Below are 96,498 nucleotides of genomic sequence, written 5' to 3' on the forward strand. Positions count from 1 at the left end.
ACGAGGAGGCTCACCAGCCGCCCGCGGAAAGCGACTGCCCGCAGCGGAAATCAACATTGCTGTTACCATAAGTATGAATTTTCATTAGTTCGCAATTCACTTCGATTACGCATACTAAATGTTTCTGACATAAAAAAAAAGCCCTTCAACAAAAGGGCTACATTATACTACTTTAGTGTAAATGAAAATGCTAGATGGTCTTGAATCGGAATCCAAGCTCCAATACCTTGTTTGGTCACGTTCTTTATTTTGATGGACTTTTTATTACCTTTTAACTGAATATAGACATCGCCAAATGTAACCTGTCCCTTATCGATAACAGCAGGTACGTACGCGGTTAATGTCCCATATTTGTTTACAGGCACGGTATATTCATGATCCTTTTTCGTATCTCGTCCAATAACCGTCTCATAAGATAAAGGTAAGTTTGTTTTTTCCGAAGCATCTAACAGAATCATTTTCTTTACATCATCAGGACTAGCAATTTTATTGATTAAAGCACCTGTAATTTTTTTCTGTTCCTTTTGTACATAATGCATTTTCTGTGGGCTCGTTCCGCCTAGATTATTTTGTTCATTTTTATTGATTTCTTGGTATTCCCAATTAACGGTCGTGTCGGTTGACTTATAATTGATTGCCCACCTACCTAAGTAAATCATACCTCGATAACCTATGGAAAATGGTGTAGGTTTAACACTTGTTTCATTTAACATTTTAATGAGATCGGGATTTTCCACTGGTATATCCAAGTCTTCAATAAAGGCTTTTGTATCTTCACTTGGCTCAACGATTTCTTGATCCTCAGACGAATTACTATACGTATTCTCTTTTGAAATTGTAAGTACATGGTTGGGTATTTTAAAATTTTCTTTGGAATCTTTTTTCTCCTCACCAAAGCTTGTAACTGGAAAAATAGTAAGCATCATTACTGCAATCACAATCCACGTTAATGGTTTCTTATTCATGTGTGTCATTCCTTTCATTTACCCATAGTTTTTTCTGACACACAAATATTATACCTGCATTCTCATTAATGGCTTAGTTCAATTGTTTCCAGTTTTTCTTCAATCTTAATGCTGGATTCAACCGACCGTATCATCGAGCAGTTTTTTCGGGATAACTCTAAGTTCTTGTTCAGCCTATCAACATTTAAGTTATATCCTTTAACATGATATAACAGTGATATGCGCTCAATTCGATTTGCTTCCAGTGCGTTACGTTCGACATCTGCTGTAATCGTTAAATCCTCTATTTCCGTTCGTTGTTTCTCTAAAATTTTTCGAAAAACTGATCCACTGCACCCCACAATAGAAGCAACCATTAATTGAAAAGGTCGATAGCCATATTCCTCATTACCTGAAATCGAGAGTTCACCATAATCCAGCTCTGTTCGCATGCCATTATCTTTTAAATAAAACTTCATCTATATCACTCCTTATTAAATTTCTTCTTAGTTCTATATAACCGTTATTCTTTTCATTATAACCTTTCTGTTGACCTTTTACTTAAATACGATTAGATTGTACTAGGAAGTGTTTTTGGAGGTGTTTTATCATGGCGGCATCCGCACGATCTAGATTTTGGATTCTTGTATCATTAGTTGCTATTTCAGGGTTTTCTCAAGGGATGATCCTGCCACTACTTGCAATCATCTTAGAACAAAATGGTATTTCATCATCTGTTAATGGACTACATGCTACTGGATTATACATAGGTGTACTTATTGCTTCTCCATTTATGGAAAAACCAATGAGAAAATTTGGTTTTAAGCCCATTATCGTATTAGGTGGTTTACTTGTATTCGTATCACTCGCTCTTTTTCCTTTATGGGAAGCGCTTTGGTTTTGGTTTATACTGCGCGTATTGATTGGAATCGGGGACAATATGCTTCATTTTGGAACACAGACGTGGATCACTACAACCAGTAAAAAGGAAACTAGAGGGCGAGATATTTCATTATATGGCCTATTCTTTGGTATAGGCTTCACGCTTGGACCATTAATGACAAGGCTACTTTCAGTTAACGAAGCGTTACCGTTTTTGCTTTCTGCATTTATGAGTATGCTTGTATGGTCACTTTTACTATTTGTTCGAAATAAGTGGCCAGAAGAAGATATTGGTACTGGAAATTCAACAAGCTCGTTTAAGCGATTTGTGAAAACTGGCAAAATCGGTTGGGTAGCTCTCCTCCCTTCATTCGGCTATGGATTTTTAGAAGCAACCCTCCACGGTATATTCCCAATTTACGGGTTACGAATTGGTCATGACGTGGATACATTGTCTCTCATCATCCCATGTTTTGCAGCAGGAAGTGTTATTTCACAACTACCATTAGGAATAATGAGTGATCGATTTGGACGAAGAAATATTCTTATAACGGTAATTTCTGCGGGGACTGTTTGCTTCTTCTTAGCAACATTTTATGAAGCATCTGCAGTTGCATTATATACGCTGTTTACACTTGCAGGAATATTTGTCGGTTCACTTTTTTCACTAAGCATTTCCTACCTAGCAGATATTCTTCCTCGTACACTACTACCAACGGGAAACATCATGACGGGTGTGGCGTTTAGTATTGGAAGTCTAACTGGTCCGTATTTAGGCGGACTATTTATTCAATTTGTACCTGGAGTATCTTTCTTTTATGTCATTGTAGTTATGCTATTATGTGTACTAGCAGCTACTATTTTTAAGAAAATTCCCATCGCAAGTTAATTACAGTTGAATTAGCACGAATGAAAAAAAGACACTCTTTACGGAGTGTCTTTTTAATGGGGAATATACCTAATTTAAATAAATTTACTATATTTATCTTCCAAACGATCCTGCATGAAAGAAATAACGATACAAATTGGCCAATAAATTAGCGCGATAGTGATATACATTGTCATAGAGTCAAATGATCTTCCTGCGACTATTTGAGCCTTTTGAAATAGTTCAGGCACCGTGATTACAGCTGCAAGAGAGGTTGCTTTTACAATATCCATAAATACATTTGTTAATGGTGGAATTGCAATCCGGGTAGCCTGTGGCAGTATGATCTTCCGAAGTGTCTTCCAATAACCAATATTCAATGCTTTAGCTGACTCCCATTGACCCCGGTCAATACTATTTAATGCTGATCGATTAATTTCGCCAATGTATGCTGCACTATTTAGCCCAAAGCCAAGTGTAGCTGCAAGCACTGCAGACAATTCTACACCTATATACGGTAGTCCAAAGTATAGTATAAATAAGAATACTAATATTGGTGTTCCGCGCATAAAAGAAATGTACACTCTTGCTGGATAGCGCCACATTTTTAGATTTGATCCTCTAGCCAACGCCAAAAATAAACCAAGAAAAAGCCCGATAGCCATTCCTAATACGGCAATTAATATTGTTAATGGTATTCCCTCTAACAAGAACGGCAAGTTTTCTATTGCCAAATTGTAATCAAATATTTTGTCTAAGCGAACGTCATTAAATTCAACATGGAACATCTATTACACCTACAGATCTAAGCCTTCAATTTTTCGAATTTCACCTTCAGGCTTTTTGGAGACATCTTCTCCGCCATAGAATTTTTTGGCAAGCTTTGTTAACGTTCCATCATCACGCATTTCCTGTAAAGCTTCATTCATTTTTTCTGCAAGCTTTGTAGCATCTTTGTGCACAACAATACCTTGTTCTGTAGGATGAAATTTCAAATCTGGGTGAATTTTAATATCATACTTCGTAATAGCTTTAAGTGCTAACTTTTGTAAATAATAATCATTGATAACTGTATCTGTACGTCCATTATGAACATCTTGTAGATAAACATCATTTGAAACATTGCTATATGTTACAACCTCCGCACCAAAGTGGCGCGCAATGTCACTAAATACTGTGGTGGCACCTCCACCAGCTTCCTTCCCTTTTAAATCCTCTAATGTTTTAATTCCGGATAAATCGTCTGAACGCACAATTAAAGAAGTAAATGAGTATTTATATGGATCAGTAAATGAAAATTTCTCTTTACGGTCGTCGGTAATTTCAATATCATTTATTGCAACATCAATTCGATTGCTATTGACTGCTGGTAACATCGCATCAATACCCATCGTTTCAAATGTTACATCTAAATCTAATCTTTTCGCTATTTCGCGAATTACTTCTACATCATAACCTGTTAATTTATCTGATCCCTCTGGATAGAAAGATGCTGCAAACAGCGTTCCAGAGGTTCCGACAACCAGTTCTCCCGCTTGTTGAATTTCTGCCCATTTTCCATTTTCATCTTTTTTATCATTAGCTTCCGATCCGCTTTCAGAAGACCCGCCACAAGCAGCTAATACGAATAAAAGCGATAGCGTCAGAAATAATGTAATTTTCTTCATGACAAAGACACCCCTTAAGTTGTTATAGTAATAAATCCATAATGATTGTAACAGTTTTACTATGGTAAAACAATAATAATGAATACTGTTATCTATAAAAATATTATCTGTATTACCAGACACTTTAAGTAAACTGCGACGTACTTTGGAACATGGTAGCTTTCCGCGGGAGTCTTCAAACATTCTGAACGAATAGTACGCCAAGGACACTGCTTGGTATCGGACTGAGGATGCCCTATTTACCTTTTTTACCTTTATTTTGAGGGTTAACGGACACACGATACCTTATTCAGCTAAAAAACTTTATTTTCAACTGTTTTTACCCAAATAAGGAATCCTGAGTCCGATAACAATCGCATTTACCCTTCTTTTTCACAAATAAGGGATCGTGTGTCCGCTAGCTGACATCCTGCATGCAATCTTTCCAGTACGCTCAAAAATGTAAATCCACTAGCCTTGCCCGCAGCGGAAATCAATGTTGCTGTTACATAAACATGAATTATCACTAGCTCGCTTACTATATGTTTCCTTTGTGAAACACTAAAACAGGTCTTTGGGCAAAAAAATATACAAGGCGTGCATGCACACCTTGTATATTTCTACAATTCGAGTCTACCTAAACGCCTATGTTCGATGATCGCATTGATTACACCGCCAGTAATAATGATAATTCCAGAAATATAAAACCAAATCATTAACGTAATTACTGTACCTAAACTTCCATATGTTGCCGAATAATTCCCTATTGTACTTACATAATAGGAAAAAGCTAGTGAGACTAATTGCCAGCCAATTGTAGCAAAAAGCGCACCCCAAAATGCATCTTGGAAGACAACTTTCTGGTTCGGTGCTAATTTATAGAGGAATAGTAAAACGATAAAAAATACGATCGATGAAATAACCCATCGTAATGTATTCCATACTTGTACGAAACCTTCCGATAATCCAAACACAGAAAACAATGCTTCTCCAATTTCCTTACCAAATATAGGTAATAAGAATGCCATACAAATAACAACTACCATTGCGATTGTTAGCACGATTGCAATTAATCGAGCTATGATAAAGGAACGGTCCTCATCCACTTCGTATGCCCCATTGAATGCTTTCATGATCGCATTAATTCCAGCAGATGCTGACCAGATTGTACCGATGATTCCGATGGACAATAAACCACCATTTTGCTGACTTGTGAGCTGACTTATATTGGTATCGATTAACGTCATAATTTCTTCCGGTGCGTATGCACCAATGAATGTAATAATATTTTGTTGATCTAACGGTAAGTATCCAACTAATGTAACTAGAAATAGTAAAAAAGGAAATAAAGATAGTAAAAAGAAATATGCCAGCTGTGCGGCCATTCCAAATACGTCTACCTCCATTATCCTTTCAACTAACTGTTTAGAAAACCGTACAGCTTTATTCACATTATCTAGCCCCCACTCCACTCTTTTTAATGAATTGCTTCAATCTTTTTTGGTTCGTTCTCATTTTTATTTGTCAGTTTATCAATTGTTTGCTCCACTTGTTCTAAGGCATTAATTGCATTATCTGCACCTGTGTTAAATGACTCATTAAATTGATTGCATGCAATACGAGCTCTTCTTACCGCATCAGATGGGTGTTTTAAGTAGTAATTTGCCTTGCGCTTTGCTTGAAAATACTGCATCTTTGTTGTAGTTCTTGTTTCTCGATCAAAAAGTGTAGCTAGTCCTCCTAAAATTGCTCCCGCTAATACACCTAATACTAATTTTTTGTTCTTCATGGTTTGTCTCTCCTTTAATGTTATGCTTTCATAATGGTCATAAATGATATAAATTAATTAAGATAATATCCCTTATTACCTTAACATAACCATTTAATTTCTATCTTACTTTTTCCCTCAATACTAGGAAATAAACAAACATTTTCTATGTTACCATCCTATAGTCGTCTTTTTGCAACATAATTCACCTTTACTGCCCTTCCTAAACGATACTTTCATAATACTGAAAAAAAATAAAAATTTCTCTTGACTTTTCCTTATAATTTTCGGAATATTTATTATAGGCACATAATACAAACTTTCGTAAAGGGGGAATAAGAAAATGGACGATATCATTAGTAGTATTAGTAGTTTTGTTTGGGGTCCTCCAACGCTTATTTTAATTGTTGGGACTGGATTGTACTTAACAATCCGATTAGGATTTTTGCAATTTCGTACACTTCCTTATGCATTAAGACTGGCATTTAGTCCAAAAAGACAGGATAAGGCTTCTAAAGGCGATATTAGTCACTATGAAGCGTTGACTACGGCCATGGCCGCCACCATTGGTACAGGTAACATAGTCGGTGTCGCCACCGCAGTTGTACTTGGTGGACCTGGTGCAGTATTTTGGATGTGGATCAGTGCTTTATTTGGAATGGCGACTAAATACGCAGAAGCACTTTTGGCAGTAAAATACCGTGTAGTTAATAGCCGCGGGGAAATGTCTGGTGGACCGATGTACTATTTAGAACGTGGTTTAAAGGCAAAATGGCTAGGTGTCCTATTTGCTATCTTCGGTTCAGTAGCAGCATTTGGGATTGGAAACATGGTTCAATCAAATTCCGTTTCAGATGCCTTAGAACGATCTTTTAGTATTCCTACTTGGGTTACTGGATTAATTCTTACTATATTAACTGGCCTAGTAATACTAGGCGGAATAAAAAGTATTGGTCGTGTCACAGCATTTTTTGTACCAGTAATGGCGTTATTTTATGTACTTGGTGGCTTAGTAATTATTGTGATGAACCTTGAAGTAGTACCTGGAGTCATCGCTCTAATCTTTGAAGATGCATTTACTGGTAGCGCTATTGGCGGGGGTATACTAGGTACGGTTATTCGATACGGTGTGGCACGAGGCGTGTTCTCAAACGAGGCTGGACTTGGTTCCGCGCCAATTGCAGCTGCAGCTGCGAAGACTGACTATCCAGGACGTCAAGCACTCGTATCCATGACACAAGTATTTATTGACACCATCATTGTTTGTTCGATTACTGGTATTACGATTGTTATGGCTGATATGTATGCAGGTACAACGTTAAATGGTGGAGATTTAACCGCTGCCTCATTTGCACATTTCTTAGGTACAACAGGTGGTTACATCGTTACCATTGGTATCGTCTTGTTTGCTTTTTCCACTCTCGTTGGATGGTCTTACTATGGTGAAAAATGCTTCAGTTATTTATTTAATGATAAAGCAGTCCCATATTATCGTGTAGTATTCGTTTTAGTTGTATTTTACGGTGCAGTTGAACAATTAGGCATCGTATGGGGTATCGCAGATATTATGAACGCACTGATGGCAGTTCCAAACTTAATCGGATTACTTGGATTATCAGGCGTAGTTGTATACGAAACGAAGAAATTTATCAAAGTGGCGAAAGAAGAAGAAGCAGAACGAAAACGATCTAAAGCCGCTTAATCTCAAAAAGCTGAGAGACTGTTGACGGAAAGGTTTTCTAAGATTATTGTTTCGTACTTGAAATCAGTAAACTGCGAAATAATGTTGGTTGGTTACATGCAATGACTACCTGCTTATTCGATAATTGATTGGAGCGAAGGGCAGTCGACTCCTGCGGGATTAATAGGCATAGGTGAGACCCCACAGTGCGAAGCACGAGGAGGCTCACCAGCCGCCCGCGGAAAGCGACTGCCCGCAGCGGAAATCAACGTTGCTGTTACCATAAACATGGATTTTTACTTCGCACTATACTCAACGCGAAAATAAAACAATAAAGTGTACGAAATAAGCAAATAGAAAAGAGCGAGATACCATCAAAAGCTGGTAGCTCGCTCTTTTAATTTGCAAGTGGCTCAATACAAGCGTCATCATTATTTTTTGCCGAATTAACATAGCTTGAAACATTATGTGCAGTTAAATTTTCTACCTGTATAGATTGTAAAAATCCAACAGCCGTCTTCGCATTCATTTCATTCGGAGAAATCCATAAATCCTCTTTGTTTTTTGGAAGTATAATAGGCATGCGATGATGGATATCTTGCATAAACCCATTCGCTTCCTTTGTTAAAATAGTACAAGTAAAAAGGTTACGGTCACCGTCCTGCCATTTATCCCAAAGTCCTGCAAAAGTAAACAGTTTGCGGTTAGCCATCTGTATACGCTTCGGTTGTTTTGCTTTATCTTCTTTTTTCCACTCATAAAAGCTATCAGCAATAATTAAGCATCTTTTACGCTTCAGAAGATTTTTAAAGCTTGGCTTTTGGTGCACGGTTTCGCTTCTAGCATTGATCATTTTGTAACCAATTTTTTCATCATTTGCCCATGAAGGAACTAATCCCCACCTCATGTAACCAGCACGTTTTTCCTTACCATTGTGAATAATAGCAAGGATATTTTGACCTGGTGCAATGTTATAACTGGTCTGGTATGACTCAATCGGGTGTTCAATTTCAAATTCCTCTAAAACTTCTATTTCATCTCTAAGTAATGTATATCGTCCGCACATACCATCACCTCATTAAAAAATACTCAAATCCCATTGTTTTGCAATATGTCGTAATAAACGAATTCCAGCAATACTATTTCCTTTATCGTCAAGTGCAGGGCCATACACACCAATTCCACATCCATCTAAAAATGGCAAGTCCTCATCACGCACACGAGCGGGAGCAGCAGCTATAATTCCGCCTGAAACACCACTTTTTGCGGGTATACCAACGTATGTGGCAAATTTCCCAGAGGCGTCATACATACCACAGGTCAGCATAAGCGCTTTGGCTATTCTAGCTTCCTGCCTTGGAATTATTTCTTCAAAAGAATCTGGATCGAATCCATCATTTGCGATAATTAGGCCAATTCTAGCAAGATCATCAACAGTTACTTCAATTGAACACTGTTTAAAATATGTTTCCAACGTTACATCGAGCTCCGACTCCAAAAAGCCTGTTTCAAGGAGGTAATACCCGATCGCTTTATTTCTTGTAGAAGATGTTTTTTCTGATTGATAAACCTCCTGATTAATCTTGGGTCGATACCCGAGCATTTTTTCTAACAGTTCCATCATCGGTTTCAGTTTTTCGTTTGAAGTTTTACCTTCTAAAATCGATGTCACTGTAATCGCCCCAGCATTAATCAGAGGATTAAAAGGTTTCTTGAGCTGTTTCATTTCTAAGTGCATGATGGAGTTGAATGCTTCACCTGCTGGTTCAACGTCTACACGGTCAAGCATATATGCAATCCCCCGTTCCATACAACCTACAATGAAACTAATTATTTTCGATATACTCTGTAACGTAAACGGTATATCTACATCACCTGAGCGAACAGTCATACCATTTTTACCTAAGATCGTTATGCCTAAATGGTCTTGATTCGCTTCAGCTAAAATCGGAATATACGATGCGACTTTCCCGTCACTTGTATGTTTTCGATAAAAGGATACCCAATCATCTACGTAATTTTGTAACCACTCTTGACTAAGTTCCGTATTCCAATTCGCAGCACCCTGTACCATATGATCACCTCTTTTTTCTTATTGTAGTGTAACCAGGTTACTTATATTCGCAGTACCAGTAAGTACCTTAATATTAGGAGTCTCGTAGTAAAAAGGCAACTTAAAACGTTTAGAATCCTAATTAGTTTGATCTTCATTCGCCTTATCCTTTATAGCGAATGCCGAAGTTTTTCTTATAAGGTCTACCACATATTATACTTTCTGACGTTATAAAAAACCCCATTCACTTTCGAATGAGGTTTGCCATTTTTTATTCTGTTTTATTTTACAACCAATGTTGACATCATACTACTATGCCCTTCGCCACAAGGTACACTACAATGGATCATATACTCACCTGGTTCATCAATTGTAAAGGTGGCTTTTCCTTCACTTTGAATATCCACATCTGTATTTTCGATTTGTATACCGTGTGTTCCTTCCTTGCTGGTAAGTGATACTGTTACTTCTTCTCCAGCTGGCACAGTGTATTGATCTTTATTAAATTCAAAATCTGTAGCCACAATATCTAGATTTGTTGAAGGGGTTGCTTGTTCGGTACTTCCTGAATCTTCTGCAGATTGTTCAGTAGATTCACCAGAATCACCGCTAGTATTACTTGAATTATCAGCTGATTCTTCATTTCCTCCACCACATGCTGCTAACAGTAGAATTAATCCTAGAAACAACGTTGCTAAAATTCCCTTTTTCATAAGAGACCCTCCTTGTAAATTAGCTTACAGTAAAATATTTCCTTTCTACCGTTTACTAAAACGTCTTATGAGGGGTTTTAACAAATATGTCACATCTATTTTTTCAACGTTTCTTCAATAGTATGTTGTATTCTCTCAGCTAATTCACCGTGGGATTGATCTTGATACTCGCTTGGATAAATTGGATCATGAATGGTCATATAAATAGTAGAACCTTTCACCCTCCCATTTCCTTCTTCTAGCATTTGATACGTTCCATCAATAGCTATTGGAACAATAGGAACCTTCGCCTTCGTGGCTAATCGAAGACTTCCCGATTTAAATGGATTTAGGTTACTCCCTCGGCTTCTAGTACCTTCAGGAAAAATAACTAATGAGTGGCCTTGCTTTAAATTTTCAATTCCTTGACTAATTGCTTTTACCGATTGGCGCCGATCTTTTCGGTCAATAAACACACCATGCATCAATTCCATCCAACCATTTACGATTGGAATCTTTTTGATTTCTTTCTTAGCTATGAATCCTAATGGTGTTCCAAGGTATCCGATCAAGGCAAGTATATCGAATAACCCTTGATGATTGGCTACAAACACAACCGCCTCATCGGGTAGTTTTTCTTGTCCCTTTACGTGCACTTCTGTCCCTGTCTTTTTTATTACCTTTTGCGAAACCCATTTAGGAGCTTCAAACAACTTTTTCTGTGCTTCCTTATTGTTTTCTTTATAAAGCCTTTTTCCTTCTTGTAATTTCAATCCACTACGTAAAACATATATAATTGCACAAAAATAAATCCATATACTTCGAACCATATAATCACCTCTATACTATTATACGATGAAATAAGGTAATTTTGCATTATTAGCCTTAAAAATCTGCTTACTTTCCGCCAAACTATAGTGGCGAAACCTTAGTTTCCTTATTGTGATATCCTTAATCCTATCAGTACAAAAAAAGAGACTAGCATATGCTAATCTCTTTTTTGTTATTTATTTTCCAATAAATTGTTGTGTCCAGTAGTTACCATCAGCAATATAGCCTACGCCAATGTGTGTGAAGCTAGCGTTTAGGATATTCGCACGGTGACCTTCACTGTTCATCCAAGCATTTACTACTTCTTCTGGAGTACGTTGACCTCTAGCGATATTTTCTCCAGCAGTACGGTAGTCGATTCCATAAGACTTCATCATGTCAAACGGAGAACCATATGTTGGACTATTATGAGAGAAATAACCATTTACTGCCATATCGCGTGATTTTTCACGTGCTACTCTGCTTAACTCTAAATCTACTTTAAGTGGATTCAACCCGCGTTCAACACGCTCTTGGTTTGTTAACTCTACTACTTGTTGCTCATATTCATTTAGCTGATCCAAGTTTGAAGAAGCTTCTTGTTTTGGTTGTTCAGCTGGTTGTTGTGTTGGCTGTTGTGGTGCTGGAGCAGGTGCCTCAACTTTTTCAGGCGCTTCCTGCTTAGGTTGTTCTACTTTTGGAGCTTCCTGTTTAGGTGCCTCTTGTTTTGGTTGTTCTTGCTTTGGTTGTTCTTGCTTAGGAGCTTCCTGCTTTTTAGCTGGTTGTTCCTTTTCTACGTTATTCTTTTCAGGCTGGTCGATGTTCCAATTCACTTGGTAGTTTGCAAAAAAGTTTTGCCAGATGTCATTAAAATTACCATCTGAATTAGAAGTCCATTCTCCATTATTATATGAAAAGACTTTGAAATACGTCTGAACCTGATAATTCTGATTATGATCTGTATTAGCTGACGCATCTACAGTATTTGAGAAAGCACCACCGAATAGTAATGCTGTGGACATTGCAGTTACGATACCAAATTTCTTTAACATGTGTTTCAACATCTCCTTCGTGTTGTGTGTTGTTTTGTCTTGCAAAATTATCATAGCATGGCTTTTTTGTAATAATTCTGGTAAGCACTTCCATACTAGGTTGATAGGTAAATAGAATTTGAGAAATCCTTTAATTATAAGGTTTTGTGTGTAACAAAATATAGGCTATTTTGGAAGATGTTCAATCGATTGGCATAATCTACTAAAATATCACGCTTGACAGGTTTTTATTTTCTGAAAAATATTACAAAGTCGTGTTATTTGTAACAAAAATGATAAATATGCGATTTAAGGGTAAAATACAAAAATACGGTTTCACTATCTAACCACTTAACCCTTGTTACATAAGGTTTTTATAGCTTTTCAATGGATTAAAAAAGCATGAAATATTGACCTGTTCCAATATCTGTAAAGGGCTTACCCACCCCCAAAAATCGTGATATAGTTAAGAAATGCTATAAATAGAAAACTGTCATCATTGGAGGAGCTAATATGTTATCTAATGCAGAAATTGGTATAGACCTAGGAACTGCTAATATACTTATTTATTCAAAGTCTAAAGGAATTGTTTTAAACGAGCCGTCAGTTGTGGCCATTGATATTAATACGAAAAATGTTGTTGCAGTTGGATCTGAAGCAAAGGAAATGGTAGGTAAAACACCTCAAAACATTGTTCCTATTCGTCCATTAAAAGATGGAGTAATTGCTGATTATGATGTTACTGCGCAAATGCTTAAGGAATTTTTGAAAAAAGTAAGCAAAAAAATGGGACTTTCTATGCGGAAACCTACAGTAGTGGTATGCACTCCGTCAGGAAGCACTTCTGTGGAAAGAAGAGCGATTCATAATGCGGTAACAAGTTATGGCGCTAAGCATGTTCATTTAATTGAAGAGCCAGTTGCAGCTGCAATTGGTGCGGACTTACCAGTTGATGAACCAATCGCAAACGTTATCGTTGATATTGGTGGCGGTACTTCTGAAGTTGGTATCATCTCATTTGGTGGTGTTGTTTCTTGTAACTCCATTCGTATAGGCGGAGACAAGATGGATGAGGAAATTATTCAATACATCCGTAAAAACTACAATATCTTAATCGGTGAACGGACAGCAGAAAATATTAAAATTGAAATTGGCAATGCCAATCCTGATCATGCAGAAGAAAAAATGGACGTACGTGGTCGTGATATGGTTACAGGTCTTCCTAAAACGATCACAGTAACTTCTACTGAGATCCATTCTGCGTTAAAGGAATCCCTAGAGCAAATTCTAGAGGCAATCCGAGCAACATTGGAAAACTGCCCACCTGAGTTAAGTGGAGATATTGTTGATCGCGGAATTGTCTTAACCGGTGGCGGATCATTATTAAGCGGTATGAAAGATTGGTTAGCAAAAGAAATCATCGTACCTGTACACATTGCACCGAACCCACTTGAATCAGTCGCTATCGGTACCGGCCGTGCACTAAAAATGATTTCCAAACTACAAAAAGCCGCGAAGTAATATTGAAAAGCGTAGTGGGCTTGCTTAGCGGCGACAAGCGTAGTCAAGAGACCGTAGAGCCACGAACTTTTGGCTCGGAGTGTCTATTGACTACGTCTCGAGCCGCTAGCCCACGGAGCTAGACAGATTGAAAGCGGAGGCGACTGGTTAGAAGCGGACGCATAAGCAAGGAACCGTAGAGTGCGTGGGTTTTGCACTCGGAGTGTTCATTGCTTATGAAGGCAGCTTCTAGGAGCCGCAGCTGGACAGCAGAAAAGCGTAGTGGGCTTGCTCAGCGGCGTACAAATAGATAGGCAGGTGAAAAGTACGGTGACCTATCCGTACGTTCATCCTGACTAACTATTTGATAGCCGCTAGCCCACGGAGCTAGACAGACCGAAAAGCGGAGGCGCAACTGGACAGGTCGAAACTGCCTAGAAGCGGACACAGGATTCGCTATATCTACTAAATTGACTGTTTTATATGCTTTACCGGACTCAGGATACGCTATTTGAGTATTTTCACAAAAAATCAAGGGTTTTTGGCCAAATAAGGAATCCTAGGTCCGTTAGCCTACTAAATATCGCTGATTTTCCATAAATAGCGTATCTGGTGTCCGATAACCACAGCAAATTATAAGTCTGAAGGACACAGAGCAGAATCCACTTAACTGGGATTCTGCTTTTTTTACACTGATAGGAAAGTATAAGTTTTATGGATATCAGTATAAGGGCAACTAAGGCTTTCGCCATAAAAGCTTGGCGATAAGCCAAGTTTTCTAACGTTATTTTCCAAAAAACATTTACATATAATTCTGAATACACTAGAATAGACATTAATATGAATCATGTAAAAACGCACAAACGTTTATGTCACATGATCGGCGTCAATTAATCTTAAAAGCGAAGGCTAAGTGGTAGAAACAGATGTAAGTGCATTAGTCATTACAACTGTTTAAACTATGTTTGCAACTTCTAGAAGCCACAGCTAGAAACTGTCTATTCTGTTTAATATCAAATCCAGGTATGTTCCAGCAGATAACGAGCCAGTTCAAGTTGACTTACAGCACGTCTGTGGTCAGTTTGAGTTGGCTTTTTTATTTATCTCACGTAGGTTTCACTTTATTAATTGAAACGAGAGGAGTGGTTTTTTGGCGGGTGCACTTGATCATATAAAGGTATTAGATTTGTCACGCGTACTTGCTGGGCCGTATTGCACCATGATTCTTGGCGATCTTGGGGCGGAAGTAATTAAGGTTGAAGCACCAGGTGGCAGTGATGATACACGTAAATGGGGCCCACCTTTTCAAAATGACGTAAGCGCTTATTATTTATGCGCAAATCGAAACAAAAAGAGTTTGACAGTCGATCTAAAGACTGATGAGGGCATCGAAACAATTAAAAAGCTTGTAAATGAAAGCGATGTCATTATTCATAACTTTAAAGCAGGAACGATGGAACGGTTTGGACTAGATTATGAAAAACTCAAGGTTATCAACCCTAAGATTGTTTATTGTTCGATCACGGGATTTGGTGAAACTGGTCCTTATCAATCGATGCCTGGCTATGATTTTATTATTCAAGCGATGAGCGGATTAATGAGCATTACTGGCGATCAACAGTCTGGTCCTCAAAAATTAGGTGTTGCGATTACAGACATTTTGACAGGTTTATACGCATGTATTGGGATTCAGGGAGCGCTACTAGAACGGACAGTATCAGGTATGGGGCAAAAGCTAGATATCTCGCTTTACGATTCCGCTGTCAGTTCATTGGTGAACATTGGTAGTAACTACTTAATGTCTGGAAAAATTCCAACCGCCCTTGGTAATAACCATGCCAATATTGTCCCCTATCAAACTTTTGAAACAAGTGATGGACAGATGGTGATAGCAGTTGGGAATGATACACAGTTTGCTAGACTATGTCTCGTTTTAGGAAAATCAGAATTAGCGGAGGATGGACGATTTAAAACGAACGCGGATAGAGTGGAAAATCGTGAAAAATTGGTTCCGTTACTTCAACGTATTTTTCACACAAAGCCAACAGATTTTTGGCAGCAAAAGTGTCAGGATAGTGGAATTCCATGTGGGCCAATCCAAAATATTGAAGAAGTTGCTAACGACCCTCAGCTTCAATCAAGAGACATGTTCATAGAATGTGATCACCCTACAGCTGGAAACGTTAAGATGATAGGAAGTCCTCTAAAGCTTTCTCGGACGCCAGTATCCTATAAACTTCATCCTCCTCTAGCCGGAGAGCATACTGAGGAAATAACAGCTCGTTATACCGAGTAATTATAACGTATAAAATTCTCGTGAATTTCACGAAATTGCACCAACAATACTATCAAAATTGGAGATGATTATATGAATTTTGAATTTACAGAAGAACAAAAAATGCTACGTAACACCGTTCGTAATTTTGTCGATAAAGAAATCATGCCATTTATTGCAGAATGGGATAGAACTGGCAAAGCCGATCCTACTGTTATGAATAAGCTTTCTGATCTTGGATTAATGGGCGTATGTATTCCCGAAGAATATGGTGGAAGTGGAATGGACTATAATTCACTTGCGATTGTCTGCGAAGAACTCGAGCGCGGAGACACAGCATTTCGTACAGCCGTTTCTGTTCATACAGGTTTAAATAGTATGTCTATCCTTCAGTGGGGTACAGAAGAACAAAAACAAAAATACCTCGTACCACAGGCGAAAGGTGAAAAAGTTGGTGCTTTTGGTTTGACGGAACCAGGTGCCGGGTCAGATGTTGCGTCTTTAAGTACTACCGCGACAAAAGATGGTGATTATTACGTTCTAAATGGTCAAAAAACATGGATTTCTCTTTGTGATACTGCAGATCACTTTTTAGTGTTCGCCTATACAGATAAGGCGAAAAAGCATCATGGTATTTCAGCATTTATCGTTGAACGTACTCTTGAAGGATTTTCGTCAAAAGCGACGAAAGGCAAACATGGGATCCGTGCTGGTAACACTGGTGAATTATTTTTTGACAATGTAAAGGTCCCTAAAGAAAATTTACTTGGTGAAGAAGGAGAAGGCTTTAAGATAGCTATGGCTTCGCTTGATAATGGACGATTTACAGTAGCTGCTGGGGCGTGTGGTCAAATTATGGCGTGTCTGGAAGCAAGTGTGAATTACTGCCATGAACGGCAAACATTTGGAAAAGAAATTGGACGTCATCAGCTCGTGCAACAAATGATTGCCAAAATGGAGGCTGGTTTGCAGATGAGTCGATTGCTCGTTTATCGTGCAGGTGAGCTAAAAAATCAAGGAAAACGAAATACACGTGAAACTTCTCTTGCCAAGTGGCAAGCATGTGACTTTGCTAATAAAGCTGCTGACGACGCGGTTCAAGTACACGGTGCATATGGCTATTCGGACGAATATCCTGTTGAGCGCTATTTGCGTAATTCAAAGGCACCAGTTATATATGAAGGAACTCGTGAAATTCATACAGTCATGCAGGCTGAATATGTGCTTGGTTATCGAAAAGATAAAGCATTGAACAAAATGCTACCAGCTTGGGAGAAAAAATAAATTACAGGGGGATACAGAATGATTGAAAAAGCAATAGATAGCATTTTTATAGATGGAGAATGGCAAAGTGCTACAACTAAACAAACACAAACCGTTTACAATCCAGCAACACTTGAGGAAATAACAAAGGTCTCCTATGGTGGTAAAGAGGAAACAGAAAAAGCAATTCAAGCAGCGGCAACAGCTTTTGAAACATGGGGCCAAACTACTGGCCGAGAACGATCAAAAATACTTTACCAAGCAGCACAAATTATGTTAGAAGAAGCTGACCGCTTAGGAGAAATTTTAACTACAGAACAAGGCAAACCCCTTAAAGAGGCAACTGGCGAAGTAAAGGGAGCCGCTAACTTCTTATTATGGTACGCAGAAGAAGCAAGCAGAGGATATGGGGAATTAATCCCCTCCTCTGTAAAATCTAAGCGTTTGATGGTCATTCCACAGCCGATTGGTGTAGTTGGTGCGATAACACCATGGAACTTCCCTGCATCGATGATTACACGAAAAATAGGTCCAGCACTCGCTGCTGGTTGTACAGTAGTGTTGAAACCAGCACCTGAAACTCCTGTTTCCGCTATTGAAATTATGAAGATTCTTGAACGTGCGGGATTGCCAAAAGGCGTTGTGAATCTAGTTACAGGAGATGCACCAGCAATCGGAAATGCTTTGTTAACGGATAAAAACGTACGCCTGATCACTTTTACAGGCTCAACCGAAGTCGGAAAACATTTAATGCGCGAAAGTGCTAACCATGTGAAAAAGCTATCACTAGAGCTTGGTGGTCACGCACCAATCATTGTTTTTGAAGATGCCGACCTCGAAAAAGCTGCTACGCTTTCATTAGGTAGTAAATTTCGCAACAATGGTCAAACGTGTATTTGCGCCAACCGTTTATATGTTCATGAATCCATTAAAGATAAATTTACAGAAATTCTAGCGGACAAAGTGAACCAATTACAAATCGGTAACGGATTAGTTGAAAATACTGACCTTGGACCATTAATTAATGAAAATGCTGCAAATAAAGTTCAAGCACATTTAAATGATGCAGTGGAAAAAGGAGCAAATATCGTAACTGGTGGTTGCAAATGGAACGGAGATTTGGAGGGATATTTCTATCAGCCTACCATTTTATCGGACGCAACAGATGACATGATTATTATGAATGAAGAAACATTTGGACCCGTCATTCCAATTCAACCATTTTCAGAGGAAGATGCAGTAATTCGTAAAGCAAACAATACCGATTATGGCCTAGCCGCTTATATTTTCACAGAAAAAACAAGTCGAGCGTTACGTGTTTCAGAACGTCTAGATTACGGAATCGTTGGAGTCAATGATGTATTCCCTTCCCTACCAGAAACACCGTTTGGTGGTATTAAACAATCTGGTATCGGAAAAGAAGGCGGTCACCACGGCATGCATGAATTTTTAGAAATGAAATTTGTTTCGATTTCGATTGATGATTAATAATATGCCGTTTTACAGAAGAATTAATATTATTATCGTAAATACACATAACCTCGTCCTATTTTTAGGACGAGGTAAAATTACATTACGTTAGTTAATTTTTATAAATAAATTCAAATAAATTCGCTCTATTCTTCCCATTGTCTTGGACCGATAACGTGGAACAAATCCTTTTTACTTTTAATAATTGCATCTTCAATTCTCTTAATAGTAAAATCACTTATTGGTTTTGGTAGTTCATCTAATAAGAAATATCTGCATTCTAAAATTTCCGGTGAACTAGGTTTTGGCATTTCATCATTAAAATTTTCGGATATAAACGCAAAGTGATGCATATCATAAATTGGGTCATAATATACACCAGTTAAATCCCCTATTTTGACACAGAGCCCTGTTTCTTCCAGCACTTCTCTTTTTGCAGTCTCCTGTGCAGATTCGCTTATTTCAGCTTTTCCACCCGGAAGTTCCCAATTTCTCTTTCCATAACTGTGCCTTACCAACAAAACTTTTCCTTCTGAATCAGTAATAATTGATGCAGAGCCCATTAATTTATTAGACAATAATAAAACTCCATTCATATCTTTATTTATTGGTAAATTTTTTCGGATCCGAACAGTTTTTAAGCAGTTCAGTAGTCTTGTCTAAATCTTCTGCTACGTACATTATCACAAACCTACTATATACCGTGTAATTGTATTAGACTATCTGATGAATTATCAAACCTTACTTTGATAATTCCCGTCCAAACCCGTTCTTTGCGAACGACGTCGCAATGAAAAAATGTCCTGCCAAGCTTCCTTGGTGGGACATTTATTTTATCTGTGTATACTGATCATACTGTTTATATAAATCCTTTAAAGCAGATATCAATGCATTGCCGGCCTTTCCTAAATAATGAAGTTGAATTTCTTCTAGTGGTTTTTCTATCCCGTCTTTCAAACTATGCCCTCGTAATAAGTGCTGAACAAACTCCCGGCCGTGAATGGTTGCTAATGTACAGCTAGCAGTGACAATTACGCCATACTTTTTGTCCACTTCTGCGGTGATGGTTAATGTATCGTATATACTTTTTGCCGCCATTCCAGCAGGTAACTTGGCGTGCCCAGCAATAAACACTGTATTCAACATAAAACAACTCCCTTTTATCGAAAACCAAGCTTTCGTGAAATGTTTTCAGCTGTGTGCATTGTTTTACTTTTAATCACTTGCAAATTTTCGTTCTCAAAATGGCTGGATAATCCACTGACAGTCAGTGCGGCAATAACTTGTCCATTATGGTTATATAAAGGATACGAGATACCTGTAGTTTCCGCGTCCTGCTCCCCTATACTGTACGAATATCCTTCTTCACGAATGGCGTCTAGCTCTTTTTTTAACATGTTTTTATCAATAGTCCGATGCTCATCAATTGCATACAGAGCTGCTTCTCCAAGAATTTCTTGTCGTTTTTCAGGATCCATAAAGGCAAGTAACAGTTTTGGTCCTGAACCAATATAAAGCGGTGAGCTTTTTCCAATTCTTGTATACAGACGGATTGCCCGTTTGCTATCTACTTTTTCAATATAAGTAGCCTCGTTTTGATTTGAAATAACAATATGGACTGCCTCATTTATATCATCAGCAAGCTGTTGCATATCCGGCAATGCAATCTCTCTTATTTCTAGTCGGCTAGAAACTAAATTTCCTAATTCAAGAAGCTTTAGTCCAAGCTTATAGCTACTGTCATAGTCATTATCTTTTGTTTTCTGTAAAAATCCACTTGTAACAAGCGACGATAACAGCCTGTACGCTGTAGGCTTGGGTAATTCTGTTCGTGAAGCTATTTCTCGTAAAGATAGTTCTTGTATGTCTTCTGAAAATAAATCAAGTAGCTTCAATGCCTTGATTACACTCTGATTCATTGTTAATACTCCTTATGTCGTCATGGTTAATATAAAGCCCTCTACCCGTTTGAGTAGAGGGCTTTTACTAGATAGTCTAGCTATTGTCTTCTATATATTCACTTCCGTTTTTGCATTATCTGACTCATGAATCGTAACTCCGCGTCTTGCCATTTCTTTAATATACGCGTCTCCTGGAACAACTTGTTCAGGCGGGTAAACACCTGCTTTGGTAATTGTACCATTTCCAATCATTTGTGCCACGACTGAAATCGTATTGGCAGTTGCACGGGCCATTGCGGTTACATTATGTTCCCGATCCTTAAAAGTTGTCATTTCATACTCATAGGCTGCTGGCTTTCCATCTTTCTCACCAGAAACTCTAACACGAAGTAAAACAGCATCGTCTTTATCTTTTAAATCGACGATTGGATCAAGCACTTTTAGTAGAACTTCCCTCGGGTTGATCTTTTGACCGTTTACATCTACTTCATAGCCCATTCGAGTTAAATTAAGGTCTACCAGTAGTTTGAATTTCTCTGCATGACCTGGATAACGGATTGTTTTGTATTCTAATGTTTCAATATCAGGGTAGGAGAGTGACAGAGTTGACGTACCACCTGATGTATGGAATGCCTCGAGTGGTCCAAATTTTTCAAAATGAACTGTCTCTACTTCTGTTAACGACGGAACTTCTTGTTTAATTCCATTTCGAACAATTAACGATGGATCGGTATAATGATCAAATACTCCTTCCATCGAAAATACGTGATTGTATTCAAAAGGCGGTTCTGGTCGGACTGGAATGCCACCGACATACAGTTGAATTGCTTTTAATTTATCTAATTTGTTTGCCCCATGACCAGAAAGAATATTGATCATCCCAGGTGCGACACCTAAATCAGGAATTAACGTTACCCCTGCTGCCTTTGCTTCTTCTTGGAGTGCAAGAACTTTATCTGTCATGTGTCCAATATGCCCACCCAAGTCAACGGAGCTTACGCCAACTTGGATTGCAGTTTTCGCTACAATTTCATTGAACGAATAAAACAATGCATTGATGATAACATCAAATTGGCTCATATAGTCAGCAAGCTCACCAATGTCATTTGCGTTCACTTGGTATGCGGTTAACTTTGATGAATTTAATTGATCACAAACCGCTTGCGCACGGTTAATATCGATATCTGCCAATCCAACGGCAGTGACTCCTTCATTCCACACAAGATCACGTGCAGCTTCTTTTCCCATTAATCCAGAACCTAATACACCAATTTTCATCCATACCACTCCCTGTGAAAAATTAAATTTAAAAGCGCAGACGACTGCTTAGCGCGTGCAAATAGATAGGCAGGTGAAAAGGACTAACTATCTGCTAGACGCTAGGAGCCGCAGCAAGACAACACAAAACGATTCGTTTATTATTCAACATCAATTTGAGCACGTTGTAATTTACCGCTGTAATCTACATAAACCGCTTTCCACTCAGTAAACACATCAAGCGCTTGAATACCAGAATCGCGGTGACCATTACCAGTTCCTTTTGTACCACCAAATGGTAGATGAATTTCTGCTCCAGTAGTTCCAGCATTCACATAAACAATTCCTGTATCTAGATCACGCTGTGCCTTAAACACTTGGTTAACATCGTTTGTGAAAATAGAGCTTGATAATCCGTATTCCACGCTATTATTTACTTCAACTGCTTCTTCAAAGCTCTTTACTGGGATTAACGATACAACTGGACCAAAAATCTCTTCTAGTGCAATTCGCATATTTGGCTTAACATCGGTAAATAGTGTTGGCGCGAAATAGTGGCCATTCTTATGATCCTCATCGTCCAATACATGACCACCTGCTAACAACTTAGCACCTTCGTCTTTGCCAATTTCCATGTATTTTTTTATTTTATCGATTCCACCCTTGTTGATGATTGGACCGACTTTAATCGATTCATCCAATCCGTTTCCAATGGTTAGTTTTTTCATTTCATCTAACAATCTATTTTCCAGTTCATCCTTCACTTTTTCGTGAACAATGACTCGGCTACATGCAGTACAACGCTGACCACTTGTTCCAAACGCACTCCATAAAATACCTTCTACAGCAAGTGATAGGTCCGCATCGTCCATTACAATTACTGCGTTTTTACCGCCCATTTCAAGCGAGACTTTTTTCAGTTGTTGACCACATTGCGCTGCAATCTTACGTCCAGTATAGTTTGAACCAGTAAAGGAAATAACACGAATGCCATCGTGATTTACCATCGCATTCCCAACAGAAGAACCTGATCCAAATACAACATTTACCACACCTTTTGGTAATCCAGCTTCTTCAAAAATTTTAGCAAGCTCAAATGCCATAATTGGCGTTTCTGTTGCTGGCTTCCATACAACACCATTACCCGCCACAATTGCCGGGAACGATTTCCACGTTGCAATCGCAATTGGAAAGTTCCATGGTGTAATTAAACCTACAACACCAATTGGAGCACGAACACTCATCGCAAACTTATCCTTTAATTCGGCAGGTGTCGTCTGGCCAAACATTCTACGACCTTCACCAGCCATATAAAATGCCATATCGATTCCCTCTTGAACTTCACCACGAGCTTCTTCGATCACTTTTCCATTTTCCATTGTTAGTAACTGAGATAGACGTTCCTTACGTTCTTTCATAATGCTTCCTACACGATATAAAACTTCAGCACGCATTGGAGCAGGTACTAATGCCCATTCTTTTTGAGCTTTCTTCGCTGCTTTTACGGCATCATCTACACTTGATTCGTCCGAAAGAGGAACCTCAACAACGGTTTCACCGGTTGCTGGATTAATAACAGGGGTTGTTTCCCCTTTTGTTTCAACCCATTCTCCTCCAATATAGTTTGCTAGTTTTTTAACCTGTAATAGTGTTTCTACCATGATGAATACCTCCTATAAATTAAATTATCTATATGTGTAAAACATAGATTACTTTTTAGAGCGATCTCTTATTTGTTGGATAGTTGAAGAGACCGATATGTTTTCTTGCTCTGTTATTATTTCTATTACAGTTGGTCCTTGATTATGAAGTGCTCTATCAAAAGCACTTTCAAATTGTTCTATAGTCTCAACTGTATAGCCTTCAGCACCAACGCTTTTTGCTAATCTACTAAATGAAATATCACCTAAATTAGTAGCTATAACTTTTTCCGGATAATGCATCTCTTGATGCATTCGAATCGTTCCATACATATTGTTATTAAATACGAGACTTATTACGGGAACTTTGTATCGTACAACGGTCTCGAGTTCGTTCGCTGTCATCATAAACCCTCCATCACCTGAAAGGGAAACAACTGGTTTACTTGGATTTGCTAGTTTTACACCTACTGCAGCTGGCATGCCATAGCCCATCGCGCCTGATGTAGGGCCAACGTACGTATGCGGTTTTGTAAAAGGATAGAAAGCATGTAGCCATCCCGCAAAGTTACCAGCATCATTGGTCAATACTGATTCTTTAGGTAGTTTGTTTACTAGTGATGCAATAATTTGTTTGTTTAAAACATCCTCGTTTGTTACGTGCAGACTACTTACTTGTTTATACGCTCTATTCCTTTCGTTTGCCCACTCAGACCATGAAGCAATACATTTCATATCGTTCAATGCTAGCAACGCCTCACCTATGTCGGCTACGACACCGATATCTGGTGCGTAAACCTTACCAAGTGTTTCATATTCGATGTCAATATGAATCAATTTTTTGCCTGCCGTGATGATCGAATAATCTTGTGTTGTTACTTCTGATAATCGTGTTCCGAAGGCTAAGACAACATCTGCTTCTTGAACGGTTTGCAGTACCTGTTTATTCGTCCCTAGCCCTAAATGTCCACCATATAATGGATGGTCATTTGCGAAAACATCATGACGTCTAAATGCAGCTAGCACCGGGATTGAAAATTTTTCTGCAAAGGATACCAATCGCTCCTCTGCTTGTGAGGATTTAATTCCGCCACCAGCAATAATTATTGGATTGGTTGCCTCACTGAGTACACTTTCAATTCGACCCACCTCTTCATGGGAAGGAGTAGGTTTCGGCCTCCTGGTTGGCGGACCAAAAGACATTTCTGCATGGATAGGAAGTACATTTTCAGGTAACGACACGATTACCGGACCCGGTCTACCTGTTTGAGCGATTCGGAAAGCTCGTTGTACGATTTCAGGCATCCGTTCCGTATCGTTGATTTCGACGGCCCACTTAGCGATATGCCCAAAATACTGTTCTAAATCTACTTCCTGGAATCCTTCTCTCCCTCTAAATTTACTATGTACCTGGCCTAGAAAAACAACCATTGGTGTGGAATCTTGGTATGCTGTGTGCACACCAATTGAGAGATTTGCCGCGCCAACACCGCGAGTTGCCATGACCACGCCCGGCTTAAGTGATTCCTTAGCATAACCTTCTGCTATAAACGCTGCCCCGCCCTCATGACGTGCCGCTATCACATCAATGGATTCTTCGTCGTGTAACGCATCTAACAAGGGCAAATAGCTTTCCCCAGGTACACAAAATGCGTGCGAAATTCCTTCTAATTTCATACATTCAACAATTGCTTGTGCTCCAGTCATTTTCACTTTTTTCTGCAAAGAGACGTTTGTTACCATCCTTGTTCACCCTTCCCAGGATAAGCTTTTGATTCGCTTAATGACCTCATCCAATCGATCACTCGTAACGGATAAAGCAATTCGAATATACCCTTCACCAGCAGAACCAAATGCCGAGCCAGGCGTTACAATAACGCCTGCCTTCTCTAGCATTTGATTTGCAAATGAAGCTGATGTATATCCTGTTGGAACTTTTGCCCATATAAAAATTGTTCCTCTTGGTTTCTCTGCATGAATTCCAATTTCGTTTAGTGCTTGGTGCAATTTTTCCATCCGTTCTTGAAATAGTTGATTGTTCGCATCAACAGCGCTTAAATCACTTCTTAGCGCTGTTGATGCCGCCAATTGAATAGGGAGAAACTGACACGTATCAATATTACTTTTCAATGTAGATAAGGCACGAATCACGGTTTTATTTCCAACAAGATATCCTATGCGCCATCCAGTCATATTAAAACTTTTCGATAACGAACCAAATTCTACCGCATATTTTTTCGCTCCTTGTACTTGTAAAATACTCGGTGCTTTGTAATCATCAAATGTTACTAAGTCATACGCAGCATCGTTCATGACAAGAATGTTATTTTCTTTCGCGTATGAAACCGCTTTCAAAAATACATCAGAATGAACCGTTGCTGCAGTTGGGTTACTTGGATAGTTTAAAAACATTACCTTAGCAGATTCGGCATCTTTTTTCGAAACCTGTTCAAATAAAGGCTGATAACCATTTGCTGCATCCAAAGGTAAATCTACGCTAGTTCCGCCAGCCAAATGTACAGCTGTCCGATAAACCGGATACCCTGGATTCGGAAGTAATACAGTATCTCCAGGATTAATAACTGCCTGAACGAAATTCGCAATTCCTTCCTTCGATCCAATTAAAGCCATTACCTCTGTTTCCGGATCAAGTTCAACACCATAACGACTTCGATAAAAATCTGCAACTGCCTGCTTAAATTCAAGTGTCCCACTGTACGTTGAATAACGATGATTTAATGGGTTTTTTACTTCCTCGACTAATCGATTAATTACAAAATCTGGTGTTGGTAGATCAGGAGCACCAATTCCGAGATCAATTACATCAACACCTTTTTTCTCCAGTGCTTTTTTCTTTTTTTGAAATTCCGAGAATAGATATGGCGGTAATGTGTTTATTTTTTCAGAAACAAACGTCATCGCACTTCCCCCTATTTCAATAAATGAAACGGTATTTCATATTCATATCACCAGTATAAAACAGTGATTTAAAATTTGCAATTGTTTATTTTTACAGATTTTTAATCAGTCACTGGAAAGCTTATTTGGCAATACTTTCTTCCGCATCAATAATTTTTTCAGGTTTTTTTAGGGTAAAAAACAGAATAACCAAACCAACTATTACAACAGCAAGACCAACCCATACACTTCCACTCAAACCGAGAACTAAATAGCCAAGACCTGCTATTCCTGCTGCTAGCATGGCGTATGGAATTTGGGTTGTTACATGATCCATATGATCGCAATTGGATCCAGTCGAAGAAAGGATTGTCGTATCTGAAATCGGTGAACAATGATCGCCAAATACTGCACCAGCTAATACTGCCGCTAGCATCGGTAGTAATAATGCAACATCTGCTGCAACCGCAATTTCACCTGCTATCGGAAGTAATATTCCAAATGACCCCCAAGACGTTCCTGTTGCAAAAGCGATAAACCCTGCCATTATAAACACAATAAGAGGTAACAGCATTATACTTAAATTAGACGATTCTACTACTCCTGCAAGATACGTACCTGTACCTAATTCACCAATCAATGTAACAATTGCCCATGCAAATATGAGAATAGAGAAGCCTGGAACCATTGATTTTGATCCTTCTAGTAATCCAAGCCCAATATGCTTGGCGGTGAAGTTTCCATTTTTCATATGGCGTGCGAACAAAATGAAGGTTACAATTAATCCAGTAATTCCACCATATAATAGCGATTTTGGTACATCGGCACTTCCAAAAATATTAACCAATGTTGCCTCTCCTTCAACTGCCTGTAATCCTGTCCAATAGATAAATCCAAGGGTTGCAAAAAATAGAACGACAATAGGTGCTATTAGATCACTTATTCGTCCGATTTTACTAACTGGTAGATTAGAAGATGTGTCAATCTTTTCTTTACTTTCCGAACTCATAACTTGGCCAGTTTCAAACGCAAGATCTTCATGCTTCTTCATTGGTCCAAAATCTGACTGCCTAATTGCTATGACAAACACAACTCCTAGTGCCGCCCAAACATAAAAGTTCATTGGAATGATTTGAATAAATGCACTGAATGCACTGTATTCCGTTATACTATTCGTAGCAAAAACGGTTCCAATTATACCAATAATATAGGCACCCCAACTAGATACTGGCGCTACAACACAAACAGGTGCAGAAGTAGAATCCACAATGTATGATAGTTTTGCTCGAGATACACGATGTTTATCTGTAACTGGTCTCGCCACTTGTCCGACAGTTAAACTGTTAAAATAATCATCTACAAAAACTAGGATACCTAATACAGCCGTCATAACCTGTGCACCAGCACGTGATTTCACCTTTGTTAGCATCCAATCACCAAACGCTCGTGTGCCTCCCATCATACTAATAAATGCTGTCAAAATACCAAGTATTAAGACAAACAAAAGTATGAATACATTCCATTGATTCAATGCCCCTTCAGCAACGAAGATACCTTTAAACGCTTCCCAAATACTTGATAGCGACGCCAACACATTAAAGCTCTCGATAAAAAGTGCTGCAGTGACTATCCCAACCCCAAGTGACAACAATACCCGCTTCGTCAGTAGCACCATAATAATTGCTAATAATGGTGGCACCAAAGACCAAATTGTATTTTCCAACGTTATCATCCCCTATTGATTGTATTTGTTAACCCTGACCAGCTACCCTCCTCCATTTTTGATTATTCATAGTATTCTATACATATTTTGAAAAATCCTCTATACAGAAAAATATATTTCAAGCGCTTTTGACACTTTATCTGGGAAAATATATAGTTTAACTAGACAGTAAAACTTCTTGAAAAACGAGGTGTATTGATATGAATACGGAAAAAACATACGCACAATTTTTAGATGAACAAGATGAACTAAAAGCATTTCGTGATGAATTTTACATTCCAAGTGGAACCATTTACTTTGATGGCAATTCATTAGGATTACTCTCAAAGAAAGCGGAGGAGTCAGTAGAAACATTACTAGATTCATGGAAAAAACATGCTATTGATGGATGGTTAGATGGTGTACATCCATGGTTCTATTTATCTGAAAAACTAGGAAAAATGAGCGCACCACTCGTTGGAGCTAGTAACGAAGAAGTTATCGTTACCGGATCTACAACAACAAATCTTCATCAGCTTGTTTCTACTTTTTATAAACCAGAAGGAAAGAAAACAAAAATTCTAGCAGATGCACTAAATTTCCCTTCGGATATTTATGCTTTGAAAAGCCAATTAAAACTAAAAGGCTATGATCCAGAAAGACACCTTATTCAGGTTCAAAGCAATGACGGAAATACATTACAAACCGAAGATATCATGAAAGCAATGACCGATGAAGTTGCATTAATTATGCTTCCAGGAGTTTTATATCGAAGCGGTCAAATCTTAGATATGAAAACATTAACCAAGGAAGCACACAAACGCGGTATTGTGATTGGCTTTGACTTATGTCATTCTATTGGTTCTATCCCCCACCACTTATCCGAATGGGGCGTAGATTTTGCTTTTTGGTGTAATTATAAGCATTTAAATGGTGGCCCTGGAAGTGTGGCCGGTTTATATGTAAATAAAAAGCATCTTGGAAATGAGCCAGGACTTGCGGGCTGGTTTAGTTCATCAAAAGAAAAACAGTTCGACATGTCACACACATTGACACCTGCAGAAGATGCTGGTGCATATCAAATTGGAACTCCCCACGTGCTTAGTACTGCACCATTGTTAGGTTCACTAGAAATTTTTAACGATGCAGGAATTGATCGTATCCGTAAAAAATCGCTACATCTAACAAAATATTTAATGGAGCTAATCGAATTTGAATTAGCAGATGATGGCTTTACCATTGCCAATCCAAAAGAGGACACAGTCCGCGGAGGGCACATTTTTCTCGAACATCCCGAGGCAGCACGAATTTGTAAGGCATTGAAAGCTGATAGCGTTATTCCCGATTTCCGAACGCCTAACGGAATAAGACTTGCTCCAGTAGCACTTTACAATACATTTGAGGAAGTTTGGCAAACAGTTCAGATTTTAAAAACAATCATGCAAGAACAACGCTATAAGGAATATGAAAATAAGCGAGGTGTTATCGCATAATGTCAGCTGAATGGATTGATATTTCACAGCCATTAACAAACAATATGGCACATTGGCCAGGGGATGTTCCATTTTCCTATGAACTAACAGTCGAAAAAAAAGACTCTGGATCCGTTAATATTGGCCAAATAACAACTAGTGTCCACACAGGAACACACGTTGATGCTCCCTTTCATTTTGATGGTGAGGGAAAAACAATTGATCAACTAGATGTTAATTTGTATGTAGGCGAAGCAATGATCATTGACGTAAGTAATGTACAAGAGGTTACAGTAGAAACGCTTGCTCCTTTTTCTTTTGAAGGAGTAGAACGAGTAATATTGAAGACTTCTTTACCTGGTGATCCAACTAGTTTTCCAGAAAAGATTCCTACACTTGACCCAAGAATTGCTACACTTTTGGCAGAAAAAGGCGTTAAGTTTCTTGGTGTAAATATGCCGTCTGTTGATGCACTAGACAGTAAAGAGCTGGCTACTCATCATGCGCTTCATCAGAATGGGATTCATATACTGGAAAATTTAATGCTCGACAATATCGAAGAAGGTCTTTATGACTTAATCGCACTACCACTTGCCATTCAAGGTTCTGATGGCAGCCCAGTACGTGCGGTGATTCGAAAGATTGATTAACAAGTGAGGGCTGTTGGCTTGTATTTTGGACTGTTCGGCTAGTATTTTTTATAATTGGCCAGTAATTTAGAAAATCGGCTAGCATTTGTAATACATTGGCTCGTATTTCTATGATCTGGCCAGTATTTATTCATTTAGGAGGTTCTCCCTGTGACAGAATCACACGAAAACGATGCATTTAAAAAAGAAAAAGGAATTCATACCGATTTCATTGAAAAAATGACATATGGCGACTACTTACAACTAGATACGTTACTTTCCAGTCAAAAAAGGTTGTCAAATCATCATGATGAGATGCTATTTATTGTTATTCATCAGGTTAGTGAATTGTGGTTGAAACTAATTATTCATGAAACGCAAGCTGCAATTGAAGCGATTAAGCAAGATGATCTAAAATCCTCTGCTAAAATGCTTGCCCGTGTATCAAAGATTCAAACACAAATCATTCAAGCTTGGGATGTTCTATCCACCTTAACACCTGCAGAATATATGGAGTTTCGCGACAAGCTTGGAAACGCTTCAGGATTTCAATCTTATCAATACCGATTAGTCGAATTTGTCCTGGGTTACAAGACACCATTTATTTTAAAAATTTATAAAAAAGACCCAGAAGTATACAAGCAATTAGAAGAAGCATACCATGCTCCAGGTCTATACGACGTTGCCATTCAAGCTCTTGCTCGGAAAGGCTTTTTCATTAATAAAGAAGTGCTTAACCGCGATCTTTCTGAGACCTATGTAAAGGATGATTCAGTCGAAAAAGCATGGCTTGAAGTATATAAAAATGTAGATAAGCATTGGGAATTATATGAACTTGCCGAGAAGCTGGTAGATGTAGAAGATTGGTTCCAACAGTGGCGATTCCGCCATATGAAAACCGTGGAACGAATTATCGGGCACAAAGTTGGAACTGGAGGCTCTTCAGGAGTTGGCTATTTAAAAAAAGTATTAGATCATTATTTCTTCCCAGAATTATGGGATATTCGTACAAAAATATAAGCTTATTGTACCATGTTCTTATTTTTGCTTGTACTACCAATAAGAACGTGGTATTTTTATAAACAATTATACAATAGCACAACATCTTTCTGTTATTGCTATACAACTAGAGAAGGAGGTCAAGTATGAGTAAAAAACAAGATCAGTGGTCATCAAAATTAGGATTCATTTTAGCATCAGCTGGTGCAGCAATCGGACTAGGGGCAATATGGAAATTTCCATATATGACAGGTATGAATGGTGGCGGCGCCTTTTTTTTACTTTTCATTGGCTTCACGATTATTATCGGACTACCATTATTAATAGCCGAGTTCGTTATTGGACGCGGTGCACAGAAAGAAGCAATTAGTGCATACAAAAAACTAGCTCCTAAAAGTGGATGGTCAATTATTGGCCGGTGGGGAGTTTTCGGCTCTTTCCTGTTAATGTCTTATTACAGTGTTGTTGGTGGATGGGTTCTCATCTATGCAACAATGTCTATTCCTGGAATGATTATAAAAGACAATGCAAACTATGAACAACTATTCGGATCGATTACTGGTAATCCAACGATAACTATTATTGGACTCGCCCTTTTTATGCTTATCAACATTATCGTAGTTTCATTTGGAATTAAAAACGGGATTGAACGCGCAAGTAAGCTATTAATGCCATTATTATTCGTTTTCTTTATTATATTAGTCGTTAGATCATTAACCTTTGAAGGTGCAATGGAAGGACTTAGTTTCTTTCTACAACCAGATTTTTCTAAAATTACTGGGGAAAGTGTTTTATACGCCCTTGGGCAATCCTTTTTCTCACTTGCGGTTGGGGTTTCTGTAATGGTTACGTACAGCTCTTACCTTGGGAAAGATGTTAGTCTACCATTATCAGCAGGTTCTGTTTCAATCATGAATATTATCGTTTCTTTACTTGCTGGATTAGCTATTTTCCCAGTAGTTTTTTCATTCGGATTAGCTCCTACCGAGGGGCCAGGACTCTTATTCATGGTACTACCAGAGGCTTTTGCCCAAATGCCATTCGGTGAAGTATTCTTAAGCCTATTCTTGTTACTATTTTTATTTGCTGTACTTACTTCATCCTTCAGTATGTTGGAGATTGTTACATCCGCATTTACTGCAAATAACAACCGATCCAGAAAGAAAGTTGCAGCCATTGCCGGAACGATTATATTTATCGCGGGGATCCCCGCCGCCCTATCGTCGAGCAAACTGGCGGATTTTACAATTTTCGGTCTAACAGTATTTGACGCAAGTGATTATTTAGTGAGTAATATATTGCTACCTGGCGGCTGTTTATTAATCGCCCTCTTTATCGGCTTTAAAATGAATCGCGAATTAATGAAACAGGAATTTTCTTATGCTAATCATTTATCAGATGGATGGTATCAATTATGGTTTCAACTTATGCGTTGGGTTGTTCCTATTACCATCATCATTGTTTTCTTAGGGTCACTTGGCATTCTTTAAATAGCAGAAGTCATTCACTCATACAAAGGGTGAATGCTTTTTTTTGGAGTTAAACAAAGGTAGTAAACTGTGACGTAACTAACATAATGTTCAATGTTTGCGCCATCGCTACGGAAAAATCACTACGCTTTCCGCGGGCTCGTGCTGAGTCTCCACGCTCGCAAAGAACGCTCCCTGTGGGGTCTCAGCGTCTTCGCTATTTCCGCAGGAGTCTCCGTGTTTTTCCTTCGCTGGGATTGTGCTTCATAACTCTTATTTCCTTATTAGATGCCTGATGGAAAATATAATTATCTTCTATTTTGGCAGTTGACAACGTCGGCATACCCATTGTCAGGGCAAAGAGGCTCACTAGCCGCCCTAAGGTGCGCGACTGCCCGTAGCGGAAATCGACGTAGTAGTTAATATTTTTATTAGTTCACAACTGTAAACTAAACATTTACTTCAAGGACACTGCTTGGTATCGGACTGAGGATGCCTTATTCACCCTATTCACCTTTATTTTGAGGGTTAACGGACACACGATGCCTTATTCAGCTAAAAAACATGATTTTCAACTGTTTTTACCCAAATAAGAAATCCTGAGTCCGATAACAACCGCATTTACCCTTATTTTTCCCAAATAAGGGATCGTGTGTCCGCAAGCCGACATCCTGCATGCAATCATTCCAGTACGCTCGAACATGTTACTTCACTAGCCTTGCCCGCGGTGGAAATCAACGTTGCTGTTACATAAACATCAATTTTCACTAGTTCGCAGTTTATCCTTAAATCGGCCAACTGGCAACTAGTCCTTTCTAATGCTTAAGTAACAGAAAAAAAGGGTAAACTATATAGGATGAAGGAGTGAATTATTATGGGAAATAAAATTGTCATTGTCGGCGGTGTTGGTGGTGGGGCAACGGTAGCCGCACAAATAAGGCGAATGGATCAAGAATCCGAAATCATTCTATTCGATAAGGGTGAATACATCGCTTTTTCTAACTGCGGTATGCCTTATTATATTGGCGGTATTGTCAAAGAACGTGAGCATTTGCTACGAGATTCAGACGACTTCGCTAAAAAATATAATGTTACCCTCCGTCTAAATTCTGAGGTAACACATATTGACCGCTCCAATAAAAAGATTTCCTATCATGTAAACAACAGTGATAAACAGGAATCCTACGATACGTTAATTCTTTCACCTGGGGCCAAAGCTTCCGTTCCAGACTTAGAAGGTTTAAATAAGAACACAACCTTTACCCTACATACAATTCCTGATATGGATGCTATTCATTCTCATATAAAACAAAACAATCCATCAACCTGTGCAATAATTGGCGCAGGGTTTATCGGCCTTGAGATGGTAGAGAACCTACAAAGTATCGGAATAAACTGTACGGTTATTGATCGTTCTGAACAAGTTATGAAGCTGGTGGATCCGGATATGGCAGAGATGATTCAAGATCATCTGAAAGCAAAAGGGGTTCAGCTAATTTTAAATGATGGAATTGAAGCTTTTTCGAACAATGGAAAAACAGTTCATTTGGCAAGCAAAAAAACAGTTCAAGCAGATATGACCATCATGGCAGTTGGAATTACACCAAATACAAAGCTTGCGCAAGATGCTGATCTTCAAGTTGGAGAGACTGGAGCACTTAGTGTGAATAACTATATGCAGACAGATGATCCAGATATATTTGCATTGGGTGATGCAATTGAAACATCGGATTATTTAACACAGTCTCCTCGGCATGTAGCATTAGCGTGGCCTGCACATCGCCAAGCGTTTATCATTGCAAATTATTTACAAGGAAACAAGATACCATACAAAGGGACGCTTGGGTCCTCTATTTTTAAAGTTTTTGACTTAAGTGTGGCAACCACAGGCCATAACATTGCCGCGCTAGAACAACTGGAAATGCCGTACCAAGAAGTAACACATGAATCATTATCTCACGCTGGCTATTATCCAGGGGCAGAAAAGGTATGTATAAAAGTTTTATTTCACGCTACAAGCAAAAAAATACTCGGTGCACAAGTAATCGGTGAAGATGGTGTGGATAAGCGATTAGCAGTTATTGCTACCGCCATAAAAGGTGGACTACTTGTTACAGACTTAGCAGAATTAGAACTTGCCTATTCTCCGCCGTATTCATCACCAAAAGACCCTATTAATATAATTGGTTATAAAGCTATGGACATGTAAAAACTCCAGGGATTTTCCCTGGAGTTTTTCTGCTATCTATAGATCCTCTTCACTACGATAAACTAGTGTAAATTTTTCTTCATCATTCAGATCACTTACATGAACTTTTACCCCGTGACCGAATGTAACTTCTTCTTCTGTCATTGCAATAATCATTGCCTTTGTTCTACTTTGATTATCAATATAAATATCACCAACTAGTGGCTTCATTTGGTTTTCAGAGGCTGCCAAATTTTCTGTCTCATCACTTGCTTGCTGATCTGCTGACACTAATTCCTTATCTAAATAAGCTATATCCTGACTATTATCCAATTTGCCTGGCACTAGTAGCACATATTCATTATGCTTTACGCCGTTATCTCTGGTTGTTACAACGTTTCCATCTTCAACATTGTCTACTTTTTCAATTTCGTTTAATGAATAATGATCAAGAAAATCCGGAGCTGGTTTTACAATTAAAATATAGTCACCTGGTTCAGGGCGTTTACCTTGATCAATTGTATATCTTTTTCCGTAAAAAATGAACGAGTCCAAGTGCTTTGGTTTATACAATTGGATGTCACTTGCCTTTGAAAGTACTTGCTGCATATCTTTCAGACGATAAAGATGCACCGATTTTTTAAACATTGGCTTTACGGAATAGACTTTATGCAGTTCATTGTTGTAGTAAACAAACTGACCCTTTCGTACTTGTATTAGCTTCATTTGTTAACCTCCTATTAGTCCTTATCGTACTATTTACATATATAAATAATATCTCCTGTCATTTTCCCATTATACCCCAGTTGTTAAACATCCATGAATAAAAATAATGAAAAGAAAAAAAGAAGCCATATTTTAGCTTCTCTATGCCACTCGTTTGTTTTTCAAATATCCTACAATTAATACTCCAGATGTTAGCACTGCAATGATTCCATACATAACTGGTCCATGGTGAAGATTTAACCATTCCATGACAAATTTATCTCTCGTTATCATTTCTCCAGCAGTCCATGCGAGTATTCCAGCACCAACATAGGCAATCCATGTATACTTGTCCATTATACGAACGATTAATTTTGAACCAAAAATCATAATCGGAATACTAATTGCTACCCCAATTGCAATCATCCCGATGTGCCCATGTGCAGCACCCGCTACAGCTACAACATTATCAAGACTCATCACGGCATCAGCCATTATAATAGTCCAAACCGCCTTCATTAAAGAAGAAGATGATTTAATATCCGTGCCTGACTCATCATCTACCAGTACATGATAGGCAATCCATAATAATAACAATCCACCAATTAAATGCACTAGCGGAATTTGTAAGAGGTAAACGATAAGAATAGCAAACACTATTCTAAGCACAACTGCACCACCGGTTCCTATTACAATTGCTCTATTTTGCTGTCGTTCCGGTAATCCCCTGGTCGCCATTGCTATAACAATAGCATTGTCACCGGAAAGAATGATGTCAATAGCTATAATTTTTAATAATGCAATAACAGAATCCTGCGTTAGTTCTATTCCTAACAAAAAATTGCCACCCTTCTACTTGATATCCTTAAGATCTGTACTCCTATCGTGCAAAATAACTTGTACAATTCTAAAGATTTTTCTAAAGTATATTCTTTTGTAGAAGGTAGAAGAACTTTATGAAGAAAAAAACTAACGGTGATTCTAAGCTTCTTTATCATTATTAGTAGCCTTTAATCCATGTGAGCAAAGGACAATTCCGTATCTACTTCACCTAAAATACGCTTAGCTGCTATTTTTTCACCTGCTAACCATTTCGAAAAATCAATAATATATGGGTCTCGGTCTCCACCTAATGAAAACCACGCCTTACGTTCTTTAGGAAAATATCCTGATGTATGAATGGTGCCAGACCAATTTTTGTAGTCAGTTGAAAACACACCCTTATCTGTATCATTCATCATCCGAAATGCTTGATAGGCGTCTGAAATGCTATTTTTTTGTTCATTAATGGCATTCATTCGCTTATAGGAATCATCTAGATGATGTCTATTCTCGTGTTTAATGACTTCAAAGTGATTTGTACAAACGTTTGATTGGTAAGCCTCAATCCCTCTAGGTGTCGCTTCTATTACAAATGTCTCTTCATTTTTGTCTAGTACAGTATAACTAAACGAATGACGATGCGGTATTTCCTTTAAGAACGAAACAGCCTCTTGAACATCCCTGCACCGTTCTAGAACTAAGCGTCCAATCATGTTACAAATAAACCCATCGCCCGGATTTTTTCGGTGAATAAAATTGTAGCCCATTGCAAGCCCTTTTTCATTCATTCCATCCATACGTCCTGTAATACGTTGAGATGGCCCTATTACAGCGTACCCTCCATCTGAAGGCTGATAAATCATATAACGTCCTTCATATGTTCTCGGATGATAGTCATAGTTTCGGATCATATAATCTTTACCAGTAAAAATGGAACAACCGGAGCGAACGTACTCTAATCGATATCCCCCAAATTCTTTTAACACTTCTTCCATCGGCCATTCTAATGCATCTCTTAATCCAACGAGTTCCTCCCAAATCGCTGGTGCGAAGGGCTCAAACGCCTCTTTCACTGATTTTTCATCTATTAAAAAGCGCGCTTTGCGGGTTTTCCATTGTTTTTTCCTATTTCTAATTGTCAGCGAGTCTTTTAATTCAAGCCCTTGCTTAAATCCAAAATCGTAATGACTTCCTCTAAATTGATATATATCACTAAATATTTTTTTCAATACCATTACCCCATTCACTTATTGCTATTTTCAGTTTAATGGAAGCATCAAGATAATGAAATGAAACTGCCTTTGAAATTTAATTGAAACTATTTAGGATTACGATACGTAAATAGGAGTGGAAAATTCATTAGTAGGAGTGACAAGCATGACAGGAATATTACTAACAGCATTATTATCTACTATTTTGTATGTAGCTTTATCGGTAATACTTATTTTTAGTAACAAAAAAAGCAGAAATCTAACAATGAAATACGCGGCATTTAATTTCATTGGACTATTTATCTTAGCAAGTATAATAAACTATTTTATTTTGTTACCTATAACGATTCCAAATATGTTCATTTCAAATCTTATTATTGCAGGAATCGGGATATTCTTTTTATACGGTATGACACGGACGCCAGGTAAAAAAGAAAAAAGTAAGGATAGTGGCCCTTTCGAGGCAACACTTGGGCTATTGATTATTTTAGCAGTCGTGATTGTACCAACGATTTTTGTTCTGGGAATCTTTACGTTAGATAATTCCTATGAATCTATTAGTCAAAATGAAGTGGAAGAAGCAAAACCATTAAGCAAAGAGAATACGCCGATTACTGTCTCGCCTGAATTCGCACGAAACAAAACACAGAAATCAATGAGTGTTATTCCAAACACACAATTTTATGATTTAGGAAAACTTCAAGTACAAAAAATTGGAGAAGACGTTAAGTTTGTCGGACCAGTAGAATTTACTGGTTTTTGGAAGTGGTTCCGAGGCAAGGAAACGGAAGGCTATTTCACTATTTCTGCGACAAACATTAATGCACAACCAGAATTTGTAGAAAGTAAAATGACATACACAAATTCGAGTTACTTTAATAAAAATATTGAACGCGTAATTTATGGTGCATACCCTTCTTACATTCAAAGCGGTGAGGCTCAAATTGAAGTTGATGAAGAAGGAAAACCATGGTATGTACAAACATTATATCAACCAATTGGACTAACCAATAAACCTGATTTACAAAATTTAAAGGTAGCTGTTGTTGACCCTGTTTCAGGTAACGTAAGCTTATATGCAACAAACGAAGCTCCCGAATTTATTGATGGTTCTGTAAGCTCAGAAATGGCAACTGATGTGAACGAATACTTTGGTAAGTATGTACACGGTTGGCTAAACTCTATATTCGGTAAAAAAGATGTTAAAATTCCAAATGAATCAGGAACAGAAAGCAGTGTTACGCCTATTTTCAGTGATGATGGTGATATGTACTACTTCACAGATATGACATCTCCAAAAGAGAACATCGATTCAGCATTAGGTTATACACTTATTAATGCGCAGACTGGGGAGCTTACGTATTACAATGGTAAGAAAAATAGCGGGATAATGGATAGTACTGGAGCGAAAGAAATCGTAAATAAGGAATTCCCTGAGAAAAATTGGGAAGGATCTATGCCTGTACTCTATAACATTGACGGCAATCCAACTTGGGTAGTAAACGTACTTGATCCGAACGGACTCTTTAAAAAGTATGCGTATATTAAAGCATCCGATTCTGACTTTGTCGTATTCGGTGACACTGCACGCGAAACGTTAGAAGCATATCGCCTACAATTGCTGCAGGATCCAAGTAATGTATCCTCATCTGGAGAGGCACCACTAGAAACCCGTTCCGGTGAGGTAAATCGTGTACTCGTTATCACGCAAAAAAACGCACAAGTTGTTCAATTTTTACTAAAAGATGATACGACTATTTACACTGTAACTGCGGGTAAGGCTCCTCTAGCACTCTTCTTGCAGGCAGGTGATCAAGTGCAATTTGAAGCAAATATACGTAACAATGGCACAGGAATTGTAGAAACAATTAGTATTGAAGGAATAACAAAATAAATTTGTCAGTATGTTACGTCAGATAGTGGAATAAGAGATGAATTTATTAGCAAACCTGGCTTACCGCCAAGACTTTATGGCGAGAGCCTTAGTTGAACTTATGCAGGTTAGAAAGGATTTAAACTTTCTTACCTGCTAAAAAAATTCTTGCCAAACAACAAGAAATAATAAGAGATTAACCAAATCCTTACCCGATTTTATCAGGTAAGGATTTTCACTACCAAAAGTTTTTCGGATTTCTACGGCAAACAAAACCATGTTCCCTATATAAAAAACAATATAAATTTATAAAACAACATCAAGAATAAGATTAGAGGGAGTGGTGACTTGACTGGCAAGTAGTATAGCTCCAATCGATATCCACACGGTTAGCGGTCGCTTTGATAAAGGAACCGTTGTAAAAATTTATGATATCCAGGGCGAAGTAACTGGCCTCGGCGTTGTGAGCTACTCTTCAGAATCCCTGAATAAATTAATTAACCAACCTGAAATTGAAGTTAACGACAATGAAAAAGCTGCTATTGAAAGTAAACACCTTGTGTCTGACGTTCTCCCCATCCATAAATATAGGGAGTTCCACCTTTAAATAACCTAAGCTCTTTCCTTCTACGGAACGAAGCTAAGAATGAACTTCGCGTTGGTTTAAAAGGCTTTCACAGTCGAAATTGTTCTGATGCACATAATCAAACCAGGATTATCTACATGGGTTCGGATTCCCTTGCCGCTCACAACTTATTGACTGTTTCGGGGTACGTCTGCACCGAGAGATTTGACCTCCCATCTCAAAAGGTTAGATACCAAACGAGGCAATATATTTCTTTCCTGATTGCTTTTTTTCTTTTAAACTTGTTACACAATGTTCCAAAATAATGGAAAAGGTCATCCAATCCTTACTTGCGTTTTTTATGTTTACACGATTGGTTTTCGTTACATATCTAGCCAAAAAGGCACTGTATAAATCACGTTGCGCGATAACGCCACACTCACATCCATGCCATCGTTGTCGAAGCGGCTTTTTCTTTATCACTCCACAGTGACAGGTTTGAGACAGTTTCGTCGAGTAGGTTGGAAACTCTCGAAATTCACCACCCTGCACTTGTATCTTTTGTTTCAACATGGTTAGAAAAGCGCTTGGCGCCTTTCTGCCAATACTTTTTCCGTATAACTTTTGAAATGCCTTGTACGACAATTTTTCTGTTTGAATGAAAGCAGCCTGTTGTAATATTTGGTTCGTGTCTCGTCCATGTAACTGCCTTCTAGTTGCTTTTATTTTCCGTTCCAATTCCCGGTACTCCGAACGGGTCTTTATGTATCGATTGGAGTTCATCCATTTCTTTTTCCCTTTTTTGACAACCCCGTTGCTAAGATAATTTTGGGGGTTATTCGCTCTCCGTTGTCTGTCCATCTTCCGATTAAGTCTTCTTTTCTCTTTATCTAGTAGTACAACTTCCTTACAGAACTCCTGTAAGGCAGCTTTTGTTTCTCCCACTATTGCTATTGTAGAGGGACCAATGTCTAGTCCAACCTTTTCTTTTCCCATTTCATATTTCCGATACGGATATCCCTCTAGAATTAACTGGACATAAAAACAATTCTTACCCTTTACCTCTTTTTTGATCAAACGACAGAATTTGATTCGTTGTTCTAGGGCATGTTGCATCCATTTATCCTTTGGATCAATTAGGCACTTTAAAGCAAGTTTTTTCCCAATGAAAACATATCCGTTTGAATACGTAAGAAAGGTGTTATTATTTTTTCCCTCTAATGACACAAACTCCCCCTTACGTTTAAACCAAACTTTCTTGGCCTGTTTAAAGGCATATTTTTGTGTCGCTTTAAACGCACGAGTAGCTATTTTTTGGCATACATGCGTCCCTAAATGCTCCGCAATAAATTTCGAATCATTTTTTGTTTTAATACCAAACGCTTGCATGGAAAAATTTGTGAAACCGTATATTTCATTCAGGTGTTTAAAGTTTGCTCGACGCTTTTGTATATCTGTTTCCAATGTTTTGGATAAACGAACCGTTTCGTTGTATAAATTTGTCCGTTGAATCATTTGAAGTCTTTTCAAACATTCCCCAAGACAAGCATTGTACAGCTGTCTTCCACAATCAGACAGCATCAAAAGCTGTTTTTCTTTTTTAGAATCGGTTTTCAATCGAATCGTTGCGACGAAAGAGGGAGTTCTTTCTTTTGATGCTGCCATCGGACTACACTCCTTCAAAAGAAATCGATTTAAGTTCCACATCTACTCCGTTTATTCAAACGAATGATGTTTATGTAAAGAAACAATCTTACTTTTCAACCATATCAGACTTTTCATAAGTCAATTATAGCCATTACCTTAGGAAAACACAATACTTTTCAAGAACATTTGTTCTTTTTTATATAAAAAAGAAACAACCTCACCCCATACATTGAATGCAGGGGCTTGCAGTTGTTTTTTTGTCATTTAGATACAAAATAAAAGGATTGAACCAATGTTTGGATCAATCCTTTTTCAGTGTTTGGACTTTGTGTCTTAACCGTATGGAAATCCGATTTTTACCTACTTTCCATCTCCTCAACCAGCAACGAAAGTTCTGTCCATCGATCCATTTTTTGTTCAAGGTTTTCTTCAACCTCTTCTTGTTCCTTATATAATTCTTGCACTTTACCAAGATCACTGCCTGCATCCGCAATGGAAGCTTTTAAGCTTTCGATTTTTGCTTCCAATTCAGTAATCTGATCTTCAATCTCGTTCCATTCTTTTTGTTCATTGTAGGATAGCTTCTTTTTTGTTTTCTTAACCGGAGTTGAGGCTTTTTCTTTCGGTTGAACACTTTCTTTTTCCACACTCATTTTTTCCAGATACTCACTATAATTTCCATAAAACTGTTCCACTTGGGGCGATTCATCTAATACAAGTAGCTGATCAACTACTCGATCTAAGAAATATCGATCATGGGAAACCGTAATGACGACACCAGGAAAATTCTCCAAATAATCTTCTAAAATACTTAGCGTTTCTGTATCCAAATCATTGGTTGGTTCGTCTAAAAATAGTACATTTGGTTCGTTCATCAATATTTTCAATAAATACAGACGCCGCTTCTCCCCACCAGATAACTTACGAATATAATTCCATTGCTCGGATCGTGGGAATAGGAATCGTTCTAGCATCTGTTCAGCCGTAATCACTTCATCATTCGTTGTATGAATAACTTCCGATACTTCCTTTATATAATCAATTAAACGTAATTCACCATCTAGTTCCTCGTTTTCTTGTGTGTAATATCCGATATTAACGGTTTCACCAACATCAATGAACCCATTGTCGGGCTTCAAGCGATTAGCCATTATATTTAGTAAGGTTGTTTTCCCAGATCCATTTGGACCTACAATACCTAACCTGTCACCTGGCTTAACTAAGTAATTAAACTTAGCAATCAATTTATTATCTCCAAAGTTTTTTTCTATATCTGTGAGTTCCATTACTTTTTTACCTAACCGCTTCGATCCAGCTTGAAATGATGCGTCGTTTTTCTTCGTATCAAATCGCGTTTCCTTCATTTCTTCCACTCGATCAATTCGCGCTTTCTGCTTCGTCGATCTTGCTTTCGCTCCTCGCTTTAACCAAGCAATTTCTCTACTTAATATATTTTCATGTTTTTGTTGATTGCTTTCTTCTAATGCCTCGCGTTCTGCCTTTTTCTCAAGGAACAATTCATAGTTCCCTTCATATTTATATAAATTTCCTTTATTTAATTCATAAATATGGTTTGTGACACGATTTAGGAAATAGCGGTCATGCGTAACCAAGAGCAATGCACCGCGATAGGATGCCAAAAACTTTTCCAGCCATTCAATCGTAGCGTGATCCAAATGGTTTGTTGGCTCATCCAAAATCAGTAAATCAGCAGGTTGAATTAAAGCCTTTGCAATCGCAATCCGTTTCTTTTGACCACCTGACAAGTCAGAGATATTCTTACTAAATTCTGTAATACCTAACTTTGTCAAAACTGTCTTTGCAGTAGTGTTTGCTTCCCAGGCATCATGTTCTTCCATTTTTTGTTGCATTGTAAGTACATGCTTTTGAGCTGATTCACTCGTTGGATTAGATGAAAGATCAAGCAGTGCACGCTCATAATCACGCATTGTTTTCATGATGATTGACTCGCCAAAGTATATTTGTTCAATCACCGACAACCTTGGATCAAGTATAGGATCTTGGGACAAATATTCGATGTGATAATCTTTTGCATGCTTGATAGAACCTTTCTCAGCTTGTTCTATACCTGCAATTACTTTCAAAAAGGTAGATTTTCCTGTTCCGTTCACACCAATTAAACCGATGCGATCATTTTCTTTTATTGTACAAGAAACATCATTGAATAATATTTTTTCACCGTATGATTTTACAACATTTTCGACCGTAAGCATTTCCATCATTCCTCATTTCCTAACACACTCTACACACAGTATAAGGGAACCTCTTAGACGTGAAAAGAAAAACACGTGAGCGATTTACTCACGTGTCTTAGATATATCTTCATCCTTAACGCCTTGTATCCGTTGTTTGATATATATTACGATAAGAAATAGTAACCATGACGTGAATCCATAAAAAATAATTTTAGCCATTGGTTGCATTTCATTAAAAAAGAAGGCCATACCTATCCAAATAGCTCCTAAGCCTATAATTTGATACAACACCAATTTCATTGAACTTTCCCTCCAACTAATGGAACATCTCTTTAAGACAAGTTTATCGCAGTTCGATGAATTTTTCTATCAAAAATACTATAGACTTTTCACTAGATTTGCCATTTCAATTGCAGCAACTGCAGCTTCTGAACCTTTATTCCCGGCTTTGGTACCAGAGCGTTCAATTGCCTGTTCAATCGTTTCCGTTGTCAAAACGCCAAAAATGACTGGTTTCCCTGATTGATTAGCAGCTTGTGAAACACCCTTCGCTGCTTCTCCACAAACATAATCAAAATGTGGAGTAGAACCACGGATCACCGTTCCGAGTGTTATAACTGCATCATATTTTTTGTTCATTGCCATCTTATTAGCGACTAATGGAATTTCAAATGCGCCCGGCACCCATGCAATATCAACGTTATCTTCATTAATTCCGTGTCTTTTTAGCGTGTCGACTGCCCCTTCTAGAAGCTTACTTGTAATAAAATCATTAAATCTACCTACTACAATTCCAATTGTTAAATCTGTTGCTACTAATTTACCTTCAAATGTGTGTCCCATATCTATCAGCTCCTGTTATAAGTTGTGTAACTCTAATAAATGCCCCATCTTACTATATTTTGTTTTCATATACGGCATATTTGTCTCGTGGTATTTTGTTGCCAGTGGGATGCGATTCACAACATCAATCCCATAACCCTCTAGTGCAGTTAACTTTTCAGGATTGTTCGTTAAAACATTTACACGTTCAATACCAAGGTCTTGTAAAATTTGTGCGCTCAATAAGTAATCCCGCTGATCGGCCTGGAAACCAAGCTGCTCATTTGCTTCAACTGTGTCATAGCCCTCTTCCTGTAGTTTATATGCTTTCAGTTTGTTTAACAGACCAATTCCTCGCCCTTCCTGTCGCATATAAACCAGTACACCACTTCCAGCTTTCTCAATTTCAGCTAACGCTTGATGCAATTGTGGCCCACAGTCACACCGCTTCGATGCAAATACATCGCCAGTTAAGCATTCAGAATGAACGCGCACCATTACCGAATCTTCTGACTGAATGTCACCTTTAACAAGCGCAATATGTTCCTTATCATCTAAATCATTGGAATACCCAACTACCGTAAAATCACCAAAATCAGTTGGGAGTTTCGTTTCCACTTCTCGTTTAATAAGTTTTTCATGCCTCTTTCGATAAGCAACCAAATCCTCGATGGAAATAAGTTTTAAATCAAACTGTGATGACATCTCCTTCAAATCGGGTACCCTCGCCATGGTTCCGTCCTCTTTGATGATTTCGCATATTACCCCAGATGGGTTTGCACCACAAAGCTTTGCTAAATCCATCGATGCTTCGGTATGACCTTGCCTCGTTAACACACCGCCATCCTTTGCAACTAATGGAAAAACATGTCCTGGACGCTTAAACTGCCAAGCAGCAGTTGTTGGATCTGCCAATGCTTGAATGGTCTTAGCTCGCTCTTCTGCACTAATTCCAGTAGTTGTTTCGTGGTGATCTACACTAACGGTGAATGCAGTTCCAAACGGGTCAGAGCTTTGGCTAGTCATAAACGGCAAATTTAAACGTTTTGCTACTTCTTCGGTAATGGAAGTACATACAAGCCCTTTTCCATGGGTAATCATAAAATTAATTGTTTCCGCTGTAGCCATTTCCGATAACGCTACAAAATCACCCTCATTTTCTCTATCTTCATCATCTACCACAATGACTGGCTTTCCATGTTTTAAATCAGTTAATGCTTCTTCAATTGAATGAAACATAGTTTGACATCCCCCTACATATATCCATTTTCAGTAAGTAATTTTTTACTAATGGTATTTCCACTTGAAAGTTCAACCATTTGCGCAATATATTTTGCTAGCATGTCACACTCAATGTTGACCACCGCTCCAAGTCCTTTTTCACCTAGCACAGTTTGTTCGACTGTATGGGGGATTAAAGAAATAGTAATTGTTTGATCTTTCACATAAAAAATCGTTAAACTAACCCCATCGATTGCAATCGATCCTTTAGGAAGTACATAAGGAATGAATTCAGCTGGGATCCTTATATCGTAATAGATTGCATTCGCTTCCTTCTTCTTTCGGGTAATCTTGCCAATCCCGTCAATATGCCCGGATACAAAATGCCCACCAAACCTTCCATTCGCATGCATTGCCCTTTCTAAGTTAACCGCTGAACCTGACTTTAACGTACTTAGCGATGTTGCCTTTATCGTTTCTGGCATTACATCCACTTGAAATGTATCGCGATTAAATGCGGTAACGGTTAAACAAATACCGTTTACTGCGATACTATCACCTATTTTCATATCACCCATGATGGATTCCGCACAAATTGACAGCATGATGGAATTCGCAGATTCTTGTTTTACTTCTTTAACCTGTCCGAGCTCTTCTACAATACCTGTAAACACACTATCCTTCCTTTCTTGGAACCGAAACAATTTTTATATCTTCACCGATTTTCTCAACAGACTTAACATGTAATCGTAAAGCGTTATTTAACGATTCCATACCAACTCCAGCTATAGAGGTTGGTGCATCTTTTCCACCGATTAATAGTGGTGCAACATAAGAAATCACTTGATTGACTGCATTTTCCTGCAGAAAGCTTCCGTTTACTCCTGCGCCACCCTCTACAAATAAAGTCATAATATCCTGTTCTCCTAAATAGTTGAGTACATCGCCAACTTTTATTTTTTCTTGATTAAGCTGCACAATTTTCACATTTGGATAATTACGAAAGACTTCTACCGTTTGTTGCGAAACATTTTCCCCTGTGAAAATCCATGTTTCTGCTTCGCCATCTGTGATTACATTTGATTCACGAGGTGTTCGTAGATGTGTATCCAAAATAATTCGAGTAGGATTTCTACCGCCATTTGGCAACCTTGTAGTAAGCTGTGGATTATCAGCAATTATCGTGTCAACGCCAACCAAAATAGCATCATGGTTATTTCGATATTGGTGAACATCTTTTCTTGCTGACTCACCAGTAATCCATTTGCTCTCCCCTGTAACTGTTGCAGTTTTACCATCCAAGCTAGTCGCCGATTTTAACGTGACAAAAGGGGTTTTTGTGGATGTGAAATGGAAAAAAGATGCATAAAGAGATTCTGCTTGCTCCTTTCCAACACCAACCTCGACCGATACATTTGCTTGGCGCAGTTTTTCAACACCTTTTCCTGCAACCTTTGGATTTCTATCCATCGTTGCTATAACTACACGCTTAATTCCACTCTCAATGACAGCATCTACACATGGTGGAGTTTTACCAACATGACTACAGGGCTCTAACGTAACGTACAACGTTGCACCTTTTGCCTTATCTCCAGCCATTTTTAAAGCATGGATTTCAGCATGCGCTTCACCTGCTTTTAAATGAGACCCCATCCCTACTATTGATCCATCTTGTACAATCAATGACCCAACTGGTGGATTCGGACTCGTCTGCCCCTGAACTGATTCAGCAAGGGTTAGTGCAATATTCATGTAATCCCATTCCGTCATCACCATCATCCTTTCTAAATACAACTAAAAAAACCCTTGAATAAGCTTCAAGGGCATAATGGCAGAATTTATAGGTATGATAAATAAGCATTTCAATTCTATGAAAATAGACGTGCAGAATAAACTTAGTCTATCGACAAATTTTATTGGCAATAGTCTTAGCTGCGCTTATACTGGTATTGCACCTATTGTTCAATTACCAGCGAAATAAGAATTCGTCATCACAACAGCGTGCATGTAATAATACACCTGTTTGAACAGAACATACTTTACCTAGAAATCCCTTCTCCCATCCAGACTTTAACTGTCGGCTCCGGAGTTACACCAGATCCACCGCTTGATTATGAAAATCGCACGGGTCACGGACTAAGAAGTTCGCACTTCATCACCGCCGATTGGGAATTTCACCCGACCCCGAAGGAATTCGAAATATGAAGTTGTATATTCTTTATACATGAAATTTTTTAAAATCGCAACTAAATAGAATTGAGAATAATCCCTCATTAGCAAAATAAATATTTACTATTTATTAGGACACAATAATATACACATTAATAATAAAGGAATGTATATATTGAACTATATCGAGAAAACTAACGAGAACCATTCGAGGTTAATTGAAGTGTTTTCTGAAAAACAGCAAATATGGAATGAATATGTATTTTTAAGTTGGCAATGGTTTTTACTTATTATCATTAGTGCTATATTAATCTTTATTTTTATTAGATTTAGAAAGAAAAACAGCACTGCAAAATTATTACTCGCCGGTTTTTCCGCATGCATTTTATCCGCTTTTTTTGACACACTTGGAAATTTTTATAACTGGTATGACTATAGTTATGATTTAATTCCGGGAACGCCTAACCTCATCCCTTGGGATGCCTTGTTTATACCAGTTACAGTTATGTTTACTCTACAAATAAAACCCAACGTCAATCCAGTAGTCAAGGCAATCATATTCGCAGGTGTTATCTCATTTGTTATGCTTCCTATACTACAAATAACTCCCTATTACTATATAGAAAATTGGAATTACTTCTTCTCTTTTATAATTTCTATTTTTATTTATCTCGTTGCACATGGATTTAGCAAGCTTGATTCTTATGAGAAATTATAATGTTTTCAGTAATTATGAAAAAAAGGAGACGCTATCTACAATAACGTCTCCTTTATGTTTAATTACTATTATTACCGTTATTAGCCTGTTCGTTGGATTCTACTTTGCCTTCTTCATCCGAAACATCCTGACCATCCCATTGGCGAGCTTCAAACATGAATTCTACGTCCGCAGAGTCACCTTGGAAAACATTTTGTAAATACGCCCCATTATCACCACGATTTGGATCGTCTATAAATTCAATTTTAATTTGTAAAATGTCTACATCATTCGGATTAACTGGTAACCCAGTATATATACCATTATCTTCAGATGCCACATTTAAGCGATTCGATGCATCAATATAATCTGAATTAAGGTTTTCAAAGATTCTATCACGAGCTGCGGCTGCACCCTCGCGATCTCCTTCAATGTTACCAGAGGCAAGATAAAAATCACCTAGTCCAACGTTACTTACAATCTCTTTAGGAAACTCACCACTACTGTCACCTTCAGCTCCCACTTTTACCACTGATACGTTAAATTGATTAAGATACTCTACAACAGTGTTTTTCCCCCAAGTATCTTCGTCATCAGCACCTGCCATTCCTTCACTAGGGTTTAAATAATCTTTAAAATTGACAGTTTCAATTGAAAGTAAAACATCTTTAATTGCAAGAGTCCCATCATTTACAAGCTGAATATTACGAGTCATCGTATCACCAGGCTTTAAATTAGATATTTCAAAAGTATACGGCTGATTATTTAATTCATTTAAAGATAATTCTAATGTACCTGCAGCAACGCTTCCATTAACTTGTTCCACATCATTAAATGCCGCCCAAGTACCAACACCTACTAAAGAAATGCCTAATGCAGCGGCCATTGCTCCACCGGCTAATCGTTTTTTTATAGTCATATCCTTAACCTCCATTGTTATATAATTTTTATCTATTCAACGTCATTGCTGCGATCTTTACCAGGCATTTGTGTAGCTTCTAAAGAAAGATTTAGAGTTGCGCCTTCACCTTGGTATTTGTTTTGCACAAACAATCTAGAACCTTCATATCTAGCATCATCTTCGACAAATGTAATCTTAACTTCAAAGGTTTTAGATTCCTCTGGTAATATTGCAGCTTCTTCGTCCCCCTCAAATGTAATTCTTTGATTATTTAGTTTAGACAGTTCATCAAGTGTTATTGAATAATTTGTGCCCAGTACTTCTAACTTAAACTGAGATAAGAATTCATCTTGATTATTTACACCGTTATCTGGAAGATTTGCGTGAGTAACATCATTAAATCCTTCTACAGCTGAAGTAAGTAAAATTTCATTAATGGCCAAGGAACCACCATTTGTTAAGGTTAACGTTTTGGTTGCATAATCCCCAGGCTTTAAATTACTAAGATTAAATAAAGTATCCGTACTTGTTTGCAAATCCAAAGTCCCCGCTGCAAATGAGTTATTTACTGTCTCCACATCGTTAAATGCTGCATATGTTCCACCTGCGACTAGTGACAACCCTAGTGCTCCTGCTAAAATTCCTGTGCCCATCTTTGTTTTGAAATTCATTTTTGAATTCCTCCCTATTTTTTGTTACCCATTGGGTATGTATATTGACCCTTATAAAAGGGGATCAATCACGCTAAAAACTACTTTTCAGACTCCACTGCAACTGCTTTTGTTTTATTTTCCAATTCTTTAATGCCGCTTCGAATAGTGAAAAATGCGTATCCAATTAAAACAATTCCAGGTAGTACTAATAACAACGCTGTTCCCATTGGAGAGCTTGCAAAATTAACAACATAACCTACAAACGGAATGGTGAACCCTGTATATTTCGCCACAACATTTTCAGATAGTACGAGATTGGTATCAGCATGCTCATTGTTGTCACCTTTTGTTTGATATAGAGTTCCGCTTTCTTTTTTTACAACATCGGCAATTCTATGCGTTACCACACGATTTTCATCTTGCTTAAATGTGATTACGTCTCCTTTTTTTAAATTGGTAGTATCGTCTAGCTTTTTTACTAGAATTACTGAACCAGTTTGAAAGGTTGGTTCCATTGATCCTGATAGTACCGTTTTTAATTGGTAACCATTTATTTCTGGTTCTCCACCGGAAGCTTTAGTTGAAATAACTAACAGTGTCACACTCAGCAATGTAATAATAAGTAAAGTGGATATTACTGTGCTTATTATTTTTCTTGTTTTTTTAAACCTCAATTCTGTCACCATCCTTTACGTGTTAAAATTGCAGACTTTTAATCCCTGTTTTCTTTAAAAAACGCATTTGTTCTTCATTAAGAACACAAATAGAGTATAATTCAAATTTCCTAGATTGAAAAACCTCAAAAACAGCCATATATTCTTAATAAAGAACAATTATATCCCATTTACTCTTGATTTCTCTTTCTCACGTATGATTTTGTATTTTTTAAAGAACGTTATATTCTTATTAAAGAACAAATAAACCCTTCTACACTAGCCCTCAACCATCCAAAACACGTTTATTTTTTACCTTACATCAAAAAATTTTTAGTAAAAAAGTCTAGTAGACAGGTTTATCATTTTTTCAAATAATAGACTAGTAAACAGACCTTTAAGCTTTTTTGACATAGAGTAATAGTGCAAGACAAAAACAATCCCTTTCCAATCCCAGTTCCACAACAGTCAAGAAGGGCCATGGTTGAACATGGTCCTTTTTCATGTAAAATAAAAGCTAACATAACATGTAAAGGGGTTAATTTATGGCCATATCTAAAGGTAGTTCAAATGGAATAACAGATGTACCGGGCGTTAAAGTAGGACATGTTACGTTATACGAGCAAATAGACGAAACGAACACGATCTGTACTGGTGTAACAGCTATCCTGCCACACAGTGAAAATTTATTCATGAAGAAGACACGCGCGGCAAGTCATGTCATTAACGGATATGGCAAAACGAACGGATTAGTTCAAGTTGAGGAGCTTGGTCTGTTAGAATCGCCAATCATGCTTACAAATACATTCAGTGTTGGTGCCGTTATGCAGGGAACGCTTGATTATATGTTGAAGGAAAATGAAGAGATTGGAGATTCAACTAGCTCTATTAACCTAATAGTAGGAGAATGTAATGACAGTTATTTAAACTCTATGCGCATTCCCGCTGTTAAACCAGAACATGCTATTGAGGCGATTGAAGGAGCTACTGAACATCCAGTGGAACAAGGGGCCGTTGGGGCAGGTAAGGGAATGATGTGTTTTGGTCATAAAGGTGGCATTGGAACCGCGTCACGTATCGTTATGGTAGATGATCATTCCTATACAGTTGGTTGCCTTGTATTAAGTAATTTTGGGAAACCTTCTGATGCGTTATTTGCTGAATTAGAAAATAAAGAAGTGGATACTCCTGATGGATCCATCATGATGATCGTTGCAACGGACGCACCACTTTATGATCGTCAATTAAAGCGATTAGCCAAACGCTGTGCTGTTGGACTCGGGCGAACAGGAAGCAATATCGATAACGGAAGCGGTGATATTGCGTTAGCTTTTTCTACTGCGAATACATATAACCACAAGTCTAAGCAGGCAACAGTGTCGATTGACCATATCCGTGACGATCACCAGGTTATGAATCAACTTTTCCAAGCTGTCATTGAAACGACTGAGGAATCTGTGATTAATTCCTTAAAATATGCCGAAACAACTACTGGACGTAAAGGTCGCGTTGTTAAGAAAGCTCCACTTTAAAAAATCACGCCTAGGATTAACTCAATCCTAGGCGTGTATTCATCTTATATTTAATTGTGATCTCATTTCTTCTAATTCAATTTTAACTACTTGTATTTCATCTTTCGTTAACCTACTATTTCCATACCTAATCTTCTGATATAAATCCAAGTTGGATCCATTAATGCCGAGTCTTCTAAACCATTCTTCAATAGTTTCAGATTGTTTTCTGCCGATTCCCTTCTCAACTGCAGCTCGTTCAAAATGGAAGACTTTTCGCCTTACTTCATCATCTGGTTGTTCCGAATTCCATTTGGAAAATAGTGGCGTTTTATTAATTTCACCTTGAATGGTTTCAGATGGGACACGTTCTAATTCCTTGTCTTTTCCTTGGTTACGAAACTTCATTCGAGACAATAAAATGATAATTAGAATTAAGATAAATGCAGCAATTCCAATGGTCCACCAGTTTATCACGTCAGGAGGTGTATATTCTGTATTCATCTCTTCTTCGGTTAAAAAACGAGGAACGTCGTCATTAAGTTTCGTCTCATTATTCCCTTGAACAGCCATTCCCTCAAGCTTTTTTTGTAATGATTCGATATCAAGTCCAGTAAAGCCAACGAGTTCAAGTCCCCACCACAAACCAGAACCAATCGTTTTTGTCAAAAAGCTATATACATAAGGCACGACTGTTGTTACGATTCGATAGGTAGAAAAAACAACGACACTTCCTGCGGAAATTATCGCGAAAAAGCTAACAACAAACGGAATCGATTGTTTTACTCCAATTGATCCATCGACAACAACATGACTCAACTGATACCCACCAATCATCACAACTAGCATAATTAACGCTATCCAAACAATGTCCATATCATAAAAAAATATGACATCGAACAAAAACGCTAAGCTCATATACGTAATCAATTGCATTTGATTACGTTGATCAGGATTAGCATCATGCATAATGAACCTCCACGTCATAAATAATGCAAAAACACTTGCAGAAATGGGAGGAAAGTGACCCACATAGATTGCAATTGGAATTAGAATAAATAAACTAACAAGATAAATACTGTAGTTTGCAATATAACGGATTCCAATTGATAAAAATGTAATGGAAACAGCTACCATGAAAAGATATCCCCATAGTGGTATCGAATATTCAAAGATCTCAGTAATAGGAACGATGAAAAAATAAAATAATAATCCCTCACCGATAAGCTGATAGTATTTTATAATTGTTCTATTGGGCGTCATATACAGCCACCCTTTCACTCTTCACTTCAGTCAAACGTGCACCGTCGGTAAAGTCAGTAACGTGAAATACACCATTCCCTTGTCTCCTCAAATTATTTACATAGTGGTAACTTGAGTGATCAATATCACCAATGATGACAACAATCGATGCAGAACTGGTTTGGTTGTTGATCCGATGAAGTATGTTTGTTAATGGTAGCACTGTGCTATCTTTCTCAGTTCTAGTTAACATTTCAAATGCTGTTTTTAATTGATCATGTCCACTATCACTTTCCAAATGAAATGGAATACTCCCTACTTTTGCAGCATTAATAAATAGTTCCATAGGGTAGCCTAATTTGGTAATAGCATGGCAAATATAAGCCGCTTGAGAAATGTATTTTTCCATATTTGGACTCGCATACACATTACCCAGAGGGCTAGCTTTAGCAATATTTACAACAATCGTCCATGAAATATTACGATTACGCTCATAGATCTTTGTTTGTAACGTTTGATTTTTTGCAGATGCCTTCCAATGGATTCGGTGAAACGGATCAGAAGCAACATAATCACGTGTACCTACTGGGCTTAATAAATCCTCAAAAGGTGAAAATCGGGTGACTTGATTACCAAAGTTATTGTACGAAAGTTCCTCTATCCCTGCGACAGGGCTAAGCGTTGGATAAACCAATATTTCAGTTTGGTAAAAACTATGATAGCTTAGGATTATCTGTTCAAAATTCATAATATGTGGAAAGGAATATTCAATATCCTTTAATCTAACCACACCACGTTGTTTTGCGACCAATTCAATTGGAATTCGAGCTTCACTCTTCCCCATTAAAAGGAGTGGTACGTGGTAATGATTTTTTTGCTTCTTACTAAATCGGACAAACCGTTCACTACCTACCTTTTCATTTGTAGTAAAGCTTACATGACCATTGATGACTGGTAATATTGATTTGTTTTTTATTACAATTTCTAGTTCGATTTCTTCTCCCTCAAACATACGAATAGAACGCCTATTATTTTCTAAAATAAGCTTTTGACCAATTCTTTCATTGTAAAAATGGATAAGCACCATAAAAGTGATAACAAATCCTACAACTAGAAGAATAGCTGCCCTCCCCGCTACAATACTCACAAGCGCCATAACTACTAGAAGAAAAGGCAGTAATTCATATTCACGTCCTACCTTACTGGAGTTTCTACGCCAGTTCATTACCTTCCAGTCTCCAGCTCTACAGGTACATCAACTGTTCGAATAACTTCTTCAAGCACTTCTGATTTTGTTTTTCGAATGGAACCTTCCATGGATAAAACAATTCGATGCTCAAATACTGCTCGAACCAAACCTTTAATATCTTGAGGCGTCACATATTTTCTATCACGAAGAAAAGCCAACGCTTGACCTGCACGCATCAATGCTAGTGCTGCTCTTGAACTCACACCTAACTCAATATCAGTATGATTTCTAGTTGCACGGACTACAGCGAGCAAATAATCTTGTACTACCTCGGATACTTCTACCTCCATAACTTCTTGTTGTAACTCGACTATCTCATCTGTAGTTAAAATAGGCGTAATATGATGAATCGGATCTTGGGTTCTATTTAAATTGAGAATTTCTTTTTCTTCTTCTAATGATGGATAATCCATCGTTATTTTCATTAAAAAGCGATCAAGCTGTGCTTCAGGTAATGGAAACGTCCCGTGGTTTGACTCAATCGGGTTCTGTGTTGCAATAACTAAAAAAGGCGAAGGGATGGAAATAGTTACCCCATCAATTGTTGTTTGTTGTTCCTCCATCACTTCAAGTAAACTTGATTGCGTACGTGGAGTGGCGCGATTTATTTCGTCAGCTAACAAGATGTTTGTCTTAACAGGTCCAACGCGCATTTCAAATTCTTGCGTTTTTGGGTTAAGAAACTGAATACCTGTTACATCAGATGGCAGGACATCTGGCGTAAATTGGACCCTACTAAATTGTCCATTAATAATTTTCGCGAAACTTTTAGCTAATTTCGTTTTTCCAGATCCCGGAACACTTTCCAGCATCACGTGACCTTTACCTAGTAATGATACAAATAGCAATTCAACCACCTCATCTTGACCAACGATGACTTGGCTAATTGCTTGTTTCGCTTGATTTATTTTATCGATTGACGACATGTATGCTCCCCCTATTTTCTCTTTAATAAAAGTATAATACTCCAGTTGCTATATTTCTACTAATTTTCAAACAGTTTTAAAAAATAGGATGCCTGGCACTCCTCCAAAAAACATGGAAAAGCGCCAGGCATCTATTTTATTTTAATTTTAAATGCTTTTGGCATTGGTGCTTCAAATCGTAAAAGCTTATTTGTTTCTGGATGAATAAATGCCAATTTATTTGCATGGAGACCTAAACGACCAATTGGACTCGTTTTTGAACCATATTTCTTATCTCCAACGATTGGATGTCCCATGTCTTTCATATGAACGCGGATTTGATTTTTACGTCCCGTATCTAGGTTTACCTTTAACAGTGAAAATTTTTCGTTCGTTTTTTCCAGTTTATAGTGTGTTACCGCACGAATGCCATCACCGTTTTTAGCGCTTGAATACATCATAAGGGTCTTGCTTTCTTTTAACCAGGAAGTGATTGTTCCATTACGTTTCATTACCTGTCCTTCTACTAACGCCATATATGTCCGTTCTTTAACAAATGTTTTCCAATTATCCTGAAGTATCTTTTTTATCTTTTCATTCTTGGCAAAAACCATAACACCCGATGTATCACGGTCTAATCGATGCACAATAAATACACGATTTTTCGGGTTATCTATACGCACATAGTCCATTAGCTGATTATGGGCAGTTAATTCTTTTTCTGTATCTGATGCGATAGATAATAATCCAGCACCTTTATTGATTACAATAATATCTTTATCTTCATGAATGATGGTAAATCCTGTCATTTGACTAACTTTAGCTGCCACTTTATTCTTTAATACCTTGACTGTTTGACCAGTTCGCAGCTTAAAATTGTGCCTTGTAGTTGTATGACCGTCTACTGACACTTGTCCCCTGGTCAAGATAGATTTCACAGAATTTCGGCTGCGGTTTTCTAAGGAGGATAATAAAAATGGTAATAATTCTGTTGGTTTACTTACTGTAAAAACTTGATGATTTAAATCATGGCTACGATTCATTGTAATACGCTCCTAATCTTCATCTTTAACATCAATATCTTCCGGAATTGGTTCATTTAAATATTCCAGAATCATTTGTTTATATTTTTCTACCTGTTCAAAGTGTGTGGAAAATTGATCCTCATTAATTAAAAACTGCTCTCCATCATGAATCGCTCGAATTTTATTTTGTTGCACTAGTGTCCTAATATGCGCTTCGGGCATTGACAAATGCACTGCTGTTTCCTTAATGGTTAAGTACATTTTAGTATTCCTTTCCTTGTTTTACTCATCCTTCATTGTAGCACGAATGAATAAAAATGGACTGACTCGATGACGAGACAATCCACTTTTCAGCAAACACAAGGTAATTGCTAACGTATTTTTGCATACATACACGTATCCCTTAGCTCTTTTCCATCTACTGATAGATCCTCATTTTTCATAATACCTTCCAATGTAAATCCTAGCCTTTCTGGAATAGCACGACTTTTAAAGTTGCGAGCGTCGCATTGGATCTGGACACGATTCGCATGGAGTTCGGTGAACGTAAACTCCGTTAATCCAGCTATTGCTTCTGTCATATAGCCTTTTCCACTTAAACGCGTGTCGCCCCAATAAAAAATTTCAAACTTGCGCACATCCCAATCAATGTTATGTAAGCCTGACGATCCGACAAACTGATTGTTTTCTTTAAGAAAAACGAGCATCCTCAGCTTCTCCCTTTTCAAAAAACTTATATGCGATACACGCGTATTTATTTCAGTTTCCTCTTCTGTTTGATCCTGTTGGGCAAATCGCATCCACGGACGAAGCTCGTTAATAGATGCCCGAATCGCCTCGTGCATCGTTTTTCCATCACCTGGCATCGGCATGCGTAACCGTAGGCGTTCGGTTGTAAATTCAGTTGGGAAATCTAGTAAAATCGGATTCATAAGCGTCATATCCTTTTTTAATTTTTCTAGCTAATATAGCTAATTTGTTTGGAAAAAGCAACTATGTAATAGAATTTTTTATTTCGCTTTCGTTATTTCATCGGCGAAAAAGCTCATATCATCGGCGATATTTGGATCTTCATCGGCGAAATCCCCCACATGCAACGGTGAAAACACCGTTCAAAGTCCTCGTCCTACTACAACTGATAATAAGGTCCATTCAGTTCAACCATAGCCCGTTTGATGCACGAAAGAGTTTTTCCACCCACACCCTTCGCATCTAGATGAAAGTAAACACTAGCTAGAAATTGCTTGAAGTTCGAATGCTTGATGAAGTAAGCTTGATCCCCTGCAGTGAAACCTTGTTTGAGCTGTTCAGCCTTTTCTACTATCGTTGCACACATGCGTTCTTCATCAAAGCCTCCTACTAAAAGAGACGCAATTGGAATCGTCATCCGCTCATTTTCATTAAAATACAAGATATCCTTATCCCATACCATTTTATTAAAAATTGCATAAAACGTTTTTTCTTTCCATCTCATTGATAGATTCGGTTGTTTCACTAAGTCATCCAGTGCATCAGCTACATGGGCTATACTATGTGCCCATCCTTTTTCGACAACTAATCCCCTAACATCCTGTTCCTGTTCAACATAAACTAACAGCTTTTCTGCAATGTTTTCCAGCTCAACTACTGACAGAAAACCCTTATTTATATTCTTGTAGAGAATAAGCGCAACTAATAAAGATGAGAAAGATCGCGTAAATACGGAATCGGCTTCTCGTTCCCCGAGCTGATAAAATAAGTGCTCATCATCTAAACTAGCAAAAAGAATCTCTTTTAATTCCGTTTCCGTATAAGCATCCTGCAAAATGAAGTTACAAAACGATCCATAAATTAGTTCGTCCCGCAGTACTGGATCAATAGTTCCGATTTCACGCAGCATTGCTTTCGTTAACTCCTGCAGGTTAATAGAGGCATCCAAGTAGTATTCATTATTTTTATACGTCGTTAGCACTTCTTTTAATGTACGATTATCCATTCAATGACTCCTTTATAAATTGATTAACTGTTTGTTGAAACAACCCCTTCTCTTCTAAAAAGGGATAGTGGTTACTTTCACGAAAAATGACTAGTTTGGAATGACCGATGTTTTCATTCATTTCAACCGAATACTCAACTGGGCATTGCACATCATGCTCTCCACAAAAGATTAACACCTTAGTCTTAATTAGTACCAACTTTCGCGTCACATCAAATATCGGCAGCTCCCGATTAAAAAAATTCATACGAGCAGTTGCCATTTTTTTATGTATGGGTTGGTCGAAAAACTCCTCGTAGCGTTCAGGCTGATAGAGTGATAGCTTGGTGCGTTCAACCGATAGATTTCTTCGTTCGGAATCGGATAGGTCTGGCAGCTTTAGTGCTTCAATTAGTTCCTGCATTCTTTTATATTGACTATGATCCGGGTTATAGATGCAATCCGTGGAAAAAGTAAAGTACTCGCGCGCAGCGGCACCAACAACGATTAATGATGCAAGACTTTCCGAAAAATATATACCATAGATAATTCCTAACATACCGCCAGTAGAATGTCCCGCAAATATCCATTGACTCAATCCTAGGGATTCACGTATTGCTTCTAAATCCAAGACCGCCTCTAACATACTAAGTTGATAGGGTTCTACCGCAGCTTCAGAATTACCTGCCTCACGCAGGTTAACTAGATACACTTTATGATTATCTGTGAACGAATCTGCAAAATAATCTCCTGTCTCATTGAACTCAGAGTATAAATGCGTCACACAAAGTGGGGTGCCGCTACCCTTAGTAAAAACTTCAAATGTACCACGACTAGTATGTATTTGCTCTCTTTTCCAATTAATCATTCGCATCCCCCTTTTATCATCACTATTTTACTATTATTCTTACAATTTAGCCAAAAAAAGAAGAGCATAGATTGCTATGCTCCACTAAAGTTCTGTAGTACTTTTTCAAAATACAATACACCATTTACTAAACTTCGCTCATCAAAATTAAATGTCGGTGTATGAAGTCCACTCGTGTATCCTAACTTTTCGTTTCGCACACCAAGAAAAGCAAAATTAGTCGTTGCAACTTGGCTATAAAATGAAAAGTCTTCTCCAAATAAATACGGTTTTTCTTTGATAATAACGTCAAGTCCTGTTTCTTTTGCACACGTAGTGACAATCGGTAAAAGTGATGGATCATTTATAACTGGCGGATACCCTTCAGCAAACTCCACTCGAGAATTTGTATTAAATAGTAAATCACTGCTTCGTACAATTTGTTCTAGCTTTTCTTTAACAATTGCAAGATCGCCCATATTATATGTTCGAATTGTTCCTTCAAGATACCCAGCCGAGGCGACGGTGTTAATAGCTTCCCCAGCATTCATCTTTCCAATATGAATAATGTTTTGATTCAAGCCACTTAAATAAAAATTTTGAAGCTGTTGAATTTGTGTAACTGTATGATTAAGCGAACCAAGAGCACTTGCTCCTGTCTCTTTATTCGCAACGTGTGCGGAGGCCCCTTCTATATAAACTCGGTATTCTGTGGCACTTGCAGTTAAAGGTCCGTCCTTCGTCAAGAAAGCTCCTTCTTGATTATCAGGCATGAGATGTAATCCAAATATAGCTGTTGGATCATATTCCTGAAAAGGAAATGCCTGAACTAAATGATTGGCACCACCATTCGATTCTTCGGACGGCTGAAAGATTAATAAGACGTTGTGCGGGAGCTTTTTTTCGTCCTGCATTTTTTTACACCGTTCTGCAAAAGCAAGTAATATTGCTGTATGTCCATCATGTCCACAAGCATGCATCACACCGTTGTGTTCCGATTTAAACGAAATTTCATTTTTCTCCTCAATTGGCAGTCCGTCGATATCTGCTCGAAAACCAATTGTTGTATCTGAATTACCTTCTAGATAAACCACGGTTGCTGTTTCAAGTGGCGATTGATAGTCAATACCCAGTTGCTCTAACGTTTTTCGGATATAAGCGGTTGTTTTAAACTCCTGAAAGCCAAGTTCAGGAATTTTGTGAAGGTTTCTTCGATGCTTTTGTACCGTATCCAATAAACCCATATCTATCTCCTCAATTCTACGTCCAGTTTACCATTTATGTTTCGTTGCAAGGTAATAGGAATTTTGCCGGACACAGTATCCCTTATTTTACTAAAACAAAGACAATTTGATGGTTTTGCAGACACAGGATTCGTTATTTGCTGCTATATAGTGTGTTTCACGTTGATTTTTGTGAAATAAGGTATCTGGTGTCCGCTTCGGCCATCAAATTGGCATATTTTAAGCAAATAAGGTACTGTGTGTCCTCAAAAAATTGATGGCCGTTTATTTCATACCATATCTTGGATCAACTAGTCTAAAGGGGTCCATTCCAGACCCCTTATCCAAACTCTATTGATTCAACTTTCGCAACGCCTGTACGATTTCGCGTTTGCCACTTTGTACTTCACTCGCCTGCTTAATAACCCGTGCTGGCACACCAGCTACTACAGCTCCGGCTGGAACATCTTCTGTCACTATACTGCCAGCTGCAACGACTGCACCTTTTCCAACGATAACTCCTTCTAGTATAACAGCGTTAGCACCGATCAAAACGTCGTCCTCAATAATTACTGGCGTTGCACTTGCAGGCTCAATTACACCAGCTAAAACTGCACCTGCTCCAACGTGCACGTTGTTGCCAGTTGTCGCTCTACCACCAAGGACCGCGTTCATATCGATCATGGTTCCTTCTCCAACAACAGCGCCGATATTAATAACAGCGCCCATCATGATTACGGCATTTTTCTTAATAACAGCATGCTCTCGAATATATGCGCCAGGCTCAATACGGGCATTGATTTCAGTAGCATCCAGCAAAGGAATAGCACTGTTTCGACGATCCTGCTCAATTACGTGATCTTCCAACTTTTTCGCATGTTCTTCATAAAATGGCTTCCAGTCGGCTAAATCTGCAAAGATAGTATACGAACCTTCTGAACCGTAAACTTTAAAACTCCCTGGAAAATCTTCTTTTTTAAATCCTGCGTTCAGGTAAATTTTAAGTGGGGTTTTCTTTTCTGAATCACTAATGTATTGGATAATTTCTTCTGAAGTAAATTCTCTCATTTGTCTATTCCTCCTAAGTTTGAATATGTATAATAACCATTTGCTTTACTTACTAACTTTTCAGCGACATCTAACGCCCCATTAGCAAAAATATCTTTTGATTGTGCTTTATGTTGAATGGAAATGACCTCATCAAAACCGGCATAGAGAACTTCATGTTCCCCAACAATCGTTCCACCGCGAACCGAATGGATACCAATTTCTTCTTTACTTCTCTTTGTATCCGTTTTGTGTCGATTATAAACTGCTTCCCCGTCTTCACGAGTTTCCTTTATGGCATCATAAAGCTTCACTAATGTACCACTTGGTGCATCAACTTTTTTGTTGTGATGCTTCTCGGTCAATTCGATATCGAAAGAAGAAAGAAGCGGGGTCGCATATTCAATAATTTGCTGTAAGATATGTACCCCGTAGCTCATATTTGCACTGAAAAATATCGGCGCATAATCTGCCTTTTCTTTCATCATATTAACTAGCACATCTTTTTCTCCTGTTGTTGCAACAACCATTGGTATAGTAACACTTGATTCCAGTAACTTTTTCGTAAGTTCAGGATGGGAAAAATCAATGATTGCGTCAACATCCGGGACATAATAAAAATCAGTAAATACAGGGTATGGAATGTTTTCTTTTTCTGTTTTCAAAACCACCCCTGCAATTTCATGTCCTCGTTCTTCTGCTAGTCTAGCAACTCGTTTATTCATTGCTCCGTATCCTACAAGAAGTAATTCCATGTTATTCTCCTAACTTTAGTGAATCATATACGTGAATGAGTTTCTGTTGTTCTGCCTCATCTAGTGCAACTAATGGTAGACGCAGTTCGTAATTACCGAAACCAGCGTGTGCTGTCAATGCCTTAATCGGAATCGGATTTACATCCACACCAAGTGCTGAGACAAGTGGGTATATTTTATAATGTAGTTCCCTTGCTTCCTCCATATTTTCAAGTGAACGCTCATATAGTTCTTGGTACGCTTTTGGCAATACATTCGCAGCAACGGAAATTAATCCGTCCCCACCTAACGATAAGAATGGCAAAAACGTATCATCGTTACCGCTATAGCAAGCAAAAGATTCATCTGTTAACAGCTTTACCTGTGAAAAGTAATTAAAATCACTCGTTGCGTCTTTCAAACCAACAATATTCTTATGTTTGCTTAATGTCTGAACTGTTTCTGGCGCAATTGTCATGTTCGTTCTAGACGGTACATTATACAGAATAGCGGGAATATCTACTGCATCAACTATCTTAGTAAAGTGATGGATTAATCCTTTCTGACTCGTTTTATTGTAATAAGGTGTAATCAACATAATTCCATCTACTCCAGCATCCTTAGCATCTAATGATGCCTGAATAGAACCTTCTGTTGAGTTGGAACCGGTACCCGCAATAACAGGAACCCTTCCAGCAGCTGTTTCGACAGCAATTTCAAGTAACCATTTTTTCTCGTCGCGTGATAGCGTAGAGCCTTCTCCTGTTGTTCCGTTAATGACAAGGCACTGGATGTTATTTTCAATCAAATTTTCTACATGTCGCTTGAAGCTATCAAAATCTACTACGTTGCCACGGAACGGTGTTGTTACTGCTACCCCAACACCCGTAAATAAATGTGCCATATTATCCCTCTTTCGTTTCGATTAGTTGTTGTAAAATCTGTACAGCATTAAGCGCTGCACCCTTCAATAAATTATCACTGGTCACCCATATGTGATAAGTATTAGAAAGACTATCATCCTTTCGAATGCGTCCGACAAAAATTTCTTCTTTGCCTGCCGCAGTTAATTGCATTGGGTACACATTATTTTGTGGGTCATCCTGTAACACAGTATGCTCACTTTCATCAAATAATTTCTGTAATTCTGCGACGGTTGGAGAGCTGTTTAATGTAACATTCATCGCTACTGCATGACTATTTTCAACTGGCACGCGTACACAAGTAGCTGTAACATTTAAATCGCTTCTGCCTAGAATTTTTTTCGTCTCCTCAATCATTTTCGTTTCTTCTTTTGTATAGCCATCATCACCGAAGACATCGATGTGTGGAAGTGCATTGTTGTAGATTGCATGCGGATAATTCACTGGCTCTTCACCATTCTCGCCACGCTTTAAATCCTCAATACCTTTTACACCTGAACCCGAGACGGCCTGGTATGTTGAATAACTTACCCGCGACACGCCGTATGCATCATCCAAAACCTTCAATGGAACGACGGACTGAATGGTTGAGCAATTTGGATTTGCAATGATTTTTCGATTCAATGTCGGTCGATTTACCTCAGGGACGACAAGGTCAATCGAAGGATTCATGCGAAACGCACTTGAGTTATCGATGACAATTGCTCCATTTTGTTCAAACAATGGAGAGAACGTTTTACTGGTACCTCCTCCAGCAGACATTAGAACATAATCAAAGTTTCCTTTTGTCTCCTCTTCTATTAACTCTTTAACCACATATGTTTTATTTTTAAAAGAAACTTCCGTGCCAGCAGATCGTTTGGATGAAAAAAGAACCAACTCATCAAATGGAATTTCTTTTTTCTCTAGTAACTCAACCATTTTACGACCGACTAGCCCTGTAGCCCCTACTACAGCAATTTTAACCATGTTAAAACCTCCAATATTAGAGTTCAAAGCACGCGCATAAAACATGTGCCGCTTTTTCCCCGTTTTTCGCATCTACTACATAAGATATGCTGATTTCCGATGTTGTGACCTGATAGAAGGAGATATCCGCTTCGATCAATGTTCGAAACACTTTAGAAGCAACCCCTGTCATATCACGCATTCCAGATCCAATTACGGAGACCTTTACGAAACGATTTTCGATTTTATAATACAGCTCAGGATAACTTTGTTTAAGTCTAGAAAAAATACGTTGTATCTGTTGCTCTTCGGTATCCTTCATTGTAAACGAAAGCTGGATTCCTTCGTTGTTCGTTATTTGTGAAATCATATCCACATTGATTTCTTCTTGCTCCAAATTTAAGAATGCTTCATCCAATAATTTCGTATCGTATTGTGGATAGTTCAATGTGACGTGAATCATATCTTTATCTAACGCGACCCCTGTAACTGCTTTTTTCTCTAGCATTTCAACCTTCGACATTACCCATGTTCCTTTCTCATCGGACAGTGATTTTCCTAAATAAATTGGGATATCATAGTTTTTCGCAATTTCAACACTTCTTGAAGCAAGTACCCCTGCACCAAGTGCACTCATTTCCATCATTTCTTCGTACGAAACGGCTTCAAGACGTTTTGCTTGCGGATATACCCTAGGATCAGTACTGTAAACTCCCGCTACATCGGTATAAATTTCGCACGGGCATTTGTGTGCTGCTGCAAGCGCTACTGCTGTCGTATCAGACCCACCACGACCAAGCGTTGTAATTTCATTATCTGTATTGAAGCCTTGAAAACCAGCCACTATTAATACATTGTATGTATCAAAAAGCTGCTCAAACAATGTTGTATTAATCTTGGAAATTTTACTTTTTAAATGATGACCAATTGTTTCGATTCCTGCTTGGTATCCCGTAAGCGGCTTAGATTTAACGCCTAAGTCATTTAAGATAATCGACAAGTAGGAAATTGTTTGTTGTTCTCCTGTGGTTAAAAGAACGGCCAAGTCTTGTTCATTTGGAGAATGTGTAATGGAATGAACAGATTTCATTAACTCGTCTGTTGTTTTGCCCATCGCGCTTACAACGACAACTAGCTGTTCGCCATTTCCAACTCGTTCTTTCAGGTAATTAGCGATGTCTTTTATTTTATCTAAACTACTGACACTTGTTCCGCCAAATTTAAGTATACTTCGTTTCATAAGCTGCCTTCTTTCTGGTGAAAAAATTGAATAGTGCAGACCACTTTGTAAAGGAAAATTTAATTTCATAAAATGAAGCTATGAAACCGCAGTGGAAATACACTCCGCTTTCCGCGGGTGGCTGATGAGCCTCCTCGTGCTATCGCACTGCGGGGTCTCACCGATGCCTCTCCTCCCGCAGGAGTCTTCGTGTATTTCCACTGCTCTCAGCACCTGTCAGTATTTAATTCTCATACAAATGCAACACTCTAGACAATTAAACAAAAAAACAAGCCGGGATATGCCGACTTGTTTATGGTTTGTCTTATATACAAGTGGAAGCACTCCATTATTACAACGAATAATGACAGACTGCATATTATTCATATACAATCCAACGTAGTCCTGTCTGCAACTAGACTTCGTTTCGGCAAATTTCCCTTTCACTTACTACACCCTTGCAGTGGCAATACGTAATAAGCTACTGATGATTTTTGCACCTCATCCATAACTATTCAATTTTATAAAAGTTGTATTTGATTATACGAGAGTTTTTAAGAGTTGTAAACCCCGAAATTTTCGAATATTAACCCTTGACGAATAAAATGCAACTTAGTATGATAAATTTAATTTCATATCGAGACCTTATCAGATCGGTGAGGTAGAGGAGCAGGTAATAGGAGTAATCCATAAGAGGATGACAACGATGATTATGGACGAAAGGATTACTTGCCGAAGTGTAATAAGCGTCCATCTTATTACTGCTGGGCTGTTACCTGAAGAAGGAACAGACTGTCATGCATACTATAATGCATGGGGAACTACTGATCGAAATGGAGGATAACGTATTGTCAAACAATGATAGGTTATTTTCTGTCATTGTTTTTTTGTACCCAAAAATCTTCCGCTTACCATAGAAAGGATAGATAACATGCAACTACATGGAACAAGTCGTATCAATGATCAAGGACATCTGGAGATTGGTGGAATAGACACGGTAACACTCGCTGAAAATTACGGGACAGCCCTGTACGTTTACGATGTAGCCCTTATACGGAAAATGGCACGAGATTTTAATTCGGCTTTTGTAGAATCAGGTATCGACGGAACGGTTGCCTATGCAAGTAAGGCATTTTCCTGTATCGGCATTTATCAGCTTATGCTTGAGGAAGGCTTAACGATCGATGTTGTTTCCGGTGGTGAGTTGTACACAGCACTTGCAGCTGATATTCCAGCAGAAAATATCCATTTCCATGGTAATAATAAAAGTCGGGCAGAAATTGAAATGGCAGTAAAAGAAGGTGTTGGTTGCTTCGTTGTCGATAATTTCCTTGAGATTGAATTACTGAAAGAGGCAACCGAAAAGTTTGATAAAAAAATATCTATTTTACTACGTTTGACGCCTGGAGTAGAAGCACATACGCACAAATATATAGCTACCGGCGGCGAGGACTCGAAGTTTGGGTTTGATATTGCTAATGAAACTGCTTTAAAAGCAATTGATACTGTCCTCAATGAAGATTGTTTTGAGGTTCTTGGCTTCCATTGTCATATCGGATCGCAAATTTTTGAAGCAAATGCCTTTGTAGCTGCTGCTGAAAAAATCTTTGCATTTTGTACAACCACACAGAAGACATTGAACTATTTCCCACGTGTTCTCAACTTAGGTGGTGGCTTCGGTATACATTACACGGAAGGCGATGATCCGAAAACACCTAGCGAATATATTTCAACTATGTGTGAGGCTATTAAACAGGAAGCGAATCGAATTTCCATGCCTGTACCTGAAGTGTGGATTGAACCGGGACGTTCATTAGTTGGAAATGCTGGAACGACGCTATATTCAGTCGGATCACAGAAGGAAATTCCTGAGGTTAGAAATTACTTAGCGGTTGACGGTGGTATGACAGACAACCTTAGACCTGCTCTATATGATGCGAAATATGAAGGTATATTAGCGAATAGAGCAAACGAAGCTCGCGATGAACTTTATTCCATTGCGGGAAAATGCTGTGAAAGTGGCGACATGCTTATATGGGACTTGCCACTACCTGAGGCGAATGAAGGAGATATTCTAGCCGTGTTTAGTACAGGAGCTTATGGATATTCAATGGCTAACAATTATAACCGAATCCCAAGACCCGCTGTCGTTTTTGTAGAAAATGGCGAAGCTCAACTCGTAGTAAAAAGGGAGACTTATGAAGATTTGATTCAGCTTGACCAGCGATTAAAGTAACCTTCAACATTTACGTTTTATAGAATAGACTAAGAAAAATAAAAACAGGGAGATTTTCAAGTGAAATACAAGTCAAATAGACTTTCAAACATACCTCCATATAAATTTGCCGAAGTACAGAAAATGAAACAAAAGGCTTTGCAGGCAGGTGTAGACGTGATTGATTTAGGTGTCGGTGATCCTGATCTACCAACACCTAAGCATATTGTTGACAAACTCGTTGAGGAAGTACAAAATCCTGCCAATTTAAAATACCCTAACTTTAACGGATGCTCTGAGTTTAGGGAAGCAGTAGCTACCTATTATAAAAAAACATATGATGTGAAACTCGACCCAGAGACTGAAGTTCTAGCCTTGATAGGTTCAAAAGAAGGGATCGGTCATTTACTTCCATCTGTTATCGATAAGGGGGATTATGTGTTAGGACCAGATCCAGGGTATCCCGTTTATCGACTAACCACACTTCTAGCGGATGGAAATTATTATTCTATGCCCGTTCACGCGGAAAACGGTTTTAAACCAAATTTTGAGGAAATCCCAAAAGAGATTCTATCTCAAGCAAAAGTACTGTTTTTAAACTATCCAAGCAACCCAACTGGCGCTACAGTAGATATTGATTTTTATGAAAAAGCAGTGGCTTTTGCAAAACAGCATGACATTTTAATCGTCACCGATTCAGCTTACAACATGGTTACCTATAACGGGTATCAAGCACCTAGCATCATGCAGATAGATGGAGCAAAGGAGTTGACTGTTGAATTCGGGTCCTTGTCAAAATCGTATAGCATGACAGGCTGGCGTGTTGGATATGTTGTTGGAAACAAAGACGTCATCCGTTCCTTAGCCATTTACAAAAGTAATGTCGACACCGGGGTATTTACACCAATTCAGAAGGCAGCTGCCCATGCGTTGATGAGCGACCAAAGCTCTGTGAGTGAGTATAATCGTGTTTACGAAAAACGGATGCATGCGTTAGTTGATGCTCTACAATCGATCGGAATTGACGCCAAACCAATCCAAGCCGGATTCTTTATCTGGGCGCCTGTTCCTGATGGATATACATCGGAAGGGTTTGTGGCAACTGTTTTAGAGAAATCAGGCGTTATTTTCACTCCTGGCGATATATTTGGACCAGGTGGCGAAGGATATTTCCGGGTTTCGCTTTCTGTTCCGAATGAGCGGATTTATGAGGCAGTTGAGCGGATTCGTGAGAATTTAGCTTTTGATTAATAACAAACAAGAACCAGCACCGTTGCGGTGCTGGTTCTTGTTTGTTATTAATTTAAGTGGATTCGCCAGTATTTTAAATAAGTTGGCTTGTATTTTAAGCATTCGGTCAGTATTTGGAGTAATTCAGCTTGTATTTTCGTAATCTGGCCAGTATTCCCATTATCTTGCTTGTATTTGGAATCATGTACATTTGTTCTTAATAAGTTGAGCTATCTCCGAAATGGTTTTGGCTTCGGTATCAATGAATTCTTCAAAAATGCTGTCATTAAATGCTTCCGCACACTTACTTGTCTGTTGAAAACACCAATTCCCTACCGTTTCTCCCCGCTCTATTAATCTATTATGTATGGTTTGCTCATCTGCCAACAAGCAGAAATGGTAGGTTTTATTGATTTGTTTAAATCCATCATAAATGAACCGGAAATAGTCTTTGTTGTAGATTGTCATTGGGACAATTAATGTCCTGTTATACTTCTCAGTGAGTTCTTCAGCAACATGAACTGTCAATTTCGGCCATAATTCTAAATCCTGAAAGTCACCAGTATCTTCTTTAGTTTCCATTATTTCTGGAGTTACTATATTCCGAAGCATAAATCCAACTAGCTCAGGGTCAAAAATCATACTGTTTTCCATCGTTTTTTGTAAAGCTTCAGCTACGCTTGTCTTTCCCACACCAAAAGCACCGTTAATCATGATGATCATTCTTTATTTACACTTCCTTCTTCAACACTACTTCTCCCCACATGATTTCACCCGTTTTATGAAAACCGAGTTGTTCGTATAATCCAATTGCATGGACGTTTTCCGGCTCCGCGCTAGTATAGAAATCCATGTTTCCATGCTTAACACTTATAAAATCTAACAGCTTAATCATTGCAGCTTTGCCGTATCCTTTATGTTGGTGCTTTTTATCAACCATAAGCCTGCAAACTTCCATGCGATTTGTGTCAGGATCTTTCCCATACATCAAAAATCCAACCATGACATCGCCGTCATAAAGTGAAACTCCATTCAGTGGGGGTTTTCGCTCTTCCCCACTGAATGGTAGTTGAACCAATCGGGCTTGTACGGGCAGTTTTATCCCCCACATAAAATTCCTAGTTTCCATTTTATTTATGAAGTGGGGGTATTACTGCCCGTCAAACTGCGATATATCCCATAGGGGTACATTCCGCCTTCATAGATGGACTGAAGCAGCGAATACGAATTTTCCGCTACAAATTCCTTTTGATTTTCGTTTACACTCAATTGAATGCATGCTTTCCAATTATTTTTGTTAATTTCTATCAGGTTCAGATTCATAAGGATTCACTCCTTCTAGCCATTCTAGCCCTCAATTGTCTTCCGAAAACCATAAAAACTCCTAAATCCTAGTTTTTCATAAAACTCTTTCGACGTGCTCAACCCTAACAGTTCCATTCGCGTTTTTGGATAAAGGTTATGCACGTATTCTAAAAGCTTTTTACCCATTCCACATCCACGCAATTCCTTCCCTATAATAACTTCACAAATGTAGGTCGTAATTTGTTTATCGGTAAATCCTCTAACGTATCCTGCTACTATTCCATCGACTGTTGCTACATAAGAAATAGTTGAATTCTCCATTGCTTCTTTTGTTTCCTCTGCACGCTCAACTAATGTGTTCCAACCTTCGTTTGCGTTCAATTCGTTTATGGCCGGAAAATCTTCAGTAGCGTATTCTCGAACGGTCACATCTTTTCCATTTTCTAATCTAAAATTCACCCTAAACTCTCCTTGTATGCCTCAATTACCTTGCTATCTGGCGGGCTAATGTTCCATGGCAGATCATCAATTGCAAAAAATTCCAATGCTTGTACTTCTTCTTGATCAACTGCTAATTCACCTTGATATTCCTGACAAATATACGCAGATATGACATTATACGCTTCGTCTCCATGTGGATATTTGTAGTAAAAATCTTCACCTGAAAATACGTTGAAGAAAGTTAATTCCAGAGCGGTCAATCCGGTTTCTTCCTTTAGTTCTCTTTTCGCCACATCCTCTAGCTTTTCACCTGGCTCCATCGAACCACCTGGCAACCCCCAGCGGTTGTTATCTTTTCTTAGTTGCAATAGTAAATTATTATTTTCGTCTACTAACAAAACACTTGATCCAGCGATGATGATCGGTCTAGATCCTACTTGCTTTCTTAAGTCCATCACGTATCCCATTCTTGCCCAACTCCTCAATATAGCTTTCTACTTCCCGACTGTTTTTCAGAATGATCTCACGACCATTATATTTCTCAATCATTTTCAGTATGTGCTTTCGATCATCTTCAAACATACGATTCCATTTAAACATTCGCCAAAATATTTTTAACGAAGGAACATAGTTTGCCTTCTCACGCCCGAGCTTCTGCAAGATAAATCGGCGAATGATTCGATACCGTCTCACAGAAAATTTCGTATCGAGCAATATGACCACATCTGCCTGTTGCATACTAGGTATTACCCAATCAAAACTATGAACCCCTTCAACTATCCAAGCATCGGTACGCAAAATCTCTGCAAAGTACGCATCTCTTTCTTCAGAAGTTCGCTTCACATCATGTAAAGATCCGTGTAATCGCCTTTTATAAACGATATTATCTATCTCATAATGATTAATTCCTAGCTGTTTTGCTAGTCTCCTAGCAAAAGTCGTTTTTCCGCTTCCAACCGACCCAATGATATGTATTTTTTTCAGTTCCATTCGATCAAAACTCCACGTTGAATGGGTGTTTTGACTCGTCTAAACAATTCTCAATTCGTTGACGGAAATTTTTCCAAGTAACCATTTCCAGAGCCTTTTCCAGTGGAAAATAATTAACTTCCAGACTTTCATTACTAGTAGTAGGGTTCCCACCAATTGGTTTGGCCAAAAATAATGTATTGCAAATACTCCTAGAAACGTTTTGATAGATTCCACAAAACTTGATAATCTCTACATCAATTCCCGTTTCTTCTTTTGTTTCGCGGATTGCAGCGTCTTTTAGTGATTCGCCTTCTTCCACTTGCCCACCAGGCATTTCCCAGCCCCTTCGTGGACCTTTTATCAATAAAAGCTCTTTATTGTCATTCAAAACAATAGTAGCCGCAGATACAATATGCTTTGGGACAGCCATTATGGATTCCTCTTTTCTTTTATTTTGCTTTTAGCCATTTCAGATAATCATAATCGCGCGGTAAACCAAGTAAAACGCGCAATAGTAAAATAGAATCGTGCAACATCATCGCAATGTCGCGCAACATTCGGGATATTGCGCGATTTCTTGTTTTCATTGCACGATTGTCTAGCAAGATCGCACGAAAATCGTACAAGTTCGCGCGATTGAAAATACTACAAAAATAGATTGAACTAAAAATACCAAAAACTTAGATTCAATAAAATTTCATATGATTCTTTTCTTCTTTATAGTAATCTAGCCGATCTTGAAGTGTACCAGTATGAAATTCAAACTTATGTCCATCTGGATCGGTAAAATAGATTGATCGCTTATCACGACTATCTCGTTTTCTTCCATCAAGAATAGTAACTCCTAGCTTTTCCAGGTGTGCACACGCTTCGTCGAAATCATTTTCGTCAACACTAAAAGCAGTATGTGTATAGGATTCCTTAATCTCGTTTCGCGGAATGTTCGCCTCTACATTAAGTGCAAGCCATAATCCGTTCAAATCAAAATAAGCTGTGGTATTACCTTTCACTAGAAGTTTTGCATCAAATACATTTTGATAAAATTCAATGGACTTTTCTAGATCCGAAACAGAAAATAATAGATGATTAATTCCATTGATCTTCAAAAAAACACCTCATTCACTTAGCCAAATAATCTTTCGCTAATAAGTAACCGTTGACGGTAAATAGTTGGGTAATCACTTTATCTTTAATCATCCCATCTATGCCATCGAAATCGAAAAGTTTAACACTCCACTCTTGGTGCAACCAACTCCACCTTCATCCGATCTGGATCCTCAAAATATACAGCATAATAATCTTCTCCACCTGCATACGGGTGTTTATCAGCATATAAAATTGTTGCGCCGTTTTCTTGCAATCTAGCGGTCACCTTATCTACATGCTCACGTGATTCCGCGTGAAATGCCAGATGATTCAGTCCTACTCTCTTTCGATGGTAGGGAATATCTAGAAATCGTTCGTCCGTTTGCACAAATACGATGTATGTATCACCTAACTTGAAACTTCGACCCGCTTCCCACTCTTGGTAAAGCTCATAACCGAGATCTTCTAGAAACCAGCTCCAAAATTCAATCGATCGTTTCAGGTGTGATACATATAACTCCACATGATGAATTAACCCCTTCGTCATGATTCGCCTCCAGTATTACCTAAATATTCTGTAGTGAGTTCTTCCTCATCAACACCTTTTTCGGTAAGCATGACACGATATGCCTTCGCATTCGGTCTTGAGCTAACTGCCTTCTTTACCTGCCCATCAACAAAGTGAATCGCTACTCCATTGTCTGCAGCAATCCCGTTCTGTAGTACACGATTTGTGATTGCTGAATGAAAGGCAGTTCTCTTCTCTTCGCCTTCATCATAATGCACACAGTTGCTGCCATTTACAAACCCAAGACAGGTTATCTGTTCCAGTTCATCCCCGTAAGAATCGGTAAGCCCTTCCTCAAACCAGCACAAAGAACCGGCACTAATTCCAGCGAGGATCGTACCGTTTTCCCAAGCTTTTTTCAAGATACAGTCTAAGCCCCATTCCTTCCATAAAACGAGTAAATTTTTCGTATTTCCACCACCAACATAGATAATGTCTTGGTCCATGATGAAATCCTCTATTTTTCTAGTAGATGGCTTGAATAATGACAGATGAGAGGGCTTACATTTTTGTTTTTGAAAAAAATGATAAAATTTCTCGATATAGTTTTCCGCATCGCCACTAGCGGTTCCAAGAAAGCAAATTTTCGGTTCAGGTTTTCCAGTTTGCTCCAATATATATAAATCAAGCAGGGGATTATCCGGCTCCATCGAAAATCCCCCGCCACCTAATGCAATAATTTGTTTCATTATTTTTCTCTTTCGCGCAGTACGTTTAGATTGCTTTTGAAAAAGTGTCCTGAATTCCAATCCTTGTATTTGCTCGGAATTTCTATCGCTTCAATCTCCTGGTCACTCTTCGCAAGTTCACTAATATCTTGCATATAATCAATTATTGGTCCGAATTCTTCCTTCGTTGCAACTGGTCCATGCCCTGGAATAACTGTTTTAATGTCTAACTCATCGATTTTTTTCAAATTAGCTGACCATTGCTCTAAGTTTGTTTCGTTAAAGAAGATTGGATGAGCGTCGACAAATAATAAATCACTTAGGAACGCAATTTTTTCCTCGGGTAAATATAGGATTGCATCACAAAGTGTATGACCGCCACCGTACGTAAGGACATTTATTGTGCGATCTTTTCCATGAATCGTAAATTCATCTTGAAATGTGTATGTTGGTAAAACCAATTCAAGGTTAGGTCGTGAAAGTACAATTTCTTTATGAAAATCTATTTCTGCCAGTAAATCAGCATCCTTCGATTGTTCATATTGTTGCTGTAATTCTTCTATTTGTTTTTCCAATTCTGGAATAGCATTTCTATCCGCTTCCATTTTTGAAGGGAAGATTTCCATCATTTTGCCACGTGTTTTTTGACTAGAAATAATCTTGCTTTCTGGGAAGGATTGATTTCCATGGATATGGTCGCCGTGCCAATGGCTATTAATTACCCATGAAACGGGCTTACCAGTAAGTTCCTCAGCCACTTCCTTCAACGCTGCACCTGACTGCTGTGTGTTCAATGTATCAAATACAACTGTTTGATCACCTAAATCGATTATTCCAGCATTTGCAAACGCGCCACCACTTTTCTTTTCAATCGTAGCAAATACACCTTCTGAAATTTTTTCTACACGAAAATATTTGTTTTCCATCGTATGTACCTCTTTCTATTAAAAATTTATCCAACTACTACTATGATACTTCAAAAGTTCAGATTTTCTCAAGCCTGTTACCTCTACCATACTGTGGTGATTGCAGCCCGAGTTTTTACTGAAATCGCCCGAGTTATTCTTATTTCACATGAATTTCGATACCGCTCCATAGTTGCGCATCTGCCAATAACTATTACATTCCAACTTTTATATCTGCTAGTTTATCCAATGGAACTCCAGCTTCAATATAGCTTCGGACTAAAACCCAGTCCCCATCTTCCTTCTGCTTAAAGGTGTCAAAAAATAGATTCGCAGTTTTCATCATTTCTCCGTTGACGGATAACGTTGCCGATAAAACTGCTACCATCTCGTCGTCTTTCACTGGGATGAACCCGATATCTTTTAAGTGCCACTCTGCATCTTTATCGCTAAAATAATCAAACGCTTGCCTCCAGCCTTCCATCGATTCTTCATAACCAAAATCTACTATTTCCCCATCGCGTATTTCTCTAGCTGCATAATCCTTTGACATAAAACGATCCAATCCCTCTGCTGAAAAACTTTTCCATGCATGTTTAAATTCTTCGTACGAATTTGTAAAGCTCATCCAAATTTCCTCCTATTGATAAGGCTACATCAACTTTCGATGTAGCCCTCATCCTTATTTTTGTGCTACGAAATTATCCTTTTTTGCAACTAAATAAACTGCCGCAATGACTAACAGTATCCCCGCTAACCAAAATACATATCTGACACCAAATAGGTCTGCAATAACCCCCATCATTAATGATGAAAGCCCGAACGTTAATGCGACTAATGCTCCTTGTGCACCATAAATTTTCGGTAATTCCTCTGAAGTCGCTGTTTTTTGTAGATACGTTTCATACGTGATCGATTTTACTTGTTCCACCATGCCGATAAATACCGAAAGTACTAATGCAATCCAGGCTATGGAATTAAAGCCAAATACAAGCGTAATTACACTAACGCCAAACGACGAAGTTATCATTATTTTTTTCAAGTGGCGTTCTACAGCAAGTGAAAACTTCGAACAGAAAACACCACCTATAACGAGTCCAACGAAAAACGTAGCGTTCATATAGCCCCACCATGCTTCTGATTTGTGCAGGACCTCAGTCACGAAAACATACACAATTGCTGCAATCCACACGACATTGGCTACTATTTCAATGAAGATCACAACATGTATTGTTCGGAACATTGGTTGGTTCCAAATAATCTTCCAGCCTTCTTTTAAAAGCCTTGTTACCCTTTCTTTTTCTTTAACCTGAAAAGGCGTTTTATCTTTTATCTGAAACATCATCAATGAAGAGAGAACAAATAAAGCAAACGTTATCCATATGACCTGTGTCCCACCAATCCAGGCAACAAGTAAGCCACCCAGTGCCCAACCACCGAGCTGAATCGATTGATCTACAACGGAAATAAAGCTGTTTGCCTGCACAATTTCCTCTTCTTCTACAATTCTTGGCAACATTGCCCGAGTGGCAGGTGCAGCCCATCCATCTAAAAAGGCAATGATCGCAATAAAGCTAATTAATATCCAAATAGAAGGTGTAGCCTGTAGACTTATCCAGACTGCAAGCCCTAGCAATAAACATGTCTTACCGATCTGAGAGCCTACCAAAAGCACTTTCAGTCGATATTTATTGAACAAAATTGGAGAAACAAAACCTCCTAAAAATCGACCAAACGTGTTCACAAAAGGCAACAACGCCAAATAAAACACTGATTCAGAAAGCAAATACAAAATTGCAACTAAGCCAACAACATATAAAACGTCACCGAAATTTGCAGACGCCTGACCCATCCATAAATAACGAAAGGAACGATTTTTCATTTTCACTACCCCTTTTTTCATTTTTTAATTAGATGAAAAAAAGGTAGATTTACATCCGTTAGATACCTCACTTTATTTTATTTACTCAACTCCAAAAGAAGCGAGTGATTTTCTTAAGTTTTTTTGCGCATACGAAACAATACTATTCACAAGCAAAATTCCCGAACAGATGATTAACGCCAACACAGGACTAATAACTTCAGCAACAACTCCTGCATAGCCATTCGCAGTAATGATAACGATGCCTGCGAGTAAAATACCACCACTACTTACGCGCGCTAGAAAGCTGTCGGATGTAACAGTTTGTCTTGCTGCTCCATTGATGACAAAAGCCATCGATAACGCACCATCAAATAAGAACATCCCCACAAAAGCACTCCACAGGTTTGGTGAAATCGCAAGTAGTGCAACGCCAATGCCCGATACAAGCAGGATCGTTCCATATAATCGATTCCAATGCATGTTTTTCACACGTTGCATTAAAAAAATCCCAACAATATTACCCGCACCCGCACCAGACAAAAGAATTCCTGTTTCCGCAGCAGTTAATCCAAGCTCCTTTTGCGCATAAACGATGGCAAGCAGACTAATCGCATGCGTGCTAAAGTTGAGAATCGCATGATTCAACGTAATAAACCGCTGGATCTTAGTTGAAAACAACAATTTAAATCCATTCAAAACCTGATCCCACGTATTTTTTTTCACAGATTGTTCTTTTTTCTCCGGAACTTTTTCACGAATCGTCAAACAGGCAATCCCAATGAAGGATAGTAAAAATGAAAATGCATCTATTCCAAGTGTTGCTGCTGCACCAATGGCAGAAAGCACGAATCCTGCAAGAAGCGGTCCGATTAACGTACTAATCGCATCAGCCGCTTCCAAGTAATTATGTGCATCAATCAACCGGTCTCTACCAGTAATTCTAGGCAACAACGTATTCATGGAAATGGTATAAAATAATCCTGCTACTCCGGTTATAAACAGGATAGAAGAAATCACCACGACATTAAATTGGTCGATATAAATCGTAAAGACAAGCACAGCCATCATAAGCGCTCGAACTAACTCTGCTGACATCGCAATTTTCTTCTTTGATCTGTTTTCCACCCACGCACCAGCTGGCAAAGAAAAGACGATTGGTGCTATGTGTACACTTATCGCCACAATGCCTGCCTTAATTGGCGAACCAGTTACCTCAAGGATAATCCACGGTATAACGAGCTCACTAAACCGGTCGCCAAAAATAGAAACAAGTTTACCTAACCACAATAGGAGAAAATTTCTTTCCCTTAACAACATCTTTACACCTCAAATACGTTTTTCTATTCAGTTGTTTTTAGGTTAGTCATTCATTTTTACACCGCGTTATACCTCCGTAATCCAATTATTCATACATCTTATTCTAGATTAATCTGCTACTAATGTGAAGTAATTTTCTGAATGATTTGTTATAAAAGTTTCTGATCAATGAAAAAACAGATGAAATTATGTCCTACCTTAAGTAGTACTATGATCATCTGCTCAAGCAAATTTCATTTACGTTTCCAATAAACATTTTCTCTTTTGTGTCTAACGCCATCTACCCAAACCACACATTGATCTTCTTCAACCTCGAATATGAGAATTGCCTGATAAAGCCAATCCTTACCCAATAGCCTTGAGATTACCAAATGTAATTTGTTTTGCAGTAACGGTCGGCATGAAGGATAGTTGGTCAAATGAGTCTAAATAAATCCCTTCTTTGATCTCTGGTGGATATGCAAGTATATAGCAACGTTGATTTCCGCTGCGGGCAGTCGCTTTCCGCGGGCAACGCTTTAGCCTCCTCAGAAGCAAAAAGCGCTTCTTCCGGGGTCTTCAGCTGTTGCTTTTCCCGCAGGAGTCGACTGTCCTCCGCTCCAATCAACTATCAAATAGAAGATAATTATGTTTTTCATCAAGTATAAAAAACAAAAAAGTTGTGAAGCACAAATTCAGCGGAAGAAATACACGAAGACTCCTGCGGGAAAGCGAAGTGTTGAGACCCCACAGTGAGTGGTTTTCTCACGAGGAGGCTCAGCGCAAGCCCGCGGAAAGCGAAGTGTATTTCTGTAGCGATGGTACAGCCATCATCTTAAACTAGTTCACAGTACGTATACTTTTACAAAAACAACATTCTTTTAAAAAACAGCCTTTATTAACGTGTCTTTATCATATTCACTTCCTTTAATAGCTGCCTTTTCTTACGTTACCCATTATATTCATTCCCAATAACGACCACGCCTCAGTCTTCAGACGGATACAAGAAAATTATAAATAATCTATACTATTTGTAGAGACAAAAGTTGGAGGGATTAGATGGAGAAAGTGATTAGTGAAAATTGGGATTTGGATTCCCTATATCCAGGTGGTAAAAATTCGAGTAAGTTGAACGAATTAATAGCTAAACTAAAACTTAATTTAAACGAACTACAGAAAAATGTTCAAACGTTTGATCAACCGAATGTTGAGAGCTTGGTTACCTTCTTTCAGGAGGTACAAACATTTTTACATGAATCATTTGAATTGGATGAATTTATGATTTGTCTATATGCAGTAAATGTGGATGATCCTGATGTTGCTAAATTAATTGAAGAAAGCGAAAAAATTAAGGCTGGATTTGAGTCTTTTAAAATTGATATCGACGAAATAATCGCGGGACTTTCCGAATCAGAATGGGAAACTTTACTGCAACACGAAGAGGTAAAGGCATATCAATTTTACTTAAAAGAACGCAAACAAAAGATGGAAGATAAACTATCAATTGAAATGGAAAAATTAATTAACGATCTATCAGTCAATGGATTTATAGGGTGGGAAGATTACTACGAGCAAATGATGGGTAATTTACGTATTCCAGTTGAAAAGGACGGGAAAACGGAGGAAATATCCATTGGACAGACGATGGGCTATTTATTTTCTAGTGATCGTACCGTTCGCCAACAAACTGCTCATTCCCTCGTTGAAGTCTGCAAGGGACAGTCCGAAGCATTTGCTACCGCCCTAAATCGCATCAGTGGGTTTCGCTTAGATGTCTATAAACAGCGTGGATGGGATAATGTTTTGAAAGAAGCAATGGAAGATAATCGAATCCAAGAGCAAACCGTACAAACAATGATGTCAGCTATTAATGAAAAAAGAGAAATAGTACAGTCGTTTCTTGAACGAAAAGCCAAAGTTATGAATCTAGAAAAATTAAGTTGGTACGATACAGATACACCTTCCTTCACATCCGAAAGCAAGATTTCCTATAGTGAAGCAGCAGATATTATCATTACACAGTTTCATAAATTCAGTGAGAAACTTGGCACGTTTGCAGAAAGAGCATTTCATGAAGGTTGGATTGAAGCTGAGGATCGGAAAGGTAAAATGCATGGCGGGTTCTGTGCGAACATACCGCTTGCTAAAGAAAGCCGAATCTTTTTAACCTATACTGGCAGTTACCAAGATGTTGTGACCATTGCCCATGAACTTGGTCATGCCTATCATAATTACATCTTGCAAAATGAACCAGCGTTTGCTCAACAAGTAAGTACAAGTGTTGCAGAAACAGCGTCTACCTTTGCCGAGAACCTCGTATTAGATGCAGCGATTGAACATGCATCTACGGAACAAGATAAACTGTCACTACTGGAAATGAAAATTTTGAACGGATTGAAATACCAAGTGACAGTACCAGCAATGTTTGAGTTTGAACAACAATTTTATCAAAAGAGAAAACAAGGACCACTGACTGCATCTGAAATATCGAATCTTATGGAAAACAAGATGAAGGAGATATATGGTGATGTTATAGATGAGACGAATAGCTATGTATGGATGACCATCCCCCACTTTTTCCATACAGATTTAGCATTCTACAACATCCCATATACGATTGGATACATGTTTAGCAATGGTATCTATAAATTAGCGAAAGAAAAAGGCGATCAGTTCCCTGAACAGTATGATGAACTTTTACTGAATACAGGTAGAATGACCGTTGAGCAATTAGCAGAAAACTTCCTGCACAAGGATATTGAAAAGAAAGAATTCTGGGATGCTTCGTTGCAGCCTGTGATTGAAGCGATTGAAGAGTATATGGAGTTAACGATAACTATGAAATAACGCTCTTAAAAACGAACAGCAATAGGATGCTGTTCGTTTTTTAAAGTAAAAATTTATTGACAAAATATACAATTCGGCTACAATTATACTAAAAATTAGAATATTCGGAGGTTATTATGAATGTTACAGGTTTACTTATTAAACAATACCGTATTCAAAAAGGACTTACTCAGAAACAATTTTTAGACAATAGTTATTCCACAACATATTTAAGCCGTGTTGAAAGTCAACAAATCAAACCATCTAAAAATTTCATTCAGTTTGCTGCAAAGAGGTTAAACATTTCCACCCAAGATCTGTGCCCCAGCTGTAGTTTTGATGAAAAAGAAATCGCTAGAATTTATAAGAAATATCGAGAAAGTGGTTTAATTTCTGAAAAAGACTTATCGCTTCTTACAATTCATTCATGTCAGTCTTATTCGACCAAAACATATTTACAGATTTATAGCATTCTCATTCGTATTTACACTTTACAAAAGTCACTAATTAAAGCTGAAGAAATTATAAATCAATCAAAACGATTTTTACTCGATATTGAATTAATTGATCATATTTATAATTCAGAGGAATTACCATATTATTTTGTTACATGTGGCAATGTAAAGTATTTAAAACAAGACTTCTTTAATGCAGATGATTACTATACAAGAGCAAGTAAACTGGAGATGAACAATGAGGATTTAGCTAATCTTTTTTACAATTTAAGTCTAACAAAACAACGAATTTTACCAGACAAAACAGAAAGTCTTTACTACTCCAATAAAGCTTATTTACTTTACAAAGAATTAAACTTAGAGTACAAACAATATCGAACAATGATAACAATTGCTATTCAAAATCAACTATTGGGAAATACTGATGAAGCAATTATTAAACTAAATGAAACTAAGTCTTATATGACGGATATTCATGACATTGAAATGCTATCAAAAATTGAACACAACCTAGGTGAAATACACCAAAAACAAGGAAATTACGATTTGGCTTTAAAGCATTATCTTCAAGATTTAGAGTATCAGAGCAGAATTGAATCTAACAAAGGGAAGTATTATGTATATAGAAGTCTAGCATTATTGTATTTAGATTTAAAAAACTTCCCATATGTTGATCGTTATTTAAAATTGGCATTAAATGTCTTGGATGAGAATACTCACCCTTATTCTTTTAATGAATTACTAAGCGTTGAAGCTAAGGTTTTAAAAATTAAGGGGGAAATAAGACGATATCAAAGCATTATGGAAAAGATTATTAATAATTGTATTGCACAAAACTTTATAACACTTGCAACAAACTTTAGCGCAGAATTAGGAGAACATTACTATCAAACCAAAAGTTATAAGAAGGCTTCCCTTCACTTGTTATATGCAACAAAAAATAATCTATGAATTTAATTCATGATGTAAATTTTGTATCATTTTAGAAATTATTGAGTAAAATTTACTACTTCTAATTAACTACAAAAATAAAATAAAATTAATATATAACAGTTTTTTAACTCAGCTGATTGAAAGGAGGAAGATTATGAAAAAGATCTTTTTTTTAATAGTTGTTTTGTTTTTTTTTAATATGGAGAACACGATAAACCTAGCTGATGATAAAGATCAACCAGATCCTCTATCTCCACCAATTTCAGAGACTCAATTCTAGTAAGTAAATTCTACTTTGTTATTTTCAAATTAAATAAGGCTTTTTTAGAAAAAAGTTTACATCTTCCATTTTACTAAAGATTACGCTTACACTATAAATGTGATCACAGGGGCAATTAGCAACACAAAATTAATTAAGGGAGATGTAAATATGGTGTTTAAAAGAGTAATTAGTTTTATCTTGGTTTTTGTATTGGTTATTGGACTGTTAACCACACCGTATACAGTTAATTTCAACAGCGCTAAAGTCAACGCTAGTAAAAAACCATCAGTAGAAAAATTAGTATTCTTTTCTGATGAATCACTTATAAACAAACTCAATTTATTGAAGAATAATAGTCAGAACGAAAAATCATTGAAGAAAGTAAATCAAATGGTAAATTATAATAGATTAAAGGCAACTGTTGAAGAAGATTTTAGAAATACTCAACAATATTTAAACTACACATCTTACGCCTTTCATTACAAAGATATCGAGAATAACGAAAAATTACGCAGTTTTGTACAGAATGAACTAGTAAACGGTAAAAAAATCTACCTATACGGCGGTTTAACCTATAAGAAATATGCTGAATTGCTTAATTTATTTGAAATGAAGGTCAATGTAGGATCTGTTAATAAACCTATATTCGTTGACTTTCTAGAAGATGAGAAACAAATCGAAGCGGAAAAGGGTATAGAAAATGTAAAAGATGATAAAGAAAACGATACCTTAGAAGTAATAGGATATACACTAGAGGATGTACCGCTAAAAATTTGGGGAGGCGATATTACAAATAAAGATGAAAATGGAGCACTCCTAAATATCAGTGATGATTTGTATCTTAGAGAAATTTTAAAACATGAAGCAAACATAATTGAAGAAACTGACAAAGAGGAGCTAGTTATTAGCTACTTGAATAGGTCTGTTGTTAGTGCTGCTAGTAGTAGAAAACTGAGGAGTTCAACTAGAACATCAACTGCTTACTATATCCGAAATGATGCTGGTACTTTAACATCTTTTTATGAACTGTACAAATCTACTAGTGAATCCGATTCGAAATATGACATTTTTACTGTCAAAAATACAGTGCAGGTACTAGCAAACTCTGGGTGGAGGGCGACTACTACTTCCATAAGAAACTCATTACCATATACTGGATCAGATGCTATGGATGCCTATGAACCGAAAGATGATGATGATGGAAGTTATACAGTTACTTTTGGTTATCCTATTAACCTAAATTTTAGTTTTACAATACCTACTAAACCTAATATAAATTCATCTGGTAGCTTTGCAAGTGATTGGTCCAAGTGGTATATAACAGATTACAATATGTCAGATGACTCTTATTACACTCCTGCAATGACATGGTCTTCAACTGGAACCGCAGCTGCAGCGGACCTAGATTACAGCGCTACTTTCCGTTCAGGTATTGACGTGAAAACTGATACGAGCCAGCATTGGGATATTTATTACAATTATTGATCAGGAGGGGCATAGCCCCTTCTGGTCAATATTTTTCATACTTTTACAATTAAATATAATCAAATTTTAAAAGGATGGATAAAATGAAAGACAACAAATGGTTACAGTTTCTTATGATCTTTTCTTTAATTGTGATTGCGATTGGTACAAGTTATATTGCATTTAGTATGGATGATTTAATAAATGCAATTCATGATATTGCAGAGAGCCTGCAAGCTCTTTAGAATTGTAACATTAAAACAAAATCATTCCCTAAATCCTTTCTTCACTTATTAAGGAAAATTTAAGCAGTTATGATTGCTTTAGTATGCAGAATAACATATAAAAAAGTAAACGATAAAAGACGAACAGTGTTTACTGTCGTCTTTTATCGTTAATAACAACTAGTACTATCCATTCTCCTACCGATCCGGATCCTCCGGATGTAATGCTCTAGGACGCCTGTTCTTAACCGGCATCGGCGCTCGATAGAATACATCTCTAGTAGCCCGGTACGAAAACGGAATAACCGGCCATAAGTATGGAACACCGATTGTATTCAGGCGGGAAAGTAATAAAATCCACGCAAGAATTCCGCCTACATATCCTAGAACACCGAACGCCGCTGTTACTAATAGTAATGCAATCCGTGATATTCGGTTTGCCAGTCCTAATTCATACGATGGTGTCGCATACGTACAAATTGCTACGAGCGCAATGTAGAAAATAACTTCGTTTGTGAATACACCAACCTCCACTGCGACCTGGCCAATAACAACTGCTGAAATTAGACCAAGCGATGTTGCCATTGCACTGGAGGTGTGAATCGTGGCCATCCTTAAGATGTCCATCCCCACCTCAACCATTAACAATTGAATTAATAAGGAGATAGCCAGTGTTTCCTTTGGCCCGATAAAAGCCAACGCCTCTGGTAGCAATTCTTGGTGTTCGGCAAACAAATACCAAAGTGGCAGTAAAAACAACGACATAAATACGGCAAAAAAACGCACGAATCGAAAGTACGCACCTACAATCGGTCGCTGTCTATATTCTTCCGCATGTTGCAAATGATTCCAAAACGTTACTGGAGCAATGATGACACTTGGTGAGCCATCCACCATGACAAGAACATGTCCTTCATATAGGTGAACTGAGGCGACATCAGGTCTTTCTGTATATCGAACCGTTGGATATGGATTCCATCCGCGTCCAGTAAGATATTCCTCCACCGTTTTGTCAGCCATAGGTAGCCCATCTGTATCAATTTTTTCCAAGGAACTTTTAATTTGTTTCACAATATCTGGATCAGCAACATCCTTGAGATATGACACACAAATATCTGTTTGCGAACGTCTACCTATCGACATGTACTCCATACGAAGGGATGGATCCCTGACTCGTCGTCTGGTCAGCGCAGTATTAAAAACTATTGTTTCGACATATCCATCGCGAGAACCTCTTGTCACACGCTCTAGATCTGGTTCGCTTGGCGACCTTACAGGATATGTTCGCGCATCAATAATAATGACTTTATCAATTCCATCAACTACAAGTGCAGTTGCGCCACTTAACACCCAGAAGACAGTCTTATCCAGATCATCTTCCGTACTCAACTCTATATATGGAAGATACGTTTTCATTAATTTAAGTAATGGATCTGGTTCTAGTTGTTCAGGTTTTAACTCTGCAAGTAATTTCATTAAGAAGTGCAATATCTTGTCCTTCGCAAACCCATCAATTAAAAATAAGCCCATATCCCGGTCCGCATAATTCATATCAAGATGAATAGCATCAAAGCTTTCGCCGACTCCCAGCTCTTTCTTCATGTATTCTACATTTTCCGTAAAACTTTTGAATACAGGTTGTTTCTTTTTTTTGTACGCCATGGATTCCCTCCTTTTATCATTATTTATACATCCCCAACTATCTTTTTATCTAGATGAATAGGAATATAGGAAAATAGTTAACCTTCTACCATTCTTGACCAGGATAAGTCAATTTAAACCTGTAGTTATCAAATAAAGATTGGTAGTCACTAATAGAAATATAATCTTTTATAAATACCAAAAAAATCTAATTGTCAAAATCCTCCCACCAGATTATAATCTTCTAGAATACATTACATTTTTTTGAGGAGAAAAGGATAAGAATGAGAAAGATCGGGTCTATTTTATTCATGTTGTTGTTAGTAGTGGGGTTGTTTCCACATGTTTCATCAGCTGCACAGGATCCAAATTTTGACCAAGATTTAAATGCTTATTTAAATGAGGTTAGTAAGGAACGGGGATTTGACGTCACAAGGGAAGATGTTGATTACGCGCTTTGGCTTTTCGATACGGATATTGAGAGCATTCAGTCTGTTGATGAAATTCGTACGTTATTAGCACCGATTAAGAAAGACCTTAGTAATTTGAATACAATATATGAAACATATAACTTGGATAAGGAAAATTTATCTAGCCTGCTCAGGGAATATGGCGAAACTATTAATGATTATATTTTTTTAAGCGATTTGGAAGATTCCGTTGCTTTTTATATTGATGAACAAACATTTGAGCGAGATCCCAATTTCGACCAAGATCTCGTACATTATCTAGGAGATTTAGCGGGTATTCGGGGATTTGAAGTAACGCAAAAAAATATTGAGAATTCTTTAGCTTTATACGATTTCAGTCTAGATGAGTTTGAATCAGTAACCGAGCTACGTGATTTTTTAGGAGATGTTATCAAAGCTGATTTTAGTAACTTAGATTATTTTATGGAGTACTATGAACTTGATCAGAACGCCTTACTTCAACTGTTAGCGGAAAACGATGATAGCATTGACAACTATATTTTTATCGACAATCTTGACCAAGCGGTAATGACTTATACTGGTGAATGGCCACTTGAAATGGATGAAGAAATGTTAATGGAGATGCTTCAGCTTTTCCAGGAAGAATTTGACCTTACCGATGGTGAGCTGCAGCGCTTAGATGCGCATTTTATGGCAATCGAAGAGCAACTTGCACAGCCTGAGACGTTAGAACGGTTGGAAAATTTAGCTTTCCGGATGATGGATTTTGCAGAATTTGAACAGGCAATCGAACTGACCGACGAACAAATTGCGGAATTGATTTCGATCTATAATGAATTTCTAGATATTTTCCAACTCAAGGCAAGCTACAGCCTTGTTAAAGACGGAACAGAAACACCGTTATCGATCGCAGAATTATTCGGGATGGAAGAACTTAAAGGTGCGAACTTGAAAATTATCCTTTATAACCTGAACGGTGAGTTATTAGCCGACATGATTGTAACCGGTGAAATGGTTGATTCTGATACCATTAACGTGATTGGTGAAAAGTTGAATGACTCTACGGACACTGTATCAACGACAAAACAAGCCGAAGCTAAAACAGTAAAGGGTGCCAAGCTTCCAAAAACCGCATCAGATTATGGCATGAATACAATTATTGGTTTTGCTATTGTGTTAATGGGTGTACTGTTATTCCGTAAACTAAGGAAGGCTTAAGATGCGAAAAAGAGCAAAAAAGGAACGAATCAGCCGTAAGAAGCGGTTGATTCTTCTTTCATTCACCGTTTTATTAATTTTGTTTGGACTATGGTTTTCATCAACAAATTTGGCGAAGTTTGCGAAAGGTTATTTTCTATATAAAGTGGAATCCTCTGTACATGAATCAGCTGAAAAGCCGAAACCGATAAAAAATCAAACAGTACTTTACCCCGTTCGGCCAGAAATTGGTGACAATATTGGTGAGTTATATATCCCAAAATTACAAGCAACTCTACCGATCTACCATGGTACCGACGAAGATGAGCTGGAAAAGGGCGTCGGACACTTTGCAGGAAGTGTTTTGCCAGGTGAAGAAGATAATGCTGTTCTTTCTGGACATCGAGATACGGTATTCCGCAAACTTGGTGAAGTCGGAAAAGGTGACAAATTAATCGTTCAAACTTCCGCTGGAAAATTCACCTATAAAGTTCGAACGGTAAGAATCGTTGACGCAGACGACCGAACAGTAATTGTCCCAAAACCCCGTGCAACGCTGACTGTTACAACATGTTATCCGTTTGATTTTATTGGATCAGCTCCGAAAAGATATGTGTTGGTAGCATATCTTATTTCATAACAAAATCCCTAGAACATAGATGTTAATAAAACCATGTTCTAGGGATTTTTCAATTTTGATCAACGATCAATAACTCTCACTTATTATCTCTGATAGTAAAGTTTTGAAACTAAATCTTTCCGACGATATACACTCAGCACAATGCCGATTGTAATTGCATTCAATAAAGTTGGCATCAACCCGTAACTTATAAATGGTAACGGAACAGATATTATAGGAAATAACCCTAAAATCATTCCAATATTAAACACAAACTGAACAGTAAATAAAGTAACTCCTCCTACTATTAACATTTTCCCAAAAGGGTCAATTATTTTATGAATAATATATATCATTCTAATTGACAGAATCAAAAGAATACCGATAAGAAAAAGTGAAAACCACCACCCAAAGTGATAAGTAAGACTAACAAAAGCAAGATCTGTGTGGGCAAAAGGAATTCCCTTATTTTCTGCTTGCCCAAACCATCCAGCTTCTAATAAAAGATCTTTGCTTCGTTGCAGAAGGAATCCTTCCTCATTTACGTTTTCTTGCGAGAAAAAAACTTCTTTTATATAAATGCTAGAGTTAAACCAAAATAAAATGCTAGTAAAAATAAAAGTGACGATTGTTAGAATCATCTTATTTATATTAACTATGAAACTCGACCAAATCATGACTAATGCCATTGTGACATATATAATGATGGTTGGTATGAAATCAACTAAAAACAATAAAGGAATTGGCATAAGAAATAAGAAGCCTATAAGCCAAGAATTCATTCTGTTATTTTCAAGAAAAGCCGGCATACTTACATAAAAAAATGGCAAACCCATTATACTATTCATTGTTAATGGGCCTAAAATAATATATGGAACTCCATTAACAATAGCACTTGGAAAAAGTAGAAGAAGAAATAATAACCCCCATCCAAAAAAGTAAAAATACCACTTATACCTTTTTAACTTGTTGTAATTAAAGAACATCAATCCTAGAGTTATTGCTATACCAATAACAGTTATAACAGCCTTGTTCTGAATAAAATAATTATCTAAGTAAAAAGTTGATACTAAGGGTAAAAAACCTATGAATAAAATGATGAGTAATGATAATATTAAACACCAATCTACCCTGGTGCGATGTATTTTATTAAAATGTTGACCAATTTGTATGGGGCTACCCATCTGTTTAACAGCTTTTTTCTCCGCATCCTTTTCTTCCATACCCTTTTCAATCCATAATTTTTTTTCACTCCTTATATGGTAGTCAAGTTCACTAGACACAAAATCACGTGCTACTTTTGATTTAATCTGATTTGTCACGTCCTCCAAAAAAGTTTTTCTATCTTGCCCCACTATTGTCTCACCTCTAACAATAGGTCTAAATTGAATCCCTTTTCAGAAGTGTTTCTTTCCGCTTTTTTCAATATCTTAATACCCTTGTTATTTAACTTATACTGTTTTCTCTTAGCTTCATCCCAGGATGACAGCAAATACCCTTTTTGTTCTAACCGATGTAAGAATATATACAAAAATCCTTCATTATCTTCAAACTTCTGAATACCTCTTCCTCTAATATGCTGTGCCAATTCATATCCCGTTTTTTCATGTATTAGAAGTTGCATAACTGAAAGAAGGATCTCATCTTCTTTCGTCTCATCAACATGGACTTTTTTAAGAACTTCTTTTTTGTGTTGTTCCGAAAAATCCAATTGGCTGAAAAACGTACTTTTCATAGCATTTCGAAGCTTATTCAAACCTTCCTCCATTTATATTCCTCCTATTTGTTCTTTTAAAATTTTTCTTGCTCGTCTTAGTCTTGTTTTTACCGTATTTACATTGTTACCAGTAATTTCAGCAATTTCTTTGATTTGCATTTCTTCAAAATAGAAAAGATATATTACTTCTCTATGCTTAACTGGTAATCTCATCACGGCTGAAGCTAACATATAATCCTCGTCATCCTGAATTACTGTATCCTCAATACTTTTATTCTTGTTGCCTTCGTATGATAAATGATCATCAGAGACAATGACATTCTTGTTGTACCAGCTTTTTAGATAGTCTTTACAATGATTAATTGCAATGCTCCACAACCACGATTTAAATTTCGATTTCTTTTCGTAGGTATGTAGATTTTTATAACACTTTACAAATATATCCTGGGTTAAGTCTTCAGCAATCGTTTTATTATGTACATAGGAAAATACAAGTTGCAGTAATTCCTGTCCGTAATTATTCATTACTTCATCAATAATTGTTTCTTTGTCATCTATATCAATTTTCTCCATGATAATTTCATCCACATTTTCCCCTCCCTATTAATAAGACGAGTTAACCTAATTAGAAGTTTTCAATGATTCATATCAATTTATTTTTTAGTAAATAGTAAAACGGACACTATCCTTATTAAGGTAATGCCCGTTAGAATTCACACAGATATACCAAATTCAGTAACTTCTAAGCTATTAACCCTGGTGAAATATTTTCCCAGGATTCAATATATTATCCGGGTCCAATGATTTCTTAATCGCCTTCATAACTTCTAACGCATTACCATGCTCTAATGCTTGATACTTCATTTTTCCAATTCCCACTCCATGTTCTCCAGTACACGATCCCCCACGTTTAAGGGCGTATTCTACAATGTGCTTATTATAATTATCCGCCCGTTCTAATTCATCTGGATTTTCTGGATTAAACATAAGTGTTGTATGGTAATTACCATCACCTACATGGCCAACGATTCCGCCATCAAGGTTTAACTCTTTTAATGCTTGCTTTGCCGAGGTAATTGCTCCGGCTAGCTCCGATAACGGTACACAAACATCGGTCGTCATCAACTGCTTGCCGGGATATCCGTGTTTGAAGGCATAAGCCACTGTATGACGCGCTTCCCATAGCTTATTGCGTGCTGCCGTATCTTTTTCAAAGTCAAATGCATGATTATCCAGATCCCCTAGAATTTCTTTCGTAAATTCCACATCCTGCATTAAACCTGCTTCATTTCCTCGAAATTCAATAAAAAGCGTCGGCATTTCATCATAGGAAGTCTCACTATATTTATTAACTTGCTTAATCGACATTTCATCGACCAATTCAATTCGGGCTACCTGAATTCCTGCTGATAAAATATGAACAACCGCTTCGACCGCAGCATCTATCGTATGAAACGTAGCTCTTCCAGCCATAATCATTTCCGGAATCCCATAAACGCGTAACGTTAATTCGGTAAAACATCCAAGTGTCCCTTCTGACCCGATAAATAGTCCGTTCAAATTGTAACCAGAGGATGATTTGGCAGCTAAACTTCCCGAATGCATAACTGTTCCATCTGCTAGAACAACTTCTAAATCTCTCACCTGATCTCGCATGATTCCATACTTAACTGATGTTGTTCCACTAGCGTTGGTCGCTACCATCCCGCCTAAGGTTGCATCCGCACCAGGGTCGACTGAAAAAAATAATCCGTACTTTTTCAGTTCTTGATTAAGTTTTGACCGGGTCACACCAGGCTGTACTTTTACTAAGAAGTCATCTGGTCGAACCTCAATAACTTTATCCATCAAAGAAAAGTCAATCGAAATTCCACCATTATATGGAATTACATGCCCTTCTAAGCTTGAGCCTATCCCAAATGGAACAACCGCTACTTTGTATTTAGTTGCTATTTTCATCACTGTACTCACTTCATCCGTGTTTTCAGGAAAAACTACCACATGCGGGAGACTTGGCTTATGATAAGACTCATCTTGGCCATGTTGCTCTAAAATCGTTGCATTTGTAGAAACTCGATCTTTCGGAAACAAGGATTCTAATTCAGCTATATATTCCATGTATCTCACCTATCCTTTTATATGGTCCTCTATAATAAATTTCGACATCCGTAATGTAATTCCTTTTTCCTCTTACTAGTCTATTCGTCTATCAATATAAATTACTATTTTTTTGTTCATTCTTTCTTTATATTGAATCATTTATTAAAATTTACCAGCCTTTTATCCTATATTTCTACAAACAAATGATAGCGTTTACATTAATTTTACAATATTTACATAATTCGCTACCAATCTACTATGTTCTATTCTAGCATTTTCCCCTACTATTAAAAGTGAATGCAAGACAACTATTAAGGAGGATGAGCATGAGAAAAAAAGCATGGATTCTCGTTACAGTGTTATTGTTGATTGTCGGAAGTCTAGTTGGATTTACTAGTACAAGCACTAGCGCAGACAGTGACAAAAACAAAAAGCATGCAAGCAATAATGGAAAAGTAAAAAACGTTATTGTATTAATTGGTGACGGTATGGGACCAGCTTACACTACTGCCTATCGCTACATGAAGGATGATCCATCCACGAGAAAAATGGAAAAAACGATTTTCGACAAGCATTTTGTCGGAATGGCTAAAACGTATCCAGAAGATGCGGAAGAAAATGTAACGGATTCAGCAGCCGCAGCCACCTCTATGGCAGCAGGTATCAAAACGTACAATGGTGCCATCTCAGTAGATAATGACAAAGAACCAGTCGGAACCGTTTTAGAAGCAGCAAAGAAAAACGGTATGGCTACAGGTCTTGTTGCTACTTCTCAAGTAAATCATGCAACGCCAGCAGCATTCGGTGCACACGACGTATCACGTCACAATTATAACGACATTGCTGATGATTATTTTGACGATTTAATTAACGGTAAACATAAAGTTGATATTATTTTAGGTGGCGGAACAAGTTATTTTGACCGCGAAGATCGCAATCTAATTAAGGAATTCAAAGAAGATGGCTATAATTACGTAAATACGACAGAAGAATTAATGGAAAACGAAAGTGATCAATTGTTAGGATTGTTTGCTCCAGTCGGCTTACCTAAAGCAATTGACCGCAAGGAATCTACTCCTTCTCTAGAAGAAATGACAACTGCAGCCCTTGAACAATTAAGTCAAGATAAAGATGGATTTTTCTTGATGGTCGAGGGTAGCCAAATTGATTGGGCAGGTCATGCGAATGATTCGGTCGGTGCAATGAGTGAAATGGAAGACTTTGCACGAGCTTTTGAAACAGTTGTTGAATTTGCTAAAGAAAATGGTCATACACAAGTTGTACTAACAGCAGATCATTCAACCGGTGGATTTTCTATCGGACGTGATGGTGAATACAACTTCTATCCAAAAGCAATTAAAGCAGCTGAACGCACACCAGAATATATGGCAAAAGAAATTATTGACGGAGAAGCTGTAGAAGAAGTTCTAAATGAATATGTATCATTCGAGTTTACTGAAGAAGAGCTTTCATCGATTAAAAAAGCAGCAAGCAAAGATGACTTTGATACACTCTATGCGGCTATTTCTGAAGTGTTTAATAAACGTGCCGGCGTAGGCTTTACAACCAGTGGACACACTGGCATTGATGTTCCAGTTTATGCTTACGGTCCGAAGAGTGAAATGTTCTCTGGATTAATTGATAACACGGACATCGCAGAGCATGTGTTTAAATTTTTAAAGTAGAATAGTAACTAATTATGAACAGTGCCTCGGTAGGTGCTGTTCTTTTTTTATAACGTCAGAAAATATAAATTATGGTAGACCTTATAGATAAACTTCGGCATTCGCTATTAAGGACGAAGCGTATGTCGAGTTTTTCTAATGTTTTACTAAACGGTAATTTCCTATAACTATCCATTAATGAACTTCATTAAGTAGGAAATCCTACTTAAAAAGGAGGTGAAATAATGGCTAGAAAAAACAAAATACTGGTACCTGAAGCTCGTCAAGGACTTGACCGATTAAAGAGTGATGTTATGAAAGCAAAGGGTTACAATGTAAATGAAGCTGAACCAGATGGTGTGAAGTATGAAATCGCAAATGAGCAAGGTATACACTTAAATAAAGGCAAGAATGGTCAACTAACGTCTGAACAAGCAGGAAAGATCGGTGGTCCAATCGGTGGCAATATGGTTAAAGAAATGATAAAAATGGCGCAAAATCAAATGGAACAGAAATAACTTTATTCGCTGGTATGTTAGTTGACAACCAGCGAATTTATTTGTTTGAGTCAAGGAATAGAACCAACTATACGAGAGAATAATAAAAAACAGTATTACTGAACGGAGGGATTAGCATGAAAAAAGTAACTCCCGTCTTTTGGATTACTTTAGCAATCACATTATTATTATCGTTTTTAGGGGTTTTTGCACCGAAAGAATTTGAAGATATATCTGGCACAATCATGAACTATATCTCCATTCATTTTGGTTGGTACTATTTATTGATTGTAACGCTGTTTGTTATTATTTGTTTGTATTTAATTATAAGTCCATTTGGGAAAATTAGACTCGGCAAGCAGGGGGACAGGCCTGAGTTTAGTTACTCCACATGGTTTGCGATGCTTTTCAGTGCAGGAATGGGAATTGGACTTGTATTTTACGGTGTAGCATCCCCTGTCTCACACTACATCAAAACTCCTCCAACAGCTGAACCAGGCACTATAGAGGCGCTAGAGGATTCATTACGCATTACATTCTTTCATTACGGAATTCACGCCTGGGCAATTTATGCCATAATAGCTTTAATACTTGCTTATTTTACATTTCGTCATGGAAAACCAGGGTTAATAAGCGCCACACTTGAACCTCTTTTTGGGGATAGAATGAAAGGAGCATGGGGGAAATCAGTAGACGTAGTTGCTGTATTTGCAACGATTGTCGGTGTTGCCACAACACTTGGATTTGGAGCTACACAAATCAATGGTGGTTTTACTTATTTACTTGGGATTGAAGATGGCTTTTGGGTGCAACTAGTGATTATTCTAGTCGTAACTGTACTATTTATGCTCTCAGCTCATACCGGACTTAGTAAAGGAATAAAGTACCTAAGTAATGCAAATATGATTCTTGCAGGACTATTATTTTTTGCCACCTTATTTCTTGGACCGACTCTATACATTTTCAATTCATTAATAGACACAGTTGGCTCTTATGTACAAACACTTCCAAACGAAAGCTTACGCATATCACCGAATACGGAGGATGAGCGCAAATGGGTAATGGACTGGACAGTCTTTTTCTGGGCATGGTGGATTGCCTGGGCTCCATTTGTTGGAATTTTTATCGCGCGTATTTCAAAAGGTCGTACAATTCGAGAATTTCTGTCGGGAGTTCTAATCGTTCCATCCGTTGTTAGTTTCCTCTGGTTTGCTGCATTTGGCATGTCTGGGATTAATGCACAAAATAATGGTACAGATATTGCAGGACTTCCAGCTGAGCAAGCATTATTTGGGCTATTTGATCAATTTCCGTTTAGTGTTGTTTTATCTATACTAGCCATTATGCTTATCGGAACCTTTTTTATAACATCTGCAGACTCTGCCACATTTGTATTAGGCATGCAGACGACAAATGGATCACTGTCACCCTCTCCAACGGTTAAATTTGTTTGGGGGTTTATACAGTCGGCGGTAGCTGCGGTTCTATTATACACTGGCGGTCTCCAAGCATTACAAAATGCTTTAATTTCAGCAGCTTTTCCATTTTCATTCATCATGTTACTCATGATTTACTCTTTTTTTAAGGCACTAATAAGGGATAGAGAAAACTCAAAAATATAAAGTTAGATTGGGGCATAACTACTCCTATCAATTTATGTGACAAGTAATGAACTATGTTAGCTTCGGAGATATACGTAACCCCTTGAAAAAGAAAACCGCTTTTTCTGCGTGCGATGCTTTCTCAGGGAAGCTTTCCTTGTCCTGCGGGAGGAATGGTATCGGTGAGACCCGGGAGTGCGAAAGGGGGCAACTGAAAAAGTGGTGGATATTAAAATTTTTACCTTTCACCTTAACTTAGCATCTTGAATATACGGAGACTCCTTGAAAAAGAAAACC

The 96,498-nt window shown here is 37.9% G+C and carries 91 protein-coding genes and 3 riboswitches; of the genes, 27 read left to right on the forward strand and 64 right to left on the reverse strand.

Annotation, left to right across the window (positions count from 1 at the left end):
• Positions 1-167: 167 nt before the first annotated feature.
• Positions 168-965: a YfkD family protein gene (locus ACY9Z2_RS15065; protein WP_463610481.1), complete on the reverse strand. Its 798-nt coding sequence runs from the start codon at positions 963-965 to the stop codon at positions 168-170.
• A 65-nt stretch (positions 966-1,030) separates the two neighbouring features.
• Positions 1,031-1,423: an OsmC family protein gene (locus ACY9Z2_RS15070; RefSeq protein WP_463610482.1), complete on the reverse strand. Its 393-nt coding sequence runs from the start codon at positions 1,421-1,423 to the stop codon at positions 1,031-1,033.
• 131 nt (positions 1,424-1,554) lie between these two features.
• Between ACY9Z2_RS15070 and ACY9Z2_RS15075 the strand changes: the two genes are divergently transcribed.
• On the forward strand, positions 1,555-2,715 hold the full coding sequence (locus tag ACY9Z2_RS15075) for an MFS transporter (protein WP_463610483.1): 1,161 nt from the start codon (positions 1,555-1,557) through the stop codon (positions 2,713-2,715).
• A gap of 74 nt (positions 2,716-2,789) precedes the next feature.
• Here the strand turns inward: ACY9Z2_RS15075 and ACY9Z2_RS15080 are convergent, their stop codons facing one another.
• The 4 genes from ACY9Z2_RS15080 to ACY9Z2_RS15095 all read right to left on the reverse strand — a co-directional run bounded on the left by ACY9Z2_RS15080 (position 2,790) and on the right by ACY9Z2_RS15095 (position 6,129).
• Positions 2,790-3,482, reverse strand: a complete 693-nt coding sequence (locus ACY9Z2_RS15080) for an amino acid ABC transporter permease (protein ID WP_463610484.1) — start codon at positions 3,480-3,482, stop codon at positions 2,790-2,792.
• Between the two features lie 9 nt (positions 3,483-3,491).
• The gene (locus ACY9Z2_RS15085; RefSeq protein WP_463610485.1) at positions 3,492-4,361 is read right to left on the reverse strand and encodes a transporter substrate-binding domain-containing protein; all 870 of its coding nucleotides are present in this window, start codon (positions 4,359-4,361) and stop codon (positions 3,492-3,494) included.
• A gap of 599 nt (positions 4,362-4,960) precedes the next feature.
• The gene (locus ACY9Z2_RS15090) at positions 4,961-5,791 is read right to left on the reverse strand and encodes a YihY/virulence factor BrkB family protein (protein ID WP_463610486.1); all 831 of its coding nucleotides are present in this window, start codon (positions 5,789-5,791) and stop codon (positions 4,961-4,963) included.
• Between the two features lie 26 nt (positions 5,792-5,817).
• Entirely contained in the window at positions 5,818-6,129 is a 312-nt protein-coding gene (locus tag ACY9Z2_RS15095; RefSeq protein ID WP_463610487.1) for a YtxH domain-containing protein, read from the reverse strand.
• A 322-nt stretch (positions 6,130-6,451) separates the two neighbouring features.
• Between ACY9Z2_RS15095 and ACY9Z2_RS15100 the strand changes: the two genes are divergently transcribed.
• Positions 6,452-7,810: an alanine/glycine:cation symporter family protein gene (locus tag ACY9Z2_RS15100; protein ID WP_463610488.1), complete on the forward strand. Its 1,359-nt coding sequence runs from the start codon at positions 6,452-6,454 to the stop codon at positions 7,808-7,810.
• A 376-nt stretch (positions 7,811-8,186) separates the two neighbouring features.
• Here ACY9Z2_RS15100 and ACY9Z2_RS15105 read toward each other — a convergent pair whose 3' ends face one another.
• The 5 genes from ACY9Z2_RS15105 to ACY9Z2_RS15125 form a co-directional block, all read right to left on the reverse strand.
• Positions 8,187-8,855, reverse strand: coding sequence for an SOS response-associated peptidase (locus ACY9Z2_RS15105; protein WP_463610489.1), 669 nt, complete (start codon positions 8,853-8,855; stop codon positions 8,187-8,189).
• Between the two features lie 12 nt (positions 8,856-8,867).
• Positions 8,868-9,863 carry a glutaminase gene (locus ACY9Z2_RS15110; RefSeq protein WP_463610490.1) on the reverse strand — a complete coding sequence of 332 codons (996 nt, stop codon included), beginning with the start codon at positions 9,861-9,863 and terminating at the stop codon, positions 8,868-8,870.
• A gap of 260 nt (positions 9,864-10,123) precedes the next feature.
• Positions 10,124-10,555, reverse strand: a complete 432-nt coding sequence (locus ACY9Z2_RS15115; protein WP_463610491.1) for a cupredoxin domain-containing protein — start codon at positions 10,553-10,555, stop codon at positions 10,124-10,126.
• A gap of 95 nt (positions 10,556-10,650) precedes the next feature.
• Positions 10,651-11,364: a lysophospholipid acyltransferase family protein gene (locus ACY9Z2_RS15120; protein WP_463610492.1), complete on the reverse strand. Its 714-nt coding sequence runs from the start codon at positions 11,362-11,364 to the stop codon at positions 10,651-10,653.
• A gap of 177 nt (positions 11,365-11,541) precedes the next feature.
• Positions 11,542-12,396: a CAP domain-containing protein gene (locus ACY9Z2_RS15125; protein ID WP_463610493.1), complete on the reverse strand. Its 855-nt coding sequence runs from the start codon at positions 12,394-12,396 to the stop codon at positions 11,542-11,544.
• A gap of 492 nt (positions 12,397-12,888) precedes the next feature.
• Between ACY9Z2_RS15125 and mreBH the strand changes: the two genes are divergently transcribed.
• The 4 genes from mreBH to ACY9Z2_RS15145 all read left to right on the forward strand — a co-directional run bounded on the left by mreBH (position 12,889) and on the right by ACY9Z2_RS15145 (position 18,901).
• The gene (gene mreBH / locus ACY9Z2_RS15130; protein ID WP_463610494.1) at positions 12,889-13,896 is read left to right on the forward strand and encodes a rod-share determining protein MreBH; all 1,008 of its coding nucleotides are present in this window, start codon (positions 12,889-12,891) and stop codon (positions 13,894-13,896) included.
• 1,129 nt (positions 13,897-15,025) lie between these two features.
• Positions 15,026-16,171, forward strand: coding sequence for a CaiB/BaiF CoA transferase family protein (locus tag ACY9Z2_RS15135; RefSeq protein WP_463610495.1), 1,146 nt, complete (start codon positions 15,026-15,028; stop codon positions 16,169-16,171).
• A gap of 72 nt (positions 16,172-16,243) precedes the next feature.
• Positions 16,244-17,434 carry an acyl-CoA dehydrogenase family protein gene (locus ACY9Z2_RS15140; RefSeq protein WP_463610496.1) on the forward strand — a complete coding sequence of 397 codons (1,191 nt, stop codon included), beginning with the start codon at positions 16,244-16,246 and terminating at the stop codon, positions 17,432-17,434.
• Positions 17,435-17,452: 18 nt separating this feature from the next.
• Complete coding sequence (locus ACY9Z2_RS15145) at positions 17,453-18,901, forward strand: NAD-dependent succinate-semialdehyde dehydrogenase (RefSeq protein ID WP_463610497.1); 1,449 nt, start codon at positions 17,453-17,455, stop codon at positions 18,899-18,901.
• 128 nt (positions 18,902-19,029) lie between these two features.
• Here ACY9Z2_RS15145 and ACY9Z2_RS15150 read toward each other — a convergent pair whose 3' ends face one another.
• From ACY9Z2_RS15150 to ACY9Z2_RS15185, 8 genes are all read right to left on the reverse strand, one after another.
• Positions 19,030-19,479, reverse strand: a complete 450-nt coding sequence (locus ACY9Z2_RS15150; RefSeq protein WP_463610498.1) for an NUDIX domain-containing protein — start codon at positions 19,477-19,479, stop codon at positions 19,030-19,032.
• Between the two features lie 232 nt (positions 19,480-19,711).
• Complete coding sequence (locus ACY9Z2_RS15155) at positions 19,712-20,026, reverse strand: DUF3870 domain-containing protein (protein WP_463610567.1); 315 nt, start codon at positions 20,024-20,026, stop codon at positions 19,712-19,714.
• Between the two features lie 17 nt (positions 20,027-20,043).
• Complete coding sequence (locus ACY9Z2_RS15160; RefSeq protein ID WP_463610499.1) at positions 20,044-20,802, reverse strand: IclR family transcriptional regulator; 759 nt, start codon at positions 20,800-20,802, stop codon at positions 20,044-20,046.
• A gap of 90 nt (positions 20,803-20,892) precedes the next feature.
• Positions 20,893-22,062, reverse strand: a complete 1,170-nt coding sequence (locus ACY9Z2_RS15165) for a saccharopine dehydrogenase family protein (protein ID WP_463610500.1) — start codon at positions 22,060-22,062, stop codon at positions 20,893-20,895.
• A gap of 140 nt (positions 22,063-22,202) precedes the next feature.
• Positions 22,203-23,702 carry an aldehyde dehydrogenase family protein gene (locus ACY9Z2_RS15170; protein WP_463610501.1) on the reverse strand — a complete coding sequence of 500 codons (1,500 nt, stop codon included), beginning with the start codon at positions 23,700-23,702 and terminating at the stop codon, positions 22,203-22,205.
• A 48-nt stretch (positions 23,703-23,750) separates the two neighbouring features.
• Entirely contained in the window at positions 23,751-25,424 is a 1,674-nt protein-coding gene (locus ACY9Z2_RS15175) for a thiamine pyrophosphate-dependent enzyme (protein ID WP_463610502.1), read from the reverse strand.
• Between the two features lie 6 nt (positions 25,425-25,430).
• Complete coding sequence (locus ACY9Z2_RS15180; RefSeq protein WP_463610503.1) at positions 25,431-26,600, reverse strand: LL-diaminopimelate aminotransferase; 1,170 nt, start codon at positions 26,598-26,600, stop codon at positions 25,431-25,433.
• 121 nt (positions 26,601-26,721) lie between these two features.
• A complete protein-coding gene (locus tag ACY9Z2_RS15185; RefSeq protein WP_463610504.1) occupies positions 26,722-28,302 on the reverse strand; it encodes a Na+/H+ antiporter NhaC family protein in 1,581 nt (526 codons plus the stop codon).
• A gap of 200 nt (positions 28,303-28,502) precedes the next feature.
• Between ACY9Z2_RS15185 and kynU the strand changes: the two genes are divergently transcribed.
• The 5 genes from kynU (at position 28,503) to ACY9Z2_RS15210 (ending at position 35,059) form a co-directional block, all read left to right on the forward strand.
• Positions 28,503-29,774 carry a kynureninase gene (gene kynU / locus ACY9Z2_RS15190; RefSeq protein ID WP_463610505.1) on the forward strand — a complete coding sequence of 424 codons (1,272 nt, stop codon included), beginning with the start codon at positions 28,503-28,505 and terminating at the stop codon, positions 29,772-29,774.
• Positions 29,771-30,403, forward strand: coding sequence for an arylformamidase (kynB, locus tag ACY9Z2_RS15195; RefSeq protein ID WP_463610568.1), 633 nt, complete (start codon positions 29,771-29,773; stop codon positions 30,401-30,403). Before kynU ends, kynB begins: the two co-directional genes overlap by 4 nt.
• A gap of 150 nt (positions 30,404-30,553) precedes the next feature.
• The gene (kynA, locus tag ACY9Z2_RS15200; protein WP_463610506.1) at positions 30,554-31,402 is read left to right on the forward strand and encodes a tryptophan 2,3-dioxygenase; all 849 of its coding nucleotides are present in this window, start codon (positions 30,554-30,556) and stop codon (positions 31,400-31,402) included.
• Between the two features lie 125 nt (positions 31,403-31,527).
• On the forward strand, positions 31,528-32,871 hold the full coding sequence (locus ACY9Z2_RS15205; RefSeq protein WP_463610507.1) for a sodium-dependent transporter: 1,344 nt from the start codon (positions 31,528-31,530) through the stop codon (positions 32,869-32,871).
• An 853-nt stretch (positions 32,872-33,724) separates the two neighbouring features.
• Positions 33,725-35,059, forward strand: a complete 1,335-nt coding sequence (locus ACY9Z2_RS15210; RefSeq protein WP_463610508.1) for a CoA-disulfide reductase — start codon at positions 33,725-33,727, stop codon at positions 35,057-35,059.
• A gap of 36 nt (positions 35,060-35,095) precedes the next feature.
• Here the strand turns inward: ACY9Z2_RS15210 and ACY9Z2_RS15215 are convergent, their stop codons facing one another.
• The 3 genes from ACY9Z2_RS15215 to ACY9Z2_RS15225 form a co-directional block, all read right to left on the reverse strand.
• Positions 35,096-35,764, reverse strand: coding sequence for a hypothetical protein (locus tag ACY9Z2_RS15215; RefSeq protein WP_463610509.1), 669 nt, complete (start codon positions 35,762-35,764; stop codon positions 35,096-35,098).
• 141 nt (positions 35,765-35,905) lie between these two features.
• Positions 35,906-36,571, reverse strand: coding sequence for a TerC family protein (locus ACY9Z2_RS15220; protein WP_463610569.1), 666 nt, complete (start codon positions 36,569-36,571; stop codon positions 35,906-35,908).
• Between the two features lie 182 nt (positions 36,572-36,753).
• Positions 36,754-37,794 carry a C45 family autoproteolytic acyltransferase/hydrolase gene (locus ACY9Z2_RS15225; protein ID WP_463610510.1) on the reverse strand — a complete coding sequence of 347 codons (1,041 nt, stop codon included), beginning with the start codon at positions 37,792-37,794 and terminating at the stop codon, positions 36,754-36,756.
• 148 nt (positions 37,795-37,942) lie between these two features.
• On the opposite strand from ACY9Z2_RS15225, the gene ACY9Z2_RS15230 reads away from it, so the two are divergent.
• The gene (locus ACY9Z2_RS15230) at positions 37,943-39,670 is read left to right on the forward strand and encodes a DNA-binding protein (protein WP_463610511.1); all 1,728 of its coding nucleotides are present in this window, start codon (positions 37,943-37,945) and stop codon (positions 39,668-39,670) included.
• Positions 39,671-40,022: 352 nt separating this feature from the next.
• Positions 40,023-40,256, forward strand: a complete 234-nt coding sequence (locus ACY9Z2_RS15235; protein WP_463610570.1) for a PUA domain-containing protein — start codon at positions 40,023-40,025, stop codon at positions 40,254-40,256.
• Between the two features lie 204 nt (positions 40,257-40,460).
• Here the strand turns inward: ACY9Z2_RS15235 and ACY9Z2_RS15240 are convergent, their stop codons facing one another.
• The 7 genes from ACY9Z2_RS15240 to ribD all read right to left on the reverse strand — a co-directional run bounded on the left by ACY9Z2_RS15240 (position 40,461) and on the right by ribD (position 47,890).
• Complete coding sequence (locus ACY9Z2_RS15240) at positions 40,461-41,879, reverse strand: zinc ribbon domain-containing protein (protein ID WP_463610512.1); 1,419 nt, start codon at positions 41,877-41,879, stop codon at positions 40,461-40,463.
• Positions 41,880-42,217: 338 nt separating this feature from the next.
• Positions 42,218-44,095: an ABC-F family ATP-binding cassette domain-containing protein gene (locus ACY9Z2_RS15245; RefSeq protein WP_463610571.1), complete on the reverse strand. Its 1,878-nt coding sequence runs from the start codon at positions 44,093-44,095 to the stop codon at positions 42,218-42,220.
• Between the two features lie 84 nt (positions 44,096-44,179).
• Positions 44,180-44,377: a hypothetical protein gene (locus ACY9Z2_RS15250; protein ID WP_463610513.1), complete on the reverse strand. Its 198-nt coding sequence runs from the start codon at positions 44,375-44,377 to the stop codon at positions 44,180-44,182.
• A gap of 78 nt (positions 44,378-44,455) precedes the next feature.
• Positions 44,456-44,920 (reverse strand): 6,7-dimethyl-8-ribityllumazine synthase, encoded by a 465-nt coding sequence (gene ribH / locus ACY9Z2_RS15255; protein WP_463610514.1) that lies wholly within the window; start codon positions 44,918-44,920, stop codon positions 44,456-44,458.
• A 15-nt stretch (positions 44,921-44,935) separates the two neighbouring features.
• Positions 44,936-46,138, reverse strand: a complete 1,203-nt coding sequence (locus ACY9Z2_RS15260) for a bifunctional 3,4-dihydroxy-2-butanone-4-phosphate synthase/GTP cyclohydrolase II (RefSeq protein WP_463610515.1) — start codon at positions 46,136-46,138, stop codon at positions 44,936-44,938.
• Between the two features lie 14 nt (positions 46,139-46,152).
• Positions 46,153-46,794, reverse strand: coding sequence for a riboflavin synthase (ribE, locus tag ACY9Z2_RS15265; protein ID WP_463610516.1), 642 nt, complete (start codon positions 46,792-46,794; stop codon positions 46,153-46,155).
• A 1-nt stretch (position 46,795) separates the two neighbouring features.
• Positions 46,796-47,890, reverse strand: a complete 1,095-nt coding sequence (gene ribD / locus ACY9Z2_RS15270; RefSeq protein ID WP_463610517.1) for a bifunctional diaminohydroxyphosphoribosylaminopyrimidine deaminase/5-amino-6-(5-phosphoribosylamino)uracil reductase RibD — start codon at positions 47,888-47,890, stop codon at positions 46,796-46,798.
• Between the two features lie 277 nt (positions 47,891-48,167).
• A riboswitch (FMN riboswitch) is annotated at positions 48,168-48,316 on the reverse strand.
• A 196-nt stretch (positions 48,317-48,512) separates the two neighbouring features.
• On the opposite strand from ribD, the gene ACY9Z2_RS15275 reads away from it, so the two are divergent.
• Entirely contained in the window at positions 48,513-49,007 is a 495-nt protein-coding gene (locus ACY9Z2_RS15275; protein WP_463610518.1) for a CBO0543 family protein, read from the forward strand.
• A 58-nt stretch (positions 49,008-49,065) separates the two neighbouring features.
• On the opposite strand, the gene ACY9Z2_RS15280 is transcribed toward ACY9Z2_RS15275, so the two are convergent.
• The 3 genes from ACY9Z2_RS15280 to sipW form a co-directional block, all read right to left on the reverse strand.
• Positions 49,066-49,905 (reverse strand): TasA family protein, encoded by an 840-nt coding sequence (locus ACY9Z2_RS15280; protein ID WP_463610519.1) that lies wholly within the window; start codon positions 49,903-49,905, stop codon positions 49,066-49,068.
• A gap of 32 nt (positions 49,906-49,937) precedes the next feature.
• Positions 49,938-50,558 (reverse strand): TasA family protein, encoded by a 621-nt coding sequence (locus ACY9Z2_RS15285; protein ID WP_463610520.1) that lies wholly within the window; start codon positions 50,556-50,558, stop codon positions 49,938-49,940.
• Between the two features lie 80 nt (positions 50,559-50,638).
• The gene (sipW, locus tag ACY9Z2_RS15290; protein ID WP_463610521.1) at positions 50,639-51,226 is read right to left on the reverse strand and encodes a signal peptidase I SipW; all 588 of its coding nucleotides are present in this window, start codon (positions 51,224-51,226) and stop codon (positions 50,639-50,641) included.
• Between the two features lie 512 nt (positions 51,227-51,738).
• On the opposite strand from sipW, the gene ACY9Z2_RS15295 reads away from it, so the two are divergent.
• Positions 51,739-52,725, forward strand: a complete 987-nt coding sequence (locus ACY9Z2_RS15295) for a DmpA family aminopeptidase (RefSeq protein WP_463610522.1) — start codon at positions 51,739-51,741, stop codon at positions 52,723-52,725.
• Between the two features lie 39 nt (positions 52,726-52,764).
• On the opposite strand, the gene ACY9Z2_RS15300 is transcribed toward ACY9Z2_RS15295, so the two are convergent.
• The 14 genes from ACY9Z2_RS15300 to ACY9Z2_RS15365 all read right to left on the reverse strand — a co-directional run bounded on the left by ACY9Z2_RS15300 (position 52,765) and on the right by ACY9Z2_RS15365 (position 66,041).
• Positions 52,765-53,967, reverse strand: coding sequence for a DUF4129 domain-containing protein (locus ACY9Z2_RS15300; RefSeq protein WP_463610523.1), 1,203 nt, complete (start codon positions 53,965-53,967; stop codon positions 52,765-52,767).
• Complete coding sequence (locus tag ACY9Z2_RS15305) at positions 53,954-55,171, reverse strand: DUF58 domain-containing protein (protein ID WP_463610524.1); 1,218 nt, start codon at positions 55,169-55,171, stop codon at positions 53,954-53,956. The genes ACY9Z2_RS15300 and ACY9Z2_RS15305 overlap by 14 nt, the downstream gene beginning before the upstream one ends.
• Complete coding sequence (locus ACY9Z2_RS15310) at positions 55,171-56,121, reverse strand: AAA family ATPase (RefSeq protein WP_463610525.1); 951 nt, start codon at positions 56,119-56,121, stop codon at positions 55,171-55,173. Before ACY9Z2_RS15310 ends, ACY9Z2_RS15305 begins: the two co-directional genes overlap by 1 nt.
• Before the next feature lie 131 nt (positions 56,122-56,252).
• Positions 56,253-57,143, reverse strand: a complete 891-nt coding sequence (locus tag ACY9Z2_RS15315) for an RluA family pseudouridine synthase (RefSeq protein ID WP_463610526.1) — start codon at positions 57,141-57,143, stop codon at positions 56,253-56,255.
• Positions 57,144-57,155: 12 nt separating this feature from the next.
• The gene (locus tag ACY9Z2_RS15320; RefSeq protein ID WP_463610527.1) at positions 57,156-57,386 is read right to left on the reverse strand and encodes an excisionase family DNA-binding protein; all 231 of its coding nucleotides are present in this window, start codon (positions 57,384-57,386) and stop codon (positions 57,156-57,158) included.
• A 110-nt stretch (positions 57,387-57,496) separates the two neighbouring features.
• The gene (locus tag ACY9Z2_RS15325) at positions 57,497-58,057 is read right to left on the reverse strand and encodes a GNAT family N-acetyltransferase (RefSeq protein WP_463610528.1); all 561 of its coding nucleotides are present in this window, start codon (positions 58,055-58,057) and stop codon (positions 57,497-57,499) included.
• A 197-nt stretch (positions 58,058-58,254) separates the two neighbouring features.
• Positions 58,255-59,100 (reverse strand): DUF2785 domain-containing protein, encoded by an 846-nt coding sequence (locus ACY9Z2_RS15330; protein ID WP_463610529.1) that lies wholly within the window; start codon positions 59,098-59,100, stop codon positions 58,255-58,257.
• Positions 59,093-59,947: an alpha/beta fold hydrolase gene (locus tag ACY9Z2_RS15335; RefSeq protein WP_463610530.1), complete on the reverse strand. Its 855-nt coding sequence runs from the start codon at positions 59,945-59,947 to the stop codon at positions 59,093-59,095. The genes ACY9Z2_RS15330 and ACY9Z2_RS15335 overlap by 8 nt, the downstream gene beginning before the upstream one ends.
• Before the next feature lie 74 nt (positions 59,948-60,021).
• Positions 60,022-61,170 (reverse strand): M20 metallopeptidase family protein, encoded by a 1,149-nt coding sequence (locus ACY9Z2_RS15340; RefSeq protein ID WP_463610531.1) that lies wholly within the window; start codon positions 61,168-61,170, stop codon positions 60,022-60,024.
• Between the two features lie 330 nt (positions 61,171-61,500).
• Entirely contained in the window at positions 61,501-62,217 is a 717-nt protein-coding gene (gene dapD, locus ACY9Z2_RS15345; protein ID WP_463610532.1) for a 2,3,4,5-tetrahydropyridine-2,6-dicarboxylate N-acetyltransferase, read from the reverse strand.
• Positions 62,214-62,951, reverse strand: coding sequence for a 4-hydroxy-tetrahydrodipicolinate reductase (gene dapB / locus ACY9Z2_RS15350; RefSeq protein WP_463610533.1), 738 nt, complete (start codon positions 62,949-62,951; stop codon positions 62,214-62,216). Before dapB ends, dapD begins: the two co-directional genes overlap by 4 nt.
• A 1-nt stretch (position 62,952) precedes the next feature.
• Complete coding sequence (dapA, locus tag ACY9Z2_RS15355; protein WP_463610534.1) at positions 62,953-63,834, reverse strand: 4-hydroxy-tetrahydrodipicolinate synthase; 882 nt, start codon at positions 63,832-63,834, stop codon at positions 62,953-62,955.
• Position 63,835: 1 nt separating this feature from the next.
• Positions 63,836-64,822, reverse strand: coding sequence for an aspartate-semialdehyde dehydrogenase (locus ACY9Z2_RS15360; RefSeq protein ID WP_463610535.1), 987 nt, complete (start codon positions 64,820-64,822; stop codon positions 63,836-63,838).
• A 16-nt stretch (positions 64,823-64,838) separates the two neighbouring features.
• Complete coding sequence (locus tag ACY9Z2_RS15365; RefSeq protein ID WP_463610536.1) at positions 64,839-66,041, reverse strand: aspartate kinase; 1,203 nt, start codon at positions 66,039-66,041, stop codon at positions 64,839-64,841.
• Positions 66,042-66,351: 310 nt separating this feature from the next.
• Positions 66,352-66,533, reverse strand: a riboswitch (Lysine riboswitch).
• Positions 66,534-66,674: 141 nt separating this feature from the next.
• Positions 66,675-66,852, forward strand: a riboswitch (Lysine riboswitch).
• 99 nt (positions 66,853-66,951) lie between these two features.
• On the opposite strand from ACY9Z2_RS15365, the gene lysA reads away from it, so the two are divergent.
• On the forward strand, positions 66,952-68,256 hold the full coding sequence (lysA, locus tag ACY9Z2_RS15370) for a diaminopimelate decarboxylase (RefSeq protein WP_463610537.1): 1,305 nt from the start codon (positions 66,952-66,954) through the stop codon (positions 68,254-68,256).
• A 60-nt stretch (positions 68,257-68,316) separates the two neighbouring features.
• Positions 68,317-69,486, forward strand: a complete 1,170-nt coding sequence (locus ACY9Z2_RS15375; protein WP_463610538.1) for an LL-diaminopimelate aminotransferase — start codon at positions 68,317-68,319, stop codon at positions 69,484-69,486.
• 180 nt (positions 69,487-69,666) lie between these two features.
• On the opposite strand, the gene ACY9Z2_RS15380 is transcribed toward ACY9Z2_RS15375, so the two are convergent.
• From ACY9Z2_RS15380 to ACY9Z2_RS15440, 13 genes are all read right to left on the reverse strand, one after another.
• Positions 69,667-70,188, reverse strand: a complete 522-nt coding sequence (locus tag ACY9Z2_RS15380) for an AAA family ATPase (RefSeq protein ID WP_463610539.1) — start codon at positions 70,186-70,188, stop codon at positions 69,667-69,669.
• Positions 70,189-70,195: 7 nt separating this feature from the next.
• Positions 70,196-70,594 carry a GNAT family N-acetyltransferase gene (locus tag ACY9Z2_RS15385; RefSeq protein ID WP_463610540.1) on the reverse strand — a complete coding sequence of 133 codons (399 nt, stop codon included), beginning with the start codon at positions 70,592-70,594 and terminating at the stop codon, positions 70,196-70,198.
• A 218-nt stretch (positions 70,595-70,812) separates the two neighbouring features.
• The gene (locus ACY9Z2_RS15390; RefSeq protein ID WP_463610541.1) at positions 70,813-71,229 is read right to left on the reverse strand and encodes a GNAT family N-acetyltransferase; all 417 of its coding nucleotides are present in this window, start codon (positions 71,227-71,229) and stop codon (positions 70,813-70,815) included.
• On the reverse strand, positions 71,226-71,678 hold the full coding sequence (locus ACY9Z2_RS15395; protein WP_463610542.1) for an NUDIX hydrolase: 453 nt from the start codon (positions 71,676-71,678) through the stop codon (positions 71,226-71,228). The genes ACY9Z2_RS15390 and ACY9Z2_RS15395 overlap by 4 nt, the downstream gene beginning before the upstream one ends.
• Positions 71,638-72,201, reverse strand: a complete 564-nt coding sequence (locus ACY9Z2_RS15400; protein ID WP_463610543.1) for an AAA family ATPase — start codon at positions 72,199-72,201, stop codon at positions 71,638-71,640. Before ACY9Z2_RS15400 ends, ACY9Z2_RS15395 begins: the two co-directional genes overlap by 41 nt.
• Positions 72,202-72,205: 4 nt before the next feature.
• Positions 72,206-72,613 carry an NUDIX hydrolase gene (locus ACY9Z2_RS15405; RefSeq protein ID WP_463610544.1) on the reverse strand — a complete coding sequence of 136 codons (408 nt, stop codon included), beginning with the start codon at positions 72,611-72,613 and terminating at the stop codon, positions 72,206-72,208.
• Positions 72,614-72,869: 256 nt separating this feature from the next.
• Positions 72,870-73,289, reverse strand: coding sequence for a metallothiol transferase FosB (fosB, locus tag ACY9Z2_RS15410; protein ID WP_463610545.1), 420 nt, complete (start codon positions 73,287-73,289; stop codon positions 72,870-72,872).
• Between the two features lie 119 nt (positions 73,290-73,408).
• On the reverse strand, positions 73,409-73,816 hold the full coding sequence (locus ACY9Z2_RS15415) for a VOC family protein (RefSeq protein ID WP_463610546.1): 408 nt from the start codon (positions 73,814-73,816) through the stop codon (positions 73,409-73,411).
• Positions 73,813-74,526 (reverse strand): Type 1 glutamine amidotransferase-like domain-containing protein, encoded by a 714-nt coding sequence (locus tag ACY9Z2_RS15420; RefSeq protein WP_463610547.1) that lies wholly within the window; start codon positions 74,524-74,526, stop codon positions 73,813-73,815. Before ACY9Z2_RS15420 ends, ACY9Z2_RS15415 begins: the two co-directional genes overlap by 4 nt.
• Positions 74,526-75,431 carry an MBL fold metallo-hydrolase gene (locus ACY9Z2_RS15425; protein ID WP_463610548.1) on the reverse strand — a complete coding sequence of 302 codons (906 nt, stop codon included), beginning with the start codon at positions 75,429-75,431 and terminating at the stop codon, positions 74,526-74,528. The genes ACY9Z2_RS15420 and ACY9Z2_RS15425 overlap by 1 nt, the downstream gene beginning before the upstream one ends.
• A 193-nt stretch (positions 75,432-75,624) precedes the next feature.
• A complete protein-coding gene (locus ACY9Z2_RS15430) occupies positions 75,625-76,038 on the reverse strand; it encodes a flavoprotein (protein ID WP_463610549.1) in 414 nt (137 codons plus the stop codon).
• Between the two features lie 54 nt (positions 76,039-76,092).
• Positions 76,093-77,292 (reverse strand): MFS transporter, encoded by a 1,200-nt coding sequence (locus tag ACY9Z2_RS15435; protein WP_463610550.1) that lies wholly within the window; start codon positions 77,290-77,292, stop codon positions 76,093-76,095.
• An 81-nt stretch (positions 77,293-77,373) separates the two neighbouring features.
• Positions 77,374-78,591, reverse strand: a complete 1,218-nt coding sequence (locus ACY9Z2_RS15440) for an MFS transporter (protein WP_463610551.1) — start codon at positions 78,589-78,591, stop codon at positions 77,374-77,376.
• 1,038 nt (positions 78,592-79,629) lie between these two features.
• Between ACY9Z2_RS15440 and ACY9Z2_RS15445 the strand changes: the two genes are divergently transcribed.
• From ACY9Z2_RS15445 to ACY9Z2_RS15465, 5 genes are all read left to right on the forward strand, one after another.
• A complete protein-coding gene (locus tag ACY9Z2_RS15445; RefSeq protein ID WP_463610552.1) occupies positions 79,630-81,417 on the forward strand; it encodes a M3 family oligoendopeptidase in 1,788 nt (595 codons plus the stop codon).
• 116 nt (positions 81,418-81,533) lie between these two features.
• Positions 81,534-82,802, forward strand: coding sequence for a helix-turn-helix domain-containing protein (locus ACY9Z2_RS15450; RefSeq protein WP_463610553.1), 1,269 nt, complete (start codon positions 81,534-81,536; stop codon positions 82,800-82,802).
• Between the two features lie 136 nt (positions 82,803-82,938).
• Positions 82,939-83,064, forward strand: coding sequence for a hypothetical protein (locus tag ACY9Z2_RS15455; RefSeq protein ID WP_463610554.1), 126 nt, complete (start codon positions 82,939-82,941; stop codon positions 83,062-83,064).
• 150 nt (positions 83,065-83,214) lie between these two features.
• Positions 83,215-84,531 carry a hypothetical protein gene (locus tag ACY9Z2_RS15460; protein WP_463610555.1) on the forward strand — a complete coding sequence of 439 codons (1,317 nt, stop codon included), beginning with the start codon at positions 83,215-83,217 and terminating at the stop codon, positions 84,529-84,531.
• An 83-nt stretch (positions 84,532-84,614) separates the two neighbouring features.
• Positions 84,615-84,755: a hypothetical protein gene (locus tag ACY9Z2_RS15465; protein WP_463610556.1), complete on the forward strand. Its 141-nt coding sequence runs from the start codon at positions 84,615-84,617 to the stop codon at positions 84,753-84,755.
• Between the two features lie 177 nt (positions 84,756-84,932).
• Here ACY9Z2_RS15465 and ACY9Z2_RS15470 read toward each other — a convergent pair whose 3' ends face one another.
• On the reverse strand, positions 84,933-86,396 hold the full coding sequence (locus tag ACY9Z2_RS15470) for a spore germination protein (protein WP_463610557.1): 1,464 nt from the start codon (positions 86,394-86,396) through the stop codon (positions 84,933-84,935).
• A 263-nt stretch (positions 86,397-86,659) separates the two neighbouring features.
• Between ACY9Z2_RS15470 and ACY9Z2_RS15475 the strand changes: the two genes are divergently transcribed.
• Positions 86,660-88,024, forward strand: a complete 1,365-nt coding sequence (locus ACY9Z2_RS15475; protein ID WP_463610558.1) for a processed acidic surface protein — start codon at positions 86,660-86,662, stop codon at positions 88,022-88,024.
• A 1-nt stretch (position 88,025) separates the two neighbouring features.
• A complete protein-coding gene (locus ACY9Z2_RS15480) occupies positions 88,026-88,643 on the forward strand; it encodes a class D sortase, LPxTATN-specific (protein WP_463610559.1) in 618 nt (205 codons plus the stop codon).
• A gap of 83 nt (positions 88,644-88,726) precedes the next feature.
• On the opposite strand, the gene ACY9Z2_RS15485 is transcribed toward ACY9Z2_RS15480, so the two are convergent.
• From ACY9Z2_RS15485 to ACY9Z2_RS15500, 4 genes are all read right to left on the reverse strand, one after another.
• Positions 88,727-89,977 carry an FtsW/RodA/SpoVE family cell cycle protein gene (locus tag ACY9Z2_RS15485; RefSeq protein ID WP_463610560.1) on the reverse strand — a complete coding sequence of 417 codons (1,251 nt, stop codon included), beginning with the start codon at positions 89,975-89,977 and terminating at the stop codon, positions 88,727-88,729.
• On the reverse strand, positions 89,977-90,390 hold the full coding sequence (locus ACY9Z2_RS15490) for a PadR family transcriptional regulator (protein WP_463610561.1): 414 nt from the start codon (positions 90,388-90,390) through the stop codon (positions 89,977-89,979). The genes ACY9Z2_RS15485 and ACY9Z2_RS15490 overlap by 1 nt, the downstream gene beginning before the upstream one ends.
• Positions 90,391-90,927 (reverse strand): sigma-70 family RNA polymerase sigma factor, encoded by a 537-nt coding sequence (locus tag ACY9Z2_RS15495; protein ID WP_463610562.1) that lies wholly within the window; start codon positions 90,925-90,927, stop codon positions 90,391-90,393. It lies immediately after the preceding gene.
• Positions 90,928-91,089: 162 nt separating this feature from the next.
• Positions 91,090-92,457 carry an FAD-binding oxidoreductase gene (locus tag ACY9Z2_RS15500; protein WP_463610563.1) on the reverse strand — a complete coding sequence of 456 codons (1,368 nt, stop codon included), beginning with the start codon at positions 92,455-92,457 and terminating at the stop codon, positions 91,090-91,092.
• Positions 92,458-92,759: 302 nt separating this feature from the next.
• Between ACY9Z2_RS15500 and ACY9Z2_RS15505 the strand changes: the two genes are divergently transcribed.
• The 3 genes from ACY9Z2_RS15505 to ACY9Z2_RS15515 all read left to right on the forward strand — a co-directional run bounded on the left by ACY9Z2_RS15505 (position 92,760) and on the right by ACY9Z2_RS15515 (position 96,222).
• Positions 92,760-94,124 carry an alkaline phosphatase gene (locus tag ACY9Z2_RS15505; RefSeq protein WP_463610564.1) on the forward strand — a complete coding sequence of 455 codons (1,365 nt, stop codon included), beginning with the start codon at positions 92,760-92,762 and terminating at the stop codon, positions 94,122-94,124.
• Positions 94,125-94,348: 224 nt separating this feature from the next.
• Positions 94,349-94,621, forward strand: a complete 273-nt coding sequence (locus ACY9Z2_RS15510) for an alpha/beta-type small acid-soluble spore protein (RefSeq protein WP_463610565.1) — start codon at positions 94,349-94,351, stop codon at positions 94,619-94,621.
• Positions 94,622-94,737: 116 nt separating this feature from the next.
• Entirely contained in the window at positions 94,738-96,222 is a 1,485-nt protein-coding gene (locus tag ACY9Z2_RS15515; protein ID WP_463610566.1) for a BCCT family transporter, read from the forward strand.
• Positions 96,223-96,498 lie beyond the last annotated feature (276 nt).

This window comes from Virgibacillus sp. GM2-2 (assembly GCF_055329585.1).

Coding starts and splice junctions, on each gene's coding strand:
- ACY9Z2_RS15150 (WP_463610498.1), bottom strand. CDS start 19,479: ATGAATGGAGTTTTATTATTGTCTAATAAATTAATGGGCTCTGCATCA.
- ribD (WP_463610517.1), bottom strand. CDS start 47,890: ATGACGGAATGGGATTACATGAATATTGCACTAACCCTTGCTGAATCA.
- ACY9Z2_RS15445 (WP_463610552.1), top strand. CDS start 79,630: ATGGAGAAAGTGATTAGTGAAAATTGGGATTTGGATTCCCTATATCCA.
- ACY9Z2_RS15320 (WP_463610527.1), bottom strand. CDS start 57,386: ATGTACTTAACCATTAAGGAAACAGCAGTGCATTTGTCAATGCCCGAA.
- ACY9Z2_RS15325 (WP_463610528.1), bottom strand. CDS start 58,057: ATGAATCCGATTTTACTAGATTTCCCAACTGAATTTACAACCGAACGC.
- ACY9Z2_RS15205 (WP_463610507.1), top strand. CDS start 31,528: ATGAGTAAAAAACAAGATCAGTGGTCATCAAAATTAGGATTCATTTTA.
- ACY9Z2_RS15125 (WP_463610493.1), bottom strand. CDS start 12,396: ATGTTAAAGAAATTTGGTATCGTAACTGCAATGTCCACAGCATTACTA.
- ACY9Z2_RS15405 (WP_463610544.1), bottom strand. CDS start 72,613: ATGGCTGTCCCAAAGCATATTGTATCTGCGGCTACTATTGTTTTGAAT.
- ACY9Z2_RS15395 (WP_463610542.1), bottom strand. CDS start 71,678: ATGGGATACGTGATGGACTTAAGAAAGCAAGTAGGATCTAGACCGATC.
- ACY9Z2_RS15250 (WP_463610513.1), bottom strand. CDS start 44,377: ATGAAATTGGTGTTGTATCAAATTATAGGCTTAGGAGCTATTTGGATA.
- ACY9Z2_RS15175 (WP_463610502.1), bottom strand. CDS start 25,424: ATGGTAACAAACGTCTCTTTGCAGAAAAAAGTGAAAATGACTGGAGCA.
- ACY9Z2_RS15080 (WP_463610484.1), bottom strand. CDS start 3,482: ATGTTCCATGTTGAATTTAATGACGTTCGCTTAGACAAAATATTTGAT.
- ACY9Z2_RS15515 (WP_463610566.1), top strand. CDS start 94,738: ATGAAAAAAGTAACTCCCGTCTTTTGGATTACTTTAGCAATCACATTA.
- ACY9Z2_RS15260 (WP_463610515.1), bottom strand. CDS start 46,138: ATGTTTCATTCAATTGAAGAAGCATTAACTGATTTAAAACATGGAAAG.
- ACY9Z2_RS15330 (WP_463610529.1), bottom strand. CDS start 59,100: ATGGATAATCGTACATTAAAAGAAGTGCTAACGACGTATAAAAATAAT.
- ACY9Z2_RS15430 (WP_463610549.1), bottom strand. CDS start 76,038: ATGAGCTTTACAAATTCGTACGAAGAATTTAAACATGCATGGAAAAGT.
- mreBH (WP_463610494.1), top strand. CDS start 12,889: ATGTTATCTAATGCAGAAATTGGTATAGACCTAGGAACTGCTAATATA.
- ACY9Z2_RS15385 (WP_463610540.1), bottom strand. CDS start 70,594: ATGGAAACTAGGAATTTTATGTGGGGGATAAAACTGCCCGTACAAGCC.
- ACY9Z2_RS15425 (WP_463610548.1), bottom strand. CDS start 75,431: ATGGAAAACAAATATTTTCGTGTAGAAAAAATTTCAGAAGGTGTATTT.
- dapB (WP_463610533.1), bottom strand. CDS start 62,951: ATGGAATTACTTCTTGTAGGATACGGAGCAATGAATAAACGAGTTGCT.
- ACY9Z2_RS15075 (WP_463610483.1), top strand. CDS start 1,555: ATGGCGGCATCCGCACGATCTAGATTTTGGATTCTTGTATCATTAGTT.
- ACY9Z2_RS15460 (WP_463610555.1), top strand. CDS start 83,215: ATGGTGTTTAAAAGAGTAATTAGTTTTATCTTGGTTTTTGTATTGGTT.
- ACY9Z2_RS15170 (WP_463610501.1), bottom strand. CDS start 23,702: ATGGTAGAAACACTATTACAGGTTAAAAAACTAGCAAACTATATTGGA.
- ACY9Z2_RS15230 (WP_463610511.1), top strand. CDS start 37,943: ATGACAGGAATATTACTAACAGCATTATTATCTACTATTTTGTATGTA.
- ACY9Z2_RS15310 (WP_463610525.1), bottom strand. CDS start 56,121: ATGTCGTCAATCGATAAAATAAATCAAGCGAAACAAGCAATTAGCCAA.
- ACY9Z2_RS15335 (WP_463610530.1), bottom strand. CDS start 59,947: ATGATTAATTGGAAAAGAGAGCAAATACATACTAGTCGTGGTACATTT.
- ACY9Z2_RS15455 (WP_463610554.1), top strand. CDS start 82,939: ATGAAAAAGATCTTTTTTTTAATAGTTGTTTTGTTTTTTTTTAATATG.
- ACY9Z2_RS15420 (WP_463610547.1), bottom strand. CDS start 74,526: ATGAAACAAATTATTGCATTAGGTGGCGGGGGATTTTCGATGGAGCCG.
- dapD (WP_463610532.1), bottom strand. CDS start 62,217: ATGAGAGAATTTACTTCAGAAGAAATTATCCAATACATTAGTGATTCA.
- ACY9Z2_RS15500 (WP_463610563.1), bottom strand. CDS start 92,457: ATGGAATATATAGCTGAATTAGAATCCTTGTTTCCGAAAGATCGAGTT.
- ACY9Z2_RS15095 (WP_463610487.1), bottom strand. CDS start 6,129: ATGAAGAACAAAAAATTAGTATTAGGTGTATTAGCGGGAGCAATTTTA.
- ribH (WP_463610514.1), bottom strand. CDS start 44,920: ATGGGACACACATTTGAAGGTAAATTAGTAGCAACAGATTTAACAATT.
- ACY9Z2_RS15120 (WP_463610492.1), bottom strand. CDS start 11,364: ATGGTTCGAAGTATATGGATTTATTTTTGTGCAATTATATATGTTTTA.
- ACY9Z2_RS15160 (WP_463610499.1), bottom strand. CDS start 20,802: ATGAATCAGAGTGTAATCAAGGCATTGAAGCTACTTGATTTATTTTCA.
- ACY9Z2_RS15480 (WP_463610559.1), top strand. CDS start 88,026: ATGCGAAAAAGAGCAAAAAAGGAACGAATCAGCCGTAAGAAGCGGTTG.
- ACY9Z2_RS15165 (WP_463610500.1), bottom strand. CDS start 22,062: ATGAAAATTGGTGTATTAGGTTCTGGATTAATGGGAAAAGAAGCTGCA.
- ACY9Z2_RS15085 (WP_463610485.1), bottom strand. CDS start 4,361: ATGAAGAAAATTACATTATTTCTGACGCTATCGCTTTTATTCGTATTA.
- ACY9Z2_RS15415 (WP_463610546.1), bottom strand. CDS start 73,816: ATGACGAAGGGGTTAATTCATCATGTGGAGTTATATGTATCACACCTG.
- ACY9Z2_RS15100 (WP_463610488.1), top strand. CDS start 6,452: ATGGACGATATCATTAGTAGTATTAGTAGTTTTGTTTGGGGTCCTCCA.
- ACY9Z2_RS15470 (WP_463610557.1), bottom strand. CDS start 86,396: ATGGCGTACAAAAAAAAGAAACAACCTGTATTCAAAAGTTTTACGGAA.
- ACY9Z2_RS15510 (WP_463610565.1), top strand. CDS start 94,349: ATGGCTAGAAAAAACAAAATACTGGTACCTGAAGCTCGTCAAGGACTT.
- ACY9Z2_RS15465 (WP_463610556.1), top strand. CDS start 84,615: ATGAAAGACAACAAATGGTTACAGTTTCTTATGATCTTTTCTTTAATT.
- ACY9Z2_RS15380 (WP_463610539.1), bottom strand. CDS start 70,188: ATGATCATCATGATTAACGGTGCTTTTGGTGTGGGAAAGACAAGCGTA.
- sipW (WP_463610521.1), bottom strand. CDS start 51,226: ATGGTGACAGAATTGAGGTTTAAAAAAACAAGAAAAATAATAAGCACA.
- lysA (WP_463610537.1), top strand. CDS start 66,952: ATGCAACTACATGGAACAAGTCGTATCAATGATCAAGGACATCTGGAG.
- ACY9Z2_RS15400 (WP_463610543.1), bottom strand. CDS start 72,201: ATGGAACTGAAAAAAATACATATCATTGGGTCGGTTGGAAGCGGAAAA.
- kynU (WP_463610505.1), top strand. CDS start 28,503: ATGAATACGGAAAAAACATACGCACAATTTTTAGATGAACAAGATGAA.
- ACY9Z2_RS15360 (WP_463610535.1), bottom strand. CDS start 64,822: ATGGTTAAAATTGCTGTAGTAGGGGCTACAGGGCTAGTCGGTCGTAAA.
- ACY9Z2_RS15245 (WP_463610571.1), bottom strand. CDS start 44,095: ATGCTTACGGTCGAAAATGTTGTAAAATCATACGGTGAAAAAATATTA.
- ACY9Z2_RS15140 (WP_463610496.1), top strand. CDS start 16,244: ATGAATTTTGAATTTACAGAAGAACAAAAAATGCTACGTAACACCGTT.
- ACY9Z2_RS15340 (WP_463610531.1), bottom strand. CDS start 61,170: ATGGGTTTATTGGATACGGTACAAAAGCATCGAAGAAACCTTCACAAA.
- dapA (WP_463610534.1), bottom strand. CDS start 63,834: ATGGCACATTTATTTACGGGTGTTGGGGTAGCAGTAACAACACCGTTC.
- ACY9Z2_RS15180 (WP_463610503.1), bottom strand. CDS start 26,600: ATGACGTTTGTTTCTGAAAAAATAAACACATTACCGCCATATCTATTC.
- ACY9Z2_RS15115 (WP_463610491.1), bottom strand. CDS start 10,555: ATGAAAAAGGGAATTTTAGCAACGTTGTTTCTAGGATTAATTCTACTG.
- ACY9Z2_RS15110 (WP_463610490.1), bottom strand. CDS start 9,863: ATGGTACAGGGTGCTGCGAATTGGAATACGGAACTTAGTCAAGAGTGG.
- ACY9Z2_RS15065 (WP_463610481.1), bottom strand. CDS start 965: ATGAATAAGAAACCATTAACGTGGATTGTGATTGCAGTAATGATGCTT.
- ACY9Z2_RS15305 (WP_463610524.1), bottom strand. CDS start 55,171: ATGAACTGGCGTAGAAACTCCAGTAAGGTAGGACGTGAATATGAATTA.
- ACY9Z2_RS15215 (WP_463610509.1), bottom strand. CDS start 35,764: ATGAAGCTAATACAAGTACGAAAGGGTCAGTTTGTTTACTACAACAAT.
- ACY9Z2_RS15145 (WP_463610497.1), top strand. CDS start 17,453: ATGATTGAAAAAGCAATAGATAGCATTTTTATAGATGGAGAATGGCAA.
- ACY9Z2_RS15285 (WP_463610520.1), bottom strand. CDS start 50,558: ATGAATTTCAAAACAAAGATGGGCACAGGAATTTTAGCAGGAGCACTA.
- ACY9Z2_RS15210 (WP_463610508.1), top strand. CDS start 33,725: ATGGGAAATAAAATTGTCATTGTCGGCGGTGTTGGTGGTGGGGCAACG.
- ACY9Z2_RS15105 (WP_463610489.1), bottom strand. CDS start 8,855: ATGTGCGGACGATATACATTACTTAGAGATGAAATAGAAGTTTTAGAG.
- ACY9Z2_RS15315 (WP_463610526.1), bottom strand. CDS start 57,143: ATGAATCGTAGCCATGATTTAAATCATCAAGTTTTTACAGTAAGTAAA.
- ACY9Z2_RS15240 (WP_463610512.1), bottom strand. CDS start 41,879: ATGGCAGCATCAAAAGAAAGAACTCCCTCTTTCGTCGCAACGATTCGA.
- ACY9Z2_RS15435 (WP_463610550.1), bottom strand. CDS start 77,292: ATGAAAAATCGTTCCTTTCGTTATTTATGGATGGGTCAGGCGTCTGCA.
- ACY9Z2_RS15365 (WP_463610536.1), bottom strand. CDS start 66,041: ATGAAACGAAGTATACTTAAATTTGGCGGAACAAGTGTCAGTAGTTTA.
- ACY9Z2_RS15440 (WP_463610551.1), bottom strand. CDS start 78,591: ATGTTGTTAAGGGAAAGAAATTTTCTCCTATTGTGGTTAGGTAAACTT.
- ACY9Z2_RS15505 (WP_463610564.1), top strand. CDS start 92,760: ATGAGCATGAGAAAAAAAGCATGGATTCTCGTTACAGTGTTATTGTTG.
- ACY9Z2_RS15450 (WP_463610553.1), top strand. CDS start 81,534: ATGAATGTTACAGGTTTACTTATTAAACAATACCGTATTCAAAAAGGA.
- ACY9Z2_RS15300 (WP_463610523.1), bottom strand. CDS start 53,967: ATGACGCCCAATAGAACAATTATAAAATACTATCAGCTTATCGGTGAG.
- ACY9Z2_RS15295 (WP_463610522.1), top strand. CDS start 51,739: ATGGCCATATCTAAAGGTAGTTCAAATGGAATAACAGATGTACCGGGC.
- ACY9Z2_RS15475 (WP_463610558.1), top strand. CDS start 86,660: ATGAGAAAGATCGGGTCTATTTTATTCATGTTGTTGTTAGTAGTGGGG.
- ACY9Z2_RS15490 (WP_463610561.1), bottom strand. CDS start 90,390: ATGGAGGAAGGTTTGAATAAGCTTCGAAATGCTATGAAAAGTACGTTT.
- ACY9Z2_RS15280 (WP_463610519.1), bottom strand. CDS start 49,905: ATGACTATAAAAAAACGATTAGCCGGTGGAGCAATGGCCGCTGCATTA.
- ACY9Z2_RS15070 (WP_463610482.1), bottom strand. CDS start 1,423: ATGAAGTTTTATTTAAAAGATAATGGCATGCGAACAGAGCTGGATTAT.